Below are 115,343 nucleotides of genomic sequence, written 5' to 3'. Positions count from 1 at the left end.
CCAAGCAATGAACCTCCAATGGATTTCGATGACGATATTCCATTCTGATTTCTGTTAAAGAAATCAGCTCATAGCCCTGCATTGCGGGGCTTTTTTTTGAGTGGAAATCGAGAATGAAATATATCTCGGGTTTGGTTTTAGGGTGAAGGCAATGATTAGACGTATTTCATGGATCGCCGGTGCAGGCTCATGGCTGCTACCGCTGGTATTGCTACTGTGGCAATGGATGGCAGAAGGGCAGCATCAGGCAACGGTATCGCCAGAAGCTTATAATGCATGGAAGATGTCAGTGCTGTTTGCCGATTTTAGCTTTGCAGGTGCTCTGTCTTTGCTGGCAGTGTTGCTGGGGGCTATGGCGCTAGCTAAAACGAAAGAGGATGAGGTTTTGCATCCGGGCAAGCGCATGCTGGAATTACTGGTTTTAGCTCTGCCGATGATGCTCTGCCTGTTCATTATGGGGATGTTGTTGGTTCACGGTTAACACGATCTGCGCATTGGCTATCGTGCTAAATGTGGGATGTGGGCAAGCCCCTGCACAGCATTAGCGCAAGGGGCTCAGTGCCTAAAGTGACGTAAGTTCGTATTTTTTGATTTTCCGATATAGCGTCGCAATACCAATACCAAGTTCGTCTGCGGCCTGTTTTTTATTATTGTGGCGGCTCAGCGCTTCGCGGATCATCTGCCGCTCCATATCTTCAAGCCCTGTTGCGCCGTGCTCTTCACATGCCGCCGCGCTTTGATAGGGGACATCCTCTCGGTAGCTGCGTATTACCTGCCCATTGACCAAATTTGGAGGGAGCAGCGAGATATCAATCACTTCTCCGCTTGGAACCACGTTAATCAAATATTCCATCAGGTTGCTGAGTTCGCGCACGTTGCCCGGCCAGCGGTAAAGCTTGAGCAAAGACATCACTTCTGGCGCCATGCCCGGATAAACAATACCGATACGTTTGGTGTGTAGATTTAAAAAGTAATGCACCAGTAGTTCAATATCACCTTGGCGCTCACGCAGCGGCGGCAGCGTCATGGGAATAACGTTTAGACGATAATAGAGATCTTCGCGGAATTTTCCGTCGGCAATGTATTGCTCAAGGTTTTGGTTAGTAGCGGAAATAATTCTGATATCCACGGGGATCGGTTTACTGGAACCAATCGGTTGAACCTCACGCGATTCAATCGCACGCAGTAACTTAGCCTGCAGCGTCAGAGGCATATCCCCAATTTCATCTAAAAAAAGTGTTCCATTATTGGCCGCCTGAATCAGGCCTATTTTCCCATTCGCCGAAGCACCGGTGAATGCGCCTTTAACATAGCCAAATAATTCACTTTCTAGCAGTTGGTCTGGAATAGCTGCGCAGTTGATGGCAATAAATGGTTTGTTATTACGATCGCTCAGTTGATGTATAGCACGCGCCACCACTTCTTTACCGGTTCCGCTTTCACCAACCACGAGAATGCTGGATGGGCTGGGGGCAACGCGGGTGATCAGACGCTTTAAGGTACGAATTGGGCGGCATTCACCAACCAAATGTTCAATACGTGGGTCGTCAGGATTAAAATCAACGTTCATCGGTGAATGAGATTGATGAAATGCCATTAAAAAAAGCTGGTGGTCTTGAATATCATGCAGCTGACCAATAATAAGTTCCTGTTGTTCATCAAAGGAAATAATATGTTGCAGATGGCCGCTGGTATAATTTTGTTGAAAAGTAAGTGGCCTGATATTAAAGGTTTTACCCATAATTTGATCTTGAGACGCATTAAGCTGTTTTAATGCCGTGGGATTAGCAAATTTAGCTCTATTCTCATTATCAATAACCAGTACGCCTTGGTCCATATTCTCAATTAGGCTCATGAGTATTTTATTTATTCCGTCGCTACCTCCTTGGTTTTCTAGGAGCTTAGAGACAAAAAGATTGGATATATGGCGTACGTAGTCAGAGAATTCATGAATATTATCTTTTATTCTCTCTTGTTGTTCAGGCGTAAATGCCACCAAGCTGATCACTCCGATGCAGGCGTTTTGAAAAATAATAGGGATCCCAAGAAAAGCCTTCTCTTTGCAGCTGTCTTTGCTGGTACAGCCGTCACAAACCGGATCGAATCGCGAATGGATAACAACTTTTTCCTGCTTTGTATCAAGAACATATCTAAGCAATCTTGAGTTGCTATTGAGTTTTCGGCCAAAAAATTTCCCGTAGGGGCCAGTGCCCGATACTCGCGTCATATTGGCATCAACGATTTCGACTTCCAATTGTAAGACGCTGGCGAGCATTTTTGTGAAGCGTAAGATCGTCGGCTGAATTTGCATCAATATGGACTGAGCATTTATGGGTGTCATAATCAGAACCTTTCTCTAACGCTAAATTATTCGCGTTTATGGTTAGCGGGAATTATGTCCTTTTCACCCTACGATAATACATGAATAGAAAGTGTGGTTTGATAAACATCAATTGCCTTTTCTTAACTAGGATGAGTTTCTGTTGTTGGCATCACACTTTATTATCAAACTGATAAGAATATGGTTTTTGTTATCATTCTGGGTTGTCACTAAGCTGAGAATAACGTTTTTCTTTGCGGTACTTGCAAAGTGAAATAGCTTTCTTAGTGAGTTAATAATGTAACTATTACTAATATTCATAACTTCACATGCTGATTTTGAATAAATAATGAGGCTTAGCTCACATTATCCCTCCTATTTCATACGTTATCTCTCCATTAATCACAGCTTGGCATAGTTATTGTTTAAGAGTTAACAGTCGCTATTCACGGCGAGCGTTGAACTACCCGCCATACGTGCGCCATAGCAGATTAAATCAAACGCCAATCACTTACTTTGTAGGGCCATGAGATGAGAACAGTTAACGAATTAATCAAGGATATCAACGCGCTTAAGTCGAATCTGCATGAAAAAGATTTTCTGCTGACCTGGGAGCAAAGCCCAGATGAGCTGAAACAGGTTCTGGATCTGGCCGAAGCATTAAAAACCATGCGCGCAGAAAACATTGCGACCAAGATTTTCAATAGTGGTTTAGGCATCTCCGTTTTCCGCGATAACTCCACAAGAACCCGTTTTTCTTATGCTTCCGCCCTGAATTTGCTGGGATTAACCCAACAAGATCTGGATGAAGGCAAATCACAGATTGCGCATGGTGAAACCGTGCGTGAAACCGCGAACATGATCTCTTTCTGTGCCGATGCCATTGGTATCCGTGATGACATGTATCTTGGCGCAGGTAACGCTTATATGCGCGAAGTGGGTGCCGCGCTGGATGAAGGCTATGAACAAGGGGTTCTGCCACAGCGTCCGGCATTGGTAAACCTGCAATGTGACATTGATCATCCAACGCAGTCGATGGCCGATCTGGCTTGGCTCCAAGAGCATTTCGGCAGCTTAGAAAACTTAAAAGGCAAAAAAATTGCCATGACGTGGGCGTATTCACCAAGCTATGGCAAACCACTTTCTGTTCCGCAGGGCATCATCGGTCTGATGACCCGCTTTGGTATGGATGTCACGCTGGCTCACCCAGAAGGCTATGACCTCATTCCAGATGTGGTTGCGGTGGCGAAACAAAACGCTGAATCCTCTGGTGGTAGCTTCCGTCAGGTGAACTCCATGGCTGAAGCCTTCAAAGACGCGGATATCGTTTATCCGAAATCATGGGCTCCTTACAAAGTCATGGAAGAGCGTACCGAACTGCTGCGTGCGAACGATCATGACGGTCTGAAAGCGCTGGAAAAACAGTGTCTAGCAGAGAATGCCAAACATAAAGATTGGCACTGCACCGAAGAGATGATGAAGCACACCAAAGATGGTGAAGCGCTCTACATGCATTGCCTGCCAGCGGATATCTCAGGCGTGTCTTGTAAGGAAGGGGAAGTCACCGAAGGCGTCTTTGAAAAATACCGTATTGCTACTTACAAAGAAGCCAGCTGGAAGCCTTATATCATCGCCGCCATGATCGTTGCGCGTAAGTTCTCGAAACCGGGTCTGGTGCTAGAGCAGCTGCTGAAAGAAGCACAAAAGCGTATCAAGTAATACTGTCTGCACCGGCGCATCTGTCGATGCGTCGGTATCTCCGCCTCTGGCGGATACTCTCCTGATGAGGATGGGTTATGTCTGTTTTCTCTATGAAAGTGGATATTGCGCAAAACCGTTTTTTCAACGGTGAAACGTCTCCACTTTTCTCACGCGCAGAAGCGCAAAAGGCCCGCGCCTTCCACAAAAAAATAACGGGTTATCAACCTACGCCGCTCTGTTCTTTAGATGAATTGGCTCAGCTTTTTGGCGTTAATAAAATTTTAGTCAAAGATGAGTCTCAGCGTTTCGGTTTGAACGCTTTCAAAATGTTGGGTGGGGCTTACGCGATTGCACGTTTGCTGTGTGAAAAATACCAAATTGACATCAATACGTTTTCTTTCGAAAAGCTGAAGTCGACGCTGACAGAAAAAATGACGTTCGCCACCACTACCGATGGCAACCATGGGCGCGGTGTGGCATGGGCCGCTCAGCAACTTGGCCAAAACGCCGTTATTTATATGCCGAAAGGCTCCGCACGTGAGCGCGTAGATCATATCCGCAATCTGGGTGCGGAATGCATCGTGACCGATATGAACTACGACGACACGGTGCGTTTAACCATGAAAACCGCCCAAGAACGCGGCTGGGAAATCGTGCAAGACACCGCGTGGGAAGGGTATACCAAGATCCCTACGTGGATTATGCAGGGTTATTCCACGCTGGCCGACGAAGCGGTCGAGCAAATGCAGTCGATGGGCATTCAGCGCCCAACACATGTCTTTTTACAGGCGGGCGTAGGCGCAATGGCTGGTGGCGTTTTGGGCTATCTGGTTGATGTCTTCGGCGCCGAAAAACTGCATTCCGTGATTGTTGAACCCGATCTTGCCGACTGTGTTTTCCGTTCAGGTTTAAAAGGTGAAATCGTCAACGTGGGCGGCGATATGGCGACCATTATGGCTGGTTTAGCCTGCGGTGAGCCAAATCCGCTCGGATGGCCACTGCTGCGCAACTGCGCCACTCAGTTTATCTCCTGCCAAGACAAAGTGGCTGCGCTAGGTATGCGCGTTCTTGGTAATCCATTGGGAAGCGATCCGCGCATTGTTTCTGGTGAATCCGGTGCCGTTGGGCTGGGCGTCTTGGCCGCTGTTCATCACCATCCAAAACGTGAAGAGCTGATGCAACAGCTGGGTTTAAATCATGATTCTGTTGTGTTGCTGATTAGCACGGAAGGCGATACCGACGTTAAACATTACCGAGAAGTCGTTTGGGAAGGGAAACATCCCGCCTGTAGCTGAAAGCGATGAAATTAACGACTTTTTGACCTTTATTTTCTCGCCGTAAGCGAGCTAACACATTGGAGTTTAAGAAAATGGCTAAGCAAGTTCCTTTCGAAATGGTGTTGGAAAAAGCGTATCAGTACAAAGATGAAATGACCCGCTTTCTGCGCGATATGATCGCTATCCCAAGTGAAAGCTGTGATGAAAAGTTAGTGGTGCAGTGCATTAAAAAAGAGATGGAAAAAGTCGGTTTCGATAAAGTCGAAATTGACCCAATGGGCAATATTCTGGGTTATATCGGTCACGGACCGCATCTGATTGCAATGGATGCCCATATCGATACCGTTGGGATCGGCAATATTAAAAACTGGAACTTCGATCCCTATCAGGGAATGGAAGATGATGAGCTGATTGGTGGGCGTGGTGCATCGGATCAGGAAGGCGGCATGGCATCGATGGTTTATGCCGGTAAGATCATTAAGGATCTGGGGCTGGAAGATCAATACACGCTGCTGGTGACCGGTACTGTTCAAGAAGAAGACTGTGACGGCCTGTGCTGGCAGTACATTATTGAGCAATCTAAAATCCGTCCTGAGTTTGTTGTTAGTACTGAACCTACAGACTGCCAAATCTATCGCGGCCAGCGTGGACGCATGGAAATTCGCGTGGACGTGCAGGGCATCAGCTGCCACGGCTCTGCGCCAGAACGCGGTGACAACGCCATTTTCAAAATGGGCCCGATCCTTAACGAATTAAAAGAACTGTCGAACCATTTAGGCAACGATGATTTCTTGGGCAAAGGGACGTTAACCGTATCTGAAATTTTCTTCACCTCGCCAAGCCGTTGCGCCGTTGCTGATAGCTGCGCAGTCTCCATCGACCGCCGTTTAACCTGGGGTGAAACATGGGAAGGGGCACTGGACGAGATCCGTGCGCTGCCAGCAGTGAAAGCGGCAAACGCCGTGGTATCAATGTACAACTATGAACGACCGTCTTACACCGGTTTGGTATATCCAACCGAGTGCTACTTCCCAACATGGAAAGTGGAAGAAGACCACATCACGGTGAAAACCCTGAGCAAAGCCTACGAAGGGCTGTTTAACAAAAAGCCGGTTGTAGATAAGTGGACCTTCTCGACAAATGGCGTTTCTATCATGGGTCGTCATGGCATTCCAGTTATCGGTTTTGGCCCAGGCAAAGAGCCAGAAGCGCATGCACCAAATGAAAAAACCTGGAAAGACCATTTAGTGACCTGTGCTGCCATGTACGCCGCCATCCCTCTGTCTTACCTTGATGAACTGAAAAAATAATTAGCGTTTATTGCGTAACCCACTCCCGCCGAAATTTGGCTGGAGTGGTTTTTTCAGTATGGCATTCAAGGAAACCGAACCAATGAAAAAGCTGATTAAGAATGGCGTAGTGGTTAGCGCAGACGGTGAGGTTCGTCAGGATCTGCTTATCGAGAACGGAGTGATTGCACGTGTGGCAGCACACATCTCCGACGATGAGGCTGAAGACATCATCGATGCCAATGGGTGCTACGTGATGCCCGGAGGAATTGATGTCCATACGCATTTTAATATCGATGTTGGAATAGCCCGTAGCTGTGATGATTTTTTTACCGGCACACGCGCAGCGGCCTGCGGCGGTACAACAACCATTATTGACCATATGGGATTTGGGCCAGCGGGATGCAATTTGCATCACCAGCTAAACGCTTACCATCAATATGCGGCGGGCAAAGCCGTGGTGGATTACAGCTTTCACGGGGTGATCCAGCATATTGACGACGACATTCTCAATGAAATGTCATCCATGGTGCATGACGAAGGGATTAGCAGTTTTAAGCTCTATCTGACGTACAACTACAAGCTTGGCGATGCCGATGTGCTGCGCGCTTTGCAGCAACTACATAAGGTTGGCGCGTTGGCGACGGTGCACCCTGAAAATGATGCCGCGATTGCGCTACGGCGCGAGCAGTTTATCTCCGAAGGCAAAACGTCGGCGATGTACCATGCATTGAGCCGCCCGCTCGAGTGCGAGGCTGAGGCCATTAGCCGGATGATTAATCTAGCCCAGCTCGCAGGAAATGCACCGCTGTATATCGTTCATCTCTCGAACGGATTGGGACTGGACTATTTACGATTAGCGCGAGAACGGCACCAGCCTGTTTGGGTGGAAACTTGCCCGCAATATTTGCTGTTGGATGAACGTAGCTATCAACGAGAAGATGCGTTGAAGTTTATTCTCAGTCCTCCGCTACGTAATCATCGAGAGCAAGACAAATTGTGGTGCGGTATTGCTGACGGCGCTATTGATACAGTTGCGACCGACCACTGCACCTTCCCTTATCAACAGCGCATTACGATGTCGGACGGGAATTTTACCCGCTGCCCAAACGGCTTGCCCGGCGTCGAAAATCGTATGCAACTGTTGTTCTCTGAGGGTGTGATGACAGGCCGGATTTCGCCTGCGCGTTTTGTGCAGCTAACCAGTACCAATCCTGCTCGCTTGTTTGGCTTGTGGCCTCAGAAAGGCAATCTCTCTGTGGGGGCTGATGCTGATGTCATCATTATTGACCCACTGAAAAACGTTACCATCGAACACGCTCATCTCCATGATAATGCTGATTATTCACCCTATGAAGGCTATCGCTGCCAAGGTGAAATCATTGCCACGCTTTGCCGGGGTGAATGCGTATACCAAGACAAAAAATTTACCGGGCAGGCTGGCTTTGGTCGCTTTATTCACCGCCAACCTTTTGCTCAATCCACCATTATTTAATCGTTTAACTTACGTCACCAATATTTGCGAGGGATAGGATGAAAAAGAAAATTGTGCTTGCGCTGGGCGGCAATGCGTTAGGTGAAGGACTCGCCGAGCAAATGCAGGCGGTAAAATCGACGGCGAAAGCGATTGTGGATTTGATTGCTCACGGTCATCAAGTGGTGGTGACGCACGGCAATGGCCCACAGGTGGGAATGATCAATCAGGCGTTTGAAGCAGCGGCGAAAACGGAGGCACATACGCCAATGTTACCCATGTCTGTTTGTGTCGCGCTCAGTCAGGGCTACATTGGTTACGATCTGCAAAACGCGCTGCGTGAAGAACTGCTAGATCGTGGGTTACATACGCCGGTTGCCACGATTATTACGCAGGTCATCGTTGATGCCAAAGATCCGGCTTTCGCTAACCCAACTAAGCCAATAGGCTCTTTCTTCTCGCAAGAAGAGGCGAAAGTGCTGACGCAAAATGGCTACATCATGAAAGAGGATTCAGGCCGTGGCTATCGTCGCGTTGTGGCTTCGCCAAAACCGGTTGATATCGTGGAGAAAGAAACAGTGGCCGCGATGCTGAATGCGGGACAGGTCGTGATCACGGTCGGCGGTGGCGGCATTCCTGTTCTGCGTGAAGGCAACCACTTACGTGGAGCGGGAGCGGTTATCGATAAAGACTGGGCGAGTGCCAAACTGGCTGAAATGATCGACGCAGATATGCTGATTATCTTAACCGCGGTAGAAAAAGTGGCGATTAACTTTGGTAAGCCTAATGAGCAATGGCTCGATCAATTGAGTATCGCCGATGCTCAGCGCTTCATTGAAGAGGGACATTTCGCCAAAGGTTCGATGTTGCCTAAGGTTGAAGCGGCGGTTTCATTTGCGGAGTCTCGGCCTGGTCGCCAAGCTCTGATTACCGTGTTGAGTAAAGCCCAACAGGGCATTGAGGGAAAAACCGGAACGGTGATTTCTCATTAAATTGTGAGGCAGTAAGTTCGCTCCATCTCTTTTCTTGATTCCATGCCTGAATTAAGAAAAAAGATGGAGCGATTGAGAAAGAACAAATTAGTGTTTGCGATCCAGTTTCATCATGGCTTCCAGAACCGCACCACCAATAGCACGCGCCTTATCCGAAACGGTAGTGTAGTCAGCCTCAGCGCCGCGCGGATCGATATCGCCAATTTTAAATCCGGCGCTCACTTCTAACCCTTCGCTTAATAAACCTCGCACCATCCCTGACAGCGGAGCAAACACCGGTGTTTCTCCGATATGCCCCATCACATCGCCTTCTTTAACTAAATCACCCAGCGCAACGCAGCAATGCATGATGCCTGAAGCGGGAGCACGAATAACACGGCGCGTGGTGTGACCGGCAATATTGCCGGGGACTCCGGTATTTGGTTGGGTATAACCTTGATAGATGACGCGGCCAAGATAGTGTCCACGGTTGGTTTCAATGACGGCGTCACAGTCATGCCCAGCATTAAATCCGGGGCCCAGAGCGACAGTTATCGGTGCCATATCTTTGTGGGTGCCTAAGTTTTGTTTCGCCAAAATAGCATCAACTAAAAAACGTGGTTTGAGTTCGCTGAGATAGCTGGCTTGCTCATCAACAAGCACGGGGATTTCAGCGCGATCAAGTATGCTAAAGGCCTCGTCGACGCTGCCTGCTTTTCTCGCCGTTACGCTTTCAACCGTCATTTCGTTATCGAAAATAGCCTGAGCAAACGCGACGGTTCGGCGGATGACGGTAGGCTTGGCAATGTCTAACATGATGACATGGAAACCGGCATGATAAAGCCGTAACGCGACGCCGGTGGCGATATCGCCAGACCCTCGAATGACGACGAGTTTGTCGCGTTTCAATCTCACATCATCCTGCTTTAACCCGCCAGCGGCATGATTTTTTATCTGTAATACTTCGGCCATGATGCTGACGGCAATCTCTTCTGGCGTTTCTGCTCCGATGTTGTAGCCAATCGGGGCATGCAGCCGTTCAAGATGCTCTTGCGTGATGCCCTGCTGACGCAATGCTTGTGTGAACGTTTGCACTTTTCTGCGGCTCGCAAGCAGGCCGAGATAGCTCACCGGCTTTTCGATTAAGACATCAAGGGCTTCTTTGTCTTGGCTGTTGGTTGCAATGATGACGAAGTTTTCTTTTTCGATATTTAGCTTTTCAATAGCTGCGTTGAAGGTCTCCGCATGAATCAGCGTAGTGCCCGCGGGAAACAGCGCCGGATCAAGACTGGAAGCGTAGGTGTCAGCAACGTGCAAATCGAAACCGAGCAGAGCTGCGGCCTGAGCAATCGCCCGGTTAACATGCCCCGCACCAATTAAAACTAAGCGGGGGCGGAGCCCATGCACGTCAATATAAACCGACATAGCCCCGCCGCAGTCAGAGCCGACGGCATCTTGACCATTACGCGCCATGCGTCCATGAAAAACACGTGCTTTGCGTTCAGATAAGGCTTCGAGTGCCTGATCAATGACCAGACGCTCGACCATGCCGCCACCGATAGTGCCAACGATGCTGCCATCGGCCAATACCAGCATTTGGCCTGAGTGGCGCGGTGTTGAACCTCGACTTTCAATAATCTGCGCTAAAGCAAAGGGTTTGTTTTCTGCTTCCAGTCGTGCTGCTTGTGCAAAAATGTTCATAGCAACCTCAAGATCCCCGTAATTATTCGTCAATTCCTTTGTGTGGTATGCGACTGACATAACTGGTGTGTAATTGGAGGTGATTCTTGAACTGCGCCAATCCAAATGGTGTCGAGCTCGGGCCGTGCATCTAGCAGAGCGGTCAGTAGGCCCAATAGCGCATTATCAATCTGATAAAGTCGATTAATAAACCAAACCCGTAGCGCTTGCGGCGGTGAGCCTTTGAACATTCCATCGGGGTGAGCAATGAATCGCTCAAATACCGAAATATTTAACCTATCTCCGGCTTTTATGTCGCAAAGATCGGCAAAAATCGGCCAACGATGGATCTGTTCAGGGTCTGCAGGATTATTAATGACAAGGCCTCCAGTCAGTGCAATGACACATCTACTGCTTTGGGGGATGCAAGGTTCATGCCCTGCTGGTGTTTTGAGTAATCGCTGATGGGCGCCGTCTGCTTCAACTAAGATGACATCAAAGAGCTGAGCGGCTTGTAGCATGTCGGCTTGCTCAGTGGTAATACCTGAAACTTTGTGGGTGGCCGCGTTATATTCAGTGAATAGTGCTACGATCTTGGAGGCGCAAGGCGATGTTTCTTTCAACCCAACGAGAGTGTGCCAATATTCTTTTTCAATGATAGTGTGGGCCTGTGAGGCTTCTGGAAGAAACATATGCGTGGTGGTGGTGATTAATACGCTGAGGCCTTGCTGAGAAAATCGCTGGGCAAGCCAAAATAGCGTACTGGTTTTACCGCCGGCGCCAATGAGGCTGATCAAATATGACTTATTATTTTTTACGCTGAAAAGCACATCATTAAATAGTACGTCTTTATCAGAATTCATAAGCATTCATTAAAGGTTATGCAGAGAGGGAATGATGAATCAGAAAAGAGGAAAACATCCGTACGCGAATATATCTCCGGTTGAGAATTTGAAACCGCGTGAAAATGTTGACTGTATCATTACCGCTGCGGGCCTTTCCTCTCGAATGGGGCAATGGAAAATGATGCTACCTTATAAACAAGGAACAATTCTTGATTCAAGTATAGAAAATGCGAGGCAGTTTTGTAACCGTATTATATTAGTTGTTGGGTATCGCGGTGATGAACTGTATGAGCGTTATAATACTGAGAGTGATATCACAGTTGTTGCAAATAATAATTACGTCAGCGGATTATTTTCTTCTATACAGGCGGCAGGTCCGATCGTTAAAACAGATTATTGCTTTATCACTCACGGTGATATTCCTTGTTTGAACCGTGAGATTTTCCATCAGGTTTGGCTTAAACGTGGGCCATACGCGCTGTTGCCCTGTCACCAAGGAACGCCGGGACACCCCGTATTGCTGCCTCAAAGCATCATAAAACGAGCTTGCCAAAATGATGTGTCTGTATCATCAATGCGCGAGTTTTTGCTCGCGGGAGAGTATCGCTATCTTAATATGCCGCAGCCGCAAACGATTATGGATATAGATACACCAGAGGCATATCAACGATTACTAAAAATATAATGTATACGGCCGTGGGTTATTTTATTTCTTGCTGGATGTTTAGTAAGGAATAGATGTTTTAATTCTGTTTATCGATTGCGCTCTCACTTTTAAAAGTAGCGCTCATTATTTTTTATCAAACTGATATTGTATTATTCTAATTTGATAATTTATTCTTGGGTTAGATAATTTGCTAATTATTTGTTGCTGCCGCATTGATTTATATTCTCATTTGTTTAGTGAGCGATTTCACAAATAAAAAACACTATTCGAGTTGGCTCACGAAATTAGCTTTTTTCTTATGGCTAGAAAACCTTTGGCTCGATTGTTGCTCCCATATCTCCTATCCGTAGAGGATTGATAATCCTCTGCCATTTTACATTTGAGCATGTCGCAGCAAGGAGATAGTCATGGGAGATATTATGCGCCCCGTTCCTTTCGAGGAACTTTTGACGCGTGTTTTCGACGAGTATAACGAAAGCCACTCAATCTTCGGGATACCGGAACAGCAGTTTTATCGCAAAGACAATGACCGACTCATCAAGGTATTTGGCGAAACCTGTGAAACCCCTATGGGACCAGCCGCTGGGCCACATACACAGCTTGCGCAAAATATCATTGTGTCTTGGTTGACCGGTGGGCGCTTTATTGAGTTGAAAACGGTGCAAATTCTTGACCGCTTAGAGTTAGACAAACCGTGTATCGATGCTGAAGACGAATGCTTTAACACCGAATGGTCAACGGAATTCACGCTGCAAAAAGCCCATGACGAATACTTGAAAGCCTGGTTTGTTTTGCATTTACTCGAAGCTCTTTTTGACCCTCGCACGCAGGGCGAAGCCAAGTCATTTATCTTTAATATGAGCGTTGGCTATAACCTTGAAGGCATCAAGCAACCCGCCATGCAGAACTTTATCCACAGCATGATGGATTCTACCCAACACCCGAAATATGCCGAATATCAGTCCGTTCTGTCTCATTTCATCCGCACACAACTTGAATCGCGTTCAGCGCAGCTCAGCCAACTGCCGCAGCAAATTCCCGCGCAAATGGTTCATGGGGTCACGCTCTCAACCATGCACGGTTGCCCGCCGAATGAAATTGAGGCTATTTGCCGCTACATGCTGGAGGAGAAAGGGCTCAATACCTTTGTTAAGTTGAACCCTACGCTGCTTGGCTACCCTCGCGTACGTGAAATTCTCGACACCTGTGGCTTTGATTATATTGGCCTGAAAGAAGAGTCCTTTGAGCATGATTTGAAGCTAGAGCAGGCCATTTCGATGCTGCAAAGATTGACTGCCTTAGGTCAGCAAAAGCAACTTTGCTTTGGGGTGAAACTGACTAACACGCTCGGCACCATCAATCACAAAGGCGCGCTGCCGGGTGAAGAGATGTATATGTCTGGACGCGCGCTGTTCCCTCTGTCCATCAACGTGGCTGCCGTCTTATCGCGAGCGTTTAACGGTGAACTGCCGATCTCGTATTCCGGCGGTGCGAGTAAATTTAATATTCGCGATATTTTTGATACTGGTATCCGGCCTATCACGATGGCAACGGATTTGCTCAAGCCGGGAGGATATCTACGCCAGCTAGAGTGCATGCGTGAGCTGGATCAGTCTGATACGTGGGGCATGACCAAAGTCGACGTTGAGCGCTTAGAAGCTCTGGCGAAGAAAGCCGTTAGCATGGAATACACCCAGAAACATTGGAAAGCGCAGGATCGGATTGATGCGGGTGGCCCACTGCCGATGACCGATTGTTATGTGGCACCGTGCGTGACCGCCTGTGCGATCAAACAGGATATTCCCGAGTATATCCGTTTGCTTGGCGAACAACGCTACGCCGATGCATTAGAACTGATTTATCAGCGCAATGCGCTGCCTGCCATTACCGGACACATCTGCGATCACCAGTGTCAGTACAACTGTACCCGTATGGACTATGACAGTGCGCTAAACATTCGCGAGCTGAAAAAGGTGGCCTTGGAAAAAGGCTGGGATGAATATCAGAAACGCTGGCATAAACCTGCGGGCTCTGGCTCTAAGCATCCGGTTGCGGTGCTAGGCGCAGGGCCAGCAGGGCTTTCTGCGGGATATTTCTTGGCGCGGGCGGGCTATCAGGTCACTTTGTTCGAGCGTGAAGCCAACGCGGGCGGGGTGGTAAAAAACATTATTCCTCAGTTCCGTATTCCGGCTGAAACTATCCAGCATGATATCGATTTTGTTGCCGCACACGGAGTGAAATTTGAGTTCGGCTGTGATCCTGCATTAACCGTGGATAAGCTGACTCAGCAAGGCTTCCGCTACGTCTTTATTGGGGTCGGAACCGACAAAAATAGCGGCGTGAAACTGGCGGGTGACAACCGCAACGTTTATAAATCACTGCCGTTCCTGCGTAGCTATAACCGTGGCGATAAACTCTCTTTAGGACGTCACGTTGCCGTTGTCGGTGCGGGGAATACCGCCATGGACTGCGCGCGTGCGGCGCTGAAGGTCCCCGGCGTAGAAGACGTGACCGTTATCTATCGTCGTACCTTGAATGAAATGCCAGCCTACCGCGAAGAGTATGAAGAAGCGGTTGAAGACGGCGTGAAGTTTATGTTCCTGACTAACCCAGAGCAGTTTGATGCCGATGGCACGCTAACCGCGCGGGTGATGGAGCTCGGCGAACCCGATGAGAAAGGCCGCCGTCGCCCAGTGGCAACGGATAAAACCATCAAGCTACGCATGGACGCGCTGATTACCGCCATTGGTGAACAGGCCGACTGCGCGGCGCTCAGTGCGATGGGCGTGCCATTAAATGCCGATGGTTGGCCTGCGGTAAACACCGAGACCGGCGAAACTCCGCGCCCTAACGTGTTCTTAATTGGTGATGTGCAAAGTGGCCCTCCTTCCATCGTAGCGGCTATCAGTACTGCTCGGCGCGCGACTGACGAAGTGCTCAAGCGTGAAAATATCCAGACTCATCACGGTGATAAGCAGTGGTCTAATGTCGATCCGGCCGAGATTTATCAACGTAAAGGCGCGATCAGCGTGTTGATGGTGGATAAAGAAGAGCGCGAAGCCTTTGTAGCTCAGGAAGCGCAGCGCTGTTTGGAGTGTAACTATATCTGTAGCAAGTGCGTTGATGTGTGTCCAAACCGCGCCAACGTGTCTATTGCCGTTCCAGGATTCCACGATCGTTTCCAAACCCTACACTTAGATGCTTATTGCAACGAGTGCGGCAACTGCGCGCAGTTCTGCCCGTGGCAAGGGAAACCCTACAAAGACAAAATTACCATCTACAGCCTGCCAGAAGATTTTACCAACAGCACCAATCCAGGATTCTTTGTCGATAACGATAACGTCAGCGTACGACAAGGTAAGCAAATCTGGCATCTGCATATTGATAAACAAGGCCAGCTTGATGATGTTCCACCTGAGTTGGAAGACATGTGCCGCATCATTAGCCATGTTCACAACCATCATCACTATCTGCTTGGCCGAGTGGAGGTTTAATTATGCTGATCCTAAAAAATGTTACGGCGGTTCAGTTCGAACCTGCTTCGGTACAACACGGTATTGATATTGCGATTGAAGGCTCGCTTATTAAAGAGGTGGGCAGCCAGCTGGTTGCCAAATATCCGCAGGCGGACGTGAAAGATATGCAGGGTAAATGGGTTATGCCGGGCATTGTGTGTGCGCATAACCATTTTTACTCCGGATTATCGCGCGGAATTATGGCCAATATCGCTCCTAGCCCTGATTTCATCTCCACCTTGAAAAACCTGTGGTGGCGCTTAGACCGCGCTTTGGATGAGGAATCACTGTATTACAGTGGGCTAATTTGTTCGCTGGAAGCCATCAAAAGCGGCTGCACCGCCGTTATCGATCACCATGCTTCACCCAACTACATTGCGGGGTCATTAAATACGCTGCGTAAGGGGTTTATTAAAGCAGGGCTGCGCGGTATGACCTGCTTTGAAACCACCGATCGTAACGGCGGCAATAAAGAGCTTCAGGCGGGAGTAGAAGAGAATATTGCCTTTGCTCAGTTGATCGATAGCGCGAAGAAACAGGGGAGTGAACCCTACCTCGTGGAGGCTCATATCGGTGCTCATGCGCCTTTCACCGTGTCGGATGCGGGTCTGGATATGCTGCGTGAAGCGACTAAAGCCACGGGGCGTGGCCTACATATTCACGCAGCGGAAGACAGCTACGACGTATCCCACAGCCACGATAAGTATGGCAAAGATCTGATTGTACGCTTGGCGGAACACGATCTGATCGACGCCAAAACGCTGGTGGCGCACGGTCTGTATCTCTCTGAGGCAGACATTCAGATCATCAACCAGCAGGATGCGTTTTTGGTGCACAACGCCCGTTCCAATATGAACAATCACGTTGGCTATAACCAGCGCATTGGCGAATATAAAAATGTGGCTTTGGGAACGGACGGCATAGGCTCCGATATGTTTGAAGAGCTGAAATTTGCCTTCTTTAAACATCGTGATGCCGGCGGCCCAATGTGGCCAGACAGTTTCACGCGTTTCTTATGGAATGGTAATCGCTTACTGGAACGTAACTTCGGTGCTCACTTCGGTTGCTTAGCTGCGGGCTACAAAGCCGATCTTACCGTGTGTGATTATCCAGAGCCAACGCCGCTAGCAGCCCAAAATATTGGCGGACATCTGGCATTTGGTATGGGATCGGGCAGCGTCCGCAGTGTGATGGTTGAAGGACGCTTCGTTTATGAAAACGGTCAGTTCCCGTTTGATGTAACGCCAATCTATGCCGAAGCCAGCAAGGTGGCGGCACGGTTATGGAAGCGGATGGATGAGTTAGCATAACTGTTATACCGCCCCTTATTAGGGGCGGTTTGTCCTTCTAAGGGCAAATAACAAGAGGATGAAAAATGATTGAGCAATTTTTCTGGCCAGAATCCATTAAGCAGGCGCTTGAACTCAAGCACCAGTTTCAGGATGAGGCGGTCTATTTTGGCGGAGGTAGCAAGTTAAACGCGACGCCGACCAAAACGACAAAGAAGTTCGGCATCGCTTTATCAAAACTCGGGCTTGATAAGGTGAGTTTGCAGCAGGAAAAACTACACATTGGTTCTCAAGTCACGCTACAGAAGCTGATTGATACCCCGTTGGTCCCCGATGCGCTGCGTGATGCTCTGGGATTTATCTACTCTCGCCATCTCCGTAATCAAGCCACCCTAGCAGGCGAAATTATCGCCAAACAGAAAGAACGCGTTCTACTCCCCGTGTTGTTAGCGCTTGATGCGCTAGTGGTGGCGGCAACAGGCGAAACTCTCCGTCTAGAAGAATATCTGGATAACGATCGTGACGATCTTCTGCTAGAGGTGATCCTCCCCGATCCTTATCAAAACTGTTCAACGCGTAAGATCGCACGCTCTGCCGCTGGCTTAGCCGTGATAACCGCGGCGGTAGCTACCGGGTCCAATGGTGAAATGAAAATTGCCCTTGATGGCGTGTCTGAACGAGCAATACGACTGCGTGACGTAGAGTCTCGCGGCCTGAGTGATGATGCATTAGAGAAGGCCGTGAGCGATGCCATTTCCCCACGTGCTGATATCGGAGGCAGCGAAGCATACAAGCGCTATATCGCGGGTGTTGTCGTTGCAGAACTGTTGGCTGACTGTCAGCAGATGAGTGAGGAAAAGTGATATGAATATTCGCTTTACGCTAAATGGTACCCCTCGCACGTTGTCATGTGAGGCGGGGGATAACGTGCAGAAAGTCTTGTTCAATCTAGGCCTACATTCTGTACGTAACAGTGACGATGGGTTTGGGTTTGCGGGTTCCGATGCCATTATTTTTGACGGTGTGGTGGTTAACGCTTCACTGCTGATCGCCGCCCAACTTGAGGGAACGGTGGTCCGCACCGCAGAATCACTGGGCACGTGGAATCAACTTAGCCCGGTACAACAGGCGATGGTTGATGTGGGGATTGTGCAATCAGGCTATAACGATCCCGCGGCTGCGTTAATTCTTACCGAGCTGCTTGAGCGCATCCCGTCACCAACGCGAACTCAGATTGATGATGCATTATCGGGATTATTTAGCCGCGATGCGGGCTATCAGCAGTTTTATCAGGTGGTTGAATTAGCACAGGCACGCATGGCCGATCCTTTCTGCCAGCAGGAGATCGCACCGGAGTTTCGCGATGATTTGCAGGTGGTGGGCAAGCTGTGCCCAAAGGTCGACTCTGCCAAAATGGTGCAGGCTAAACCTTGTTACGTTGAAGATCGTGTTCCTGCCAATGCCTGCATTATCAAGATGCTGCGCAGCCCGCATCCGCACGCGCTGATTACGCATTTAGACGTGAGTAAGGCAGAAGCATTGCCGGGTGTGGTACATGTGATTACGCATTTGAACTGCCCCGATATTTATTACACGCCGGGGGGACAAAGCGCGCCTGAACCTTCTCCGCTCGATCGTCGTATGTTTGGTAAGAAGATGCGTCATGTGGGCGATCGTGTGGCTGCGGTCGTGGCCGAAAGCGAAGAGATTGCGCTGGCGGCATTAGCGTTGATAGATGTCAGCTTTGAGGTGTTGAAACCGGTCATGTCGATTGATGAGGCAATGGCCGACGGTGCACCGCTTGTTCACGATGAACCTATTATTTATGTGAACGGCGCACCGGCTGACCTTGAGGTGCAGAATCGGGGCTCGGCGACGCGGGGCGAGCACATGATTATCAACTTCCCGATTGGTGCAAAACCACATAGCAATATTGCCGCAGGCGTTCACGGCCGTATTGGGGATGTTGAAAAGGGATTCGCTCAGGCGGATGTCGTGATTGAACGCACGTATGAATCGACCCAAGCCCAGCAATGCCCGACAGAAACCCATGTCTGCTTCACCTATATGGACGGTGAGCGGCTGGTGATCCACGCGTCTACACAAGTTCCGTGGCATGTTCGTCGTCAGGTGGCGCGTTTAGTTGGGCTGAAACAAAATAAAGTCCACGTTATCAAAGAGCGTGTGGGTGGGGGATTTGGCTCCAAGCAGGACATTCTGTTAGAGGAGGTCTGTGCATGGGCGACCTGTGTGACGGGGCGTCCGGTCTATTTCCATTACACTCGCGAAGAAGAATTTATCAGTAACACCACGCGACACGTTGCTAAAGTGAAAGTGAAAATTGGGGCAACGAAAGAAGGTAAGCTTACCGCCATTGATATGGATTTCCGCGCCAACACTGGCCCTTATGGCAACCATTCGTTAACGGTTCCCAGCAATGGCCCCGCGCTTTCATTGCCTCTCTATCCTTGCGACAACGTCAATTTCCAAGTGACGACCTACTACAGCAATATCTGCCCGACCGGTGCTTACCAAGGCTACGGCGCGCCAAAAGGAAACTTTGCGCTAACCATGGCGCTGGCGGAGTTAGCTGAACAGCTCGATATCGATTTGCTGGATATGATCGAACTCAACCGTGTAATCGAAGGACAAGAGCTGAAAATATTAGGCGCGATTGGCGAGGGTAAAATGCCAACGTCGGTGCCAACGGCGGCTAGCTGTGCGTTAGAACCGATTTTGCGTAAAGGACGTGAGCTGATGAACTGGGGAGCCAATAAGGCACCACAGGGGGATTGGCGAATCGGTCAAGGTGTGGCGATTATCATGCAGAAATCCGGTATTCCAGATATCGACCAAGCGAACTGCATGGTGAAACTGGAGTCTGATGGCACGATTATCGTTCATTCAGGCGGCGCAGACATCGGCACCGGATTGGATACTGTTGTCACTAAACTTACCGCAGAAGTGTTGTGTTGTTCTCTGGCTGATGTGCATGTTATTTCGGGTGACACCGATCATGCGCTCTTTGATAAGGGGGCTTATGCGTCCTCGGGTACGTGTTTCTCCGGCAACGCTGCCAAGAAAGCGGCTGAAAATCTGAAAGAAAAAATTCGCTTCCACGGGGCCCAAATGTTGGGTGAGCCTATCGACGATGTGGTGATCGTCAGCCCAAGCATCGTGAGGGGCAAGCAGGGTGAAGTGAGCTTCGCTGAGATTGCACATAAAGCGGAAACGGGAACGGGCTTTGGTACGCTGGTTGCCACCGCGTGTTATATCACGCCAGATTTTGCTTTCCCGTTTGGCGCAAACTTTGCTGAGGTTGCGGTCAATGTGCGAACCGGTGAGATTCGGCTCGATAAGTTCTATGCATTGCTCGACTGTGGCACGCCGGTTAACCCAGAACTGGCGTTAGGGCAAATCTACGGCGCTTCTATGCGTGCCATCGGACACAGCCTGACAGAAAAGCTGTTTTATGATGAAAACGGTAGCCCTATAACGCGCGATCTACAGACCTACGGGGCTCCAAAAATTGGTGATATCCCACGCGATTTCCGCGCATTTCTCGTGCCCAGCGACGATAGGGTTGGCCCATTCGGCGCTAAATCCATTTCTGAAATCGGCGTGAACGGCGCAGCGCCAGCGATAGCGACGGCGATCCACGATGCCTGTGGTGTTTGGTTGCGAGAATGGCACTTTACACCGGAAAAAATCCTCCGAGGACTGAATAAACTCGAGGCGTAAGCGTAATAAGGTGCGGGGAAATCATCTCCGCACCTCTACGATTCAATAGTTAACTAAGCATGAGCTTTAGTCTGGATTCAATTTAATCTGGGCAGGGTTTCTGCATGGTTTTTCCCGCATTTATTGAATCAGATATTCAATTTCTCAGTGGAGTAGAAAATGTCTGATGTACAGCAAGTTGCAGATAAAACCGTTAAAAATGAGTCCTTATCTTCTGGGGATTCAGAGCTTATTTATCATCTTGATGATAAGCCGCCGTTGCATGAAATGTTGATCGGTGCGGTGACGCATCTCCTCGCCATTTTTGTCCCCATGGTTGCTCCTGCGCTTATTGTCGGCACCGCGCTAGGGTTATCTCCAGAGGTCACCGCCTATTTAGTTTCTATGGCGATGATTGCCTCGGGAATTGGTACTTTCATCCAGGTAAATCGATTTGGTCGTGTAGGGTCAGGATTACTCTCCATTCAATCGGTCAATTTTTCGTTCGTGACCGTCATGATTGCGCTGGGGGGCTCGATGAAAAAAGACGGGCTCGACGAACAGGCGATTATCTCCGCCTTACTCGGCGTGGCCTTTGTCGGTGCTTTCCTCGTTGTTGCCTCGTCGCAGGTTCTTCCCTATCTCAAACGCGTGATCACACCGACCGTTAGCGGCGTTGTGGTTCTGATGATTGGCCTTAGCCTGATCAAAGTCGGCATTATTGATTTTGGCGGCGGTTTACCCGCCAAAGGCGATGGCTCCTTTGGTAGCTATCAAAATCTCGGTCTGGGTTTTCTGGTGCTTTGCGTGGTGATCGGTTTTAACTGCTGCCAGAACGCGCTGTTGCGGATGGGGGGGATCGCCATCGGTTTAATCGTGGGGTATGTCTGTGCGTTGTTTATGCGTATTGTCGATTTCTCGACCCTAAAAGATCTGCCGATTATCACTATCCCTCAACCGTTTAAATATGGTTTCTCGTTTGATTTTCATGCCTTTTTGGTTGCCGCTACCATCTATCTTTTAAGTATTTTGGAGGCGGTGGGCAGCATCACGGCAACGGCGATTATTTCTGAACGTCCCATTGTGGGGGAAGAATATGATCGGCGATTATCCGGCGGTGTGCTGGCGGATGGTTTGGTTTCGGTGATCGCCTGTGCTCTGGGTTCTTTACCGCTGACCACGTTTGCGCAAAACAACGGCGTGATCCAAATGACCGGCGTAGCTTCACGACATGTGGGGAAATACATCGCGGCGATATTAGTGATTCTGGGCCTGTTTCCGGTTATTGGGCGTTTCTTTACCACCATCCCCGCGCCTATTTTAGGCGGCGCAATGACACTGATGTTTTCGATGATTGCCCTCGCAGGGATAAAAATTATTCTGTGCGGCGGTATGGATCGGCGTGAAACCCTGATTGTGGCGACAGCTTTGGGGATTGGGCTGGGCGTTTCCTACGATCCGCAAATCTTTCGTATCCTTCCTGATTCTATCTATGTGCTGTTTGAAAATCCTATCTGTGCGGGCGGCGTGACCGCCATCATTCTTAACCTGCTGATCCCAAGAGTGAATAAGCGTGGTCAAGAAGATGAGTTGGAAGAACTGATTAAGCCGGTGACTGAGAATTTTACTCAAGCGAAATAGCGGTTTGTCACTCTGACATGCTAATGGAGAAAACATCATGTCTGAACAACATGCTTTGAAAGCGATACGCGGTAATTTTTTAGATATCGTCAAAACAGTAGAGCAGCCTGAGGAAATTGAATCTCATCTGCGCTTTATTGAAGACGGCTTAATGTTGCTCCGCCGCGGGAAAGTTGAGTGGTTTGGCACATGGCAGGAAGGAAAGCATCTGATTCCAGAGGGCATCCGCGTGCGTGACTACAGCGGAAAAATGATCGTGCCCGGCTTTGTGGATACCCATATTCACTATCCGCAAAGCGAAATGGTGGGCGCTTATGGTGAGCAGTTGCTGGAATGGTTGAATAAACATACGTTCCCCGCCGAGCGACGTTATAACGACATTGAATACGCCCGCGAAATGTCAGCTTTCTTTATCAAGCAGCTATTGCGCAACGGCACCACCACGGCGCTGGTATTTGGCACGGTTCACCCCGAATCGGTTGATGCGCTGTTTGAGGCCGCGCATAACATCAATATGCGAATGATCGCGGGCAAAGTGATGATGGATCGCAATGCTCCTGATTATTTGCTCGATACCGCTGAAACCAGTTATAGCCAAAGCAAAGCGCTGATTGAACGCTGGCACCACAATGGGCGTTTGCTCTATGCCATTACGCCGCGTTTTGCTCCAACGTCGACGCCAGAACAGCTGGCAATGGCGCAGCGACTGCGTGAAGAGTATCCCGATACGTATCTCCATACCCACCTTTGTGAAAATAAAGACGAAATTGAGTGGGTAAAAGCTCTGTATCCAGAACGGAAGGGCTATTTAGACGTTTACCATCACTATGGGCTAACCGGTAAAAATAGCGTTTTTGCGCACTGCGTACATTTAGAAGAGCCAGAATGGGACTGTTTGCGCGATACCGGATCGTCTATCGCGTTTTGTCCTACGTCGAATTTGTATCTCGGCAGCGGCTTGTTCAACTTGAAAAAAGCGTGGCATAAACAGATTAAAGTCGGCATGGGTACGGATATTGGCGCCGGAACCACTTTCAATATGCTGCAAACGCTGAATGAAGCGTACAAGGTGATGCAGCTTCAGGGCTGGCGAATGTCTGCCTATGAGGCGTTTTATCTGGCGACCTTAGGCGGTGCCAAAGCATTGGGGCTTGATGACATTATCGGTAACTTCAATATAGGCAAAGAGGCTGATTTTGTGGTTTTAGAGCCAACGGCAACGCCGTTACAGCAGCTTCGTTACGATAACTCTGTGACTCTCATGGACAAATTATTCGTGATGATGACGCTTGGCGATGACCGTTCGATCTACAGAACCTACGTCGATGGACAATTAGTGTACGAACGCACCTAAAATGTCGATATCTTTAGTTGAAATGACGGTTTATAGGCCAGATAATCGTTTGCCTTAAATAACCGTCCCATTTTTATAACTGATGTGCTTGATGGGGTAATCGTTTGCTTTGTGGTTTTGTAGCAAGCTATAGATACCGCAAATGGATATTGCAAAGTTACGGTAATAAGAAAAACGCAGGTTCAGGCGTTAGCAATCTTGAACAACATTATTGTCATCATGCGCAATGTTAAAACACTCAGAGGACATCAATATGTCTAGCAATTCATCTCAAGAAGGGTCAGCGGGTAAATCGGGCGGTTCGCTTGACGCTTACTTTAAAATTTCTGCTCGTGGAAGCAGCGTTCGCCAAGAAGTGCTGGCGGGGGTTACCACTTTCCTTGCCATGGTGTATTCCGTTATCGTCGTGCCGAGCATGTTGGGTAAGGCTGGATTTCCCCCAGGAGCCGTGTTCGTTGCAACATGCTTAGTGGCGGCTTTTGGTTCCTTACTGATGGGGCTGTGGGCGAATCTGCCAATGGCCATCGGGTGTGCGATTTCCCTGACGGCGTTTACCGCGTTTAGTTTAGTACTCGGGCAGCACATCAGTATTCCAGTGGCTTTGGGCGCCGTATTCTTGATGGGTGTTCTGTTTACCCTGATTTCGGTCACGGGGATACGTTCGTGGATATTGCATAACCTGCCAATGGGGATTGCCCACGGAACGGGAATTGGTATTGGCCTATTCCTGCTGTTGATTGCCGCGAACGGCGTGGGCTTAGTGATTAAAAACCCACTTGAAGGGCTGCCGGTGGCACTGGGGGCATTCACTTCTTTCCCTGTGATGATGTCCCTGCTGGGGCTGGCCATTATTTTCGGTTTGGAAAAACTGAAAGTCCCAGGCGGCATTCTGCTGGTGATTATTGGTATTTCAATCATCGGACTGATTTTTGACCCAAGCGTGAAGTATCAGGGGCTGTTCGCATTGCCAAGCCTATCTGCTGCCGATGGTTCATCGCTGATCTTTAGCCTCGATATCATGGGGGCATTGAAGCCGGTGGTGTTGCCAAGCGTGTTGGCGTTGGTGATGACGGCGGTTTTTGATGCGACCGGTACCATCCGTGCGGTGGCTGGTCAGGCAAACCTGCTGGATAAAGACGGCCAGATCATCAGCGGTGGCAAGGCGTTAACCGCTGACTCAGTGAGCAGCATTGTCTCTAGTTTTGTTGGCGCGTCCCCTGCTGCGGTGTATATCGAATCGGCGGCGGGTACGGCAGCAGGCGGTAAAACCGGACTCACGGCTACCGTTGTTGGCGTGTTGTTCCTGCTGATTTTATTCCTGTCCCCGTTGTCCTATTTGGTTCCGGGATACGCAACGGCACCGGCGCTGATGTATGTTGGTTTGCTGATGTTGAGTAACGTTTCCAAGCTAGACTTCAATGACTTCGTTGATGCGATGTCGGGTCTGGTATGTGCGGTGTTTATCGTACTGACCTGTAACATCGTTACCGGTATTATGCTGGGCTTCACCACCTTAGTGATTGGTCGTATTTTCTCTAATGAGTGGCGCAAGCTGAATGTGGGCACGGTAATTATTGCGATTGCGTTAGTGGCATTTTATGCGGGCGGCTGGGCAATTTAAGTTTGCTGCGTGAAAACCGATAACGTTTAGAAGAGCGCCTCAGGGCGCTCTTTTTTTAAGTGATGAGCGCTTGCGGTCGCTATCTTCAACAGAAATAATACCATTGGTTACTTTCAGGTAATTCTCAGCCTATTTGCACACTTTTTCCTTTAGGACAAAAATCATAAGGTGATATGTTTGAAAGGGTATTTATAAGCAAAACGCGGTTGTATTTTGTAGTGAGACTAAGGAAAGCATGGAAATCTTCTTTACTATTCTGATCCTGATCCTAGTGGTGTCCTTATCTGGGGTGGTAACGCGTATGTTGCCGTTCCAAATACCGTTGCCGCTGATGCAGATTGCTATCGGGGCTCTGCTGGCATGGCCGCATTTTGGCCTGCACGTCGATTTTGACCCTGAACTTTTCCTCGTACTGTTTATTCCTCCGTTGCTATTCGCTGACGGGTGGAAAACGCCAACGCGAGAGTTTTTACACCACGGGCGTGAGATTTTAGGTCTGGCGCTGGTGCTGGTATTAATTACGGTGGTTGGCGTCGGATATTTCCTGCACATCCTACTGCCTGAAGTTCCTTTGGTGGCTGCGTTTGCTTTGGCTGCTGTGCTCTCTCCAACTGACGCCGTGGCGTTGGGGGGGATTGTGGGCAAAGGTCGCATTCCAAAAACCATTATGGGCGTGCTGGAAGGCGAAGCCCTGATGAACGATGCGTCTGGTCTGGTTGCGCTGAAGTTTGCTATCGCCGTTGCAATGGGAACGATGGTCTTCACCGTAGGCGGTGCGACTCTTGAGTTCCTTAAGGTCGCTATTGGTGGTCTGTTCGCCGGTGTTGCTGTGACATGGTTATACAGCAAATCGCTGCGTATCATGAGTCGCTGGTCCGGTGATGATCCTGCCACGCAAATTGTATTCTTGATGCTGCTGCCGTTTGCCAGCTATCTGATTGCTGAACACGTAGGTGTTTCCGGTATTTTGGCCGCGGTTGCCGCGGGGATGACCATCAGCCAATCGGGCGTGATTCGTAATGCTCCGTTGACGATGCGCCTGCGCGCTAACAGCGTTTGGGCAATGCTCGAATTCGTGTTTAACGGCATGGTGTTTATCATGTTGGGGCTACAACTGCCGGGAATTTTGGAAAGCTCCATTATTCAGGCGGAGCGCGATCCTACCATCCAGACATGGTTCTTGTTCACCGATGTTGCGTTAGTGTACGGCGTGCTGCTGGTGTTACGCTTCCTGTGGCTATGGTGCATGCGTCGCTTAAGTTTACGCTTCATGAAACGTAACCCGCTGCAGTTTGCCAGCTATAGCCTGCGTGATCTGTGGATTGCGTCGTTCGCGGGGGTACGCGGTGCCATTACCTTAGCTGGTGTGCTCTCCATTCCGTTGTTTTTGACCGATGGCACGCCATTCCCTGGTCGATATCAGCTGGTGTTTATCGCCACCGGGGTGATTTTATTCTCGCTTATCGTCGGGGTTGTCGTGCTGCCATTGCTGCTGAAAGGCATGGAGGTCAACGACACGAATACCTACCGAGAAGAAGAGACGATGGCGAAATCGGTTACGGCAGAAGTCGCGATTGAAAGCCTGAAGAAAATGCAGGAACGCTTGGAAGTCGATACCGAAGAAAACATCGATCCTCAGTTGCTGACAGAGGTGAGCTCGCGCGTGATCGGGAGTTTGCGTCGGCGCATTAGCACCAAGGAAAACGCCGAAGAGATGCGTAAGGTTGAAAACCTTGAACGTCGCTTCCGTTTAACCGCGCTACGCGCTGAGCGCGGTGAGCTTTACCACCTGCGTGCCACACAAAAAATCAGCAATGAAACGTTGCAGAAACTGCTGCACGACCTTGATTTGCTGGAAGCGTTGCTGGTGGAGAAGAGTGGGTAAGGTATCTTTATGTATGTGGGGGCGGTGTAATGTTTCGGCCACCGGTAAGTATTAAAACTCCTATGTAATCATTGATGTTGGTGTCCGACAAGGGAGTACCAGAGCGTACTCCCTTGACCCGCGCTCTTTTTACCGAGTCGTTTAGCCGACCGGTTTCGGAGCGTACATCCTGTACGCCCTCAGCCTGCCACCAGCATCCCTGCTGGTGGCTCTAAAATTCATTTCATCTTACAGAGAAAGACAAAAGGTATTTTTGTCTTGGTAGAGAGAGCCGCCGGTACAGGGATGTACCGGCGGAGTTTGGGGCGCCCTGGATGGGCGATACCAAACCGGAGCGGAGATGGCGTCTCGGATAAAAGCGCGAGGATTGAAGGGGCGCGCGCTGGCGCCCCTCATCGATCGCCGACCTCAGTGGTTACATGGAAACACTGCTGCTAGTGGGCGAGCTAAATTTGATTCTCATCCAACATAAGTCTGGCGAACCTTACACCTGATCTTACATATTATTTTTAGATAAAAACCTTACTTCAACGTTATCCACTCGGGATGCATTTCCCCGTTCGGCCAATATTCACGGCAGCGCGCGATCCACGCTTGAGCGCTGTGCGACAAATATCGCCCCTCACACCAAATCAAACCCAGCTCCCACATCAGTTTTGGCTCTAATGGCAGCCAAAGTAGGGTCTTTGGATCGAGCCGTTGGCAGATAGGCTCTGGCAAAATTGCGACGCCTACGCCAGCCTGAACCATGGCGGCGAGAAAGTCCCACTGCCCGCTGCGAACCGCAATCTGTGGCGTCACGTTATGAACCGCAAAGGCCTGCATTAGCTGTTTATAGAGCGCGAAATCCTCGTTGTAGATCAGGATATTCTGCTCAGCGAGTTCGGGCATAGCGATGCTGGTGCGCGATAGCCACTCTTCGGTGCGAGGGACTAAAACGCACAGCGGATGGCTGAACAGCGGTAGCGATGCGATGGCGGCATCGGTATCTCCTGAAAGCGCCGTTAAGGCGAGATCGAGTTCACCCGATAACACGGCCTGTTCAACGGTAAGCCCGCCAAATTCGGAAATAATCAGCTCGATTCCTGGATAGTTATGGCGAAATTCATTAATTAATCCGGCCATTTGGGTACCGACCATCGGTGGAATACCTAACTTAAGCTGGCCGCGTTTCACCGTGCTGATATCTTCTAGCTCTGATCTTAATTGGCTAAATTGATCCAGTATGGTTAGGCCGCGTTGATAAACTGCTTGCCCACTGTCGGTAAGATGTAAACGGCGTCCTTCACGGATGAGCAGCGTGCATCCCAGCTCATCTTCCAGATGGCGGAGCATTTTGCTGATGGTTGGCTGGGTAACAAACAGTTTTTCCGCCGCGCGGGTAAAGCTTTGTTGGCGTACCACTTCTACAAAATAGCGCAGCGTTCTGACATCCATGGTGTCTCCATAAGAGCGTTTTGTTGATGGGATAACAAAGTATGCCAATTTGGCATAATGGCAATAATATTAATTCATTTTATGCAGGTATTGTTTACTGCCTATACTGTGCGCTCATTCACACTTTTCTCATTCTGAGGTTACCATGTCTCTGGCGTTGCGCTCTTGCGCACCGTTCGTCCTAAGCCGTTTACAGGTGCCTGTTCAGGTCGCTTTGTATGCTGCATTGTTTTTAGCTGCACAATGGGTGGTGGTTCAATTCCACCTTCCTCTTCCCGCCAATATCGTGGGTATGTTGATGCTGCTGGCGATGATCGTTTTACGCGTTTTGCCCATCAAGTGGGTAAAGGCGGGTTCGCGTTGGTTATTGGCTGAAATGTTGCTGTTTTTTGTTCCTGCCGTGGTTGCGGTGGTGAATTACGCTTCGTTATTAATGGTAGAAGGTTGGCGGATTTTTGCCGTGATTGCAGTCAGTACCTCATTGACGCTCGGTTTGACGGCGCTGGTGGTAGATCGGGTTTATCGTTTTGAAATTTACCTACAGCGTAAAAAGCAATCGGCCGCCTATAAGCGAGATCGCGCATGAGTAGTTTAAGTATCAGTGTGCTTTGTCTGTTGATGACGCTAGCGCTCTATTTTGCCAATAAGAAAATATACCGTCGTATTCATACCATTTGGATGATGCCGCTGGTTTTGACACCGCTGATTTTAGTGCTGTTTTTGGTAGTCACACATGTTTCCTATCAGGATTATATGGGAGAGAGCCATTGGCTGCTTTGGCTATTGGGCCCTGCCACTATCGCGTTTGCGGTACCGGTTTATGAAAACATGGCTGTGATTCGCCGCCACTGGATGTCGTTAAGCGCAGGCGTTATTACGGCAACGGTCGTGGCGGTGAGTAGTTCAGTTTGGTTGGCTCGGCTGTTAACGTTGCCAGAGGAAGTACAGCGCAGCTTGGCTGTGCGTTCAATCACCACGCCATTTGCGTTGGAAGCGGCTAAGCAACTGGGCGGGCAACCTGATTTGGTCGCGCTGTTTGTGGTGATCACCGGCGTTTTCGGCATGGGCGTTGGCGATATTTTATTCCTACGTTTGGCGGTGCGCAGCGGTATGGCGAAAGGGGCAGGATTGGGGGCCTCGTCGCATGGCGCAGGAACCGCGAAAGCCTATGAGATAGGACAGACCGAAGGCGTGGTTTCAAGTTTGGTTATGATGTTAGCGGGGGTGGTTACCGTGGTTTTGGCCCCGCTGATCGGCCATGTGATGTGGTCATGAATTTTAATAATAAGCCTGTATAAAACAGCGCTATAGCTGCAAGAGTTTGCCTCTGCCTAGCACCCGCACGGCAGAGGTTTTTTTTGCCCTATTTTCAGCGCTGCTATTGGAACATTTTTTCCAAATACTGGCTGAGACGCGCGCGTGAAGTGAATCCGTGTGGAATACCAACGAATGCGGTATCTACCGCATGGGGATCCTGAGGGAAACGCGTATAGGCTACGCTGCTGCGTAGTGGCTCTGCGGGATGCGCAAATTTCAGACTTTTCTGCCCGAGCGCAGGGTGGATAACCAGTGCGGTTCGGCCCATTCTGGCCTCACGGTTAACATAGACATAGTGATCGCCTTTATGAAAACCATAAGCTTTATCGGTCACGTGATCTCTAATAAACCCAGTTCGTTCAAGTACCTGTGCGACTTCGTCAGGGCGTAAATACATGCTGACTCTCCCATTGTTCTCTCTTATAGGCACAGACCATAGCGGATTGAAAATGTGGGACAACCGGACTTTTCTGGAAGAGAGATCCCGCATGGCGCTCTGCGCAATGAGAATGATTAGCCCTGTTATGTGAAGCGTGGCAAGAACATAAGTCTGATACCTATCTACACTAAGCCTCGTAAATTCCATTCGGTAACCCTTCAATTTGTATAAGGAAACGGGCAAATGAAAAAAACAACTAAGGGCTTTTTCTCATTGAGCGCATTGGCGTTATTTATTCCGCTGGCGGCTCAGTCTGCGGATGTTTCTTCCGCTGCGCCTGAAGGTTACCAGCTAGAACAGGTTCTGATTTTCAGCCGTCATGGTATCCGTGCGCCGCTGGTGGGATATGGCGATATTTTGGCAGAATCGACGCCACATCAATGGCCAGTATGGAAAACGGAAGGAGGATTGCTGACGCCTAAAGGGGCCGAAGTGGAAACACTCTTTGGCCAATATATGCGTGATTGGCTCGCCCAAACCGGTATTTTGCCTGCGGGCGCTTGCCCAACCGACGGTGCCGTATTTGTTTATGCTAATAGCCTGCCTCGCACCATTGATACCGCGAAAAGCTTTGTTAGCGGGGCATTTCCCGAGTGTTCACTCAAAGTGAATCATCAGGCCAAAATTGGCACTATGGACCCGACGTTTAACCCAATAATCACTGCTAAAGTCACGGATGAGTTTAAACAAAAAGCTATCGAGTCGATTAACCAACATGCGGGACAGGGCGGGATAGAAGGCCTTAACGAACGCCTGAAACCTAACTATGCGGTACTTCAGCAGGTAATGGACTACGGACAATCGAAGGTCTGCACCGAGAAGAAAACCTGCTCGTTGGCTGAACAGCCAAATACGATCAATATCGTTCAGGATAAAGAGCCCGGTATTACGGGTCCGCTACGCGTAGGAACCGGCGCATCTGATGGATTTATGCTGCAGTATTACGAAGGATATCCGCTGAAAGAGGTGGCTTGGGGACAAATTACCGATGAAAAACAGTGGCAGCAGTTGGAGGAGATAAAGAATCTTTATCATGAAACCCTGTTTGGTTCCTCGGCGGTAGCCCAAAATGCGGCGGCACCTTTGATGCGTTTCGTTAGCGCAACGCTGGTGGGAACGCCAGATAACAATGTGCTGGCGGCAGACGCCCATAAAGCGAAGGTTGCGGTGCTGGTGGGGCATGATTCCAACATCGCGTCTTTGCTAGCCGCCATGAAAACAGCCGATTATGAACTGCCTAAGCAGTATGAGAAAACCCCGATCAGCGGGAAAATTGTTTTCCAACGTTGGCATGATAAAAACCACAATCGGGATTTGATGAAGATTGAATACGTATATCAGTCAACCGATCAAATCCGCAATGCTACGCCGTTATCATTATCATCACCGGCCCAGCGTGTGATTTTACAAATCGATGGCTGTAAAATTGATGCTAACGGTTTCTGCCCAATGGATGATTTTAAAACCGCGATAGCGAAAGATATTCAAGGACAGTAAAGATAATCTGCCTGAGCACCGTGCATATTTTTCGTGCTCAGGCATTAAGCTTGTTTAGGAGCGCATTTATGCTCTCGAATCTGAGATACTTTGTCATCTCTATGATGTTCTGATACTTTGTCACGATAACTTGTTACTGGATACTCGTATGTTTACCCATATCGCCTTATCGACGCTGAATGGCTTGGAATTGATGGTATATAACTATGTCATCAAAAATAAAGATAAGGTGATGTATATGACTATCCGTGAGTTAGCGGATGAAGCGGATGTTTCCACCACCACCATATTACGCTTTTGCAAGAAAATGAATTGCAGCGGTTATTCTGAGTTTCGTATTCGTTTTAAGCTTTATCTTGAACAAGAAGAAAAATTATTATTGACCTCCGGGGCGAGTGAAATAATGAGCTTCTTTAAAAGTATTCATAATGATGAGTTTGAAGCACTTATTACGCGCACGGCGGAACAAATTGCTGAGGCGGAAAGAATAATATTTGTCGGTGCCGGCACGTCGGGCACGTTAGGGAAATATGGCGCACGTTTTTTCTCTAACGTCGGTAAGTTTAGTAATTATATTGACGATCCCTATTATCCTATTAGCACGGATATGTATAAAAATGCGATTGCGATTATTTTATCTGTTTCTGGTGAAACGCCGGAAATATTAAAGTTGGCAAGTCAGTTTAGCCTGCATCACTGTAAAATTATCAGCATTACCAACAGCGAAACCTCTTCTTTAGCGCGCATGGCGGACTTCAATCTTTCCTATCACATGCCACAAATCCTGATCGCCAGTGAATATAATATCACCACTCAGGTTCCTGTTATTTATATGCTAGAGGCAATAGGAAAGAAATTAGCAAAGAATATCTCTAGTTAATAATTGAGACATTGATCTATTAAAAAACAACGTGTTTCTTTAACGTGACAAATCACATTTGTGTTTTTTTGTTATATCGTGACATTACTTAATTCTTTGCTACTATCCGAATTATAAATCATGAATATTCCCCTGCCGTTTATTAAAAGGGGTTTCTGTTCCTACAGAAGGACTCATTCTATGGCAATTAATTATGCGGACTCGGCCAAGGAAATTGTAAAATTAATTGGTAGCGATAATAATGTGATTAATGTCACACATTGTGCAACGCGTTTACGATTTGTATTAAAAGATACTTCTCAAGTAGATAAAGAAACCCTTAAGCGTGTTAAAGGCGTTATTACGGTTATTGAGTCTAGCGGGCAATTACAGGTAGTGATTGGTAACCATGTGGGTGATGCCTACCGAGAAGTGCTAAAGCTGATTCAGGTGGATGAAAATGCCGCCGTCAGCGCACCTAACGTCGGTATTGTTAGCCGTCTGATGGATATCATTTCCAGCATTTTTGCGCCTTTTCTCTACCCGCTTGCCGCATGTGGTGTTCTGCAGGGGCTGATTTCGCTGTTTGCCGTTTTAGGCTGGATGGATCCTGCCAGCGGAACCTATCGCATCTTGAACTTCGTTTCATGGACCGGGTTTACTTTCCTGCCTGTGATGGTGGCTTTTACCGCCGCGAAGAAATTTAACGTTAACCCATTTACTGCCGTTATTGCCGCCTGTGCGCTGGTTTGTCCTGACTACATGAGCATGCTGACAGCCAACAAGATCCTGCTGGTGAATTCTGCCGATCCGGCAATGCAGGAACTGATGAAAGAAGCGGTGAGTAATCCACAGATTGCCCGTGTTTTAACCGAAGTCGTAGGTATTCCGCTTAGCGCAGATCCACTGACGTTTTTAGGCATGCCGGTGCAGTATTTGAGTTACACCTCGGCGGTTATTCCGATCATTTTGATGGTGTGGATGATGTCGTACGTGCAGCGTTTCTTTGAACGTATTCTGCCGCTGGTGATCCGCAATCTGTTCACGCCGATGTTCTGTTTGGCGATTATTGTTCCTCTGACACTGCTGGTATTTGGCCCGATTGGCAACATGATTGGCGGCGCCATCGGCGGGGTTTACAACACGCTTTATCATCTCAGTCCTGTGGTAGCCGGTTTTGTGGTTGGCGCACTGTGGACACCGTTAGTCACCTTAGGCGTGCACTGGGGGATTACTCCGGTCACCGTCGGCAACTACGCTACCTTGGGCTACGACACCTTTACCGGTCTGCAAGCCTCAGCCGTGTTTGCCATGGCGGGCGCAGTTCTGGGCGTTTACCTGAAATCTAAAGATGCCGAGATGAAGCGCGTTGCGCTGTCTGCGGGGATGACGGGTCTGTTCGGGATTACTGAGCCTGCAATTTATGGTGTGGCACTGCGTTTAAAACGTCCCATGGTGTGTGCTTGCATGGCGGGTGCGGTCGGAGGCGCCATTGCCGGTTCCTTCAATGCGGTATCGTGGAGCTACTGTATCCCTGGGATCGCGGTGCTGCCGGTGTTCTTCAAAGAAGGGCATCTGCCTCAGTTCCTCGGTTTCGTCCTGTCGATAAGCGTGGCCTTTGTCCTCGGTGCCGTATTTACCTGGTTTGCCGGATTTAAAGAAGAAATTCCAGCAGCAGTGACAGATACCAAAGCAGCGGCGCAGCCTGAAGTCGCTTGATTACGTAACAAAATTCATTAAAGAAGAGAGCAACAGCATGAAACAACAACGGTTACCGGATGATTTTCTGTGGGGCGGCGCGGTTGCGGCTCATCAGGTTGAAGGCGGCTGGGATCAGGGCGGCAAAGGACCAAGCATCGTTGATGTTTTATCCAGCGGCAAGCATGGCGTCGATCGCGTGATCACCGATGGTATCCAAGACGGCTACCTTTATGCTAACCACGACGCGGTTGATTTTTATCATCGCTACAAAGGTGATATCGCGCTGTTTGCTGAGATGGGCTTTAAATGTTTTCGTACCTCAATTGCGTGGTCGCGAATCTTCCCCAACGGGGATGAAGTAGAACCGAATGAAGCGGGGCTACAGTTTTACGATGACATGTTCGATGAGCTGCTGAAATATGGTATTGAGCCAGTAATTACGCTGTCGCATTTCGAAATGCCGTGGCATTTAGTTAAAGAATACGGCGGTTGGAAAAATCGCAAAGTCGTTGATTTCTTTGTCCACTTTAGCGAAGTAGTGATCAAGCGTTACCAGCATAAAGTGAAATACTGGATGACGTTCAACGAGATCAATAACCAGCGTAACTGGAAAACACCGCTGTTTGGTTATTGCTGCTCTGGTGTGATTTACACCAATGAGCCTAACCCCGAAGAGTGCATGTATCAGGTACTACATCACCAGTTCGTTGCCAGCGCACAGGTGGTGAAGTTAGGGCATGATATTAATCCTGCGCTACAAATCGGCTGTATGATTGCCATGGTGCCGCTCTATCCGTACTCGTGCCATCCTGATGATGTGATGTATGCGCAGGAAGCGATGCGTGAGCGTTTCCTGTTTGGCGATGTGCATATGCGTGGCTATTACCCTTCGTACATTCTTAAAGAGTGGGAACGCAAAGGGTATCACATTGAAATGCAACCGAATGACAAACAGATTCTGTTAGATGGATGCGCGGATTACATCGGCCTGAGTTACTACATGAGCAATGCGGTGCAGGCAAACTCGGCGGGAACAGGAACGGCGCTGGCGGGCTTTGAGGGATCGGTACCGAATCCGCATGTGAAAGCGTCAGAGTGGGGATGGCAGATCGATCCTGTTGGCCTGCGTTACACGCTGAACATTTTGTATGAGCGCTACCAGAAACCGCTGTTTATCGTTGAGAACGGGTTTGGTGCGGTAGACAAAGCCGGTGCCGATGGGCAAATTCACGATGATTATCGTATCGCGTATTTAAAATCCCACATCGAACAGATGAAAAAAGCGGTAATCGACGACGGCGTTGAGCTGATGGGGTACACCCCGTGGGGCTGCATCGATTGCGTTTCTTTCACGACCGGCCAATACAGTAAGCGCTATGGCTTTATCTACGTTGATAAACATGATGACGGCACCGGCACACAAGAGCGTGCTAAAAAGCAAAGTTTCGATTGGTATAAGCAAGTGATTAAGAGCAATGGTGAGACGCTGTAGCGGTTTGATTTAAATAAAAAAACAAAAAAGCCATCTGCAAATAGCCGATGGCTTTTTTATGTCTTCAAATCAGACGATTTTATTTTTTGCTGAGTGAATTGAAGATGGTGAACTGCTTGCACACATAGGTTTGACCACCCATTGTCAGATTGTATAAGTCATTGCCCGGTGTGCCCGGATAGCCCATTTTGATGCCGAAATTGATGGTGGTATTCGATGGATCTGGCGTGAACTGTTTGGTTTTCTCATCGTAATTAGACAGCACATACTGCACTTTCTCGCTCTCGTCGTCAGTACGATTCCCGTAATAAATCTGCGATGCCTTGCTGATAGGATCGGTAATTTGCAACACCATCACATTCTCGTTGCTGATGGCGCTGGAGAGCACTTTAAACCCGCCGCAGGTGGTATAGCCTACCGCATGATAGTTGCCGATCATCGGCTGCGCTGGCGTTGCAGCCAAGCTGGCGAACGGTGAGAGAACGAATAAGGCTAACAGTGTTTTCTTCATGAAATTGTTCTCAATGGTTAAAAATTAAACTATTCAGCGTGTTAAGCTAATTCGCTTTTATTTGGTCAGTATTTGGACAGCAGTAACTTGGACAACAGATTCTATAAAATCTTCGATATCTGTCCAATTTGCACTGCAAGAATTTATGTCTAGAGGCCGGGGATTGGGAAGCTTTTCTTGCATGAAAAAAAATTTAATCATATTAAAACATTATTATTCAAATGATTACGAAATATTTTTTTGTGTACCAGTGCTCTCTGATTCAGAAAAATATAGTAACACTTTGTAGACTAAATGGTGACTAGGCCTAGCTGTAATGTAGGCTGAATAGAAGCGTAATTATGCAAGCGAAAGCGTAACAATCTAGAGGTTTATTGTAGAATTGCCTGAATCTGGACGTTTGTAGCTCCATTTTAGTAACAAGCTCTGGCTATCTAAGGTCAGTAATGCATCTCCATCTCAAATAACTATTGGAAAAATTCCAATTATTTACCTGTATTGTTATAGGATTGGGTAGTCTCTGGCTTGTTCAATTGAGTTGTTAGTGTGGTGCGCTCCACTCAACGTGAATCCTATTACTTGGATACGTACAATTTCTTTAACTTGAAAGGAATGTTGTCTATTTTCCTCATAGGCATATGAAATGCATTGGTTTTTTTAATTATAAAATTCAGAAGGATAGGCGGAAAAATGTTTTTGCATAAATTTTAAGTTCAAAAATAATACAGTGTTATAGCATAGCTATGTTGTGCTTTTAGTTAGTAATTCAATAAGCCTACAACGCAGCAGGGTGGTAGCTGCAATATGGGTGATTACAGTATGCATTTAGACCCTACATCGAGATCAAGCATACTGGAAATACTACCGAATATTCAGTTTATGCAAAAATTGCCAACTAGTTATAATGGTATAAAAATTAAACAATATAAAAATATCATTATGCTCCAACTATGTTACTGATAAATGAGAATCTTCTGTGACTATATTTTTTTGATGAGTATATTGTTTGTCAAAATGTGATTGTCATCAGCTAAATGGATATACATATGTTGTGAAGATTCCTGTTAGGAATAGTAAATATTGTGCCATCCAATAAAAATTTAAAATGTGCTAATTTTTAATTTTTATTAATATATGTGATCTAATTCACTGTTCTTGATGTCAATTTTATGGTTGGCCAAGGACATTTTATAGTTATCTAGCAGCAGATTGTATTATAGGGTGATTTTCTAGGTATATTTTTATAACCAAAAAATAAATAAAAAGTTTATCTATCTAATCTAGAAGAACAGATAATTTTCATATATTGTTATTGTAAATATAAATTATTCTAAGGTCGTGGAGCCATGGAAATGTTAGAGCAATTAAATAGTTTGGCAGTGAAAATTAGACAACAATCTTCTGTCATTCAAACTGAAGAAGCGACGAAGAACGCATTTGTGATGCCATTTATTAACAAAGTACTTGGTTATGATGTATTTGATCCAACTGAAGTAACACCCGAATTCATCTGTGATGTGGGTACTAAAAAAGGGGAGAAAATTGATTACGCGATCCTAAAAGGAGGCGAAATTCAAATGCTTGTTGAGTGTAAGAAGATTGGTGAGCCTCTCAATGTCAATCATGCATCACAGTTATTTCGCTACTTTCATGTAACAAATGCTAGGATCTCCATCCTCACCAATGGGCAGATGTATAAATTTTTTACAGATCTAGATGCTCCAAATAAGATGGATGAGAAACCATTCTTAGAATTAGACTTACTTGATATTGACGAGAATGTTGTTCCTGAAATAGTTAAACTAACTAAATCAGCTTTTGATGTAGAGTCGATAGTTAATGCTGCTGGTGAATTAAAATATATAACTCAAATTAAGAAAATATTCTCTTCTCAGTTTAGTAATCCAGAAGAGGACTTTGTGAAGCTTTTTGCTTCTAGAGTATATGAAGGAATGATCACTCAAAAAGTTCGTGAACTATTTACTGATTTGACTAAAAAAGCTGCGAACCAATGGTTAAATGATCAAGTTAATGAAAGGCTTAAGTCGGCAATGAGCAGTGGGACTGTAGCTCCAATTACGCCGTCTACAGGGACTACTGTTAGTAGTATTGAATTACAACCAATAGAAGATGATAGTAGCATTAATAAAGAGGAACTAGTAACGACTGAAGATGAACTCGAAGGGTTCCATATTGTTAAATCTATTGTCAGAACTGTAGTTGATCCGTCTAGAATAACACACCGTGATACTAAAAGTTACTTTGGTATATTACTTGATGATAATAATCGTAAACCAATTTGCCGATTGCATTTTAACCGAAGTCAAATGTATATAGGTTTATTTGATACGGATAAGAATGAAACAAGATATGCAATTGATAACTTAGATGATATTTATCAATACTCTGAGCAGATGAAAATAACTGCTCTTAATTATAATTAAGAGCGTAAATTTTATTAAAAGGCGTTCTCAATATAGAGAGCGCCTATATAACTTAACCAATTCAATTAGTCCTGCATCAGAGCACTCCGACCGCCGTCCATCACAATGGTGGTGCCTGCGATAAACCCAGCGGCGGGGCTGGATAAGAACAGGCATAATTCGCCCACTTCTTCAGACGTTCCAATACGGCCAACAGGATGTTTGGCGATCGTTTCCTGCCGCGCTTTTTCTCCGTCGCCGTGTGAGTCAAACCAAACCTGATTTCCCGCAGTATCAATAAAGCCTGGCGCGATCCCTACGCTGCGAATGGCCGGGCCCCATTCAATGGTGAGGCTTTGTACCAGCGAGAGTAACGCGCGCTTAGTGATGTTGTAAGGCGCACAGCCCGGCATGGTTGAAAAGGCGTGGTTTGAGGTCATCACCAGAATAACGCCCTGCGACTTCTCTAACATCCCACGGCAGCACTTCGCCATATACCAGTGTGAACGTAGGTTAAGATCGAGATTGTGGTGCCAATCTTCCAGTTCACAATCAATGCCTTTGAAGACGTTTTTACCCGCGTTGGAAACCAGTACGTCAAGACGACCAAAACGAAGCTCAACGGCGGCAAAAAATTCGCTGATACTATCGGTGCGGGTGATATCAACCGAGTAGTAGCAAAAATGCTCGGGATAGTGCTCTAAGAGCGCTTTGGCATGAGGGGCTTTTTCCAATGAAGAAAAAGCACAGCCAATGACGATATCGCCGTTTTTTAAGAATGATTGCGCGATGGCGTGGCCGATGCCTTGGCTGGCTCCGGTCACCATGACAACACGCGGCTGCTGGGCTGGTGTAGACATAAATACTCCGTAAGCTTAAAGAGCAAATGTTGAAATGAAACTGTCGATCATCAGACGATCTTGCTCTGTCAGTGACCAACCAGGGTGGCGACAGTAATCACTGGCGATGATCCCCCGGCGCTGTAGGATCGTTTTCTCCACCTGAATGATGTATTCGCAGTGCGTCATCCAGCGCTGGATCCACGGCAATAGTTGCTGATGTAATTCCTGCGCGGCGGCTTTTTCCCCTTGCTGCCAGCGTTGATAAATCTGCACATAAATTTCACTAAAGGAGCAACCCGGCATCACGCCTTTGCCTCCTGCCTCGAGCATTTGCAGCATATAAAGCCCTGCATAACCGTTGAGAACGCAGGCCTGCGGTGCCTGTTGTAAAAATTCGCGGGTGTAATCCACCGGCGGATTGCATTCAATTTTAAATACCGCGTGTGGATAGCGAGTGGCAACGTCGGCTAATTGTTCGGGCGTGATAGCCAGCCCGGTTTCGCCCGGCGCGTATTGCACCATAACCGGAATGTTGACCGCTTCTAGCACTGAGAAAATATGATGTGAAATCGCTTCAGGGCTCGGTTGTAGAAAGAATGGCGGTAACAACATTAAGGCCTCTGCCCCCCGCTTTTGATAGTCGCGGGCGCGCTTTACGGCAACCTCAGTGCTGTGGTCAGTGACCGAAATAGCGCGAAAAATGCCGCTGCCACGAAGGTCAGATAAAAACTGATTGGAAAGCAGCAAGCGCTCGTTGTCATCCAGTTTAGGAAACTCACTGGCGATGCCAAATAGGGTTAATCCTTGAATTCCCGTTGCTGCCAGATGTTCTAACATGCGGCTAAAGCTTGAGTAATCAGGCTCGCCCTGTGGCGTGAAGGGCATGGCTGCAATTGGATTGACGCCATAGATATCAGTTGGTTGATACATGATTACTTACTCCTCATCTCGGTCTGCAAGCACGGCACCTTGTGCCGCAGGTAGCGCCCAGCGGCGGTATAAACGCAGGAATCCGCGTGGTACCTGTTTTTCAATCGGTATCCAATGTTGACGGCGTTTTGCCAACGTGGCTTGGTCAACGTTCAACGTGAGCTCGCGGGTCGGAATATCGATGGTGATGCTGTCACCATTCTCCACCAGCGCCAGATCGCCACCGTCACTGGCCTCAGGTGAAATGTGGCCGACAAACAGCCCACGGTTGGAACCTGAGAATCGGCCATCGGTGATCAGCGCGCAGCTGTCAGAAAGCCCCATGCCCTCTAGATATTTCATAGGCTTATACATTTCTGGCATACCTGGCCCGCCTTTAGGCCCTTCATAGCGCAGAACTAGCACGCTGCCAGAAGCGATCTCGCCGGAAAGAATGGCATCAACTGATTCCTGTTCGCTGTTGAACACCGCCGCAGGGCCGGTGAAGGTCATTAGGTGTTCAGGTACAGCCGCTGGTTTAACGACGCAGCCGAGCGGCGATAAGTTGCCATGCAAGACTGCCACGCCAGCCTCATTACGTACCGGAATGGCCAATGTGTGAATGACTTCGGGGCGATGACTGGCGGAAACCTGAGCCAGCCATTCCCCTTTGGTTTGTCCATTCACGGTGAGCGCGTTGAGATCCATCAGCGACGCGATCTCTTTTTCAACCGCAGCGACGCCGCCCGCCTCCCAGAAATCGATCATGTCGTATTCTGATGCTGGGTAGAGCGACGCGACGAGAGGAACCTGATGGCTTAACTTATCGAAGTCGGAGAGGGGGAGATGGCCGTATTCTCCCTCGTAGTGGATGGCCTGCAAATGCAGGATCGCGTTGGTTGAACCGCCGGTTGCCAGCAGATAAATCATGGCGTTGCGGATTGACTGCGGCGTGATAATTTGCCGTGCATTGACACCGCGCTTGACTAAGTCAACGGCGGTTTGCCCCGTGCGGAAAGCGCATTCGCGGCGTGCCTGAGATATGGCGGGAAGCATGGCGCTGCCCGGCAAACTCATTCCCAAAACCTCTGAGATACTGCACATGGTATTGGCGGTGCCATACATGGTGCAGGAGCCCGGACCGGGTTCAGCGATGTCTTCGATATGTCGGAACTCGGCTGCGTCAATTTCGCCACGTTTTTTCCGGCCAATGGCCTCGGTAACGATATTGCCGTCCCAATGCTTGCCGTGATATTCCGCTGGATACATTGGACCGCCGTTAACCAAAATAGCCGGAATATCTAGGCGCGCTGCTGCCATGAGCATCGCGGGGACAATTTTGTCACAGGAACCGAGCAGCACCATGCCGTCAAAACGGTGGGCGCGCATCATCACTTCGATTGAGCTGGTAATGACTTCGCGGGCCGCAAGAATATAACGCATGCCCAAATGACCTTCGGCGATACCGTCGCAGGGCGCAATGGTGCCAAAGACCATGCCAACGCCGCCGGCTTCATCAATCCCCTTTAGCACTTCGGCGGTAAGATCATTGAGATTCGCATGACCAGCCGTAGCGTTGGTATAGCTGTTCACGACCGCAATCACCGGACGCCGTAACTGCTCATCCGTATGCCCCATTGATTTGTACAGCGCGCGCTTAAGCGCACCGTCATCACCGCTTAGTACTGGGTTAAAATGACCATCACCACAGGTGCCACAGTTTTTACATCCACTCATAAACTGCCTCTTTTCAATAACGATACAACGCCCACCGTGCTCTGCATTCAGGATCTGCCTGCATCACGGCGAGGATTAACCAGCTTGGCTGGTAACAAAAACATTAGGGGGGCGCACAGCAATAGAAATGCGGCGAGGATATACAGCCCAACGTTGGTGCTGCCGGTGTTGTCTTTAAGCCAACCAAGAACCGTTGGGCCAAAGAATCCGGCCAGATTACCCACCGAGTTAACTAATGCGATGCCCGCAGCGGCAGCGGTGCCAGACAGCAACGTACCGGGAAGGCTGATATAGGTTGGGATCAGCGCCAACGTGCCGGACATCGCCAGACATATCCACGCCATCATCCATACGGTTGAGCCGCTGCAATATGCGCTGAGCGTAAGCCCCACTGCGCCCAGTACCGCAGGAATGGCAATATGCCAGCGCCGCTCGCAGTGCAGATCGGAGTGACGGCTGTTCCACACCATGAAAATGGCACCAAAGACATAGGGCAGAGCGGCGAGTAAGCCGATATGGAAATCGTCACTCACACCGGAGCTTTTAATGATTGAAGGGAGCCAGAAATTGATGCCGTAGTAGCCAATATTGAAGCTGAAAAAAATCAGCGCCAACAGCCAAACGTAGCCATTACGAAACATCATTTTCAGGCTTTGTGGTGGCTTGCCGGCGTTCGCTTTCAGATTGCGTTGACGGTCGGTTTCAAGATCGTCGCTGACGACCTGTTTTTCGTCATCGCTAAGCCAACTGGCCGATTTCACGTCGTTGTCGAGATAGCGTAATACCACGAAGGCCAACAAGAATGAGGGGATTGCTTCGACCACAAACAGCCATTGCCAGTTATGCAGGCCTTCAACGCCTTCAAACGCTTTTAGAATAAAACCAGACAGCGGGCTACCGATGATGGTGGATAGCGGTGTGACGAGAATAAACAGCCCCAGCGTGCGAGCTGAGCGCCATGACGGAAACCATAGCGTGAGATAAAACACGATGCCGGGGAAGAATCTTGCTTCTGCCACACCGAGCAAAAAGCGAAGCACGTAGAACTGAGTGGGGGTTTTTACGAAGATCATCAATGCAGAGAGAATGGCCCAACTGATCATGATCCGCGCGATCCAAAAACGCGGGCCAAAACGCTGCATCAGCAGATTGCTCGGTAGCTCAAACAGAAAGTAGCCGATAAAGAAGATCCCCGCGCCAACGCCGTACACGGTATCGCTGAAGTTGAGTGCGTCCTGCATATGCAGTTTGGCAAAGCCGACGCTCACGCGATCTAAATAAGCGAAGAAGTAGCACAGGATTAAAAAGGGGATGAGGCGGCGGGTTATTTTGTTATATACCGCGGCGATCCTTTTTTCATTTTCAGAGGTATTACTGATGTCCAAAGCTGTCATGGGTGACCTCGACGAAACAAAAATAATCGTGAATTAAACAATAATCGTGAGTTAGAGCGCGCTGCCGATGCTTCTCAGCGGTGAGCCAGACATCAGTTTATTCTCGATGTTTTCCAACGAGATATTTTTAGTTTCAGGGACAAATAGCAGGGTAAGTACGATGCAGACCACGTTGAGTCCGGCATAGAGCCAAAACGTGCCCGCGCTACCGATGGTGTCGATGAGGGTGAGGAAAGTGGCGCCAATGATCATATTGGCGATCCAGTTGGCCATGGTGGAGCAGGTGACACCAAAATCACGGCCTGCCAGCGGTTGGATCTCGGAGCAGAGTACCCAGATAAGCGGGCCTGCGCTCATGGCGAAGCCGACGATAAAGATCAGTAATAGCGTCACGGCGGTATATTGCTCTGTGGCGCTGGTGATGCCGACAAAGAACATATAGCCCATAGATGCCATGCAGATCGCCAGTGACAAACAAAACCACCGCGCCGAGCCTGCCAGCAAAAGTCTGGAAAGTTCTTTCTGGCTGGCCTGCTTACCAATGTCATTAGGGCAGAGTGTGCCAATGCGAAAGTTCACGCCAAACGTAGGAGAATTTAGGAGGCGCAATGGCTTACCCTTACCCCATCAAATTTTTATGCCAGCAAAATTAAAATCGCACCACGGCACGGTTACATTTGCCTGTGGGGTACTCCGTGGGGTACTCATAATAAAAAAGGCGCTAATCCAATCAAGGAAAAGCGCCTTTTTTCAATACGTTAACTGATTAGTATCAGTTCATGCCGTATTTTTTCAATTTCTTACGCAGAGTTCCGCGGTTAATTCCCATCATCAGCGCAGCGCGGGTTTGGTTACCGCGAGTGTACTGCATCACCATGTCTAACAGTGGCTGTTCTACTTCAGCCAGTACCAGCTCATACAGATCATTAACGTCCTGACCATTCAGTTGAGCAAAGTAGCCTTTCAGGGCTTGTTTAACCGAGTCACGCAGTGGCTTTTGAGTCACCTGGTCCTGGGAGTTTACGGTAGAAACGGTCAGTACGTCAGAATTTACGCGTTGTTCGAACATAGTTCTGTCAGCTCTTTTTTTACGCTAAGATTTTCGAAATATGCCTCCAACGCCTCCAGCTGTTCGCTGGCATCCTCTATGGCGTTGAATGTGCGCCGAAACTGGTCACATGGGGCGTGCTCTTGGAGATACCAAGATACGTGCTTGCGGGCAATGCGAAATCCCTTACCAGAACCGTAAAAATTATGCAGTTCTTGTACATGCCCTAATAACAAGTGCTTAACTTCCTCCAACGGCATGGGCGGAAGCAGCTCCCCTGTGTCCAGATAATGCTGGATTTCCCGGAAGATCCAGGGTCTCCCCTGAGCGGCACGTCCTATCATCAGAGCATCGGCTCCGGTGTAGTTGAGTACCTCTCTGGCTTTATGCGGGTCAGTTATGTCTCCATTCGCGATAATCGGGATGGAAACACTCTGCTTAACTGTCCGAATACTGTCGTACTCCGCCTCGCCGTTGAATAAGCAAGCACGTGTTCGGCCATGAATAGTCAGGGCCTGAATTCCGCAGCGTTCAGCCAATTGGGCAATCTCAACACAGTTACGGTGTTCTGGGCTCCAGCCCGTGCGAATTTTTAGCGTTACCGGTACATCCACAGCGTTAACCACCGCGCTGAGGATTTTTTCAACCAAGTCGGGATACTGCAAAAGCGCAGAACCCGCGAGTTTGCGGTTCACTTTTTTCGCTGGGCAACCCATATTGATATCAATGATCTGCGCGCCGCTATCAGCGTTGATTTTGGCAGCAGCAGCCATGTCATCAGGGTCACACCCGGCGATTTGCACGGCTCGGATCCCAGGTTCATCTAAATGCACCATACGCAGACGCGACTTATCTGTCTGCCACACTTCCGGATTGGAAGAGAGCATTTCAGAGACAGCCATCCCTGCACCCATTTCATAGCAAAGCGTTCGAAAAGGGCGATCGGTTATGCCGGCCATAGGCGCAGCAATAAGGCAATTTTTAAGTTCAATGTGTCCAATGCGCATAGACAAAGACTGACCATACTGTGTCCGCAAGGGCGCGTATATTACGCATTTTTGCTTGGATATGAAAGGCCAAACTTTGAACAATCCTCTGTTGTAGATCAATGAAATCGCGGGCTGAGGGCTGGTGTTTGATTATTTTTGTTGTTTAACATATGGTTATATTGCAATGGTTAAAAAATGCTCTTTTGTTTTTTACCTTTAGTATTCGTTGTTTTAACGTGTTTTTGGCTGCGCTAGCTAAACAAATTGCTGATTAAAGCAGCAATAATGGCGCTATAAATGGGATGCGTATCGCATTTTAGAGGATGATATGGACAGTGAAATCGCATTATTTTGGTCGAAAATAGTACAAGCACACCCAGATTTAGCTGGCCGTCCTTATCACGTTGAACAGTTTGGTTCGCCGGGTGAGTTAGCGCAGCAGCTTGCAGACCTTATCGTCAGCGGCGAAAAATATGCTACCTGCGGTGCTTTAGTCGAGTATCAGCACCAAGGAGGCACCATTCCTCACGTGGGTTACCTGACGATTGTGTTAGATGGGCGTGAAAAGCCCGTGGCAGCGATAGAAACCACGCAGGTATCTTTGCGTCGCTTTCGTGATGTAGACGCTGTAATAGCTGCGGCAGAGGGGGAAGGGGATAAGTCTTTGGCTTATTGGCGGCAGGCTCACCAGACATTTTTTGAAACGTCCCTCGAGGCAATAGGTAAAAACTTCACTGAGGATATGTGGCTGGTCTGCGAGTATTTCCGGTTATTGGGTATTGCTGAAACAAAAACAGCGCCTGAATAGGCGCTGTTTTTAACGGTGGTTCGTTGTGAACGTGGGAATATCGCTTAGCGGCGAACACCGGTAATGCGGCACCACTCTTCGCGCTCCGCGACCGGATCGATAATGAATTTATCTTCATACGCTTCTGCAACGCTTGGCGCCTGAGTCGCCAATACGCCAGACAGGCCCAAATGGCCGCCTGATTTTGGCAGATCGCTGATTAACGGCGCCAGTTCACGCAGCGGGCCTGCGAGGATATTAGCGACGACCACATCGGCACTCAGATCGGCTGGCTGATCTTTTGGCAGATAAAGCTCCAAACGTTCAGAAACGCCGTTACGCTGGGCGTTATCGCGGCTGGCTTGAATCGCCTGCGGATCGATGTCGATCCCAATGGCGCGTGCCGCACCCAATTTCAGCGCGGCGATAGCCAAAATACCTGAGCCACAGCCGAAGTCGATCACGGTTTTGCCTTCCAGATCCAAACCATCCAGCCATTGTAGGCAAAGAGCGGTGGTTGGATGTGTACCCGTACCGAACGCCAGACCCGGATCCAGCATTACGTTCACCGCGGTTGGATCGGGAACATCGCGCCAGCTTGGGCAGATCCACAGGCGACGACCAAACTGCATGGGATGGAAGTTATCCATCCACTCGCGTTCCCAGTCTTTGTCTTCGATCTGTTCGATTTTGTGGTGGAAGCCTTTACCTAGCGCGGGATCGTTTTCCAGAATCGCAACAATCTCTTTCATATCGGTTTCAGCATCATACAGGCCGATAACGTCGGTATCACCCCACAGCAGGGTTTCACCCGGCAGCGGCTCAAACACCGGATTGTCATGAGTATCTTGGAATGTAACGGATACTGCGCCGCTTTCCATTAGCGCATCACTTAGTGATTCAGCCTGATTGCCGGTCGTATTGATTTTGATTTGAATCCAAGGCATCTCGAAGTCTCTATTTTGAATTTAATTCAGTGACAGCGGACGTGGAAGTACCACGTTCGCCAAAAAAGTTTCCGATCCAGAATGCCGCCAAGCTGATTAACAGTGACGGAATGATCGGATGTAAGCCGAATATGTGCCAGTCGGCGGTGGCGAGAACGGTATAGCACGCGGCACCGGCAATCATAGAGCTAAGCGCACCGTGCGCATTTGCCCGTTCCCAGTACAGGCCCAGAACCAATGGCCATAGGAATACCGCTTCGAGACCACCAAATGCCAGCAGGTTCAGCCAGATGATCATCTCAGGTGGACGCCACGCGGCCAGCAGCAATAGCAGACCTAAAATCAGCGTAGACAGACTGGACATCCTTGCCAAACGCTTTTCATTTTTGAGCGCGTGAGGCTGCATTCCCAAGTACAGGTCTTTGACGATGGTCGCCGATGATTGTAACAGCTGAGCATTAATGGTGGACATGATCGCGGCCATCGGCGCAGCCAAGAAGATACCTGCGGCAAACGGCGGCAGGACCTTCACCATCAGCGTTGGAATAACCAGATCGGGCACTTTGAGATCGGGCAGAACCGCACGGCCAAGCGCACCGGCTAAGTGCATGCCAAACATCAGAATGGCAACCACGATGGTGCCAATAATAATGGCGCGGTGTACCGCTTTGCTGTCTTTATATGAAATACAGCGCACGGCGGTGTGTGGCAGGCCAATCACGCCAAAGCAAACTAATACCCAGAACGACGCCATAAACGGCGCACTCAGAATATCGTCGGCCCCTTCCGGTGAAACCAGTTTAGGGTCGATATTTTTCAGGGTATCTACGGCGGCGTGCAAACCCCCTGCGGCGTGAATAACACCGGCAAGCAGAATGATGGTGCCGAGCAGCATGACTAGGCCCTGCATGGCGTCGTTAAGCACGCTAGCACGGAAGCCGCCCACTGAAGTATAAAGCGCAATACTGACGCCAAAAATGAGCAGACCGGTGTCGTACGGAATACCCGCTGCGGTTTCCAGCAGGCGTGCACCACCAATGAATTGCACGGTCATGGCCCCGATGAACGCCACCAGCAGGCTAAGGCTCGCCACCCAAACTAATAAGCGGCTTTTATAGCGGGCATAAAGCATGTCATTGAGCGTAACGGCATCATATTTGCGTGCCAGGATAGCGAATTTTTTGCCGAGAATGCCAAGCGACAGCCAAACGGCAGGCAGCTGTATCATCGCCAACAGCACCCATCCTAGCCCATATTTATAGGCTGCACCGGGCCCACCGATAAACGAGCTGGCGCTGATATAGGTGGCGGTTAGCGTCATGGCGAGCACGAAGCCGCCCATTGAACGATCGCCAATGAAGTAATCGTTGAGGAAGTTGCCCTTTTGGCGACGACGATAGGCATATACCGATAAACCAAATACCAATAATAGGTAGCCTACCAGCGGTAAAATGACATCAGTCTGCATCATTGTTCCCTAAAGGTATGTCTTTAAAAATCAGGCGAACCATCGCCCAGCACAGCAAAATAAACACCAGCGGCAACAGTAAACAGGCCATTTCAAACCAGTGTGGTAATCCTGTTATGCCCTGTAAGTTGTTTGGGATATATGCGGCAGCGATCCATAGCACCATATAAGCAATGGTTAGCCACAAAGCCCAGCGTGCTTCACGGTTCGCCTGCGAAAAGCGTGCATCCATGGGGATCTCCCCTGTTTGAATAAAAGTCAGAAGGTACGGGATTTTACGGCAACCCCAATTTTTATGCAGCGTTATCGTTTCTCCGGACGATTCGGCAGCTAAAAAGCAAAAAGGCCGGTTACCCGGCCTTTTTAGGGAGCTAAAACTCACGTGCAGTTATTTTTCCTGCAAACCGAGTTTTTTCTCCAGATAATGAATGTTGGTACCGCCGTGTTGGAAGTTCTCGTCACTCATGATCTTTTGTTGCAGCTCAACGTTGGTTTTGATGCCGTCGATGATCAGTTCCGCTAACGCATTTTTCATACGAGCGATAGCCACGTCACGGTTTTCACCGTAGCAGATAAGCTTACCAATCATGGAATCATAGTACGGAGGTACAGTGTAGCCCGCGTAGATATGGGATTCCCAACGAACGCCAAAGCCACCCGGTGCGTGGAAGCGCGTAATTTTACCCGGGCTTGGCAGGAAGGTATCAGAGTCTTCGGCGTTGATACGGCATTCTACCGCATGACCGCGAACCTGAACTTCGTGCTGTTTGATAGACAGAGGCTGTCCTGCAGCGATGCGCAGCTGTTCTTTAATCAGATCGACGCCGGTGATCATTTCGGTCACTGGATGTTCAACCTGAATACGGGTGTTCATTTCGATGAAATAGAACTCGCCGTTTTCGAACAGGAACTCGAAAGTACCTGCGCCGCGGTAGTTGATATCTACACAAGCTTTAGAACAACGTTCGCCGATGTAGCGACGTAGTTCAGGCGTGATGCCTGGTGCTGGTGCTTCTTCGACCACTTTCTGGTGACGACGCTGCATCGAGCAGTCACGTTCAGCCAGATAGATCGCGTTGCCTTGACCGTCTGCCAGCACCTGAATTTCGATGTGGCGTGGGTTTTCCAGATACTTCTCCATGTAAACCATGTCGTTGTTGAAAGCCGCTTTGGCTTCCGCTTTCGTCATGATAATGGATTGTTCCAGATCTTTATCGCCGCGAACAACACGCATACCGCGTCCGCCGCCGCCGCCAGAGGCTTTGATGATCACTGGGTAACCGATGCGTTTGGCGATGGCTTTGTTCTTCACCATATCGTCGCCCAATGGGCCGTCAGAACCCGGTACGCACGGAACACCTGCTTTTTTCATCGCGCTAATCGCGGAAACTTTGTCACCCATCAGGCGGATAGTTTCAGCGCGTGGGCCGATAAAGATAAAGCCAGAACGCTCGATTTGCTCAGCAAAGTCGGCGTTTTCAGACAGGAAGCCATAACCCGGGTGAATCGCCACTGCGCCAGTAATTTCAGCAGCAGAGATAATTGCAGGGATATTTAAATAGCTTTTGACTGACTGTGCAGGGCCGATACAGACGGTTTCGTCTGCCAGCAGCACGTGTTTTAGATCGCGGTCAGCCGTGGAGTGAACTGCTACGGTTTTAATTCCCAGCTCTTTACAAGCGCGCAGGATACGCAGGGCAATTTCACCACGGTTGGCGATAACAATTTTATCTAGCATGACTCGCCTCGTTATTCGATGACGACCAGAGGCTCGTCAAATTCAACCGGTTGGCCGTTTTCCAGCAGGATGGCTTTCACCACACCGGATTTGTCGGCTTCAATCTGGTTCATCATTTTCATTGCTTCTACGATGCACAGTGGATCGCCAACATTTACTTTTTGGCCCACTTCAACAAACGCTTTCGCATCTGGGCTTGGAGTACGGTAGAAAGTACCGACCATCGGAGAACGTACAATGTGACCGCTAATCGCTGCCGGAGCTTCTGCTACAGGTGCTGCTGCAGGCGCTGCAGCTACTGGAGCTGCCGCTTGCGCAGGTGCTGCATAGTAAGGCTGCATCATAGGCATGCTGCCTGCTGCTGGGGCACGACTAATGCGTACTGATTCTTCACCTTCAGAGATTTCCAGCTCAGAAATGCCAGATTCTTCAACCAGTTCGATCAGTTTTTTGATTTTACGAATATCCATGTGTGATTCCGTACTCTTTGTTGTTACGTAGAATATAGATGCTCATCCGTCTGAATCTAAACCCTAGGTTCGGATCGACCGGGATGACATCCTTAGTTAAATTTTTTCAGGCGGTTAACTGCCGCCTGCAGGGCGAATTCGTATCCATCTGCACCCAAGCCGCAGATAACACCAATAGCGATATCGGACAGATAGGAGTGATGACGAAAAGGCTCGCGTGCGTGCACGTTTGACAGATGGATCTCGATAAACGGGATTTGAACTGCCAATAGTGCATCGCGGAGTGCTACGCTGGTATGCGTAAATGCCGCAGGGTTGATCAGAATGAAGTCCGTGTTGCCTCGGGCAGCATGAATGCGATCGATAAGCTCAAATTCAGCATTAGACTGCAAATGACTGAGTGAAACGTTCAGCGCATCGGCGGCCTGTTCTAAATGGCTGACAATTTCTGGCAACGTGGTGCTGCCGTATTTGTCTGGCTCACGTGTTCCTAACAAATTCAGGTTAGGACCGTTTAAAAGCAAAATGTTGAACTTATCTGCCATTGTGCTGCTATCTCCGGCAATCAGACGATCATCGTCAAAATAACCCTATGTCACCGACTTGTCACCTTTTCTGTGTCAATTTGTGGCACAGATCTGCGTATAAGGTCGGGCATTATAATGATTTCATGGCAATTAGCAGCTAAATACTGGTCGAATCAGCGAAGATATTCAACTACCAACTTCGCTAGATAGAAACACGTTGAATGAATTTGGATAGAAAAATACTAATAAGTTCCAACCGTTACCGCCACCATTGGCGAATTTTCTGATAACGGAATGCTAACAATATAATCGCTCCAATCGCATAAAAAATAGGCAATGGTGAGAGTGTTTTCACCGACCATAGGTAGTGAATCGGCGCTAGGATGGCCACAATATAGACAAAATTATGTAATTTCTGCCAGCCAGAACCCATTTTTCGCATTGCCCACTGGGTGGATGTCACCGCTAAAGCAAATAAAATCAGCCAACTGATGATGCCTAAGGTGAGATAAGGTCGCTTGATCAACTCACTGCCCAGCAGGGTGAAGTCTAACCCAAGTTCCAGAATTGTATAGCTGGCTAAGTGAATTGATGCCCAAACAAAACACCAAACTCCAAGCAAACGGCGGCAGCGAATCAACAACGGTTGTTTTCCGTAGCGCGCCAGCGGAGAAATAAGCAGGGTGGCCAGCAGCAGTTTCAGCGCCATTCTGCCGGTGAAATGCTGAATATCTTTAGCGGGGTCGGCACTCAGTAGCCCCTGTGTGGTCGCGAATATTAACCAGAGCAGCGGCAGGCTCGCCGCTAGCCAGATCAGCACTTTGACTATCTTTATCTGTTTGAGCGTGAGTCTTTTCATGTTTGGGCTTTTGACCTCGAACTATTGACCCCTAATGAATCATCTTGGGCACATTGGGTTAGAAAAATTTCCTGAGATCCATACCTTGATAGAGCGATGCGACCTGATCGGCATAGCCATTAAAAAGCAGCGTTGGCTGGCGTTTAACGTCCAAAATGCCGCCTGAGCCAATAAAACGTTCGCTGGCCTGTGACCAGCGCGGATGATCGACGTGTGGATTCACGTTGGCATAGAAGCCATATTCGTCCGGTGCGCTGGCATTCCAGGTTGTCGGCGGCTCATCGTGAGTTAAGCGGATACTGACAATCGACTTAATCCCTTTGAATCCATATTTCCACGGTACGGTAAGGCGCAGAGGGGCACCGTTTTGTGGCGGTAGCGCTTTACCGTAAACGCCCGTAGTGATCATGGTGAGTGGATGCATCGCTTCATCTAAACGCAGAGCTTCAATGTAGGGATATTTAAGCCCACCGCCGATAAAGCGATCTTTTTGCCCCGGCATGTTGTCAGGGTCATAAATGGTTTGAAACGCCACGTAGCGAGCTTTGCTGGTGGGTTCCGCCATTTTTAGCAATTTTCCCAGCTCAAACCCTACCCACGGCACCACCATCGACCAAGCCTCAACGCAGCGCATCCGATAAATTCGTTCTTCTAAGGCGAAGTGCTTATAAATGTCGTCCATATCGAGCGTGAGCGGCTTGGCGACTTCGCCGTCGATGCGAATTTTCCAGCCTTCGGTTTTTAATGTTCCGGCATTGGCGGCGGGATCGGCTTTATCTAGGCCGAACTCATAAAAATTGTTATAGCCAGTCACCTTGTCTTCCGGCGTGAGTGCGAGCTTTGCTTGGTACTCAGCCGGTTGGGTAAATTTCAACGCTTTGCCAGCCGGAGCCGCTGGGCGATCGTGGCCTTTAAACCACGAGAGAAGGTCGGCTTGAGCTGCATGAGGAAGTGCTAAAGATGCAGCGGTAATGCCTAATGCCTTGAGCACGCTGCGGCGTTGCTGAAACACGCTCTCCGGCGTGACATCTGATTCAGTGAATCTTGGAAATTTAGTCATGATCGATGCCTCTTGTTTTTCTTAATTATCGTCGCTGTTGAAAAACATGATGGCAGGAATTGCGCGTAATGGAGGAATATCACGAAATTGTTATAAATAGTGATTGTTCCCTCTCTTTGGCTGGAGAGGGAACTGTTTGGCGTTAGATAGAAAAAGAGGTGCTTAGCGAACTTTCACTAAGGTTCGGCCTGTTACTTTGTTATCAATTAATGCAGCGGCGGCTTCTGCGGCTTTTTCCAGTGCGACTTCCGTCGATGCGTGTTCATAGAAACTTTCTGGCAGTAAATCAGCCAAACGTTCCCATGCTTGGGTGCGGCGCTGGTGTGGCGTCATGACGGAATCAACACCTTGCAAACGTACATTACGCAAAATGAATGGCATCACGGTTGTGGGTAACTGATAACCACCGGCTAACCCACAGGCAGCAACCGTACTGTTGTAATCCATCTGAGCCAAGACTTTCGCCAGCACTTTGTCGCCAACGGTATCAATCGCACCAGCCCAAATTTGTTTCTCTAATGGTCGACTGTCGGCGGTGAACTCACTGCGCGGCAGAACACGCTCTGCGCCCAGCGATTTTAAATATTCTTCATTACTATCACGACCGCTCACGGCAACAACGTGATAGCCCAAGCGAGTCAGCAACGCAATGGCGGTACTGCCCACGCCACCGCTGGCGCCTGTAACCAGAATTTCACCGCTTTCCGGCGTCACACCCCCCTCTTCCAGAGCCATAACGCACAGCATGGCGGTAAAACCAGCGGTACCAATAATCATGGCCTTACGTGCATCCAATCCTTGAGGTAATGCAACGAGCCACTCACTGTTGACACGAGCCTGTTCAGATAAGCCGCCCCAATGATTTTCTCCCACGCCCCATCCTGTGAGGATCACGGATTGACCAATATGGAAACGCGGATCTTCGCTATGATGGACGGTACCCGCAAAATCAATGCCGGGAACCATCGGGAAATTACGGATAATTTTGCCTTTACCGGTGATCGCCAGCGCGTCTTTATAGTTAAGGCTGGACCACTGGACATCAACGAGAACATCTCCCGCGGGGAGATCGTCAGTTTTCAGAGTCTGAATATTGGCAACGGTTTTGCCATCAATTTGTTCAAGCACTAAAGCTTTCATTCGGGAGCCCTCGTTGAGGTCATTAAATTGCCGTAAGATCGAGAAAATACCGTGAGACGCCTCATTCATTGACAAAAGTCGTCTCAGATTAATTAGGAATTCGCTATGCTAATAGATTAATCAGTGTGTGAATAATTTCAAAAGTTGTCTTTGATATAGAGCAATGAAGCTCTTAGGATGTTGATGTGCGCAATGGAAAGGCGCTTGGGAGCCAAATTTACGGCTAAGTTACATTATATAGGTGGGTACTGACAGGGATGCGTATCACAACCAAGTTGTTTGCATTTATTACGGTCTTAGTGGCATTGGCGATGTTGCTTATGTTGCTGGGAAGTACATACAGTTTTTTCAATCAAAGCCATCATCGAGCTGAAAACCAGCTTAATGCACTCGCCACGACTATTGATCAGCTTTTGTTGACCGAGCAACGCAGCATTATCAAAAAATGGCTGCCGGTGGTGATGCGCTCATCTGGCGTGAATGAAATCATCATTCAGAATAATTCTCATCAGGTCTATCAGCTTAAATTACCGACCACCTACAACGCGTGGGATACTCTGATTAATCAGCGCTATGTTGAAGCGCCTTTAATGCACCATCCAGGTTATAGCCTAAAAATGGCGTATATCGATCCCACGGCTAGCTATACGCGTTCACTGGAAACCATGTTCCCGGTGACGGTTTCTATTGGTCTGATGGTTTTGGTGCTGCTATTTAGCTATCGCTGGCTACGTGAACAAACGCTGGGACTTGAAAAGCTAGAACGGCGAGCGCGTAAAATCTTGGGTGGTGAACGTGAAAATGCGGTGCGTGGCGACGTGCATGAGTTTCCGCCTAACGCCAGCAGCGCCATCGATCGTCTGCTTTCAGACCTTGCCGATGCTCGAGAAGAGCGTGGCCGTGTGGATACCTTGATCCGCGCCTTTGCGGCGCAGGACTCTCGTACCGGGCTCAATAACCGTCTCTTTTTTGATAATCAGCTAACGACGCAGCTGGAAGATGAAGGAGCACACGGGGTGGTGATGGTGATCCGCGTGCCGGATTGGGAATCGATGGCGGGTCTACAAGGTAAACGCGAGCGTGAAGAATACCGCTATTCGCTGGTGAATATGTTATCGACGTCGGTCATGCGTTATCCATCTGGGCTATTAGCCCGCTATTTCCAAAATAATTTTGCCGTTTTGCTTCCTCATCGATCGCTAAAAGAAGCCGAGGGATTTGCATCACAGCTAATTAGTTCGGTAAGTGCCATTCCTCCTGCCAATGGTATCGATAGTGAGGAAGTGCTGCATATCGGGATTAGCCTTTATCATTATGGGCAAAGCACCGAGCAGGTTATGGATCAGGCCGAGCAAGCTGCACGCAACGCAGTGCTGCAGGGCAGCAATGGCTGGTTTATTGATAGTAATCCCGTGCCGGAAGTGGTGCGAGGCAGCGTGAAGTGGCGGACGTTGTTAGAACAAACGCTTGCGCGAGGTGGCCCAACGTTATTGCAAAAAGAAGCGATCAGCGTGAGTGGAGAAGTGCATCATCACGATATTCTTCCTTATATTTACGACGGTAGCCAGGCACTACCCAGCGCTGAATATTATCCGCTTGTTCAACAGCTTGGCATGGCTGAAAGCTATGACCGGCAGATGCTGCTTCAGATTATTCCTTTATTGCGTCATTTTTCTGCTGAGAAACTGGCCTTTCCGGTTAGTATTGACTCATTATTACAGCGCAGTTTTCAACGTTGGCTGCGCGACACGCTGCTTCAGAGTGAAAAATCGCTTCGCCAGCGTATTTTCTTTGAACTGATTGAAGCAGATGTAAGCCAGCATATTGACCGTTTGCGTCCTGTCGTGCGCTTGCTGCAAGGTTTGGGTTGCCACATTGTTATTTCTCAAGCGGGACTCAAAGTGGTTAGCACTTCTTATATCAAGCAATTGCAGGTGACGTTGGTAAAACTTCATCCTGGCTTGGTTCGTAATATCCATAAGCGCGTAGAAAATCAGCTGTTTGTTCAGAGCTTGACGGGCGCGTGTGAAGGCACGTCGGCACAGGTTTTTGCCGCAGGAGTGCGAACTAAAGAAGAATGGCAGGTACTAAAAGACAAAGGGATCGCCGGTGGCCAAGGAGATTTTTTTGCAAAACCAAGGCCTGTTAGTCGTGTGTAAAAAAAATATTCACATCGGCAATAAATTGGCCTTTTTGTCGCGTGAAATTCACGTAGAATAGCGCGCGACCAAGTCATTCATAGTTGGTAGGTGCTAACGTTAGTGACCACCTGCCGATTGATACAAAAGACCGTCCGCAGTATTCGGTGCATTAATGCATCGAAACTGTTCAGCAATAGGTTGTCTATTGGTCAAATATTGTCTGTCGGTCAGATTCAAAGCTCATGTGTGCTGTGTTTTACCGTTCAACGAATTACCGGCGTGGTGTTTCTGTGGCCGCTGAAGGTGAGATTGTGCTGTTATTTCTCTGACCTGTAGGCCTAATTCATTGAATCTCAAACATGGTGTAAATTTTCACCGAAGTAGGACGTTTTTGCGCCTTGTCGCTGCTTCGCGTGGTTGGTAAAGTAGGCGGATTTTATTTTTCGCCCCCAGCTTTCAGGATTATCCTTCAGTTATGTTTAAGAAATTTCGTGGCATGTTTTCAAATGACTTGTCCATCGACTTGGGTACAGCCAATACCCTGATTTATGTGAAAGGACAAGGCATTGTATTGAACGAACCGTCCGTAGTGGCGATTCGTCAGGACCGCGCAGGCTCTCCAAAAAGCGTTGCTGCGGTAGGGCATGAAGCTAAGCAAATGCTGGGCCGTACGCCAGGTAATATTGCCGCGATTCGTCCAATGAAAGACGGTGTTATTGCCGATTTCTTCGTGACTGAAAAAATGCTTCAGCACTTTATCAAACAGGTGCATAGCAACAGCTTTATGCGTCCAAGTCCGCGTGTCTTGGTGTGTGTGCCGGTTGGCGCCACGCAGGTTGAACGTCGTGCAATCCGTGAATCTGCGCAGGGCGCAGGTGCTCGTGAGGTCTTCTTGATTGAAGAACCCATGGCGGCGGCAATTGGCGCAGGCTTGCCAGTTTCTGAAGCTACCGGCTCAATGGTGGTGGATATCGGTGGTGGTACCACTGAAGTGGCCGTTATCTCCCTTAATGGCGTGGTTTACTCTTCTTCTGTACGTATCGGTGGTGACCGCTTCGATGAAGCTATCATTAATTATGTGCGTCGTAACTATGGCTCACTGATTGGTGAAGCAACCGCCGAACGCATCAAACACGGCATCGGTTCTGCTTACCCAGGTGATGAAGTTCACGAAATCGAAGTTCGTGGTCGTAACCTGGCTGAAGGTGTTCCTCGTGGCTTCACGCTGAATTCCAACGAAATCCTGGAAGCTCTGCAAGAGCCTCTGACCGGCATCGTAAGCGCGGTGATGGTTGCTCTGGAACAGTGTCCACCAGAATTGGCTTCTGATATTTCCGAACGCGGTATGGTTCTGACCGGCGGTGGCGCACTGCTGCGTAACTTAGACCGTCTGCTGATGGAAGAAACCGGTATTCCAGTTGTTGTTGCCGAAGACCCGCTGACCTGTGTGGCGCGTGGTGGTGGTAAAGCGTTGGAAATGATCGATATGCATGGCGGTGATTTGTTCAGCGAAGAATAATCGGCCTGTAGGTAGGAGCTTGGCTCCTGCTTGCCGGTGATGCCACGTGTTTGCCACCGGATTGGGAATTCCCAAGCCGGTGGTTGTGCATCGTGGAATCGCTAAAACCGCTCGGGAAACGCTTGCCTGTTTCCCTGCTGTCGAGGATAACGCAATTTTATGAAGCCCATATTTAGCAGAGGCCCTTCTCTGCAACTCCGACTTTTTCTGGCGGTGGTTGTTGCTATTGGATTAGTAATTGCAGATAGCCGTTTTGGCACTTTTCTGCAGATTCGTAGCTACCTTGATACCGCCGTTAGTCCTTTTTATTATCTGTCAAATGGACCTCGTCAGATCCTGGACAACGTTTCAAGCACGTTGGCCACCCGCGAACAATTGGAACTGGAAAACAGGGCATTACGCCAAGAACTCCTATTAAAAAATAGCGATACCCTGTTACTCGGTCAGTTCAAACAAGAAAATGCCCGTCTGCGTGAGCTGTTGGGATCGCCGCTGCGTCAGGATGAGCACAAAATGGTGACGCAGGTCATTTCCACATTGCCCGATCCGTATAGCGATCAGGTGGTGATAGATAAAGGCAGCAACAGCGGCGTTTATTTTGGTCAGCCTATCATCAGTGATAAAGGCGTAGTCGGTCAGGTTGTTGCCGTCGGCAAACTGTCTAGCCGGGTATTGCTAATCTGTAATGCTTCACATGCTTTGCCTATTCAGGTGTTACGCAATGATATTCGCGTGTTAGCTGCGGGTAACGGTTGTACTGACGATCTCCAGCTTGAGCATCTTCCTGCCAATACTGACATTCGCGTCGGTGATGTCTTAGTGACATCCGGTTTGGGTGGACGCTTCCCCGAAGGCTACCCGGTTGCCGTTGTTTCCTCGGTTAAAGTGGATAACCAACGTGCTTATACCGTGATCAAGGCGCGTCCAACCGCGGGGCTCCAGCGTTTGCGCTATCTGCTGCTGCTGTGGGGCGCCGATCGCAATGGCACTATGCCGCTGCCGCCAGATGAAGTGCATCGCGTTGCCAATGAACGTTTAATGCAGATGATGCCGCAGGTATTACCGACGCCGTCAGAAATGGGGCCTCAACAACCCGCGCCAGCCGCAGGTATCACGCCGCCGGGCACGACTCCCGTAGCGCCAGCAGCCTCTGCCAATAACGCTACCCGCTCAGCCACTCCTGCGGTTTCGCCTTCAGCAACAACGCTTCCTGCTCGCACGCAAGGAGGTCGTTAATGTCTGGATATCGTAGCCAAGGACGGTGGGTTATTTGGTTATTCTTTCTGCTGGCATTCGTATTGCAGATAATGCCGTGGCCGGACGAACTGATGATGTTCCGGCCTAATTGGTTAGCCTTGTTCCTGATTTACTGGGTGATGGCGTTGCCACACCGGGTTAACGTTGGCACTGGTTTTGTGCTGGGCCTGATCTGGGATCTCATTTTAGGCTCCACGCTTGGCGTTCGAGCGTTAGCGTTCAGCCTGTTAGCGTATTTAGTTGCATTCAAGTTCCAACTATTCCGCAATATGGCACTCTGGCAGCAGGCCCTGATGGTGGTACTACTCACGGCAGCCATGGACGTTGTTGTTTTCTGGGGCGAATTTGTTGTGGCAAATGCCTCTTTCCGTCCAGAGGTGTTCTGGAGTAGTGTGGTTAACGGCGTGCTGTGGCCGTGGCTGTTCTTGCTGATGCGCAAAGTTCGTCGTCGTTTTGCGGTGCAATAATTTACCTTAGGGTAAAGCTCATTTATTTATAACGAGATACAACGAGAATTATCAATGGACTCTATCTATCTGGGATCTGGATCGCCGCGCCGTCGTGAATTATTAGCGTTAATGGATATTCCCTTCGAGCGCCTGATTATCGATGTGGAAGAACAGCGCCAGCCAGAAGAAGCGCCATTGGAATACGTTTGCCGTTTGGCACAGGATAAAGCGCGTGCTGGCGTTGCCGCCGCGCCAGAAGATAAGCCGGTGCTGGGTGCCGACACTATCGTTGTGTTAGAGGGTGCCGTACTAGAAAAACCTAAAAATGAGGCTCATGCGGCACAAATGCTGCGCCAGCTATCAGGGCAAACTCATCAGGTGATTACCGCGGTTTCATTGGCGGATAAGCAGCATCAGTTATATTGTCATGTGGTAACAGACGTGACATTTCGATCTCTCAGCGAACAAGATATTCACGACTATATCGCCAGCGGCGAACCCATGGATAAAGCGGGTGCATACGGGATACAAGGAAAAGGTGGCTGCTTCGTAAGATCTATTACCGGTAGTTATCATGCCGTAATGGGACTACCGTTAGTAGAAACACAAGAGCTACTTAAACAGTTTATGGCGTTACGGGACGTGAGGAGAGACCATGACAGCTGAATTGCTAGTTAACGTTACACCTTCAGAAACACGGGTCGCCTATATTGACGGTGGGATCCTGCAAGAAATCCATATTGAGCGCGAATCTAAGCGTGGCATCGTGGGTAATATTTACAAAGGGCGCGTCAGCCGTGTACTTCCCGGCATGCAGGCGGCTTTTGTCGACATTGGATTAGATAAAGCGGCATTTCTACATGCCTCGGACATCATGCCGCACACCGAATGCGTGGCGGGTGATGAGCAAAAAAACTTCCACGTACGTGATATTGCTGAACTGGTTCGTCAGGGACAAGACCTGATGGTTCAAGTTGTCAAAGATCCCCTCGGTACGAAAGGCGCACGCCTGACCACGGATATTACGCTGCCTTCTCGTTATCTGGTCTTTATGCCAGGTGCGAGCCACGTTGGCGTCTCTCAGCGTATTGAAGGTGAAGCAGAACGTAATCGTTTGAAGTCCATCGTTTCTGAATACTGTGATGAGCAGGGCGGTTTTATTATCCGCACGGCGGCGGAAGGTATTGATGACGAAGAATTGGCACAAGATGCCGCATTTTTAAAACGTTTGTGGACCAAAGTGATGGAACGCAAACGTCGTAATAAAACCAAATGTAAGCTGTATGGCGAATTGGCCTTAGCGCATCGCGTATTGCGTGATTTTGCTGGTGCCGCGTTAGATCGCATCCGTGTTGATTCACGCCTGAATTTTGATTCATTGACCGAATTTACCCGTGAGTACATTCCGGAGATGACGTCTAAGCTCGAGTTGTATACGGGCAAGCAGCCTATTTTCGATCTCTATGACGTTGAGAACGAGATCCAGCGCTCGCTCGATCGCCGCGTTGAGCTAAAATCGGGTGGCTATTTGATCATCGATCAAACTGAAGCCATGACGACGGTGGATATAAATACCGGTGCGTTTGTGGGGCATCGCAATCTGGATGAAACCATTTTCAACACCAACGTTGAGGCGACTCAGGCGATTGCTCGTCAGCTGCGGTTGCGCAATTTAGGTGGCATTATCATCATTGATTTCATTGATATGAGCAGTGAAGATCACCGCCGTCGCGTGTTGCATTCGTTAGAGCAGGCGCTGAGCAAAGATCGCGCGAAAACCAGCATAAACGGTTTTTCCCAGCTAGGATTAGTGGAAATGACGCGCAAAAGAACGCGCGAAAGCATAGAGCATGTACTGTGCAGCGACTGTCCAACCTGTCGCGGGCGTGGAACGGTGAAAACCGTCGAAACCGTATGCTACGAGATTTTGCGTGAGATCGTGCGTGTGCATCATGCTTACGATAGCGACCGATTCTTGGTTTATGCGTCACCTGCCGTTGGCGAAGCGCTGAAAAGCGAAGAATCTCATTCTTTGGCTGAGGTGGAGATTTTTGTGGGTAAACAGGTCAAAGTACAAATTGAGCCGCTTTACAACCAAGAGCAATTCGACGTGGTTATGATGTGATTTGAACGCTCAGCTTACGATTATGATTTCAAGGAGAAGAGCGTGAGGCGACTGTCTGGATACTTACTAGCGACACTGGTGGCATTGATTGTTCTGGTGGCGCTGATAGTGAGTGGCCTGCGCTTGGCTCTGCCTCATCTTGAAACATTTCGCCCGCAGATTGTTGAAAAGGTTGAACAGTATACTGGTGTACCGGTAAAAATCGGCGCGCTGGATGCAAACTGGCAGTCCTTTGGCCCTACGCTGGAAGCGCGTAATATTTCCGTGGTGCAGCCAAAAGGCAATATCAGCATTCAGCGCGTGACCGTTGCGCTGGATGTTTGGCAATCTCTATTACATTGGCGTTGGCAGTTTCGCGATCTCACTTTTTACCACTTACAGGCCGATAGCAATGAGCCTTTAAGCGGTTCTTCGTCCGATTCAAAGGGCATCGAAAGTGATGGTATTACGGATATCTTCCTTTACCAGTTTGACCACTTTATCCTGCGTGACAGCAAGATCACCTTTCCAAGCCCGTCGGGCCCGCGCATCCAGCTTGAAATCCCTAATCTGACATGGTTAAACACCGCGACGCGCCACCGCGCTGAAGGCCAGGTCATGTTCTCCACGCCGGAAGGTCAGCACGGCAATATGCAGGTCAGAATGGATCTGCACGACAAAAACGGCTTGCTCAGCGATGGCACCGTTTATTTGCAGGCCGATGAGATAGAGATGAAGCCGTGGCTGAGCCGCTGGGTAAACCGCAATACCGGTTTGCATAGCGCGCGATTCAGCTTAGCGTCTTGGCTAACCGTGACCGATGGCGAAATCCAAGGCGGGCATCTGCTGTTAAAACAGGGTGAGGCCAACTGGAGCACGGCAGATAAGCAACATGAACTGACGGTGGATAATCTTACGCTACAGGTTGGGCGTATTGCCGGCGGTTGGACGTTTGATATCCCGCAGCTTAATTTGAGCACCGATGGCGTTGCATGGCCGAAAGGCTCGTTGAGCGCCATGTACCGCCCTGAAAATACCCATTTTATCGGCCCCGACCAGCCTGAAGAACTGCGCCTGCGCGCGACAGATTTACAGTTAGAACGCATTGGACCTATTTTGCCTACTCTGGCGTTTCTTACGCCTGATGCCTTAGGGCGCTGGGACGATATTCGCCCTAAGGGCCATATCGAGTACGCGGGTGTTGATATCCCGTTGCAACAGCCTGAGCGAGCACGGTTTATCGGGGCATGGCAAGACGTCAGCTGGCAGCCGTGGAAATTGCTGCCTGGCGTCAATCATTTCAAGGGCAGTGTATCAGGCAGTGCGATGAATGCGGGCCTGCAATTCACGTTGAAAGACAGCTTGCTGCCATATGGTGATATGTTCCGAGCGCCGCTCGAAGTGAGTCACGCCAGCGGCTTCGCCACGTTTATTAACAATGACAAAGGCTGGTCGCTGTCGGGTGACAATCTTGACGTACAGGCGAAGTCTTTGTGGGCGACCGGTGATTTTAATTACCAGCACCCTAAAGAAGGTCAGCCGTGGCTGAGCATCTTATCGGGGATCCGCCTGTATGACGCGGCACAGGCGTGGCGCTATTTCCCTGAACCTTTGATGGGCACGCATTTGGTTGACTATCTCACCGGTGCATTGGAAGGCGGCAAGGTGGACAATGCCACGCTGATCTACGCTGGAAATCCGCATTATTTCCCTTATCAGCATAATGAAGGGCAGTTCCAAGTCTTTGTTCCCCTTCGTGATGCGACTTTCCGCTTCCAGCCAAACTGGGAGCCGCTGAGTAATCTCGCTATCGATTTGAATTTTCTCAACGATGGCCTGTGGATGAATGCGCCGCACACTAAGTTAGGTGCCGTTGATGGAACGGATATCACCGCCGTAATTCCTGTTTACCAGAAAGAAAAGCTGCTCGTTGACGCGAAGGTGGCAGGTTCTGGCAAGGCCGTTCATGAATACTTTAAAACATCGCCATTAGCTGATTCTGTGGGCGCAGCCTTGGACGAATTAGAAGTGGGTGGCGATGTAAGTGGGCGCTTACATCTTGATATCCCGTTGGATGGTAAAGAAACCCGAGCCACCGGTGACGTTGCTTTTAAGAATAATTCCTTGCTGATCAAACCGCTGGATAGCACCTTTACCCAGCTCAATGGCTCGCTGCATTTCGATAATGGCAACTTAACCAGTAGCCCGATGAATGCCGCTTGGTTTGGTCAACCGGTAAACTTTACCTTCTCAACGGCGGAAGGCGTGCAGGACTTTGGCGTAGATGTTGCGCTGAACGCTGATTGGCAGCCTGCGAAGCTGCCGTGGATGCCGTCGGCGTTAGCGAAAGACGTTGCCGGTTCAGCGCCTTGGAATACAAAAGTGGCGATTAAGTTGCCGCATAAAGGCCATCCATCGTATGACATTCAAGTTAATGCCGATCTAAAAAATGTAAGCAGTCACTTACCGTCACCGCTAGATAAACCAAATGGTCAGACATTGCCGTTGGTGATTAATGCCAAAGGCGATTTAAATGGTTTCATGCTGACCGGGAATTTGGGGCCGAAAAACCACTTTAATAGCCAATTCATCCTGCAGAAACACGGTGTGAAGCTGGCACGCGCGGCATGGAGCGACGACAGTCGTAAAATACCTGCGTTGCCTGAAAGCGAATCACTAACGCTGAATCTGCCGGCTCTTGATGGCGAAGAGTGGCTCGCGGCGCTGGCTCCTGCACTGGGTGAGAAGGCAGGAACCGCAGCTTCAAACTTCAGCTATCCGCAGCAGGTTAACCTCACCACGCCACAATTAATTTTAGCGGGGCAAGCGTGGCATCAGTTGACCGTTTCGGCTTCAAAGCTGGCTAATGGCACGCATATCAGTGCGAAAGGGCGTGAAATTAACGGTGAAGCTGATTTAGATAATAACAACGTGTTACGTGCCAACGTGGCCTATCTATATTACAACCCACAATGGGACACTGGCTCTCCAGCTAGCAGCGATGCGCCAGCAACGCCGCCGGCCGTTGAACGAGTCTCTTTTAGTCAGTGGCCAAGCATGATTCTGCGTTGCCAAGACTGCTGGATGATGGGACAGCGCCTACGTCAGGTTAATGCGGATTTAACGCCGAACGGCGATCAGCTGATGTTGAAAAATGGTTTAGTTGATACTGGAAATACCAAAGTTACGCTCAGCGGAATGTGGAACCAAAGCAACAGCAAGGATCATACTTGGCTGAAAGTGCGGGTTAAAGGTGCCAACATTACCACCAGCAGTGACTATTTTGGCTTTAGCTCGCCGCTGAAAAACTCGCCGTTTGATGTTCATCTTGATTTGAACTGGATAGGTGAACCGTGGCGGCCACAGGTGAACTCGCTTAATGGCACGCTAAGCAGTAAGCTGGGGAAAGGTGAAATTGATAATGCGGGCGGTGGTCGTGCTGGACAGCTGCTGCGGTTGGTGAGTTTCGACGCCTTGCTGCGTAAACTAAAGCTCGATTTTAGCGATACTTTCGGTCAAGGGTTCTACTATGACAGTATTCGCGGCAATGGTAAGTTTAAGGATGGTATTCTATCCACCAATGATTTACTGGTAGACGGCTTAGCCGCTGATATTGCGATGGACGGCACCGTGAATTTTGTGACTCGCCGAATCGACATGCAGGCGGTTATTGCGCCAGAGATTTCTGCCACCGTCGGCGTTGCAACGGCATTTGCCATTAACCCTGTCGTTGGGGCCGCCGTGTTTGCTGCATCAAGAGTATTGGCGCCGTTGTGGAATAAAATATCGCTGATACGCTACAACATTACAGGCAGTTTGGATCACCCAACCATTAACGAAGTTTTACGCCAGCCAAAGGAGAAATAGCACGATGAGGAATGCAAATATTGCTTTATTGCAACTGTGCAGCGGAGATAACACCCGTTCGAATCTGGCGCAAATAGAACAGCAAATCAAACAGCTGAACCACAACATCAAACTGGTGATGACGCCAGAAAATGCACTGTTGTTTGCTGATTCGAAAGCCTATCACGCGCAGGCCGAGCAAGAAGGCAAAGGCCCGTTGCAGGACGCTATCCGCGATATGGCGCGCCGCTACGGCGTGTGGATCCTGATTGGCTCAATGCCATTGATTAGCCGTGAAGACAGCAAGCAAATTACCGCCAGCAGCCTGTTATTTGACGATCAAGGCGAGCTGAAAGCGCGTTACGATAAGCTGCATATGTTTGACGTGGATATTAAAGATACGCACGGACACTACCGTGAATCGGATACCTATCAGCACGGTGAGCACCTGACCGTGGTCGATACCCCAGTGGGAAAATTGGGTATGACTATCTGCTACGATCTGCGTTTCCCTGGTTTATTCCAAGCGCTGCGCGATAAAGGTGCCGAAATTATTTCCGTTCCTGCGGCGTTTACCCGCGTAACTGGGGAATCCCATTGGGAAATTTTGCTGCGTGCTCGCGCGATTGAAACCCAATGCTATATTTTGGCTCCGGCACAGGTTGGCCGTCATGGCGCAACGCGCCGCACGTGGGGACATACCATGGCGGTAGATGGTTGGGGCAATATTATTGAACAGAATGCCGATTTGGTGATGCCGATTAAAGTTAAAGTGAATACTAACTCACTTGAGAATATCCGCACCCAGATGCCGGTCGCGCAACACAACAGATTCCAGCCGACGCTGGTTAATCCTTTGGATCAAGAAGAGTAAAACGCTATGAGTCTGACGTTCGTTAGTGAGCAGCTATTGGCTGCTAACAACCTGAGTCATCAAGATCTGTTTTCAGTATTGGGTACACTGGCTGAACGTCAGCTTGACTACGCCGATCTCTATTTTCAGTCCAGCTACCATGAATCATGGGTGATTGAAGACCGTATCATTAAAGACGGTTCTTACAATATCGATCAAGGCGTTGGCGTACGCGCTATTAGCGGTGAGAAGACCGGTTTTGCCTATGCCGATCAGATTACCTTAAATGCGCTGAATCAAAGCGCACAGGCGGCCCGTAGCATCGTACGTGAACAGGGCAATGGCAAAGTTCATACCTTGGGCAATGTGCCTTATAGCTTGCTGTACCCCGCCATTGATCCGCTGCAAAGCCTGCCGCGTGAAGAGAAAATTGCTCTGCTGCATCGCGTTGATAACGCTGCGCGTGCGGAAGATCCCCGAGTGCAGGAAGTTTCTGCCAGCATTACTGGTGTGTATGAGTTAATTCTGGTCGCAGCAACCGATGGCACCTTGGCAGCAGATGTTCGCCCACTGGTTCGTCTTTCTGTCAGCGTGCTGGTAGAAGAGGATGGTCGCCGTGAACGTGGTTCGAGCGGCGGCGGTGGTCGTTCTGGTTACGAATACTTCCTCGAGCTCGTCGATGGCGATGTGCGTGCTGATGCTTTTGCCAAAGAAGCGGTACGCATGGCGCTGGTAAATCTGTCTGCAGTGGCGGCTCCAGCCGGTTCAATGCCGGTCGTGCTTGGCGCAGGCTGGCCGGGCGTGCTGTTGCATGAAGCGGTTGGTCATGGCTTAGAAGGTGATTTTAATCGTCGTGGTACGTCGGTGTTCAGTGGACAGATGGGGCAGTTGGTGGCTTCTGAACTGTGTACCGTTGTTGATGATGGCACAATCAGCGGGCGTCGTGGCTCTCTGGCAATCGACGATGAAGGCGTTCCAGGTCAATACAACGTACTGATCGAAAAAGGCATTCTGAAAGGCTTTATGCAGGATAAAATGAATGCGCGCCTGATGGGGCTTGCGCCAACCGGTAACGGTCGCCGTGAATCCTATGCGCATCTGCCAATGCCACGTATGACTAACACCTATATGCTGGCAGGCAAATCTTCGCCGCAGGATATTATCGCCAGCGTGGAATATGGCCTGTATGCGCCGAATTTTGCTGGTGGTCAGGTCGATATTACGTCGGGTAAATTTGTCTTCTCTACGTCAGAAGCTTATTTGATTGAGAATGGCAAAATTACCAAACCGGTGAAAGGCGCAACGCTGATTGGTTCTGGCATTGAAGCTATGCAGCAAATTTCTATGGTTGGTAACGATCTGGCGCTGGATAAAGGCGTTGGCGTATGCGGCAAAGAAGGGCAGAGCGTGCCGGTTGGCGTTGGTCAGCCAACGTTGAAGCTGGATTCAATGACGGTAGGGGGAACGGCGTAAGCTGTCGCCTTACATTTCGGTATTTCTATACTTGAACGGTGAAGGGTTTCGTCCGCCAGTCAGTTTCTGGTTTTTCTATGCTGTTACTGGCGTAGGCGTCCGACGAAAGGTTGCTAGCGCGCAACCTCTCGACTCTCGCGCTTTTTACCGAGTTATTTGACCGACCGGTCTCGGAGCGCACATCCTGTGCGCCCTCAACCTGTCACCAGCATCCCTGCTGGTGACTCTAAAATGCATGCCATTCAATAAAACAAAAGCGCTGTCCGTATTTGTCTTTTCATTGTTTAGGTTTTGGTTGGACGAGCCAGCATGACATGGATGTCATGCTGGAGTTTGGGGCGCCCAGGACGGGCGATACCAAACCGGAGCGGAAATGGCATCTCGGATAGAAGCGCGCGAGTTAAGAGCCCCCGCGCAATGGGGCTCTCATCGGACGCCTTCTATTTAGTTTTCATGGAAATGCTTTTTAAACAGGCGGACGAAATATTACACGGAGTTTGTATAGTGAGCCCCAAACGAAAAGCTAGCTCACTCCTCCTGCCGATAATCCTGATAAATCTCCCCAACCTTAGTGAAATATTCACTGAGGTAGTTAATACAAACCTGCACCTTGAGCGGAAGCTTATCTTTTTGGGTATGTAAGGCGTAAACCGGTCTTGGATCGGATTGATAACGGCTGAAGAGAATTTCAACTTCACCGCGTTTTATCTCTTCGATGACCCACATCAGCGGCACGTAGGCAATGCCCACGCCTTCGCTGAGCCAGCGGATGAGCGTTTGTGAGTCATTGGTAACGAAGCGGCCCTGAGGCGAGAGGCGCAGGGTTTGCCCTTCTGGTGCTATCAGCTCAAATTCACTGTCGGGGCGAACGCTATAGGTTAGCCAGCTAAAGCTGGTGATATCGGCGGGTTTCTCTGGTGTGCCGTGCTGCTGGAGATAGCTTTTCGCCGCGCATACCACCATTGGCATGGAACCTAAGCGCTTAGAAAAAAGGCTGGAGTCTTGTAATGCACCCACCCGTACCACCAGATCGAGTCCGTCAGCGATAAGGTCTGGCGCAGGAACGCCGGTGACTAAATCAATCGATAATCCCGGATACTCGCGCAGCATGCGTGCCGTCATCGGCGCCAAGACATTTTGTGCCATGGTGGATGAACTACCGATACGTAAGGTGCCCGTTGGCGTATTGTTGAAGGCGTAAATCTGTTCGTGGACTTCCTGCGCTTCAAGCAGCATTTTCCGACAGCCCTGATAATAAATTTTCCCCGCCTCGGTTAAACCAATGCTGCGCGTACTGCGGTTGAGCAGCTTAATATTCAGCTCATTTTCCAGCTTGGAAATAGTTTGGCTTATGGACGAAACGCTCATCTCAAGCTGGCGTCCTGCGCTGGTAAAGGAGCCGCATTCAACTACTTTGGCAAATACGGCCATTCGCTTAAGTCGTTCCATTGTTCAATCTACCTTAATAGGGAAGTGAGGCTGGATGGGAGAAACCGCCATACAATCAGCCTTTGAGGTAACGATGATAGCTTAAAAAAACGACTGATTGTTTATTTTAAATAAAAAGTGATTTAGCTCACATATTCTATACATGGTGATTATTATTGCGCTAAGATATTGTCATTGACGATGCGGAAATAATCCTCTGTGTATCGAAACGACGAAATGTCCTTCTGCCATCAGATCCTGTAGCTCACATCCTCTGACAGACATCCTTCTTCTGAGTTAAACGCCATCAGCCAGCATTTTAGGGTGAGGGCGGTTAGTGGATCGCGTAAGGCAAAAGTTATCGTTCGTGGCGCTATGCAGCCAACGAAGAACGCCGCGTCGAGCTAGGCTAAATATTATTTGAGTGGAGAGAATTATGGGGCTGCTACCGGTAATGGTCGTTTTTGGCCTGTCCTTTCCACCGGTGTTTTTTGAACTGCTGGTGGCTTTGCTGCTGTTTTTACTGTTCCGGCGGGTATTACAGCCGACGGGGATCTACGATTTTGTTTGGCATCCGGCGTTGTTTAATACCGCGTTGTACTGCTGTTTGTTCTACTTGATTACCTGCTTATTTGTCTGAGGTCACTGTGAATCAAATTATGATAAAAATGACCCGCATCGCTATCACCGTGATCATCGTGATAGTCGCGGCAATTGCCGTGTTTAAAGCATGGGCTTTTTATACCGAATCCCCCTGGACGCGTGATGCCAAATTTACCGCCGACGTGGTTGCCATTGCGCCAGACGTCAGCGGCCTGCTATCGGACGTTCCTATTCGCGATAACCAACTGGTGAAGAAAGGGCAGATTCTGTTTGTTATCGATCAGCCGCGTTATCAAGAAGCGCTAAATCAGGCTGAGGCCGATGTGCGCTACTACCAAACTCTGGTCAGTGAAAAAGCGAAAGAGGCTGGGCGTCGTGTCCGTTTAGGCGTTCAGGCGATGTCCCAAGAAGAGATTGATCAGTCAAGCAACGTACTGGCAACGGTGCGTCAGCAGCTGGCAAAAGCGCAGTCGACGCGCGATCTGGCAAAACTGGATCTAGAACGTACCGTGGTGCGTGCTCCGGCCGATGGCTGGGTAACCAACCTCAACGTGCATCAGGGAGAATTTATTAACCGTGGCGCTACGGCGGTCGCGCTGGTGAAAAAAGGCACCTTCTACATTCTGGCCTACATGGAAGAAACCAAACTCGACGGCATCCAGCGCGGCGATCGCGTGGAGATTACGCCGCTGGGCAGTAACCGTATTCTGTATGGCACCGTAGATAGCGTATCCGCAGGGGTGAACAACAAAAGCTCTACGGCGGATAGCAAAGGCTTGGCGACCGTTGACTCTAACCTTGAATGGGTTCGTTTGGCACAGCGCGTTCCGGTAAAAATCCTGCTTGATAACAAAGAGCAAGAGACGCCTTATCCGGCTGGGACAACCGCCACCGTGGTGGTGAGCAACCAGCAAGACGTTGAGCGTAAATCGTCATCGCCGATTGTGCAGTTGCTACATCGTCTGCGTGAATTTGGTTAAGCCCTTTCAACGATATTTTCACTGACTTTCACTTGGGGTTTGCACGCACGTTAACGTGCAAATTCCTATCACTTTTTAGCGCAGACAGAGGCAATGATGAATAATGGTGGCATGTTTTTGCGCTTACGTTTTGCCTGTAAGTTAGCATTTGCTATCGTGCTGGCGCTGTTTCTTGGCTTTCATTTGCAACTTGAAACTCCGCGCTGGTCGGTTTTAACCGCGGCTATTGTAGCCGCAGGTCCGGCGTTTGCCGCTGGGGGCGAGCCTTTCTCTGGGGCCATTCGCCACCGTGGTTGGCTACGTATTATCGGAACATTTATTGGCTCGATTGGCGGTTTGCTGATCATGATGCTGTTCATCCGTGCGCCGCTGGTGATGATGCTCCTGTGCTGCGCATGGGCAGGCTTTTGTACCTGGATCTCTTCGCTGGTGCGCGTGGAGAACTCTTATGCCTTTGGCTTAGCAGGCTATACCGCGCTTATTATCGTGGTGACAACGGCAACCGAACCCTTGTTGAGCCCGCTGTATGCGGTTGAGCGCTGTAGTGAAATCGTATTAGGTATCGTGTGTGCGGTACTGGCCGACATTATCTTTTCGCCACGCTCAATTAAAAGTGATATTGACCGCGTGGTGAGTTCGCTGATCGTCGATCAATTCCGGCTACTGCAAATGTGCGTTCGCCCTGACGAGCGAGAAGTGCTGGATAAATCGTGGAACGATTTAGTAAAAGGCACCAATGCGCTCAATGGGATGCGCAGCAATCTGATGTTGGAATCCACCCGTTGGGTACGCGTAAACCGCCGCCTGAAGGCGTTGAACACCGTTTCTTTAACGCTGATCACGCAGGCCTGTGAAACCTTCTTTATCAGCTCAAATGCGCCAGAACGTATTCCCAGTGAAATGCAGGTTCTGATCCTTGAGCCGGTAGAAACTATCGGTGATGTTCACAAGCGAATGAAACAGCTGCGTCAGCTATTATCGATGCAGCCCACGGACTCGGTGCCGCTAACCATCAGCAGCTGGATTGGCGCCGCTACGCGCTACCTGTTATTGGCGAAAGGGGTGCATACCAACAGCAGTATTAGTTCGGTTGAAGAAAATATTCTCGAAGGCGAGTATGTGGTGAAACCCGCCTCCGCAGAGCGTCATCACGCGATGATCAACGGTTTACGTACGTGGGCAGCCACGTCCATTGGTGCGCTGTTCTGGCTGTGGACAGGTTGGACATCCGGCAGTGGCTGTATGGTTATGATTGCCGTGGTGACCGCGCTGGCGATGCGCACGCCGAACCCACGCATGGCATCGATTGATTTCCTGTTAGGCACGATTATGGCGCTGCCGATCGGTGCGTTGTTTTACATGCTGATCCTTCCCGCCACGCAGCAAAGCATGCTGTTGCTGTGTATCAGTTTGGGGCTGATGGCGTTTGTTATCGGTTTGGAAGTGCAAAAACGCCGTTTGGGATCGCTGGGGACCTTGGCTTCGACGATTAACATTATGGTGTTAAGCAACCCGATGACGTTTCCGGTCAGCAGCTTTTTGGACAACGCGATTGGCCAGATCATCGGCTGCTTTGTGGCGATGATTGTGCTGTTCTTGATCCGCGACCGTTCTAAAGCTCGGACAGGGCGCGCATTACTCAATGGCTTTGTGTACAGCGCGGTATCCGCGTTAACCACCAATCAGGCTAGGCGCAATGAAAACCATTTACCGGCGCTGTATCAACAGCTCTTTCAGCTGTTGAATCTGTTCCCGAATGACATCGCTAAATACCGTTTGGCGCTGACGTTAATCATCGCCCACCAGCGTTTACGCAATGCGCAGATTCCGGTCAACCAAGAGCTGTCAGACTTCCATAAACAGATACGAGCCACCGCCAATAAGGTCATTTCAGCCGGTGGCGATAGCAAGCGAAGAGGATACTTTTTCCGCTTGTTAGACGAACTGAATCAGTATCAGGAACGCTTAGTTCACTATCAGGCACCGTACACAGTTACGATCCCGGTCAAACGGCTATCGACCATGTTGGAGAAATACCAGCATGCGCTAATTGATTAAATCCTAAGCATGCGGTGAATAGGGCTTAGGAAAAGAAATCGTTTGCGTAGGATCATAAAAATCGTGATTTAGCGCTTGCAGCATCGCTGCGGGTGAGTATAATGCCCGACAATTTGCCGGGAGACTGCATGAAAAACGTTGTGGCTATCAGTGCTGTTTGGGTCGCTTGTCGACTAGACGCCCTGCCTGAACAAGGCGGCTGCCACCGTTTTTTTCTTCCGTTGCTAAAACGATCGTTAATCGCCCCTCAATGAGGGGCTTTTTTTTGCCCAGCGATCGGGTTGATTACATTTTAAACATCCAGTAGCCCCGGCCAGCGGGCGCGAAAAACAGGAGAACAAGAAATGGCTAATCCGTTGTATAACAAAGATATCATCTCCATAAAAGATCTGAATCGTGAGGAACTGGAGCTGGTATTACGTACTGCTGCAAGCCTGAAGGCGAATCCGCAGCCAGAATTGTTGAAACACAAAGTGATTGCCAGCATGTTTTTCGAGGCCTCAACGCGTACCCGTCTCTCTTTCGAAACCTCGATGCATCGCCTTGGCGCTTCGGTCGTCGGTTTCTCCGACAGCAGCAATACGTCGCTGGGTAAGAAGGGTGAGACGCTGGCGGATACCATCTCGGTAATCAGCACCTACGTGGACGCCATTGTGATGCGCCATCCGCAGGAAGGCGCTGCGCGATTAGCCACTGAGTTTTGTGGTTCGATTCCGGTCGTTAACGCGGGCGATGGTTCGAACCAACACCCAACCCAAACGCTGCTCGACCTGTTTACGATTCAGGAAACGCAGGGACGTTTGAATAATATCAATATTGCGATGGTTGGTGACTTGAAATATGGCCGCACCGTGCACTCATTAACTCAGGCGCTGGCGAAGTTTGAAGGAAATCGCTTCTATTTCATCGCGCCAGATGCCTTGGCGATGCCGGCGTATATCTTGAAGATGCTGGATGAAAAAGGCATTCAATACAGCCTGCATACCAGTATCGAAGAGGTGATACCGGAACTGGATATTCTGTACATGACCCGCGTACAGAAAGAGCGCTTGGACCCGTCTGAATACGCCAACGTGAAGTCTCAGTTTGTGCTGCGCGCCGCTTCCTTAGAAGGCGCTCGTGACAACATGAAAGTGCTGCATCCTCTGCCGCGTATTGATGAAATCACCAACGACGTAGATAAAACGCCGTATGCCTATTATTTCCAGCAGGCAGGAAACGGCATTTTTGCTCGTCAGGCTTTGTTGGCTCTGGTTTTGAATGCTGAACTGAACTTTTAATCGAGGACGCTAAAATGACACACGATAATAAATTACAGGTAGAAGCGATTAAACGTGGCACGGTGATTGACCATATCCCAGCGCAGGTCGGCTTCAAACTCTTAACGTTGTTCAAACTCACCGAGACAGATCAGCGCATTACTATCGGCTTAAACCTGCCTTCAAATGCGCAGGGGCGTAAAGACCTGATTAAAATCGAAAACGTCTTTTTGACCGAAGAACAGGTCAACCAACTTTCGATTTATGCGCCTAAAGCGACGGTAAACCGTATCGATAACTACGAAGTGGTTCTCAAACTCACGCCAACGCTGCCAGAGCAGATTGACCACGTGCTGGACTGCCCAAACAGCAACTGCATTAGCCGTAGCGAACCGGTGTCTTCCAGCTTTAAAGTTCGCGTGCGCCAAGATGAAGTGTTATTGAAGTGTAAGTACTGTGAAAAAGAGTTTGAACATCATGCCGTGATGCAGGGGTTTTAGATTAAAGCTCAATACTAATTTCCAGATTTAACTCGGGATTGCGAGGCGGCGGGTGGGTTTTAGTAGGCCGCTTCCCTATAATGGTGGCGAATTTATGCTTAATGTTCATCATACATCCGAAATCCTATAGGAGCAGATATGTCACGCATCATCAGTACAGAGAACGCACCTGCCGCAATCGGCCCTTATGTTCAGGGCGTTGATCTGGGTAGCATGATCATCACTTCTGGTCAGATCCCAGTGAACCCGAAGAATGGCCAGGTTGCTGAAGACATTTCCGCGCAGGCGCGCCAGTCTCTGGAAAACGTGCAGGCTATCGTTGAAGCTGCTGGTCTGAAAGTATCAGATATTGTGAAAACAACCGTTTTCGTTAAAGATTTGAACGACTTTGCGACCGTTAACGCGATCTACGAAGCATTCTTCACTGAGCATAATGCGCCGTTCCCTGCGCGTTCATGCGTTGAAGTTGCGCGTCTGCCTAAAGACGTGAAAATTGAAATCGAAGCGATCGCAGTGCGTCGCTAATCGTTCGGTTATCAATGCTATACAGGCCAGCATTTGCTGGCCTGTTTTGTTTTTAGCGCGGTAACAAATTGAGGTTAAGCGTCTTTCACTGACGACGTATTGCCGAAGAAGAGTTCGGTAATTAATTTATCATCGATGGGCTCACCGCTCAGCGTGCGAACCAGTAATTCACTGCCGAGTAGCTGAAGCGAGAACACCATATCAGGCTGCACGCGCTTAATTTTCTGCAGGTGTTTGCTGGCATTAACTACCGAAATAGTTTTGGTGTTGGCATTGGCGACTTCTTTTGCCGCCAGCACGATAAACGCGTTTTCTGCATCATCGTCACGCAGCGCCAGAATGAATTTTGCCTTCGCCGCACCGGCTTCGATCAGCACTTGGGCATTAGATGGGTCGCCGATGATCAGGTCTGTATCCGGTGGATATTCATGGGAAACATTGGGTGGCACGATGACGGTCAGTGCGTCTCCGCGCTGTTTAAGCCCGAGATAAACGCTCAATGCTAGCGGAGTGGCACCCGCGATAATAAAGTGATTTTTACGCATCACGTGAGAAATCCTGCCTTTCACCAATCGTTTTAAATTACCGCCAATCACCGGCCCAATAATGGCACTGATTGACGTCGCAAATACGGTAATCCCCATAACGATAACGGAGACGGTAAATAGCCGAGCGGTTGCCGTATGAGGAACAATATCGCCAAAGCCTACCGTTGACATACTGACTACCGAGAAATAGAACGCCGTTGGCATATCTAAAATAGGTGGAACAAATTCGCCACCCAAATAGAGCGAACCAAAAACGGCATACAGCAGTAAAGACGCAAAGCTGACTAACGCAAATAGACCACCGGCGGCCAAGCTGGCGTGGTCAAAGCGCCGCCAATAGGCGATGAGTAAAACCAGCAATATGACAGCGTAGAGAAATAGATTCAGCATTTCCTGAGGTGAAAGAAAGCTGAGTAGGCCGGTAACGAATAACAATAGTAACGAGAATGCCCATGCCACGCGCGCGCGCAATAGCAGCCCGAACGCCATGAGAATTAAGCCGAACCCAAGCACAAACTGCGGAATTTCAAGTAGGCCAGTAACAGAAAGCGTCTCTTTCCATGAGCTGAACGAACTGATGGCGTTTGGCACATAGTCAAACGCTCTCAGCATCACCGGACGCATGAAGAGATAGCCATACGCGGCCACCAACACGGCCAGACACCAGTGCGGTTTAAACAAAGATATGAATCTGTGGAATAGTTTTTTCACGGCAAAGGGACTGATTCAAATAAAAAAAGTGTAGCGCGAAACGCCAGTGATGAACAGTTTGAGTCTGGGCGCGTTGCTTGCCAGTTTAACTCTCCCCGATAAAGGGGAGAGGGAAAATAAGGTTTATTAACCTAATACCTTTTCGTATCAGAAGAACCCTTGTGGTTTTTCGCTGTAGCTAACCAGCATGCATTTCGTTTGCTGATAATGCTCCAACATCATTTTGTGGGTTTCACGCCCGATGCCAGACTGTTTATAGCCACCGAATGCGGCATGTGCCGGATAGGCGTGGTAGCAGTTTGTCCACACGCGGCCAGCCTGAATTCCGCGGCCCATCTGATAAGCGACGGTACCGTTACGCGTCCATACGCCAGCACCGAGGCCGTAGTCGGTATCGTTAGCCAGCTCAAGCGCTTCCGCCTGATTTTTGAACGTTGTGACGGCCAGTACTGGGCCAAAAATCTCTTCTTGGAAAACGCGCATGCTGTTTTTACCAAACAGAATGGTGGGCTCTAAATAATATCCGCTGCCTAGTCCGCCCTCTAAGAGGCGTTTGCCGCCGCCGGTCAGTACGCGAGCGCCCTCTTTTTTACCAATCTCGATGTATTTTAAAATGGTATCCATTTGACCTGAGGAGACCTGAGCGCCCATCTGGGTATTGCTATCAAGCGGGTTACCCGAGCGAATGGATTCCACTCGTTTAATCGCGCGCTCCATAAAGCGTTCGTAGATCGATTCCTGCACCAGCGCGCGGCTTGGGCAGGTACAGACTTCGCCTTGGTTAAAGGCAAACATGGCAAACCCTTCCAGCGCTTTATCAAAGAAGGAGTCTTCTTTGTCCATCACGTCGGCGAAGAAAATATTGGGCGATTTTCCGCCCAGTTCAAGCGTAACGGGGATCACGTTTTTCGCCGCGTAGCCCATTATTTGCTGACCCACTTCCGTGGAGCCGGTAAACGCCACTTTGGCAATGCGCGGTGAGGTGGCGAGGTATTCGCCAATTTCTCCACCGGCACCGTTTACCACGTTGAGCACGCCTTCTGGCAGCAAATCGCCGATCAGCTCCATCATGATCAGCACAGACATCGGCGTTAGCTTAGCGGGTTTGAGTACGATGCAGTTGCCTGCCGCCAGCGCTGGCGCCATTTTCCAGCAGGCCATCAGCAGGGGGAAGTTCCACGGAATGATTTGCCCCACGACGCCAAGCGGCTCATGAAAATGATAGGCCACCGTTTCACTGTCAATTTCGCTGATACCCCCTTCCTGAGCGCGAATGCAGGAGGCAAAGTAACGGAAGTGGTCGATAGCAAGCGGAACGTCGGCGTTTAGGGTTTCACGGATCGGTTTGCCGTTATCCCATGTTTCAGCGTGAGCCAGCAGTTCTAGATTTTGCTCCATGCGGTCAGCAATCTTAAACAGCACGCTGGCGCGTTGCTGTACCGATGTTTTCCCCCAGGCATCTTTGGCTGCGTGGGCGGCGTCGAGCGCTAAATCCACGTCTTTTTTACTGGAGCTGGCCACTTCACAAAGTGCTTGTCCGGTAACAGGGGTCAGGTTAGAAAAATATTCTCCTTCAACGGGTGGCACCCATTTTCCGCCGATAAAGTTGTCGTAACGTGTTTTGAGTTTGAGGGGAGAGTTGCCGCTACCGGGAGTGAGAATATCAAGAGCGTGATTCGTCATTACTGTCTCCTTGAGTCCATGATGTCAGATACAGTGAAACGTCTATACCGGCCATACTCCAAGCTGCTTGAAGTATGGCGGGTATTTGTATTGCTCTATAAGCGTAGCGTGGCTGAATATATCAGGGACAAAGAGGGCGTATTTATTCGGAAGGGATCACAGTTTGGTGCGCAAATGCGCACCAAAAAGCCGTGATAGATCGTTAATCGTCTTTGAACAGCGCGCTATCTCGCAGCAGATGATCGTTTCCACGGCGGCGAGTGAAGCCGCTGCGATCAAAAAACTCCAGAATTTGGATCGCTAGCTTGCGCCCCACCCCTAGACGATCGCGGAAGTCCGCGGCGGAAGTGCTGCCCTGTGTGGCATCCATGGCGCGGATCAAATCGGCAAACTGGTGCATACGCTCGGTGCGATAGTAACGATCTTTGACCACGGCGGTGATGTAGCCAAGCAATGCCGCCTGACGCAATAACTGCCGCATTTCATTTTCTTCGGCTTTCACTTCATTGGCCAGATCGCGCACCCACCACGGTGCATCCTGAATCAATGGCTGCGTACGCTCCCATAACGCCTGCTGGGCGTCGCTCATGCTTAAACCATGCTGTGGCAGATGCAGCCAGCCGCGGCTGTTGACGATTTGCTGATTCGCCAGCAGATGATTGATGAGGGCAAACACCAGCGATTCGGGTTCGACGGGCAATGCCATACGGCGCAGGCGCGCGCGACCAACGCCCATCTGATCGTTATGCTGCTCGTGGAACAGTGCCAAGGTGTCTAACAAGCGCTGTTGGAAGCGCTCCGCTATTTCGCGTGATAACGCGTAGTCGCCCACCACCAGCAGATTATCGGCATGGAAAAGTTCGCTGCAACGTTCTGCCGTGAGCTGGCGCTCCCAGGCGAACTGAGGAATGGAAAGCGTGCCTTTAGGCAGACGTAATGCCAATACATCGGCATCACTTTGGGCATTGGCGAGCTGCTTGAGCCAATCTAAAAATGCAGGTAGACGTTTACCACGGCGCGGTGAGGTGGTTTGCAATACTCGAGCTGAGCCCAGCGTGCTGCGTGCTGAAATATCACGCATGATCAGGGTATCGTTTTCCACCAGCCACAATGGGCTATCGAGCACCAGCTCAGCCAGCTGAACGCCTTCCATCGGAGCCTGTTCATCCAATAACGAGATACGGCCCGTAATGTGGCTCGCGGCATGATGCAGATGTAATGGCTGCCAATGTTGGATGGGCGCGATGAGATCCAGCGCGACTAAAATACGCGTGCTGGCCGTTTCTGAAGGGCGCTGTGCCAACAGCCAATCACCGCGCCCGATCTGTTCTTTGCTGACGTCGCCGCTGAGGTTTAGCGCAATACGCTGACCCGCATGGGCATGTTCAGACGGTTGGTTCTGGGCATGAATGCCGCGCACGCGCACGGGTCTATCACAACCGGTTAGCCAGAGGTTTTCACCCACTTTTACGCGACCTGCGAGCGCCGTTCCGGTAACTACTAAACCCGCGCCTTTCACGCTAAAAGCGCGGTCGATCGCTAAACGAAAGCGTTGATCGAGATGCGCTGGTGTTTCGGTTAAGGCAATAAGATGGGCGCGCAGCTCATCGATTCCCTCACCCTGAGCGGCTGACGTGGTAAAAATCGGCGTATCTGACCATCCCATTTCATGCAGTACGTCAGTGACTTGCTGGTGAACTTCATCCACACGCGCGCTATCGGCGCGGTCGGCTTTGGTTAACGCCACGGTTAATGCCGGTTTGCCCGCTAATCGCAGCAGCGTTAGGTGTTCGCGTGTTTGCGCCATAACGCCATCGTCGCAGGCTACAACTAGCAAGGCGTGCGGGATGCCGCCAATGCCGGCCAACATGTTAGCGAGGAATTTTTCATGGCCGGGAACGTCGATAAAACCCAGCACGTTGCCATCGTCTAATGGCAGATAGGCGTAGCCGAGATCGATGGTCATACCGCGGCGTTTTTCTTCCGGTAAACGGTCGGCATCCACGCCCGTCAGCGCCTGTAACAGCGTGGTCTTACCGTGGTCAACGTGCCCAGCGGTAGCAATAATCATGGACGTAACTCCTGTAATAACGCGTGTAAAAGTCCTTCTTCATCTTCCAAGCAGCGCAGATCGAGCCACAGTTTTCCTTCACTGATGCGACCAATCACCGGGCATGATAGCGAGCGGCATTGCTGAGACAGTGCTTCCAGTTCGCCGCCCTTACCGCTGTGCGGCATCAGGGTGATTGCGATGCTTGGCAGGCGATCAACCGGCAACGATCCGCTGCCGATTTGCGACTGGCAAGGCGTGATGCTCACGTTAAACTGCTTGGCGAAGCGCTGCTGTAATGGCGGTAACAGGCGTTCGGCGCAGGCGCGGATCTCAGCTTCGGTGCGGGTCATATGACGCAGCGTCGGCAAAGCCTGAGCGAGCTTATCGGGTTGTTGATAGAGCTGAAGCGTGGCATCAAGCGCTGCCAGCGTCATTTTACCGCAGCGCAGCGCGCGCTTAAGCGGATGGTTTTGCAACTGTTCAATCAGCTCACGTTTGCCCACGATAATGCCGGCCTGCGGCCCACCTAATAATTTATCGCCAGAAAAACTGACTAAGTCTACGCCGTCGGCAATCAGCTTTTGCGGCATCGGCTCGGCGGGAAGGCCATAGGCGGTCATGTCAATCAGCGAACCACTGCCCAAATCGGTAATAACGGGGACTCCCGTTTCACGGCCTAACGTCACCAACTCGGCTTCCTCTACGGCGGAGGTAAATCCTTGAATTGCATAATTGCTGGTGTGTACTTTCATCAGCAACGCGGTGTTTTCGTTGATGGCCTGACGATAGTCTTTGAGGTGAGTTCGGTTGGTGGTACCTACTTCGGTGAGTTCGCATCCGGCCTGCAGCATGACGTCGGGAATACGAAATGCGCCGCCAATCTCAACCAGCTCGCCGCGTGAAACGATAACCTGCTTATGGCTCGCCAGCGCGGCCAGCATTAGCAGCACCGCAGCCGCATTGTTGTTAACGATACAGGCATCTTCCGCGCCGGTTAATTCGCACAGGCGGTCGGCGATCGCGCGATCGCGATGGCCACGGCCTGCACCGTCGAGATCGTATTCCAGCGTTACGGAGTGACGCATTGCCATGACGCTGGCGTCGATAGCCTGTTCTGCTAGCAGGGCGCGGCCTAAGTTGGTATGTAATACGGTTCCCGTCAGATTAAAGACCTGCTGGAGTGCGTCTTTTTGGCTGAGCGAAAGCTGATGATCGACTGCAAGAGCCCAGTTTTCACACCATGCGGGAAGCTGTTGCTGCACGCGAATACTGTCTCGCGCCTGCTGTTGCAGACTGCGCAAGGTTTGGGTGACGAGCTGTGCGCCATAGTTTTCCAACAAAGGTTGAAAGGTTTCGTCGCGTAACAGCGTGTCGACGGAGGGGAGCTGGCTATAAAGAGTCTGGCTGTCTGCGGACATGGTGATCTCACGCCTTTATCATCGTAATAATGAATATGATAAAGGCAGTGAGCCCAAGAATACAGCGAGTATCAGGTTACCGGTGGTTCTGTGCGGGTAAAGCTCTCACGTTGGAACAAACGTTCCGCCAGTTTAACCAGCTCAGGGCGCTCCAAACTCCAGTTCGGCGCGACCCGACGAAAGTTGAGATAGCCAAGACAGCACCCGGTGGCAATATCTGCCAGCGTCATCTGTGCACCGTTGAGCCACTTACCTTCTTTCGCGTGTTGTTCTAAAGCGTCTAAGCCGCGATCGATTTTGCCGCGCTGGCGCACAATCCAATCGCTATTCTGTTTGTCGGCTGGGCGCATCATTTCCTGAACCAGCAGAACTGCGGCGTCGCAGATGCCGTCAGAAAGCGCTTCTAACTGGCGCACACGCAGCGCCTGTTGGCGATCTTCTGGTACGAATTTTGGCGTGGCGTCTAACAGATCGATGTATTCGGCAACGATGGGGGAGTCATAAAAGATTTCACCGTCGGCGGCGACGAGCGCGGGAATTTTCCCTAGTGGATTATAGTGTGGGACATGGCTGGTGCTTTCCCACGGAATGTCGTTAACAAATTCAAATGTCAGCCCTTTTTCCAACAACATAACAAATATTTTGCGCACGTAGGGGCTGGTATAGCTGCCAATGAGTTTCATAGTCCCTGTCCTTATCCACTAACGAGTTTATAAAAGGATACTGGGATGAGTATGGCAGAAACGTTACGGTAGGGAAGTGAGAACCGACCACGGAATAGTGGCCGGTGGTGCGAATAATTTACTTCTTCTTGTAAATTTCGGCGGTGCCGCGGGCAATATCCCCCATGCCTTCGGTGCCAACGGAGGTAATGCGATAAGCGTCAGCGTCTTTCTCTTCGGCTTTTTTCTCCAGCTTTTTCACGATGTCATCCATGGTGCCGTCACGCACTTCTGCGCTGACGTCGCCGATTTTGGTGTACTTCTCCATATCGGAATGTTTGATTTCATCAGCCGCGTTAGAAAATGCAGAGAAAGAGAGCAGAGAGGCACCGGCAATAGCAAGTAGGTATTTGTTCATATCTTTATCCTCGATTTTATTTGTGAGTTACCAGCTTTAACGACAAAGCCAGTGGTTCATCCTTCAAACGATGGATCTACGACGTATTACAGCATGGAATATAGGGACGTGGGCGTAGGGTAACCGCTTCAATCCTGAACTCAGTTTTTGAAAACCCTAAAGGCGATGATTAAAAAAATTAATCTGATGGTTTTTAATTGCCCTTCAAGCTTAGTGGATATTTTCAGGATTGATAGTGATAAAAGGAAAACGATGTTTATGCAGGGGGCGAAAGCCCCCTGTGAAAGGTAAATATTATTTATGTTGTCCCTGTTTCTCAAGGAACTGAACGCCCTTGTCTGGGAAGTCAGTGAATACGCCGTCAACGCCCGCTTTGTTGTAGATCAGATCGTAAAGCTGATCGCCGTTGCTAACGTAATTTGGCAAGGCGTCAACGCGAATGGTATAGGGATGCACCACCATTTTCGCGGCGTGAGCATCGGTCACCATCGCCGTGAGCTTTGGATTAGCTTGGGTGGCATCTTTACCCACCAGCATATGGTAATCCGGTCCAATGCCGTCAGCATATTGCGCAATCTGCTTCATCGCACCCGGTTTAAACATCCAGTCGTAGTCGTAGTTCACCCATGTGCCGTCTGGTTTTTTCTCATAGGTTTCATTCCAGTCGGTATAAGCCATCAGCTGAACTAGTTTGAGATCCATACCCATCTTAGGTTCTAACTCGGTTTTGATGCGCTTAAGCTCGTTTGGATCGAAACATTGCAGATAAACATTGTCGTTCTTGCCGGTGTAGCCGTATTGCTTCAGCACCTGCAGCACTTTGGTGGAGATGTCTTTGCCTTCTTGCTGGTGGAACCAAGGCGCTTTTATCTCTGGGTAAATCCCGATGTTTTTGCCCGTTGAATGGTTAAGCCCTTGGACAAATTCGATCTCTTCTTCAAAGGTGTGGATGCGGAAATCAGACTTGCCCATCGGGAAACGGCCCGGGTAGCTTTGCACACGCTTGCCGTCTTTGATGTCAAAACCTTCGGTGAATTTCAGCGATTTGATTTCATCAAGAGTGAAATCAATCGCGTAGTAACGCCCATCTTTACGCGCGCGGTCGGGGAAGCGGTCGGCAACATCGGTCACGCGATCCAAATAGTGGTCATGGAGAACGACTAATTTGTCGTCCTTGGTCATCACCAAATCCTGCTCGAGAAAATCTGCGCCTTGGGCATAAGCCATGGCCTTAGAAGGTAGGGAATGTTCAGGCAAATAGCCGCTCGCGCCACGGTGCGCAATAACCACTTTATCGGCGGCCTGTGCGCTCATCGCCAGCGTGCCGCTTAATAGCAATCCTGCCATGATGGTGTTTAGTCGTAGGGTCATAGAGGTTTTCCTTATTTTTATAAAAAAGGCCGTGGCGCAGGAAGCAACGACACGGCCTAGTGAAACTTTTTAAAGATTAGTTTCCGCGGTTTGCCGCGATTTCTTCGTGATGTTTTTTCTCGTTGATCATCACGACTAACAGCAGGATAACGGCGAGGATGCTACCGCCAATCATCACCATAAAGCCGCCGTCCCAGCCGAAGAAGTCAACTGTGTAACCCACGATGGCGCTCGCTGCAACCGAACCACCCAGATAACCGAACAGACCGGTAAAGCCCGCTGCGGTACCCGCTGCTTTTTTCGGTGCCAGCTCTAAGGCGTGCAGGCCGATGAGCATCACGGGGCCGTAAATCAGGAAGCCGATGATAATCATACAAGCCATATCGACGCCTGGATTGCCCGCTGGGTTCATCCAGTAAACGATGGTGGCGATGGTGACCAGAACCATGAAGAACACGCCGGTGGCACCACGGTTTCCGCGGAACACTTTATCCGACATCCAGCCACACAGCAGGGTGCCTGGGATACCCGCATATTCATATAGGAAGTAAGCCCAAGAGGATTTATCCAGCGCGAAGTGTTTCACTTCTTTCAGATAGGTTGGAGACCAATCCAGAATGCCGTAGCGCAGCAGATAAACAAACACGTTAGCGATAGCGATGTACCACAGCAGTTTGTTCGGCAGCACGTACTGCATGAAGATTTGCTTAGCGGTCAGCTCTTCTTCGGCTTTCTCAGAGTAATCATCCGGGTAGTCGTTTTTATACTCTTCAATCGGTGGCAAACCACAAGACTGCGGAGTATCGCGCATCAGGCCGAAGGCAATCAGAGCAACAACAATGGCGGCGATGGCTGGCATATACAGCGCAGCGTGCCAGTCGTTAAACCACGCCATCCCCAACAGGAACAGCAGTGGAGGCAGGCCGCCGCCGACGTTATGCGCACAGTTCCACACGGAAACGATGCTGCCACGCTCTTTCTGTGACCACCAGTGAACCATGGTACGGCCACATGGAGGCCATCCCATTCCTTGGAACCAACCACACAGGAACAGCAGAACGAACATCACTGCAATACTGGAGGTTGCCCATGGCACAAAGCCCATAAAGAGCATCACGGCGGCGGCCAGAATCAGGCCGGCAGGTAAGAACACGCGTGGGTTCGAACGGTCAGAGACGGAACCCATAATGAACTTCGAGAAGCCGTACGCGATTGAAATCCCTGAAAGGGCAAAGCCTAGATCGCCACGAGAGAAACCTTGTTCGATAAGGTACGGCATTGCTAGCGTAAAGTTTTTACGCACCAGATAGTAGGCGGCGTATCCGAAGAAGATCCCCATGAAGATCTGCCAACGTAAACGACGATAGGTCGGATCGACCTGTGCGTCTGGCAAGCGCTTCGCGTGCGCCGCGGGTTTAAAAATACTTAACATGTAGATATGCCTCCGATGGCTTTCTCTTCTTTATATGTATCCTGAACCGATTCCCCAGTGAGCCCGGTTAAGGTTTGCTGTGTGCCAACAAAAAAATAGAACAGCAATGGTGTTTTCTTACGCTATTTTCCGTTTAGTGGTGGTCATTCCATTTTCTTTTTCGAGCGTAGAGTATTCAAACGCGCATTTCGTTACTGTGAGAGATCGCGCAAATTGTTACAGTTTTATGAATGCGATGCTGATTTTGAGCGGTTAGTTAATTTTTTGAAACCAAAAATCATATGTATCTAGTGATAATGATCACAAAAATGGTGAAATACGCGCTAATCACTTTCGTTTTGTGCGCGTATTTGCTCCTTATCAAACAATTTCTGTGTGGGTTATGTCTTAATAAGCACAATTATTTATCAGTACATTCATTGTTGTGAATAAGGTCGGGAGCCACACATGCTACAAAGCCCAGCGACACAAGAAACTGATGTCATCATCATCGGGGGCGGTGCGACCGGTGCAGGGATTGCACGTGACTGCGCACGCCGCGGCCTGCGTTGTATTTTATTAGAGCGTCACGACATTGCGACTGGCGCAACGGGACGAAATCACGGCCTTTTGCACAGCGGTGCGCGTTATGCGGTAACCGACGGCGAATCCGCGCGTGAATGTATTGAAGAAAACAAAATTCTTAAGCGCATTGCCCGTCACTGCGTTGAACGCTCAGATGGCCTGTTTATCACGCTTCCTGAAGATGATTTGGGTTTTCAATCTGGTTTTATCGAAGCCTGCCAAAAGGCGGGCATTGATGCTCAGGCCATTGACCCTAAAGAGGCGCTGCGCCTTGAGCCAGCGGCCAACCCCGCTCTGATTGGCGCGGTACGCGTGCCCGATGGCACCGTCGACCCATTCCGCCTCACCGCCGCCAATATGTTAGATGCGCGCGAGCATGGCGCACAGGTGCTGACCTATCACGAAGTGAGCGGATTATTACGCCATGGCGATCGCATTACCGGCGTGCGCGTAATCGACCATAAATCGCGTGAAAGTTATGAGATTCATGCGCAAATCGTGGTGAATGCCGCAGGGATCTGGGGCCAGCATATTGCTGAGTATGCCGATTTGCGGGTACGTATGTTCCCAGCCAAAGGCGCGCTGTTGATCCTTGGTCATCGCATCAACAATATGGTGATCAACCGCTGCCGCAAGCCAGCCGATGCCGATATTTTGGTTCCGGGCGATACCATTTCGCTTATTGGCACCACCTCAACGCACATTGATTACGATCAGATCGACAACATGATCGTGACGCCGGAAGAAGTCGATATCTTGATCCGTGAGGGCGAGAAGCTTTCGCCTAAATTGGCGAGAACGCGAATTTTGCGCGCCTATGCGGGTGTGCGCCCGTTGGTTGCCAGCGATGACGACCCAAGCGGACGTAACGTGAGCCGTGGCATTGTGCTGCTGGATCATGCGGTTCGTGATGGTCTGGAAGGCTTTATCACGATCACCGGCGGCAAGCTGATGACCTATCGTCTGATGGCGGAATGGGCCACGGATAAAGTCTGCGAGAAACTCGGTATTACAACTGCGTGTACCACGGCGACCGAAGCACTGCCGGGATCGCAACATTCAGCTGAAGAGACACTGCGCAAGGTGATTTCGTTACCTGCCACGATCCGAGGTTCGGCGGTTTATCGCCATGGCGATCGCGCCGATCGTATGCTGGCCGGCGATCGTCTTAGCAACAGTTTGGTATGTGAATGTGAAGCCGTAACCGCTGGGGAAGTGCGCTATGCGGTTGATTCTCTGACGGTGAATAATCTGGTGGATTTACGCCGACGTACCCGTGTCGGCATGGGCACCTGTCAGGGCGAGCTTTGCGCCTGCCGCGCCGCGGGTCTGCTTAATCGTTTTAAAGTTACCACGCCTAAGCAATCTATCGATCAGCTCTCTCATTTCCTTAATGAACGTTGGAAAGGCGTGCGTCCAATAGCGTGGGGCGACGCGCTGCGCGAAAGCGAATTTACGGCTTGGGTTTACCAAGGTTTATGCGGCATGGAAGCACCCGCGCTGAATCAGGACGTTCAGGAGAATGATAATGAAATTTGACACGGTAATGATTGGCGGCGGTTTAGCAGGGCTATTGTGCGGTATTCGATTAGCCGAGGCTGGGCAAAAATGCGCCATTGTAAGTTCGGGTCAAAGCGCGCTGCATTTTTCTTCTGGTTCGCTGGATTTGTTATGCCATCTGCCCGACGGCAGCGCAGTTGAGCAACCGCTAGCCGCGTTGGCCTCTTTGGCGGCTCAGGCGCCGCAGCATCCTTATAGCTTAATGGGCCATGATGCGGTGGTGCGTTATGCGGCTGAATCTGAACGTTTACTGGAGCGCAGCGGGCTGGCATTGGTTGGAAGCTGCCAACAAAACCATTTACGTGTTACGCCGTTGGGAACGCGCAGAGCAACGTGGCTGAGCCCAAACGAAGTGCCGGTGAGCGCATTGGATCAGCCGCTGCCGTGGGAACGCGTGCTGGTTGCCGGGATTGAAGGGTTCCTCGATTTTCAGCCGCATTTGGTAGCGAATTCGTTAACCGAGCAGGGCGTGGAAACCAAAATTGCGGAGCTCACGCTGCCCGCGTTAGATCGTTTACGCAATAACCCAAGTGAATTCCGCGCGGTGAATATAGCGCGAGTGCTGGATTTACCTGAAAACCAACAGCTGTTGATTGACGAACTTAACCGCCTTGCCCAGCAGGTGGATGCCATCATCATGCCTGCCTGCGTGGGTATGGAACAAGCTGATGCATTAGAACATTTACGTTCGCGGGTAAGAGTGCCGCTATTGCTACTGCCAACGCTGCCGCCATCGGTGCTGGGAATGCGTTTGCATCATCTGCTGCGCCGCCGTTTTCAGGCCTTGGGCGGGGTGATTATGCCCGGTGATGCGGTGTTAAGAGCCGATCTGGAAGAGGGTAAAGAGGCGAGAATTTACACGCGTAATCACACCGATATTCCTTTACGGGCAAAAAATGTGGTTCTGGCGAGCGGCAGTTTCTTCAGCAATGGACTCAAGGCTGATTTCAACGGTGTTACTGAGCCCGTGTTCGGCTTAGACGTTATTAGTGAAAACGAACGTGCTAGCTGGAGCACTGAAAATATGTTCGCGCCTCAGCCGTATTTGCAGTTTGGTGTGAGTACCGATGAGCAGTTGCGCCCAACGATAGGTGGTAAAGCAGTGAGTAATCTACGGGTGATTGGTGCCGTTCTAGGGGGATACGACCCTATTCAGCAAGGCTGTGGTGCAGGAGTATCAATGCTAACGGCGCTGCATGCGGCAGAACATATTTTGGCAAAAGCGGAGGGTGCGCTATGAACCTGCTCGCAGATAACAGCTTCGAAAACTGCATTAAGTGCACGGTGTGCACTACCTATTGTCCGGTGGCGAAGGTTAACCCGAATTATCCAGGGCCAAAGCAGGCGGGGCCAGACGGTGAACGCCTGCGTTTGAAAGATCCTCTGCTTTATGATGATGCATTGAAATACTGTACCAACTGCAAACGCTGTGAGGTTGCTTGTCCGTCAGACGTAAAAATTGGCGATATTATTCAACGAGCTAAAGCGAATTATAGCCAGCATAAACCAACGCTGCGTGATGCGATTCTCAGCCATACCGATCTGATGGGGACGCTATCAACGCCGTTCGCGCCGATTGTGAATATGACCACCGGTCTTAAACCGGTGCGCAAGCTGTTAGACAAAGCACTGAAGATCGACCATCGCCGCGAGTTGCCGAAATATTCGCTGGGGACATTCCGTCACTGGTACAAAAAACAGGCCGCAGAACAGGCTAAGTTCGCCGAACAGGTGGCGTTCTTCCACGGTTGTTTCGTTAACTATAACCATCCGCAGCTCGGCAAAGATTTGGTCAGCGTGTTTAACGCCATGGGTATCGGCGTGCAGCTGTTGAAGCGCGAAAAATGCTGCGGCGTACCGCTGATTGCGAATGGATTTATCGAGCAGGCGAAAAAGCAGGCTCGGGTTAACGCAGAGTCTTTGACCGATGCCGTGATTGGCAAAGGTATTCCGGTGGTTGCAACCTCCTCAACCTGTGCATTTACCATCCGTGATGAATATCCGCACGTGCTGGATGTGGATACCACACAGGTGCGTGAACACGTTGAGCTGGCAACGCGTTATCTCTATCGATTATTAGACGGTGGGCGTGAGTTAAAGCTGAAATCGACGCCGATGAAGATCGCTTACCACACGCCGTGTCATATGGAAAAAATGGGCTGGACGCCGTATACGCTGGCGCTGCTGCAAATGATCCCCGGCGTGGAACTGACGGTTCTGGATTCCCAATGCTGCGGTATTGCGGGAACTTATGGTTTCAAGAAAGAGAACTATGAAACATCGCAGGGAATTGGCGCTGGGTTATTCCGCCAGATCGAAGAGAGCGGGGTGGATCTGGTGGTAACGGATTGCGAAACCTGTAAGTGGCAGATTGAGATGTCGACGAGTAAGAAATGCGAGCATCCGATTTCGTTGCTGGCGCGGGCGTTGGGGTAAGGTTTCGCCCAGCAGAACTGCATATGTTAGATCAGTGAAGGTTTCGTTCGCCTATCAATAACGGTTTTCACATGTAACGCCAATCGAAGGCGTCCGATGAGAGCCCCGTTGCGCGGGGGCTCTCAACTCGCGCGCTTTTATCCGAGATGCCATCTCCGCGGCGGGTCGGCATGCGCCATCCTTGGCGCCTCCTCCCCTAGTGAAAACATCCTGTTTCCACTGCTCTAACCACCTAAAATTAAACAAGAAACCAGATAGGGTTTTGTCTTTTGTCTTTCCGGCACGTTGTTCTTCAGCCGAATCGAGGAATGCAGGCTAGGATTCGCCGACAGGGATGTCGGCGAAAGAACGGAGGAGCCAGGATGGCGATTGCCGTTCGTTCCGTTAAAGCCGGAATGACGAGATGAGGGAACCTGCGAAGCAGGCTGAGGAACGGTGCCAAGCCCGGATGCAAGGCGGCGGCGATTGAGCCGCCTTGCTCGGACGCCAGCACTATGTCTATGTGAAACTCGGTATATTCGGCGTACGAAACCTTTAACTGTTCTAAGAGAGACTGGCGGACGAAACCCTTCACCGTCCATCTCTTCACCTTAGAACAGATCGCTGCCATTCTCCTCCCCCTCCCTCCTCCCCCCACCAAAATTCTTGTGATCAACACCTAGTTTCGGGAACGTTCCCGTTTCATAAAAGAGTCATTGTGACTACGCTTTATGCAACTCAGTTTTTATGGATCGAATGTATGGCGCCGATCCACGTTACTCTGAAATCAGAACGACTCTACAGGTACTCAATATGAGCAAGGTAAAACAAGATCAGGTTGATCGGCTGATCGCACTGGTGGGCGGGCGTGAAAATATTGCTACCGTCAGTCATTGCCTTACCCGACTGCGGTTTGTACTGAACGATCCGGCGCTGGCTGCGCCTAAAAAGATTGAAGAATTGCCGATGGTGAAGGGCTGTTTCACCAATGCAGGGCAATTTCAGGTCGTTATTGGCACGGACGTAGGTGATTGGTATCAGGCGTTGATTAACACGGCACACGTCGATGCCAGTAACAAAGAGCAGGCTAAAAAAGCCGCTCGCCAGAATATGAGCTGGTGGGAGATTGCGATTTCGCATTTTGCCGAGATCTTCTTCCCGTTACTGCCTGCGTTAATCAGCGGCGGTTTGATCCTCGGTTTCCGTAATGTGATCGGCGACATCCCGTTGGTAGATGGGCAACCGCTGACGGCATTACACCCGGCGTGGAAAACGGTTTATGACTTCCTGTGGCTGCTGGGCGAAGCGATATTCTTCTATCTGCCGGTGGGAATTTGCTGGTCAACGGTGAAGAAGATGGGCGGTACGCCGATCCTCGGTATCGTACTGGGGATTACGTTGGTTTCTCCACAGCTGATGAATTCGTACATGCTGGGTCAGCAGTTGCCTGAAGTATGGAATTTTGGCTGGTTCACGATTGAAAAAGTTGGCTACCAAGCGCAGGTGATTCCATCCGTGATGGCGGGTTTGGCCTTGGGTTGGATTGAGACCCGCTTGAAGCGCCTAATCCCAGATTATCTGTATCTGGTGGTCGTGCCAGTGACGTCGTTGCTTCTGGCGGTGTTCTTGGCGCATACCCTGATTGGCCCGTTTGGCCGCATGATCGGCGACGGCGTTGCTTGGGGGGTGAAAGCGGTGATGACCGGCAGTTTTGCTCCGATTGGCGCGGCGCTGTTTGGCTTCCTGTACGCGCCGTTGGTGGTCACCGGCGTGCATCAGACAACGCTGGCGATCGATATGCAGATGGTGCAAAGCATGGGCGGAACGCCGGTATGGCCGATTATCGCGCTGTCGAATATTACTCAAGCCTCTGCCGTGTTGGCGATTATTTTCATTAGCCGGAAAGCTAACGAACGTGAAATTTCGGTGCCTGCGGCGATTTCTGCCTACCTCGGCGTTACCGAGCCTGCGATGTACGGCATCAACCTTAAATATCGCTTCCCGATGCTGTGCGCCATGATTGGCGGTGCCTGCGCCGGATTGATTTGCGGTTTGTTTGGCGTGATGGCTAACGGCATCGGCGTGGGTGGATTGCCGGGTATCCTCTCTATCCAACCGAAATTCTGGGGAATTTATGCCGTGGCGATGGTGGTTGCGATTGTGGTGCCTCTTGCCCTTACTATTTTGATTTATAAGCGCAAACAGAAACGCGGCGAGTTGCCAGTATAACGAATGAATACGGCTGCGAGTCTCGTGGCCGTAGAGTGAATATAGGAATATGACGATGAGCGAAACAGTGCCGTGGTGGCAAAACGGTGTGATTTATCAAATCTACCCGAAAAGTTTTCAAGACAGTACCGGCAGCGGCACGGGCGATCTCAACGGGATTATTCAGCGTCTGGATTATCTGCAAAACCTTGGCGTGAGCGCACTGTGGCTGACGCCGGTTTATCCATCGCCGCAGATTGATAATGGCTATGACGTTGCTGATTACTGTGCCATCAATCCTGATTATGGAACGATGGCAGATTTTGAGCGCTTGGTTGATGAAGCCCATCAGCGTGGAATGCGTATCGTGATGGACATGGTATTTAACCATACCTCGACTCAGCATCCATGGTTTGTTGCGGCGCAGGATCCTAGCCACGAGAAGCATAATTTTTATATCTGGCGTGACGGTGAAGCGCAGGCGTTGCCGAATAACTGGCGGTCTAAATTTGGCGGCAACGCGTGGCAATGGTCTGAAAGCGCAGAGAAATATTATCTGCACTTATTCGCGCCGCAGCAGGCAGATCTCAACTGGGAGCATCCGCCGGTGCGTGAAGCGCTGAAAGCCGTGTGTCATTTCTGGGCGGACAAAGGCGTTGATGGTCTGCGTTTAGACGTGATCAATCTGGTGTCTAAGCAGCAGGATTTCCCAGACGATCTGCAAGGTGACGGGCGTCGTTTTTATACTGACGGCCCGCGTATTCATGAGTTTCTCAGCGAGTTTGGCCGTGATGTGTTTAAGCCTCGGGGCTTAATGACCGTTGGCGAAATGTCATCGACGCAGCTTGAGCATTGTCAGCGCTATGCGGCGCTAGACGGCAGTGAGCTTTCGATGACGTTTAATTTTCATCATCTGAAGGTGGATTACCCCGGTGGTGAAAAATGGACGCTGGCGAAGCCAGACTACGTTGAGTTGAAAAAGATTTTTGCCTATTGGCAGCAGGGAATGCATAACCGAGCGTGGAACGCGCTGTTCTGGTGTAACCACGATCAGCCGCGCATTGTGTCGCGTTTTGGTGATGAAGGTGAATCACGCAGCCTGTCGGCAAAAATGCTGGCGATGGTGCTGCATGGCATGCAAGGCACGCCGTATATTTATCAGGGCGAAGAGCTGGGTATGACTAACCCGGGCTTTACCGATATCGAACAGTACCGCGATGTTGAAAGCCTGAATATGTTCCGAGAGCTTAGCGAGCAGGGGCGAGACAGCGCAGAACTGTTAGCGATTCTGGCGACTAAATCGCGTGATAACAGCCGCACCCCAATGCAGTGGAATGCCAGCCCAAATGCGGGCTTTACGCAGGGAACGCCGTGGATAGAACCTGCGAGCAATTATACCGAGATTAACACTCAGGCGGCGGTCGCCGATGAAGCGTCGGTTTATTACTGCTATCAAGCGCTGATTAAGCTGCGCCAGCAATTGCCGTTACTGACCCACGGCGACTATGAGGATTTGCTGCCGAGCCATCCGGCGCAGTGGTGTTACCGTCGTAGTTATCAGGGGAAAAGCCTATATGTATTGGCCAACCTGAGCGCGCAAACGCAGACGCTGGAGATAAGCGGCGAGTTGCCGAAACAGGGGCGTGTGCTGATGAGCAATTACCCTCAGCAAAGCGCAGTTCCTCAGTCACTGCGGCCATATGAAAGTATTTATTGGCTTGTAGACGCATAATTATCTGACGTGAATCCCCCTGAGTTGGGGGATTTTTGTTGGCGGCAATCCTCACCAAATTGTGGTTGGCACCTCGTTTCAGAGGTTCCTGTTTCTTTATACTAAAACGATGTTTCAAAATAATTTAAGCGAAATATCGAGGAATGTATGATCACTGGAAATGTTAACCATCTAGAACTGTTGCCTTATTTACCTGCTCAGCTCAAGCAGGCGATTCAACATGTGATGGCGAATTTCAATGCAGATTCTGCGCTAGGCAAGTTTGATGTTGATGGCGAAAATCAGTTCGTGATGATTTTTAACGACTCAACTTCTCCAGCGGAAGAGCGCCGTCAGGAATTGCACGGCAAATATTTGGATATCCAAATTGTCTTAGCCGGGCAGGAAAAAATGGTCTTCAGCAATCTTGCTGCGCCGCAAGGCAGCGCTGAATGGCTTGAGGGCAAAGACATCGCCTTTTTACCTCTGGGTCAGCAGGGTTTAGAAGAGAAAAGTTTTATCATGAACGCAGGCGATTTCGTGGTGTTCTATCCCGGCGAATTACATAAGCCCATGTGCGCGGTGGGTGAGAATGCGCCGGTTAAAAAAGCGGTCGTGAAGATTTTGGTTAAGTGATTTTGCATAAATAGATCTTTGATTCATCGCAGTTTGCGCGACTGCGATGATTAAGTTTTGCTGAAATTGTCACCGCAGCGTGTATTTGTTGATATTGGTTAGAAAACCACGGATCCGCTCATCCCCATGTTTAAACAGTGAAACTTGAGTTTGTTGAACAAACGGGCGGAACGGCCTTTATCGGTGCGTTAGCAGACGCCGAAGCCATTTTACGCCGAGAGAAGGGCACCTGTATTACGCCAGAAACTGCGGCTGTTGTATAAAATAAAATCAGCGCGCCGTGAATGTCGGGCGCGCTGATTTATTGATGATGAGTGCAGTAATTACAATTTGCCTAATGTTGCCACCATCACGGCTTTAATGGTGTGCAGACGGTTTTCCGCTTCGTCAAACACGATGCTGTGCTCGGATTCAAACACTTCATCGGTCACTTCCATTCCGCCATGCAGCCCGTATTGCTCTGCCATCTGTTTGCCTACGGCGGTTTGATCGTCATGGAAAGCCGGTAAACAGTGCAGGAATTTTACCTGTGGGTTACCGGTCAGCTTGATCACATTCATGTTGATTTGATAAGGCAATAGCTGGGCGATACGCTCTTTCCACACCTCTTTCGGTTCGCCCATGGAGACCCAAACGTCGGTGTAAAGGAAATCGGCGTCTTTCACGCCTTCCGCCAGATCTTCGGTTAAAACCAGCTTCGCGCCGGTTTTGTCGGCGATCGTCTGACATTGAGCCACCAGTTCAGCCTCGGGCCAGCAGGCTTTTGGTGCAACGAGACGCAGCTCCATCCCCATCAGCGCAGCGCCTTCCAGCAATGAGTTGCCCATGTTATTACGCGCATCGCCAAGGTATGCCAGTTTTACCTGTGACAGCGGCTTATTTGGCATATGTTCTTGAATGGTGAGTAGATCGGCTAAGATTTGGGTTGGGTGAAATTCATTGGTTAATCCATTCCAAATAGGCACGCCGGCATACTGCGCCAATGTTTCAACCACGTCCTGCCCCCAGCCGCGATACTGGATGGCGTCGTACATTCTGCCCAGCACGCGGGCGCTGTCTTTGATGGATTCTTTGTGGCCGATTTGGCTGCCGTTTGAGCCTAAGTAGGTCACGTTAGCACCTTGGTCGTAAGCGGCAACTTCGAAAGAGCAGCGGGTTCGGGTGGAGTCTTTTTCGAAGATGAGCGCGATATTTTTGCCTTTCAGCGTTTGTGGTTCATTACCTGCTTTCTTAGCCTGTTTAAGCTCGGCGGCTAAAGTGAGTAGATATGCGATATCTGCAGGCGTGAAATCCAGTAATCTAAGAAAATGATGCTGATATAGCTGACTCATAGTGCTCATCCCCAATTGTGTTTTTATTGTGCTGCATGAATTAATATTCACATTATGTGTATTAAAATTCAAAATCAACCCCTGAGAGATAAATATTCACGTTTCTTATGGAGGCATGGGCGCGGCTGTGGGAGAATGAAAGTAGCGTGATTGCATACAGATTGAGGACAAAGGCATGGCAAATCCTGAGCTATTAGAAGAACAACGTGAAGAAACTCGCCTGATCATTGAAGAACTGCTGGACGACGGCAGCGATCCGGACGCGTTATACACCATTGAGCATCATCTTTCGGCGGATAACTTTGAGCTGTTAGAAAAAGCGGCGGTTGAAGCTTTTAAACTCGGCTATGAAGTCACCGATGCTGAAGAGCTGGAAGTTGAAGACGGTACGCTGCTAATGTGCTGCGATGTTATCAGCGAAGTTGGCCTGAATGCGGAAGTGATCGATACTCAGGTTGAACAGCTGGTAAACCTCGCTGAAAAAATGAATGTGAACTACGACGGCTGGGGCACCTACTTCGAAGATCCTAACGGTGAAGAAGGTGACGACGACGAAGATGACGACGCAGAAGGCGTTGATGAGGATGACAATGGCGTTCGCCATTAGATTTTAAGATGCTCATCTTTAACGTCGCATAGTTAACGTCATAGTGAGAATAGTGAATCCGGTGTCAGCGATGGCACCGGATTTTTTTATGTGCAAAAAGGCGATTTAATCACACTTCGCGGGCGTTTTTAGGATTAGCGCTATTTAGAATAGTTAGACCTTACAGCTCTCTCAGCATCCTGACTTCGCAGTCCACATGACGTGTGCTGCCGAGAGCTTCGGTAATATGGTTAAATCCGAGCTTCTCATAGAGCGCTATGGCCGCGGTGAGGGAGGCAGTGGTTTCTAGATAACATTGGCTAAAACCGTTCTCACGAGCAAAATCCATGGCTTGAATAGCCAATTGTTTGGCTAAACCTTTTCCGCGCAATACCGGCAGAAAATACATCTTTTGCAGCTCACACAGGCTGACGTCTGCGCCTTCAAGCGGAGCAACGCCGCCGCCGCCAACCACTTGCCCATCGAGCTCAACCACCCAATAGGCGCAGCGTGGCTGGCTATAAACGTCGAATAGATGGTCAAGGTTTGGGTCAGATACGGTATAGCCTTTGTCTGCGGTGAGGCCGCACTCAGCTGAAACTTCACGAATAACCTGCGCAATGGCTGCGTTGTCGTTTGCCGTCATCCGGCGCACCTGAAGTCGTAAAGGCGTTTCTGTTGTCATAGTCATTACCCGGTTGTTCCGTTGTGTAAACGTTCTGACGCACATCGCTATTTTAGGCTGTTGTCACGGAGCGTGTACCCCGCGTGATGGCGCACGAAATTCCTTAATACCACCGCTGATAGTGAGGATGCAAGCGTTCTGCGTGCGAGGTAAAAAAAAGCGGGGAACAATGTTCCCCGCTGATAGGTGTTTTGCTTACCGCGCTAGTTACAGCGCTGCAATCACCGCTTGCTGTTCGATGAGCTTCGCTTTGGCATCGGCGTAGCCGTTCATCTTCTCACGCTCTTTGGCAACAACGGCCTCAGGTGCGCGGGCCACGAAACCTTCGTTAGACAGTTTCGCTTCGATACGGCCAATTTCAGCTTCGATCTTAGCCACTTCTTTCGCTAAGCGATCGAGCTCTGCGTCTTTGTCGATAAGGCCAGCCATTGGGATCAGCAATTCAGCACCGTCAACCAGCTTGGTGACAGACACTGGGCCTTTATCGCCCGCAGCCAGCACGGTGATGCTTTCCAAACGCGCCAGAGCCTGAATGAAGCTTAGGTTCTCCTGTACGCGACGCTGAGCATCCGCGCTGCATTCACGCAGCAGCAGTTCCAGTGGCTTGCTTGGCGCAATATTCATCTCGGCACGAATGTTACGCACGGCGATGATGGTTTGCTTGATCCATTCCAGATCGGCCAGCGCTTTCTCATCAACCTGAGATGCGTCGTATTCTGGGAATGGCTGCAACATGATGGTGTCTGCAGTAATCCCTTTCAGGCCTTTCACGCGCTGCCAGATGGTTTCGGTGATGTATGGGATCACCGGATGTGCCAGGCGCAGCAGGGCTTCCAGCACGGTGACCAGCGTATTGCGGGTACCGCGCAGTTCAGCTTCTGAACCACCAGTCATGACCGGCTTAGCCAGTTCCAGATACCAGTCGCAGAACTGGTTCCATGTGAACTCATACAGAATATTGGCAGCCAGATCGAAGCGGAAGTTATCCAGTGCTTCGCGGTAAGCTTTTACCGTCTGGTTGAATTCGGACAGGATCCAACGGTCTGCCAAGGACAGAACCATTTCGCCGCCGTTTAGACCACAATCCTGATCTTCCGTATTCATTAGTACGAAGCGGCTGGCATTCCACAGCTTGTTACAGAAGTTACGATAACCTTCCAAACGCTTCATATCCCAGTTGATATCACGGCCGGTAGAAGCCAGCGCTGCCAAGGTGAAGCGCAGAGCATCAGTACCGTGTGGCTCAATGCCTTCTGGGAACTGTTTTTCGGTGCGTTTAGCAATTTTTTCAGCCAGCTGTGGCTGCATCATATTGCCGGTACGCTTCTCTAACAGTTCTGGCAGAGAAATACCGTCGATCATATCCAGTGGATCGATGACGTTACCCTTAGACTTAGACATTTTCTGTCCTTCGTCGTCACGGATAAGACCGGTCACATAGACGGTTTTGAATGGAACCTGTGGTTTGCCATTTTCATCTTTCACGAAGTGCATGGTCAGCATGATCATGCGCGCGATCCAGAAGAAGATGATGTCGAAACCGCTGGTTAACACGTTCGTTGGGTGGAAGGTTTTCAGCGCTTCGGTCTGTTCAGGCCAGCCCAGCGTTGAGAAAGTCCACAGACCAGAAGAGAACCATGTATCCAGAACGTCGTCGTCCTGTTTCAGTTCAACGTCTGCGCCTAAGTTATTTTCACGGCGTACTTCGTCTTCGTCACGGCCAACGAATACGTTGCCTTCGTTGTCGTACCAAGCGGGAATGCGATGACCCCACCACAGCTGACGAGAAATACACCAGTCTTGAATGTCGCGCATCCAAGAGTAGTACATGTTTTCGTACTGCTTAGGTACGAACTGGATTTCGCCTTGTTCAACGGCTTCAATCGCCACTTTCGCCAGCGGCGCAGTGCGAACGTACCATTGGTCGGTCAGCATCGGTTCGATAACCACGCCGCCACGGTCGCCGTAAGGAACGGTAAGATCGTGAGGTTTGATTTCAACCAGCAGGCCGGCTTCATCACAGGCTTTCACCACGGCACGGCGAGCGGCAAAACGCTCCATGCCACGGAACTGTTCTGGGATTTCGTTGCTGTAAACGTCGGTTTCTTCGCCGTTGGTATCCAAAACTTCTGCTTCGTCACGAATGTCGCCGTCGAAGGTCAGAATATTGATCATTGGCAGTGCGTGGCGGCGGCCAACTTCATAGTCATTGAAGTCGTGCGCAGGGGTGATTTTCACGCAGCCGGTGCCTTTTTCCATATCGGCGTGTTCATCACCGACGATAGGAATGCGACGGCCAACCAGCGGCAGAACCACGAATTTACCGATCAAATCTTTGTAGCGTGGATCTTCTGGGTTAACGGCAACACCGGTATCGCCCAACAGGGTTTCTGGGCGCGTAGTGGCAACCACCAGATAGTCTTTACCGTCGGCGGTTTTAGCGCCATCGGCCAGCGGATAACGCAGGTGCCACATGGAGCCTTTGGTTTCACGGTTTTCTACTTCCAGATCGGAGATAGCCGTGCGCAGTTTTGGATCCCAGTTAACCAGACGCTTACCGCGATAAATCAGGTCTTCTTTATACAGACGAACGAAAACTTCTTTCACCGCATTAGACAGGCCATCGTCCATCGTGAAGCGCTCGCGCTCCCAGTCGACGGAGTTGCCCAAACGGCGCATCTGGCGAGTAATGGTGCCGCCGGATTCTTCTTTCCACTGCCAGATTTTGTCGATGAAGGCATCACGACCATAGTCGTGACGAGTTTTGCCTTCTTCGGCGGCAATTTTGCGCTCGACGACCATCTGGGTGGCGATACCCGCGTGGTCGGTACCGACCTGCCACAGGGTGTTTTTACCCTGCATGCGCTGATAGCGGATCATGGTGTCCATGATGGTCTGCTGGAAAGCATGACCCATATGCAGGCTGCCGGTGACGTTCGGCGGCGGGATCATAATACAGAAGCTTTCTTTACTGGTGTCGCCATTCGGCTTGAAGTAGCCCTGCTGTTCCCAGTGCTCGTAGAGCGGCTGCTCAATGTCTTGCGGGTTATATGTCTTTTCCATGGTTCGTCTGTTCTTTGATTTGATCGATCAGTGAGTTGGCGGCGTAGCCGTGGTCAATTGAAAGCCGACGCTGCGGTAGATTTTATAGCGCTCACGCGCCAACTGTTTTAAAGCGTCTTCATAAGGAACGAAGTCTATCACTTCATGGAAAGCAGTAGCAAAATCTGCGAACTCGGTCTGCAAGCAGATCATCAGTTCACGCGGTGAATTACCCCGTTTTCCCGGCCATGAAAGTTCGACAGGAGCGCCATAATGTGGGCCTTCACCGGCCAGATTATGTGGCACAAACTGGTGCGGATCACGCGCCCAAAGGGCTTCATCTAATTTTTGAGCCTGTTCCTGACTTTGGCAAGCCAATAAAATTCGTTTACCGGAGCGCCAGTGTTGGGCGGCGAGATCACAGGCCAAAGCCTCAACGGCATCCAGTTCACCATCAGGTTGATGATGCTCCATGAGATAGAAGGTTGCCTGTTTCATGATGTGATATAGCCTTACGCTTGTGCAGCACTTATGAAGTAATGAAATACAACAACGAAAGACCCCCTCCCAGTCGTCTCTTAAAAACAGAGGTCTGGGGTGGGGGTTCTATTTATTTTAACTCAATTTTCTTAATCGTCGCCGTTCAGGCCTGCACGATTGAGCAAGAACTGAGAAAGCATGGCGACAGGGCGACCCGTTGCACCTTTTGCTTTCCCTGAACGCCACGCGGTGCCTGCGATATCCAGATGCGCCCAGCTATATTTGCGGGTGAATCGAGACAGGAAGCACGCTGCGGTAATCGCTCCACCAGGACGGCCACCGATGTTTGCCATGTCGGCAAAATTGGAATCCAGCTGATCTTGGAACTCATCCATCATTGGCAGACGCCATGCACGGTCACCGGCTTGTTCTGATGCGCTGATAAGCTCGGAGGCTAATGGGTTATGGTTTGCCATTAAGCCCGTCAAATGATGACCCAGTGCGATAACGCAGGCACCGGTCAACGTAGCCACATCGATAACCACATCGGGTTCGAAACGCTCAACGTAGGTTAACACGTCACACAGAACTAAACGTCCTTCGGCATCAGTATTGAGCACTTCAACGGTTTGGCCGTTCATCGTGGTCAAAACATCACCGGGACGATAAGCGCGGCCGCCAGGCATGTTTTCGCAACCAGCCAGTACGCCAACGATATTCAACGGAAGCTGAAGCTCAGCAGCCATGCGCATCACGCCGTAGACCGAAGCGGCACCGCACATGTCGTATTTCATCTCGTCCATGCTGTCAGCGGGTTTGATTGAAATACCGCCAGAGTCAAAGGTTAAACCCTTACCAACCAATACGATAGGTTTAGCATCTGGGTTTTTGTTGCCCTTATATTCAATCACGGACATCAACGATTCATTTTGTGAACCTTGACCCACGGCAAGATAGGCATTCATGCCTAGCTCTTTCATCTGCTGTTCACCGATAACGCGGGTGCTAACGTTCGGGCTGAAGCTGTCGGCAAGCTGACGAGCCTGTGAAGCCAAATAGCCTGCGTTACAGATGTTTGGCGGCATGTTGCCAAGATCTTTCGCGGCCTTAATACCGGCAGCAATGGCTAAGCCGTGCTGGATCGCGCGCTCGCCGCTAGTGAGTTCACGACGGGTTGGGACGTTGAACACCATTTTACGCAGTGGGCGGCGCGGTTCCGCTTTATTACTTTTCAACTGATCGAAGGTATAAAGCGTTTCTTTTGCCGTTTCGACCGCCTGACGCACTTTCCAGTAGGTATTACGGCCTTTGACGTGCAGCTCAGTCAGGAAGCAAACCGCTTCCATAGAACCGGTGTCATTTAGCGTATTAATCGTTTTTTGAATGACTTGTTTATACTGACGTTCGTCCAACTCACGCTCTTTGCCACAGCCAATTAGCAAAATGCGTTCTGAGAGTACGTTAGGTACGTGGTGCAGCAAGAGTGTCTGACCCACTTTACCTTCCAGTTCGCCACGGCGCAGTAGGGCACTGATGTAGCCATCGCTGATTTTATCGAGCTGTTCTGCGATTGGGGACAGTCGGCGCGGTTCGAAAACACCGACGACGATACAGGCGCTACGCTGTTTTTCCGGGCTACCGCTTTTTACACTGAACTCCATGCACTCTCCTGAATCTTAAAGACAGCGGCGCGGGGCGATGACTCAGCTATACTCGTTTCTTGAAGCCAGAAACGTTGCCAGAGTGACTATTATCTCGGCCCTTGCCGTTGAACTGACTGGAACACTCATTCACGGTTTTCTCTGATGATGGTGGTTTTTACCCACTTTATCATAGGAAATCGCGCAATTTTCTCTCATTCTGCAAGGCTTTTTAGGGGCAGTGCAGAGGGACGTTATATAATCGGTAGTTATTTTCTCGTTTTCGTTGCTAACGATTACGGTACAATTGTTTTACTGTACAATCAGTTTACCCTGCTTATCGCGATGTTGCTGCGGTGTGCGTTGTTTGCTGCAACGACAACAAGTTTGGGTATACATCACTCGTAGTGGGTGATTAGCCTTCTACGATGTGTCAGTTATAAGTGTGTTCCTATAGGTTACACTTGAGACACATGCTGTAATGCTATTCTGATTGTAACCGCCGCCATAATCATCATAAAAATGGCGGGTTAGCGTAGAAATTATCTATTTTCCTGCAAAAAGACAAGTTTTCACAGGCGTAATAAGCGTGATCATCATTAGATATCTGGTACGGGAAACGTTTAAGAGTCAGATTGCTATTCTATTTATCCTGCTGCTGATCTTTTTTTGTCAAAAGATGGTGCGGATACTCGGAGCGGCGGTTGACGGCGAAATTCCGACAAACTTAGTGTTATCTCTCCTTGGGCTAGGTGTGCCCGAGATGGCTCAGCTTATTCTGCCTCTTAGCCTGTTCCTTGGGCTATTGATGACGCTGGGTAAACTGTATACCGAAAGTGAAATCGTAGTTATGCACGCTTGCGGCCTAGGCAAAGGCGTGTTGATAAAAACTGCGATGATCCTTGCCTTCATTACCGGCGCGTTTGCATTGGTCAACGCGTTTTGGGTGAGTCCGTGGTCGTCGTTTCACTCTGATGAAGTGATGGCAGAAGCCAAGGCTAACCCAGGTTTAGCCTCGATGGTGGAAGGGCAATTCCAGCCGTCTAAAGATGGCAACTATGTGCTGTTTGTGGGTGACGTGAAGGGCAAAAAGTTTGAAAACATCTTTTTAGCTCAGCTACGTCCTAACGGCACCCAGCGCCCATCGGTGGTTGTGGCGGATACCGGCCATATGGAAGGGCGTCCCGATGGTTCTCAGCAGGTGGTATTGGATACCGGTACTCGCTATGAAGGTACCGCGATGCTGCGTGATTTCCGTATCACCGACTTTGTGAATTACGAAGCGGTTATCGGCCATCAGGCGGTGGTGCTTAATCCAAGCAATGCCGATCAGGCACCGATGACAGCGCTGTGGGAATCCAAAGAAAACGACTTCCGCGCAGAATTGAACTGGCGTATTACGCTGGTGTTCTCTGTCTTCGTGATGGCGTTGATGGTGGTTCCTTTGAGCGTGGTTAACCCACGTCAAGGGCGTGTGCTGAGTATGCTGCCAGCCATGTTGCTCTATCTGATCTTCTTCCTGCTGCAAAGTTCGCTGCGCTCTAATGCGGCGAAGGGCAAAATTGATCCGTTTATCTGGGTTTGGACCGTGAACGGGTTCTATCTGTTGCTCGCTGTTGCGTTGAATATTTGGGATACGCTACCGATGCGTCGGATCCGCGCACGAATCACCGGTAAAGGAGTCGCCTGATGCTTGGAGTATTAGACCGTTACATTGGGCGCACGATTTTCAGCACCATCATGGCAACGCTGTTTATGCTGGTGTCGCTGTCAGGGATTATCAAATTCGTTGATCAGCTGCGTAAAGTGGGTCAGGGCGATTATTCTGCGGCAGGCGCTGGCCTTTTCACCTTGCTCAGCGTGCCAAAGGATATTGAAGTCTTCTTCCCAATGGCTGCACTGCTTGGTGCGTTATTAGGGCTGGGTATGCTGGCCCAGCGCAGTGAGTTGGTGGTGATGCAGGCGGCAGGTTATACCCGCATGCAGATAGCCTCTTCGGTGATGAAAACCGCGATACCGCTGGTGATCCTCACGATGGCAATTGGTGAGTGGGTTGCGCCTCAGGGCGATCAGGCTGCGCGTAACTATCGTGCTCAACAGATGTACGGCGGTTCGCTGCTATCCACGCAAAACGGGCTGTGGGCAAAAGACGGCAGCGACTTTATCTTTATTCAGCGCGTGACCGGTGAGAAAACTATTCAAGGCATAAGCATTTATACCTTTGATAAAGAACGTCATTTGCAAAAGCTGCGCTATGCCAACTCAGCAACGTTTGAGGGCAATCAGTGGAAGCTTTCACAGGTGGAAGAATCAAATCTCACCGACAGCAAAAGGATCACCGGTTCACAAACGATAAGCGGTATGTGGAAAACCAACCTAACGCCAGATAAATTGGGCGTGGTTGCCATGAGCCCTGACTCCCTGTCGATTAGCGGTCTCTACCACTATGTGAAATACCTGAAACAAAGCGGGCAAGAATCTAGCCGTTATCAGCTCAATATGTGGAGCAAAATTTTCGCGCCGCTGTCTGTCGCGGTCATGATGTTGATGGCGCTATCCTTTATTTTTGGTCCATTACGCAGCGTTCCAATGGGCGTGAGGGTGTTGACGGGTATCAGCTTCGGCTTCTTGTTCTACGTGCTTGATCAGATTTTTGGGCCGCTAAGTTTGGTGTACAGCGTACCTCCAGTGTTAGGTGCTCTACTGCCAAGCCTGCTGTTCTTATTGATCAGTGTTTATATGCTGCTGAGAAAATCGTAGCGGCATCGCGTAGTTATTGAATATGAAACGGGCCATTGTTATGGCCCGTTTTTTTACGCTTAAATCCAATGTGCACTGTGTGGATCGGGCCTCTGGGTTAACTCAAGATCCTTTTTGGGCTCTTGCCATAGCTGATCGGTTAGCCGAAAAATCGATACTGCCTTAGCTAGCATATCGGACTGTTCTTCTACATTCGACGCGGTGGTAGCAACTTGCTCCACTAACGCAGCGTTCTGCTGAGTCACCTGATCCATCTGGTTGATAGCAATACTGACCTGAGCAACGCCGCGACTTTGTTCGTCGGACGCATAAGAGATGCTATCGACGATGCTGGTGGCTTTATTAACGTTAAGCACGATGTCGGCCATGGTTTCTCCTGCGTGCTCAACGAGTAACATGCCTTCTTTGATATCGTTGCTCGATGTCGCAATGAGATCGTTGATCTCTTTTGCTGAAAGCGAGCATCGTTGTGCCAAATTACGCACCTCACCAGCCACAACGGCAAAACCACGCCCTTGCTCTCCTGCGCGAGCGGCCTCAACCGCAGCATTTAGGGCTAAGATATTGGTCTGGAAGGCGATACCGTCGATTACGCTGATAATGTCACTCATTTTTTGTGCGCTATGATTGATGGTGCGCATTTTAGCGATGACCGACTCCATGACCTGTTCACCGTTATGGGCAATATTGGCGGTGCTATTGATCATTTGAGCGGCTTGCTGAGCATTTTCGGCATTTTGCTGCACGGTGGCGGTGATTTGCTCCATGCTGGCCGCGGTTTGAGCCAGCGCAGCCGCCTGTTCTTCGGTTCGGCTTGAAAGGTCGGTATTACCCGCAGAGATTTCGTGGGTGCCTATGTTGATAGACTCAACGCCTTGCCGCACGGTAGCAACGGTGGTCTGTAATCCGCTCTGCATTTTCTGTAATCCAGCCATCAATAGCCCAACCTCGTTGCTATTTTGTATGGAAATGATGCTACGTAAGTCACCCTGTCCAATCAGCTCGAAATAGTCAGTCGCTTCTTGCAGTGGATGAACAAGCACTCTTTTAATCCAAAAATGCACGGCTAAGCACATGAAAACGCATAAAATTAGTACGGTGATGAGTAAGCGTATAAATTCGGAATACGCTTGTTTGGCTATGTCTCTGGCGTCATCGTTGTTCTTAAGGGAAATGCTAATATATTTTTTTACCCATCCTTGAAATAAGGCTCGCGTTTTTACCTTTTCAGTTTTCAATTGAAAAAGCTTATCAACTAATACGCTTGGAGATGGTTCGGATAAAGCAATGCTGATCTGCTTTTCTATGTTATCGGCATTGTTTTGGAATGCATTTTTAATTTGTTCACCCAATTTAACATCATGATTTGTTAGCCCTGGAATCTTCCAAAATAGATCAAAGGATTTATTGGCAAGCGCCATGTTTTCACGAGCCGCCTGTATAGAATCTTTATTAACAGCGCCTTGTGGATTGACTGCATATTCAAGAACAATGTTATTGATGGCTGATTGAGCTTGTTGAAGATAGGCACCACTGCTGCTGAGCGCGTTTTGCTCATCGGCGATGACGCTCATTGCGCTAATGCTATCGCTATTTTTTTTGATGAAGTAGAACCCAATCAGGTTAGAGCCTATTTGTATCAAACCAAATAAATACAGCACTAGCAGCATGCCGCTGGCGATTTTAATATTTTTAAACATAGGTGTAGCTCCAATAATAAACCACATCTTTGGAAAGGTTTTTTCCGTGGGTCTTTGTGTTATCGGAGATAGGCCAAATTTATTTAGGTTTAAAATACATCCAAATTAGCAATAATAAATGCAAATAAATCCATTAAATAAATATATTGAATGAATTTATTTAGTTTAATTTTGAAATAAAAAAGGGACATAAAAATGTCCCTTAATTAAACTCAAGCCACAGTTAGTGCTGTTGCTGTGCTAGCTCGCTGACTAACTGATTAACACCGTCGCTCATATTAGTAAATTTGGTTAGTTCAGTGCGGGCAACAACCGCAAACACGCCAACGTTTTTGTCTGGGATCATCGCCATATAGGTAATGAAGCCACCGCCGCCGCCGGTTTTTTGCATGATGCCTGGCAAGCCGTTTTGTGGCGCCATATATACCCACCCCAAGCCAAGCGCTGATGCTTTACCTGGAACATCCATTCCTTTAACCAGCGTAAGTTTTTCGCGCTGATAATACATTTTCAGCAGCTTATCGGCGTAAGGGCTACGAGGCTGGGTTGATGAAGATAAGAACTGTTGCATCCAGCGCTGCATGTCTTCCGGTGTGGAATACACACCGCCGCTACCGATAGCCGCTAGGCTGCTTTGGCATGGGCTCGCGCCGCGTGCGGGTACGATCATACGTGAGCATTGCTCGGGGGAGGGGGTATATGTGGTGTCTTTCATGCCCAACGGCAGAGTCACCTTCTCTTTGAGCAGGCTCGGATAAGCTTTGCCCGTTGCTTGAGCAAGCGCATCGGCCAGCAGGTCAAACGCCAGATTCGAATAAGATGCTCGCACGCCGGGTGGCACCGCGACTTTGGCGCTTTTCATCCATTGCCAGCGATCGTATTTTGTTGGCCAGGTAAATACGTCTCGATGTGCAACTCCGCCCGGCTGTTCGCGCGGCAAACCACTGGTATGAGAGGCGAGGTTCATCAGCACGATCGGCTGGTTGGCGCTATAGGACGGAACTCGCATTCCGCTAGGCGCGTACTTTCTCAATGGGTCATAAAGGCTGACTTTTCTTTCATCGGCGAGCTTAACCAACACTTCACTGGTCATGAGCTTGGTAAGGGAGGCGATACGGATTAAGGAGTCTTTGCGCGGACGGGTATCATTGCCGGGGCGAGTTTCGCCAAAACTTCTAAACACCTGCTGGTTGTTATCGATAGCAACCATGGCCATTGCAGCGGCACCACTATTGTAAAAAATATGTTCAGCGTAACCATCAACCACCTGTGAAGCTAAAGGCTCAGGTGGTTGAGCAGAACTTGTAAGTGGCAGTACCGCACAGGCGACGCCCAGCAGCGTCGCAGGGAAAAATTTCAACACGCGTTTATCCATTTTTTCAGGCAAGAGACAGGTCAGATTTTTTAGTGGGAACATCTTAATGCCAACCGTATGCGCTGGCAGAGCGGAATTCATCAGTTTTTTGTAAATAAAACCAAACGGTACATGTGGAAACAAAAATGATTGTGACGTAGCTCACACGCAGAGCTAATCTTAGAATAGAACCCAGTTTGGTTTGGTGAACACCAAAAATACGTTAGGAAGATGAGCACTAATGTTTTCCTCTTTTGCGTTTGTGCACATATAATGCGCAGCCAGTCTTCACTGGCTAAAATCGACAACCGCCTGTGCGCGGTACTAGCACCCAACAGGAATATAAACATGAAAATGAGTATCCGTGCGCTCTTCACGGTGCTTCTGGCAACGACTGCTTTTATGCAGTCTGCATTTGCCGTGGTATACCCTTTACCGGCGAATAACAGCCGTCTGATTGGTGAAAACATTCAGGTAAAAGTGCCAGAAGATAACAAACAGCCTCTGGAACATTTTGCTGCTCAGTACCAAATGGGCCTGAGTAACATGTTGGAAGCGAATCCGGGCGTAGATGCGTACCTGCCAAAGCCGGGTATGACGCTGACTATCCCGCACCAGTTGATTCTGCCTAATACTCCACGTGAAGGCATTATCATCAACAGTGCAGAGATGCGTTTGTACTACTATCCAAAAGGCTCTAAAACCGTCGTGGTTCTGCCGATTGGTATTGGTGAGCTAGGTCGCGATACGCCAATGAACTGGGTGACTTCGGTTCAGCGTAAAAAAGCGGGCCCAACATGGACGCCAACTAAAAAAATGCACGAAGAGTACGCCGCTAACGGTGAGACTCTGCCACAGGTATTCCCTGCTGGTCCCGACAACCCAATGGGCCTGTACGCGCTGTATATCGGCCGTTTGTATGCGGTTCACGGTACTAACGCCAACTTCGGTATTGGCCTGCGCGTAAGCCACGGCTGCGTGCGTCTGCGCGATGACGACATCAAATACCTGTTTGATAACGTTCCAGTAGGCACTCGCTTACAGTTCATCAATGAACCTGTAAAAGCGACCGTAGAGCCAGATGGATCTCGCTATATCGAGGTTCACAATCCGCTGTCTACCACTGAGCAGCAGTTCAACTCTGACGCGCCAGTACCTGTTGTGCTGACCGACGCCATCAACAAAATTGTTTCTGATCCAAGCGTTCAGACCAGCGCCGTTGATAATGCAGTAGCAGCACGTTCAGGTATGCCAATTAAAATCAACTGATTGCATAATCACTTGATGTGAGTTACCGAAAGGCGGGATATATCCCGCCTTTTTTACGTCTCACGCTCAGATATGCGCTGCAGTTTCATGCAGATGACGCCATAACACTTTCCCCTGACTATCTTTTTCAAAGACCGCCGTTGAGAAGCGAACGGTTTTCGGCTGTTCTGGTTGTGTCTGTGTTTCCTTATAGCTAACGACCGCGCCATTTTCCCACTCAGCGATGATAGCCATCTCTGAGACCTCGATGTTCAGCCCCGCTTTGGCGCCTCCATTCGCACGGAAAAATCCACACACCGCAGGATAATTCAGCAGCATGCCGCTCATTCCCACCATGGTGAATGCAGGGCTAAAGTGCGATAGCAGCTGTTCACAAAGCGCTTCGCTGGCAGACGCATTGGCAAACCACTGCTGAATGAGTTCATGTGATTCGACAACTTCAACAAAAAACGGATTATTTGCGGACATGGGGTTTCCTAGAGAGAAGCGTATAACGCAATGTAATGACGGAACTCGTTAACAGCAACCCTGATAGACGTGAGCAAATGCCACAATTTCTCTTCGATGCGTAGGTAAATGAAATTACGCGAGGTATAAACGGCGGCAAAAGAGCCGCCAGACCGCAGATGGTGAGTAATAATTGCTGATAAAATATCCGCATAGGCGTTATTTATTGTACCTTCGTCGTTTTTTTAGGCACTTAAACAATTGAATGCAGGATAAGTATTGCGTGGGGGTCGTGGCTAGGTATAATGCACTCGTTTTCCGCATACTACTTCTGTGCCGAAGTGGCGAAATCGGTAGACGCAGTTGATTCAAAATCAACCGCCGCAAGGTGTGCCGGTTCGAGTCCGGCCTTCGGCACCATTTGTATGTAAATAGACCTCAACTGAGGTCTTTTTTTATGCCTAAAATCCAGTCCCCGCAAGGCTTCTCTCGCTTTTTCAGTCAACATAAGTCAACCTGATTCAATCTACATCAACTTACTGATGTGGGTACATCTGCGGGTATATCCCGGTTCGATAATGTTTGTACCCACACAGAACCCTTGAAAGGATACTCAACATGGCTCTGAGTGATGTGAAGGTTCGTACAGCTAAGCCGGAAGCAAAAGCTTATAAGCTGACAGATGGTGACGGCATGGTATTGCTGGTTCATCCTAACGGTTCCAAGTATTGGCGGCTGCGTTATCGCTTCGGCGGAAAAGAAAAGATGTTGGCGTTGGGCAAATATCCTGAAGTGTCATTGGCTGATGCCAGGGTACGACGTGAAGAAGCCCGCAAGCATTTAGCTAATGGTGTCGATCCTAGTGAGAACAAGAAAGCCGTTAAGGTAGAACAAGAGCAAGAGGCGATAACTTTTGAAGTGGTCGCCAGAGACTGGCACGCAAGTAATCAAAAGTGGTCTGAGTCGCATAGTGCCCGTGTGTTGAAGAGCCTGGAGGATAACCTCTTTGCTGCCATTGGTAAGCGGAATATTGCTGAACTAAAGACCAGAGATTTACTTATCCCTATAAAAGCCGTAGAGACATCTGGACGTCTTGAAGTGGCGGCGCGTCTACAACAAAGAACAACAGCAATTATGCGATTTGCCGTGCAAAGCGGTTTAATCGACTACAACCCCGCACAAGAGATAGCCGGTGCAGTAGCTACGGCTAAACGACAGCATCGCGCTGCTCTAGAACTAAATCGCATTCCTGAATTACTTCATCGCATTGATCGTTACTCCGGTAGGCCGTTAACCAGGTTGGCCGTGGAGCTCACCTTGTTAGTTTTCATCCGATCTAGTGAGCTACGTTTTGCTCGCTGGTCAGAAGTTGATTTCGAAACTGCTATGTGGACGATTCCGGGAGAGCGTGAGCTACTGGAAGGTGTTAAATATTCTCAGCGTGGCTCAAAGATGAAGACGCCGCATCTTGTTCCCTTATCGCGACAAGCTCTCGCCATTTTGGAAAAGATCAAAAGCATGAGTGGAAACCGTGAGCTGATCTTCGTTGGTGATCACGATCCGCGTAAGCCGATGAGTGAAAACACGGTGAATAAAGCACTGCGTGTAATGGGCTACGATACGAAAGTTGAAGTGTGCGGTCACGGTTTTAGAACCATGGCTTGTAGTTCGTTGATTGAGTCAGGATTGTGGTCGAAGGATGCGGTAGAGCGGCAGATGAGTCATCAGGAGCGTAACTCTGTGCGTGCGGCTTACATTCATAAGGCCGAGCATCTGGGAGAGCGCAGGCTAATGCTGCAGTGGTGGGCTGATTATCTTGATGCTAATCGGGAGAAGGCGGTGAGTCCGTTTGATTTTGCCAGAAAACCTTGAAAAATCATATTGAACCCGGTGGCTAATGCCACCGGGATCATATTTTTATTATTTTATTTTGACGTATATTCTGTCCAGCGAGAGCATAAGATAAACAACCAAAGTTTAACTATCCAATGCTAGATTCGTGCCCCGAATCGCTCTACGCTTAGGTAAAGTGACTTATGCTAATAAATAAAAACACTATTTTGGGAACTGAATATGAGTTTTTTAACGGATGAAGAAATCAACGCATTATCAATAAAAAGGATGATTTTTCATGTGGTTGGTGGGGAGCTGGAAATTCCTGTTTTACTTAGTGAAATTTCGCCCCCGGCGCATGTTGATTTCTTTCTGGAACGGATTAAATCTGCACTGAGTGGCAATATGTTCCATTTTAAGAAATTGTCCAATACAGAGCGAATCCTGAGGCTCATCAGGGACCATGCAGACACCGATACCACCTGTTTTACTGAGCAATCCACCTTATTGGCAAGCGATTTCCAGTCTCACCATCACACCAAGAATGCCAGTATGGGCGTTTTTTTCCTTTTCGAACTTCATACCCTCAGCGATGAGAAACTGTATGCGCTAATTAAATATGATAATGAAGATGTGGTTCGTTATGTGCTGGATGCTGAAGGAGATGAGTTTCAGGTCCCAAAACTCGAACGTTTTCGCGAGAGTTTCGTAAAAAAAGCCGAAGCCATGCAGAAGATTGCACTGGTACGCCTGAATGAAGGTTTTGCGGGTGGGCTCGTAGTCGTACGAGATCGCAGCAAACGTACCAACATCTCTGTCTATTTTGAACGCTTTCTGCAGGTCAAGCGCGTCAATGACCCAACTGATCTAAGCGATAAACTGGTTACCGTATTAAAAGATGTCTACAAGAAGCATCGTAACTTACTACCTGAAGAGATCAAGCGCAGCGGCGTTAACAAAATTTATGAAACTTTACGCCATGGCGAGCAGGACTTTAACACTGATGAAGCACTTCCCTTGCTGACCCAGATTTTTGGTCCCCTAGAAGAAGATCACGCTCTGGTTAAGTATTTTTTCCGTAAGATAAAGGACTTAGGAATTTCAGGTGAATCTTTCCGCATCATTCCGGATAACATCCAGAAGCCACGGAAAAGAAAACTGGAAACCCTTGAAGATGTTATCGTTATCTACGATGAAGACAATGCGCCAATAGTCGAAACTATGGAAGACGGGCGAAAACGAATTGTAATTGTGACGGCAGGGCTTGTGACAGATGACATCGATACTGGAAAAAATCGGTAAGGCAATAGACCATTCACGTCATTCATCTGACCTTGTGATCACGGAGGACCATCAGCTGTCCATCCGTAAACTATTTATTTCCGGCACAATGGATAATGAATCCCTTGAGCTATGGGGAGAAGTAGTGGATGCACATGCAGAAGATCTCAGGATTATTTTTGTCGATGAGAGCCGGGATGTTATTCATCCAAGAGAGGGGATATCAGGCCAGAAACACTACATCACCATTACCTGTAATGAGCTCCCGGGGATACTGAGGCTCTTCACCTTCGAGGGGTGGCGAACTTTTTTACTTCAAGACAACAAACTCTGTAAGTATAAATATATTTATGGGCTGTTTATTACTGAAGAATTTCAGACACTTTGCTGGTCTGTGCTCCCGTGGAAAGAGATGCTACCGGTTCAGACTAGTTGCAATACTACAGCCAAAAAAACCTCAGTAACAAAAAGCATTATCAAATGTTATTCAACAGCATTTCTACCTCCGGATGCCATTGCCCCTTGGATACTTGAAACTTCAGGGAGAAGGGATGATGAAGCAATAACGCTATGGAAATCACTTGGATGTCGCGAGTTATTGAAATGTTTTGCGAATGAACTTTTTTCTGCTGAAAAAATGATGGTAGGGCTTGCCGGTAAGCCGCCAAGAAAAATAGCATTTGGTGATGAAACTTTAGCGCAACCTTCTTTTGATATTATTCAGGAGGCGGCAAAGTGGATTTTCTTGGAGGGAAATGAAACAGAGCTCAAACATACGTTTCTATCCAGCGAATTGGCCAGAGAGTGGCCTGCAGATATGGACTTCTGTGAGGGTATAATGCTACGTCTCCCTTCTGCACTAGAGTCAGCGCGGTTATTGTACAAGGCACATATTCGGAGTGGTAGTAAAGACACTATGAAATCCTTGGGAGATTTGCGGAAAACGCTGACTGAAGATACACAAAAGATTATTCAGCAATCCCGAGAATTATCTTCCACTCTTTGGAAAGATATGGCTCTTGTCATTAGTGTCCTAGTCGTTCGTTACAGTCTGGATGCTGCCAAATCAGTTGGGTTACAAAAGATCTACGCCCTGGTTTTTTGTGGCATTGCAATTTATATCGTTATCTCGTATGGAATGTCTGTCTATATCAACAGGCAAACTATTTCACTGCTTGAAAGAGTAAGAACGACATGGCGCACTAAGTTATATGGATTTCTGGATGAGCAGGACTATCAGGAGCTAGCTAGTCGTCCCGTAAAAGATGCTATGGGGTCATATAGTCGGGTAGAAAGAATGACTTCTGTTGTCGTCATTCTTTTGGTCATAATTCTGTTAACCGCTGCATGCAGTGAGTTTTGGTCATTCGGCACGTTTATTAAGTATATTCATACTTGGACCACTGGCATTTTGTAAATTCCTTATCATCCGGAGTCTATAAATGATCTACGGACATTTACGATATATTTTCGCCGGAGGTTTCTTATCGATGAATTATTATGGTTCCATTCAACGGGAATATTCTAGGAACTCCGTACCAGCACTAGTAAGTACCAACGGAAATTTCCTGAGCGCAGTAACATCATCAAACAGATGAGTGAAGCCAGTATTAACATAGTGATCAAACATATCGGCTAAGATGGTAACGCTACTGGTAACCGATTCCGCATTCGATGAGTACGATCCTGCATGAACAAGGCTTTGGATTG

92 protein-coding genes, 1 tRNA gene and 1 pseudogene (1 of these 94 running past the window's edge) are annotated in these 115,343 nt (G+C 49.5%); 54 read left to right on the top strand and 40 right to left on the bottom strand.

Annotated features, from left to right (window positions below; translation table 11 throughout):
- Both ssb1 and BN1044_RS20475 read left to right on the top strand, forming a co-directional pair.
- Positions 1-48: the final stretch of a single-stranded DNA-binding protein SSB1 gene (gene ssb1 / locus BN1044_RS20480; protein WP_072310221.1), read on the top strand. 492 nt of this gene lie to the left of the window's left edge; the window shows 48 of its 540 coding nt (coding positions 493-540); the start codon falls outside the window, past its left edge; it ends in the stop codon at positions 46-48.
- Positions 49-151: 103 nt separating this feature from the next.
- The gene (locus BN1044_RS20475; protein ID WP_046359512.1) at positions 152-481 is read left to right on the top strand and encodes a hypothetical protein; all 330 of its coding nucleotides are present in this window, start codon (positions 152-154) and stop codon (positions 479-481) included.
- Positions 482-562: 81 nt separating this feature from the next.
- Here the strand turns inward: BN1044_RS20475 and BN1044_RS20470 are convergent, their stop codons facing one another.
- Positions 563-2,341 (bottom strand): sigma-54 interaction domain-containing protein, encoded by a 1,779-nt coding sequence (locus tag BN1044_RS20470; protein ID WP_072310220.1) that lies wholly within the window; start codon positions 2,339-2,341, stop codon positions 563-565.
- Positions 2,342-2,851: 510 nt separating this feature from the next.
- Here BN1044_RS20470 and ygeW point away from each other — a divergent pair.
- The 5 genes from ygeW (at position 2,852) to arcC (ending at position 9,053) form a co-directional block, all read left to right on the top strand.
- Positions 2,852-4,039, top strand: a complete 1,188-nt coding sequence (gene ygeW, locus BN1044_RS20465) for a knotted carbamoyltransferase YgeW (RefSeq protein ID WP_072310219.1) — start codon at positions 2,852-2,854, stop codon at positions 4,037-4,039.
- Positions 4,040-4,116: 77 nt separating this feature from the next.
- Positions 4,117-5,316: a diaminopropionate ammonia-lyase gene (gene dpaL, locus BN1044_RS20460; protein ID WP_072310218.1), complete on the top strand. Its 1,200-nt coding sequence runs from the start codon at positions 4,117-4,119 to the stop codon at positions 5,314-5,316.
- Positions 5,317-5,390: 74 nt separating this feature from the next.
- A complete protein-coding gene (locus BN1044_RS20455) occupies positions 5,391-6,608 on the top strand; it encodes a YgeY family selenium metabolism-linked hydrolase (RefSeq protein WP_025798532.1) in 1,218 nt (405 codons plus the stop codon).
- Between the two features lie 82 nt (positions 6,609-6,690).
- Positions 6,691-8,082: a dihydropyrimidinase gene (gene hydA, locus BN1044_RS20450; RefSeq protein WP_072310232.1), complete on the top strand. Its 1,392-nt coding sequence runs from the start codon at positions 6,691-6,693 to the stop codon at positions 8,080-8,082.
- Between the two features lie 38 nt (positions 8,083-8,120).
- Positions 8,121-9,053, top strand: a complete 933-nt coding sequence (arcC, locus tag BN1044_RS20445; protein WP_072310217.1) for a carbamate kinase — start codon at positions 8,121-8,123, stop codon at positions 9,051-9,053.
- A gap of 87 nt (positions 9,054-9,140) precedes the next feature.
- Here the strand turns inward: arcC and yqeB are convergent, their stop codons facing one another.
- Positions 9,141-10,733: a selenium-dependent molybdenum cofactor biosynthesis protein YqeB gene (gene yqeB, locus BN1044_RS20440; RefSeq protein WP_072310216.1), complete on the bottom strand. Its 1,593-nt coding sequence runs from the start codon at positions 10,731-10,733 to the stop codon at positions 9,141-9,143.
- 29 nt (positions 10,734-10,762) lie between these two features.
- Complete coding sequence (gene yqeC, locus BN1044_RS20435; protein ID WP_072310215.1) at positions 10,763-11,575, bottom strand: selenium cofactor biosynthesis protein YqeC; 813 nt, start codon at positions 11,573-11,575, stop codon at positions 10,763-10,765.
- A 31-nt stretch (positions 11,576-11,606) separates the two neighbouring features.
- Here yqeC and BN1044_RS20430 point away from each other — a divergent pair, with 31 nt between their 5' ends.
- From BN1044_RS20430 to BN1044_RS20390, 9 genes are all read left to right on the top strand, one after another.
- Positions 11,607-12,242 (top strand): NTP transferase domain-containing protein, encoded by a 636-nt coding sequence (locus BN1044_RS20430; RefSeq protein WP_072310214.1) that lies wholly within the window; start codon positions 11,607-11,609, stop codon positions 12,240-12,242.
- 389 nt (positions 12,243-12,631) lie between these two features.
- On the top strand, positions 12,632-15,718 hold the full coding sequence (gene ygfK, locus BN1044_RS20425; protein ID WP_072310213.1) for a putative selenate reductase subunit YgfK: 3,087 nt from the start codon (positions 12,632-12,634) through the stop codon (positions 15,716-15,718).
- A 2-nt stretch (positions 15,719-15,720) separates the two neighbouring features.
- The gene (gene ssnA / locus BN1044_RS20420) at positions 15,721-17,049 is read left to right on the top strand and encodes a putative aminohydrolase SsnA (RefSeq protein WP_072310212.1); all 1,329 of its coding nucleotides are present in this window, start codon (positions 15,721-15,723) and stop codon (positions 17,047-17,049) included.
- 65 nt (positions 17,050-17,114) lie between these two features.
- The gene (gene ygfM, locus BN1044_RS20415; protein ID WP_072310211.1) at positions 17,115-17,891 is read left to right on the top strand and encodes a molybdopterin-dependent oxidoreductase FAD-binding subunit; all 777 of its coding nucleotides are present in this window, start codon (positions 17,115-17,117) and stop codon (positions 17,889-17,891) included.
- A 1-nt stretch (position 17,892) separates the two neighbouring features.
- On the top strand, positions 17,893-20,769 hold the full coding sequence (locus BN1044_RS20410) for a molybdopterin-dependent oxidoreductase Mo/Fe-S-binding subunit (protein WP_072310210.1): 2,877 nt from the start codon (positions 17,893-17,895) through the stop codon (positions 20,767-20,769).
- Between the two features lie 159 nt (positions 20,770-20,928).
- Complete coding sequence (locus BN1044_RS20405) at positions 20,929-22,389, top strand: nucleobase:cation symporter-2 family protein (protein WP_072310209.1); 1,461 nt, start codon at positions 20,929-20,931, stop codon at positions 22,387-22,389.
- A 37-nt stretch (positions 22,390-22,426) separates the two neighbouring features.
- Positions 22,427-23,743 (top strand): guanine deaminase, encoded by a 1,317-nt coding sequence (gene guaD / locus BN1044_RS20400; RefSeq protein ID WP_072310208.1) that lies wholly within the window; start codon positions 22,427-22,429, stop codon positions 23,741-23,743.
- A gap of 253 nt (positions 23,744-23,996) precedes the next feature.
- On the top strand, positions 23,997-25,364 hold the full coding sequence (locus tag BN1044_RS20395) for an NCS2 family permease (protein WP_040045600.1): 1,368 nt from the start codon (positions 23,997-23,999) through the stop codon (positions 25,362-25,364).
- Between the two features lie 235 nt (positions 25,365-25,599).
- Positions 25,600-27,249, top strand: coding sequence for a Na+/H+ antiporter (locus tag BN1044_RS20390; RefSeq protein WP_072310207.1), 1,650 nt, complete (start codon positions 25,600-25,602; stop codon positions 27,247-27,249).
- A gap of 522 nt (positions 27,250-27,771) precedes the next feature.
- On the opposite strand, the gene BN1044_RS20380 is transcribed toward BN1044_RS20390, so the two are convergent.
- Entirely contained in the window at positions 27,772-28,686 is a 915-nt protein-coding gene (locus BN1044_RS20380) for a LysR family transcriptional regulator (RefSeq protein ID WP_072310206.1), read from the bottom strand.
- Positions 28,687-28,831: 145 nt separating this feature from the next.
- Between BN1044_RS20380 and BN1044_RS20375 the strand changes: the two genes are divergently transcribed.
- Positions 28,832-29,272 (top strand): CidA/LrgA family protein, encoded by a 441-nt coding sequence (locus BN1044_RS20375; RefSeq protein ID WP_072310205.1) that lies wholly within the window; start codon positions 28,832-28,834, stop codon positions 29,270-29,272.
- Positions 29,269-29,961, top strand: a complete 693-nt coding sequence (locus BN1044_RS20370; protein WP_072310204.1) for an LrgB family protein — start codon at positions 29,269-29,271, stop codon at positions 29,959-29,961. The genes BN1044_RS20375 and BN1044_RS20370 overlap by 4 nt, the downstream gene beginning before the upstream one ends.
- A gap of 103 nt (positions 29,962-30,064) precedes the next feature.
- On the opposite strand, the gene BN1044_RS20365 is transcribed toward BN1044_RS20370, so the two are convergent.
- Positions 30,065-30,400: a DUF2002 family protein gene (locus BN1044_RS20365; protein WP_072310203.1), complete on the bottom strand. Its 336-nt coding sequence runs from the start codon at positions 30,398-30,400 to the stop codon at positions 30,065-30,067.
- 225 nt (positions 30,401-30,625) lie between these two features.
- Between BN1044_RS20365 and agp the strand changes: the two genes are divergently transcribed.
- From agp to BN1044_RS20345, 4 genes are all read left to right on the top strand, one after another.
- The gene (agp, locus tag BN1044_RS20360; protein WP_072310202.1) at positions 30,626-31,939 is read left to right on the top strand and encodes a bifunctional glucose-1-phosphatase/inositol phosphatase; all 1,314 of its coding nucleotides are present in this window, start codon (positions 30,626-30,628) and stop codon (positions 31,937-31,939) included.
- Positions 31,940-32,087: 148 nt separating this feature from the next.
- Positions 32,088-32,819: a MurR/RpiR family transcriptional regulator gene (locus BN1044_RS20355; RefSeq protein WP_072310201.1), complete on the top strand. Its 732-nt coding sequence runs from the start codon at positions 32,088-32,090 to the stop codon at positions 32,817-32,819.
- 180 nt (positions 32,820-32,999) lie between these two features.
- Entirely contained in the window at positions 33,000-34,517 is a 1,518-nt protein-coding gene (locus tag BN1044_RS20350; protein ID WP_072310200.1) for a PTS transporter subunit EIIC, read from the top strand.
- 37 nt (positions 34,518-34,554) lie between these two features.
- Positions 34,555-35,991 (top strand): 6-phospho-beta-glucosidase, encoded by a 1,437-nt coding sequence (locus BN1044_RS20345; protein WP_072310199.1) that lies wholly within the window; start codon positions 34,555-34,557, stop codon positions 35,989-35,991.
- A 79-nt stretch (positions 35,992-36,070) separates the two neighbouring features.
- On the opposite strand, the gene BN1044_RS20340 is transcribed toward BN1044_RS20345, so the two are convergent.
- Positions 36,071-36,502 (bottom strand): hypothetical protein, encoded by a 432-nt coding sequence (locus tag BN1044_RS20340; protein ID WP_072310198.1) that lies wholly within the window; start codon positions 36,500-36,502, stop codon positions 36,071-36,073.
- A 1,346-nt stretch (positions 36,503-37,848) separates the two neighbouring features.
- Between BN1044_RS20340 and BN1044_RS20335 the strand changes: the two genes are divergently transcribed.
- On the top strand, positions 37,849-38,946 hold the full coding sequence (locus BN1044_RS20335; RefSeq protein ID WP_072310197.1) for a type I restriction endonuclease: 1,098 nt from the start codon (positions 37,849-37,851) through the stop codon (positions 38,944-38,946).
- Between the two features lie 65 nt (positions 38,947-39,011).
- Here the strand turns inward: BN1044_RS20335 and BN1044_RS20330 are convergent, their stop codons facing one another.
- The 7 genes and pseudogenes from BN1044_RS20330 to dusB all read right to left on the bottom strand — a co-directional run bounded on the left by BN1044_RS20330 (position 39,012) and on the right by dusB (position 45,862).
- Complete coding sequence (locus tag BN1044_RS20330) at positions 39,012-39,785, bottom strand: SDR family NAD(P)-dependent oxidoreductase (RefSeq protein ID WP_072310196.1); 774 nt, start codon at positions 39,783-39,785, stop codon at positions 39,012-39,014.
- Between the two features lie 15 nt (positions 39,786-39,800).
- The gene (locus BN1044_RS20325; RefSeq protein WP_072310195.1) at positions 39,801-40,697 is read right to left on the bottom strand and encodes a dihydrodipicolinate synthase family protein; all 897 of its coding nucleotides are present in this window, start codon (positions 40,695-40,697) and stop codon (positions 39,801-39,803) included.
- 6 nt (positions 40,698-40,703) lie between these two features.
- On the bottom strand, positions 40,704-42,413 hold the full coding sequence (gene ilvD / locus BN1044_RS20320) for a dihydroxy-acid dehydratase (protein ID WP_072310194.1): 1,710 nt from the start codon (positions 42,411-42,413) through the stop codon (positions 40,704-40,706).
- 47 nt (positions 42,414-42,460) lie between these two features.
- On the bottom strand, positions 42,461-43,807 hold the full coding sequence (locus BN1044_RS20315; protein WP_072310193.1) for an MFS transporter: 1,347 nt from the start codon (positions 43,805-43,807) through the stop codon (positions 42,461-42,463).
- A 51-nt stretch (positions 43,808-43,858) separates the two neighbouring features.
- Positions 43,859-44,275, bottom strand: a pseudogene (locus BN1044_RS20310) (MFS transporter); the annotation flags it as partial.
- Between the two features lie 304 nt (positions 44,276-44,579).
- Positions 44,580-44,876 (bottom strand): DNA-binding transcriptional regulator Fis, encoded by a 297-nt coding sequence (fis, locus tag BN1044_RS20305; RefSeq protein WP_004097144.1) that lies wholly within the window; start codon positions 44,874-44,876, stop codon positions 44,580-44,582.
- Positions 44,858-45,862: a tRNA dihydrouridine synthase DusB gene (dusB, locus tag BN1044_RS20300; protein WP_040045618.1), complete on the bottom strand. Its 1,005-nt coding sequence runs from the start codon at positions 45,860-45,862 to the stop codon at positions 44,858-44,860. The genes fis and dusB overlap by 19 nt, the downstream gene beginning before the upstream one ends.
- A 310-nt stretch (positions 45,863-46,172) precedes the next feature.
- Here dusB and BN1044_RS20295 point away from each other — a divergent pair, with 310 nt between their 5' ends.
- Positions 46,173-46,652 (top strand): ASCH domain-containing protein, encoded by a 480-nt coding sequence (locus BN1044_RS20295; RefSeq protein WP_072310192.1) that lies wholly within the window; start codon positions 46,173-46,175, stop codon positions 46,650-46,652.
- Positions 46,653-46,696: 44 nt separating this feature from the next.
- Here the strand turns inward: BN1044_RS20295 and prmA are convergent, their stop codons facing one another.
- The 9 genes from prmA to acuI form a co-directional block, all read right to left on the bottom strand.
- Positions 46,697-47,578, bottom strand: a complete 882-nt coding sequence (gene prmA / locus BN1044_RS20290) for a 50S ribosomal protein L11 methyltransferase (RefSeq protein ID WP_025798460.1) — start codon at positions 47,576-47,578, stop codon at positions 46,697-46,699.
- 10 nt (positions 47,579-47,588) lie between these two features.
- Complete coding sequence (gene panF, locus BN1044_RS20285) at positions 47,589-49,046, bottom strand: sodium/pantothenate symporter (protein WP_072310191.1); 1,458 nt, start codon at positions 49,044-49,046, stop codon at positions 47,589-47,591.
- The gene (locus tag BN1044_RS20280) at positions 49,036-49,278 is read right to left on the bottom strand and encodes a YhdT family protein (protein ID WP_040045621.1); all 243 of its coding nucleotides are present in this window, start codon (positions 49,276-49,278) and stop codon (positions 49,036-49,038) included. The genes panF and BN1044_RS20280 overlap by 11 nt, the downstream gene beginning before the upstream one ends.
- Before the next feature lie 156 nt (positions 49,279-49,434).
- The gene (accC, locus tag BN1044_RS20275) at positions 49,435-50,784 is read right to left on the bottom strand and encodes an acetyl-CoA carboxylase biotin carboxylase subunit (protein ID WP_072310190.1); all 1,350 of its coding nucleotides are present in this window, start codon (positions 50,782-50,784) and stop codon (positions 49,435-49,437) included.
- Positions 50,785-50,795: 11 nt separating this feature from the next.
- The gene (gene accB / locus BN1044_RS20270) at positions 50,796-51,254 is read right to left on the bottom strand and encodes an acetyl-CoA carboxylase biotin carboxyl carrier protein (RefSeq protein WP_072310189.1); all 459 of its coding nucleotides are present in this window, start codon (positions 51,252-51,254) and stop codon (positions 50,796-50,798) included.
- Between the two features lie 92 nt (positions 51,255-51,346).
- Positions 51,347-51,799 carry a type II 3-dehydroquinate dehydratase gene (gene aroQ, locus BN1044_RS20265; RefSeq protein WP_072310188.1) on the bottom strand — a complete coding sequence of 151 codons (453 nt, stop codon included), beginning with the start codon at positions 51,797-51,799 and terminating at the stop codon, positions 51,347-51,349.
- Positions 51,800-52,040: 241 nt separating this feature from the next.
- A complete protein-coding gene (gene msrQ, locus BN1044_RS20260) occupies positions 52,041-52,640 on the bottom strand; it encodes a protein-methionine-sulfoxide reductase heme-binding subunit MsrQ (protein ID WP_072310187.1) in 600 nt (199 codons plus the stop codon).
- Between the two features lie 58 nt (positions 52,641-52,698).
- On the bottom strand, positions 52,699-53,700 hold the full coding sequence (gene msrP, locus BN1044_RS20255; RefSeq protein WP_072310186.1) for a protein-methionine-sulfoxide reductase catalytic subunit MsrP: 1,002 nt from the start codon (positions 53,698-53,700) through the stop codon (positions 52,699-52,701).
- A 162-nt stretch (positions 53,701-53,862) separates the two neighbouring features.
- On the bottom strand, positions 53,863-54,840 hold the full coding sequence (gene acuI, locus BN1044_RS20250) for an acrylyl-CoA reductase (NADPH) (protein WP_072310185.1): 978 nt from the start codon (positions 54,838-54,840) through the stop codon (positions 53,863-53,865).
- A gap of 257 nt (positions 54,841-55,097) precedes the next feature.
- Between acuI and csrD the strand changes: the two genes are divergently transcribed.
- From csrD to tldD, 9 genes are all read left to right on the top strand, one after another.
- Positions 55,098-56,999 carry an RNase E specificity factor CsrD gene (csrD, locus tag BN1044_RS20245; protein ID WP_072310184.1) on the top strand — a complete coding sequence of 634 codons (1,902 nt, stop codon included), beginning with the start codon at positions 55,098-55,100 and terminating at the stop codon, positions 56,997-56,999.
- A gap of 457 nt (positions 57,000-57,456) precedes the next feature.
- Entirely contained in the window at positions 57,457-58,500 is a 1,044-nt protein-coding gene (mreB, locus tag BN1044_RS20240; protein WP_012147106.1) for a rod shape-determining protein MreB, read from the top strand.
- Positions 58,501-58,659: 159 nt separating this feature from the next.
- The gene (gene mreC / locus BN1044_RS20235; protein WP_072310183.1) at positions 58,660-59,736 is read left to right on the top strand and encodes a rod shape-determining protein MreC; all 1,077 of its coding nucleotides are present in this window, start codon (positions 58,660-58,662) and stop codon (positions 59,734-59,736) included.
- Positions 59,736-60,224, top strand: coding sequence for a rod shape-determining protein MreD (gene mreD / locus BN1044_RS20230; RefSeq protein ID WP_072310182.1), 489 nt, complete (start codon positions 59,736-59,738; stop codon positions 60,222-60,224). The genes mreC and mreD overlap by 1 nt, the downstream gene beginning before the upstream one ends.
- Positions 60,225-60,278: 54 nt before the next feature.
- Complete coding sequence (locus BN1044_RS20225; RefSeq protein ID WP_072310181.1) at positions 60,279-60,872, top strand: Maf family protein; 594 nt, start codon at positions 60,279-60,281, stop codon at positions 60,870-60,872.
- Complete coding sequence (gene rng / locus BN1044_RS20220) at positions 60,862-62,331, top strand: ribonuclease G (protein WP_040045631.1); 1,470 nt, start codon at positions 60,862-60,864, stop codon at positions 62,329-62,331. The genes BN1044_RS20225 and rng overlap by 11 nt, the downstream gene beginning before the upstream one ends.
- A gap of 42 nt (positions 62,332-62,373) precedes the next feature.
- On the top strand, positions 62,374-66,177 hold the full coding sequence (gene yhdP, locus BN1044_RS20215) for an AsmA2 domain-containing protein YhdP (RefSeq protein WP_072310180.1): 3,804 nt from the start codon (positions 62,374-62,376) through the stop codon (positions 66,175-66,177).
- 4 nt (positions 66,178-66,181) lie between these two features.
- Complete coding sequence (nit1, locus tag BN1044_RS20210) at positions 66,182-67,030, top strand: deaminated glutathione amidase (RefSeq protein ID WP_072310179.1); 849 nt, start codon at positions 66,182-66,184, stop codon at positions 67,028-67,030.
- A 6-nt stretch (positions 67,031-67,036) separates the two neighbouring features.
- Positions 67,037-68,482, top strand: coding sequence for a metalloprotease TldD (gene tldD / locus BN1044_RS20205; protein WP_072310178.1), 1,446 nt, complete (start codon positions 67,037-67,039; stop codon positions 68,480-68,482).
- A gap of 528 nt (positions 68,483-69,010) precedes the next feature.
- Here the strand turns inward: tldD and aaeR are convergent.
- Positions 69,011-69,931 carry an HTH-type transcriptional activator AaeR gene (gene aaeR, locus BN1044_RS20200; protein WP_040046147.1) on the bottom strand — a complete coding sequence of 307 codons (921 nt, stop codon included), beginning with the start codon at positions 69,929-69,931 and terminating at the stop codon, positions 69,011-69,013.
- Between the two features lie 415 nt (positions 69,932-70,346).
- On the opposite strand from aaeR, the gene aaeX reads away from it, so the two are divergent.
- From aaeX to ridA, 6 genes are all read left to right on the top strand, one after another.
- Positions 70,347-70,550 (top strand): p-hydroxybenzoic acid efflux pump operon protein AaeX, encoded by a 204-nt coding sequence (gene aaeX / locus BN1044_RS20195; RefSeq protein ID WP_004097177.1) that lies wholly within the window; start codon positions 70,347-70,349, stop codon positions 70,548-70,550.
- Positions 70,551-70,569: 19 nt separating this feature from the next.
- The gene (gene aaeA / locus BN1044_RS20190) at positions 70,570-71,493 is read left to right on the top strand and encodes a p-hydroxybenzoic acid efflux pump subunit AaeA (RefSeq protein WP_072310231.1); all 924 of its coding nucleotides are present in this window, start codon (positions 70,570-70,572) and stop codon (positions 71,491-71,493) included.
- A 111-nt stretch (positions 71,494-71,604) separates the two neighbouring features.
- Entirely contained in the window at positions 71,605-73,551 is a 1,947-nt protein-coding gene (gene aaeB / locus BN1044_RS20185) for a p-hydroxybenzoic acid efflux pump subunit AaeB (protein WP_432612996.1), read from the top strand.
- A 344-nt stretch (positions 73,552-73,895) separates the two neighbouring features.
- Positions 73,896-74,831, top strand: coding sequence for an aspartate carbamoyltransferase (pyrB, locus tag BN1044_RS20180; RefSeq protein ID WP_072310176.1), 936 nt, complete (start codon positions 73,896-73,898; stop codon positions 74,829-74,831).
- A gap of 14 nt (positions 74,832-74,845) precedes the next feature.
- Positions 74,846-75,310, top strand: a complete 465-nt coding sequence (gene pyrI, locus BN1044_RS20175; RefSeq protein WP_072310175.1) for an aspartate carbamoyltransferase regulatory subunit — start codon at positions 74,846-74,848, stop codon at positions 75,308-75,310.
- A gap of 138 nt (positions 75,311-75,448) precedes the next feature.
- Entirely contained in the window at positions 75,449-75,835 is a 387-nt protein-coding gene (ridA, locus tag BN1044_RS20170; RefSeq protein ID WP_072310174.1) for a 2-iminobutanoate/2-iminopropanoate deaminase, read from the top strand.
- A 74-nt stretch (positions 75,836-75,909) separates the two neighbouring features.
- Here the strand turns inward: ridA and kch are convergent, their stop codons facing one another.
- The 8 genes from kch to glpT form a co-directional block, all read right to left on the bottom strand.
- Positions 75,910-77,094 carry a voltage-gated potassium channel protein gene (gene kch / locus BN1044_RS20165; protein WP_072310173.1) on the bottom strand — a complete coding sequence of 395 codons (1,185 nt, stop codon included), beginning with the start codon at positions 77,092-77,094 and terminating at the stop codon, positions 75,910-75,912.
- Between the two features lie 147 nt (positions 77,095-77,241).
- Positions 77,242-78,777 (bottom strand): acetaldehyde dehydrogenase ExaC, encoded by a 1,536-nt coding sequence (exaC, locus tag BN1044_RS20160; RefSeq protein ID WP_072310172.1) that lies wholly within the window; start codon positions 78,775-78,777, stop codon positions 77,242-77,244.
- Positions 78,778-78,979: 202 nt separating this feature from the next.
- Positions 78,980-80,848 (bottom strand): selenocysteine-specific translation elongation factor, encoded by a 1,869-nt coding sequence (gene selB, locus BN1044_RS20155; RefSeq protein ID WP_072310171.1) that lies wholly within the window; start codon positions 80,846-80,848, stop codon positions 78,980-78,982.
- Positions 80,845-82,248 carry an L-seryl-tRNA(Sec) selenium transferase gene (gene selA / locus BN1044_RS20150; protein WP_072310170.1) on the bottom strand — a complete coding sequence of 468 codons (1,404 nt, stop codon included), beginning with the start codon at positions 82,246-82,248 and terminating at the stop codon, positions 80,845-80,847. Before selA ends, selB begins: the two co-directional genes overlap by 4 nt.
- Before the next feature lie 71 nt (positions 82,249-82,319).
- On the bottom strand, positions 82,320-82,931 hold the full coding sequence (locus BN1044_RS20145; RefSeq protein WP_072310169.1) for a glutathione S-transferase: 612 nt from the start codon (positions 82,929-82,931) through the stop codon (positions 82,320-82,322).
- Between the two features lie 118 nt (positions 82,932-83,049).
- Positions 83,050-83,328 (bottom strand): YdgH/BhsA/McbA family protein, encoded by a 279-nt coding sequence (locus BN1044_RS20140; protein WP_025798408.1) that lies wholly within the window; start codon positions 83,326-83,328, stop codon positions 83,050-83,052.
- 294 nt (positions 83,329-83,622) lie between these two features.
- Entirely contained in the window at positions 83,623-84,675 is a 1,053-nt protein-coding gene (gene glpQ / locus BN1044_RS20135; RefSeq protein ID WP_432612995.1) for a glycerophosphodiester phosphodiesterase, read from the bottom strand.
- A gap of 100 nt (positions 84,676-84,775) precedes the next feature.
- Positions 84,776-86,131 carry a glycerol-3-phosphate transporter gene (gene glpT, locus BN1044_RS20130; RefSeq protein ID WP_025798404.1) on the bottom strand — a complete coding sequence of 452 codons (1,356 nt, stop codon included), beginning with the start codon at positions 86,129-86,131 and terminating at the stop codon, positions 84,776-84,778.
- Positions 86,132-86,578: 447 nt separating this feature from the next.
- On the opposite strand from glpT, the gene glpA reads away from it, so the two are divergent.
- The 7 genes from glpA to BN1044_RS24030 all read left to right on the top strand — a co-directional run bounded on the left by glpA (position 86,579) and on the right by BN1044_RS24030 (position 95,488).
- Positions 86,579-88,234, top strand: coding sequence for an anaerobic glycerol-3-phosphate dehydrogenase subunit A (gene glpA, locus BN1044_RS20125; protein WP_072310167.1), 1,656 nt, complete (start codon positions 86,579-86,581; stop codon positions 88,232-88,234).
- The gene (glpB, locus tag BN1044_RS20120) at positions 88,224-89,495 is read left to right on the top strand and encodes a glycerol-3-phosphate dehydrogenase subunit GlpB (RefSeq protein ID WP_072310166.1); all 1,272 of its coding nucleotides are present in this window, start codon (positions 88,224-88,226) and stop codon (positions 89,493-89,495) included. Before glpA ends, glpB begins: the two co-directional genes overlap by 11 nt.
- A complete protein-coding gene (glpC, locus tag BN1044_RS20115; RefSeq protein ID WP_025798398.1) occupies positions 89,492-90,691 on the top strand; it encodes an anaerobic glycerol-3-phosphate dehydrogenase subunit GlpC in 1,200 nt (399 codons plus the stop codon). Before glpB ends, glpC begins: the two co-directional genes overlap by 4 nt.
- A gap of 792 nt (positions 90,692-91,483) precedes the next feature.
- Positions 91,484-92,899, top strand: a complete 1,416-nt coding sequence (treB, locus tag BN1044_RS20105; protein ID WP_072310230.1) for a PTS trehalose transporter subunit IIBC — start codon at positions 91,484-91,486, stop codon at positions 92,897-92,899.
- Between the two features lie 55 nt (positions 92,900-92,954).
- Positions 92,955-94,610 (top strand): alpha,alpha-phosphotrehalase, encoded by a 1,656-nt coding sequence (gene treC / locus BN1044_RS20100; RefSeq protein ID WP_072310165.1) that lies wholly within the window; start codon positions 92,955-92,957, stop codon positions 94,608-94,610.
- 147 nt (positions 94,611-94,757) lie between these two features.
- Complete coding sequence (locus tag BN1044_RS20095; protein WP_072310164.1) at positions 94,758-95,225, top strand: NanQ anomerase/TabA/YiaL family protein; 468 nt, start codon at positions 94,758-94,760, stop codon at positions 95,223-95,225.
- A gap of 137 nt (positions 95,226-95,362) precedes the next feature.
- A complete protein-coding gene (locus tag BN1044_RS24030) occupies positions 95,363-95,488 on the top strand; it encodes a hypothetical protein (protein WP_432612994.1) in 126 nt (41 codons plus the stop codon).
- Positions 95,489-95,548: 60 nt separating this feature from the next.
- Here BN1044_RS24030 and argF read toward each other — a convergent pair whose 3' ends face one another.
- Positions 95,549-96,565 (bottom strand): ornithine carbamoyltransferase, encoded by a 1,017-nt coding sequence (gene argF, locus BN1044_RS20090; RefSeq protein ID WP_175421631.1) that lies wholly within the window; start codon positions 96,563-96,565, stop codon positions 95,549-95,551.
- A 166-nt stretch (positions 96,566-96,731) separates the two neighbouring features.
- Here argF and rraB point away from each other — a divergent pair, with 166 nt between their 5' ends.
- A complete protein-coding gene (gene rraB / locus BN1044_RS20085; protein ID WP_040046126.1) occupies positions 96,732-97,163 on the top strand; it encodes a ribonuclease E inhibitor RraB in 432 nt (143 codons plus the stop codon).
- Positions 97,164-97,323: 160 nt separating this feature from the next.
- On the opposite strand, the gene BN1044_RS20080 is transcribed toward rraB, so the two are convergent.
- The 4 genes from BN1044_RS20080 to pepA form a co-directional block, all read right to left on the bottom strand.
- Positions 97,324-97,827 (bottom strand): GNAT family N-acetyltransferase, encoded by a 504-nt coding sequence (locus BN1044_RS20080; RefSeq protein ID WP_072310162.1) that lies wholly within the window; start codon positions 97,825-97,827, stop codon positions 97,324-97,326.
- 207 nt (positions 97,828-98,034) lie between these two features.
- Positions 98,035-100,890, bottom strand: a complete 2,856-nt coding sequence (locus tag BN1044_RS20075; protein ID WP_072310161.1) for a valine--tRNA ligase — start codon at positions 100,888-100,890, stop codon at positions 98,035-98,037.
- A gap of 27 nt (positions 100,891-100,917) precedes the next feature.
- The gene (locus BN1044_RS20070; RefSeq protein ID WP_025798359.1) at positions 100,918-101,367 is read right to left on the bottom strand and encodes a DNA polymerase III subunit chi; all 450 of its coding nucleotides are present in this window, start codon (positions 101,365-101,367) and stop codon (positions 100,918-100,920) included.
- Positions 101,368-101,498: 131 nt separating this feature from the next.
- Positions 101,499-103,010 (bottom strand): leucyl aminopeptidase, encoded by a 1,512-nt coding sequence (pepA, locus tag BN1044_RS20065; protein WP_072310160.1) that lies wholly within the window; start codon positions 103,008-103,010, stop codon positions 101,499-101,501.
- Positions 103,011-103,578: 568 nt separating this feature from the next.
- Here pepA and lptF point away from each other — a divergent pair.
- The gene (gene lptF, locus BN1044_RS20060) at positions 103,579-104,679 is read left to right on the top strand and encodes an LPS export ABC transporter permease LptF (RefSeq protein ID WP_072310159.1); all 1,101 of its coding nucleotides are present in this window, start codon (positions 103,579-103,581) and stop codon (positions 104,677-104,679) included.
- Entirely contained in the window at positions 104,679-105,749 is a 1,071-nt protein-coding gene (gene lptG, locus BN1044_RS20055; protein ID WP_072310158.1) for an LPS export ABC transporter permease LptG, read from the top strand. The genes lptF and lptG overlap by 1 nt, the downstream gene beginning before the upstream one ends.
- 59 nt (positions 105,750-105,808) lie before the next feature.
- Here lptG and BN1044_RS20050 read toward each other — a convergent pair whose 3' ends face one another.
- Together BN1044_RS20050 and ampH are read right to left on the bottom strand one after the other, a co-directional pair.
- Positions 105,809-107,449: a methyl-accepting chemotaxis protein gene (locus tag BN1044_RS20050; RefSeq protein ID WP_072310157.1), complete on the bottom strand. Its 1,641-nt coding sequence runs from the start codon at positions 107,447-107,449 to the stop codon at positions 105,809-105,811.
- Between the two features lie 223 nt (positions 107,450-107,672).
- Positions 107,673-108,824, bottom strand: coding sequence for a D-alanyl-D-alanine-carboxypeptidase/endopeptidase AmpH (gene ampH / locus BN1044_RS20045; protein WP_072310229.1), 1,152 nt, complete (start codon positions 108,822-108,824; stop codon positions 107,673-107,675).
- A gap of 327 nt (positions 108,825-109,151) precedes the next feature.
- Here ampH and BN1044_RS20040 point away from each other — a divergent pair, with 327 nt between their 5' ends.
- Positions 109,152-110,072 (top strand): L,D-transpeptidase family protein, encoded by a 921-nt coding sequence (locus BN1044_RS20040; RefSeq protein ID WP_025798346.1) that lies wholly within the window; start codon positions 109,152-109,154, stop codon positions 110,070-110,072.
- Positions 110,073-110,138: 66 nt separating this feature from the next.
- On the opposite strand, the gene BN1044_RS20035 is transcribed toward BN1044_RS20040, so the two are convergent.
- On the bottom strand, positions 110,139-110,540 hold the full coding sequence (locus BN1044_RS20035) for a DUF4440 domain-containing protein (protein WP_072310156.1): 402 nt from the start codon (positions 110,538-110,540) through the stop codon (positions 110,139-110,141).
- Positions 110,541-110,854: 314 nt separating this feature from the next.
- On the opposite strand from BN1044_RS20035, the gene BN1044_RS20030 reads away from it, so the two are divergent.
- The 4 genes from BN1044_RS20030 to BN1044_RS20015 all read left to right on the top strand — a co-directional run bounded on the left by BN1044_RS20030 (position 110,855) and on the right by BN1044_RS20015 (position 115,050).
- Positions 110,855-110,939 (top strand) — tRNA-Leu (locus tag BN1044_RS20030).
- A 198-nt stretch (positions 110,940-111,137) separates the two neighbouring features.
- Positions 111,138-112,391, top strand: coding sequence for a tyrosine-type recombinase/integrase (locus BN1044_RS20025; RefSeq protein WP_072310155.1), 1,254 nt, complete (start codon positions 111,138-111,140; stop codon positions 112,389-112,391).
- Between the two features lie 201 nt (positions 112,392-112,592).
- Positions 112,593-113,654 (top strand): nucleoid-associated protein, encoded by a 1,062-nt coding sequence (locus BN1044_RS20020; RefSeq protein WP_072310154.1) that lies wholly within the window; start codon positions 112,593-112,595, stop codon positions 113,652-113,654.
- Positions 113,626-115,050 carry a hypothetical protein gene (locus BN1044_RS20015; protein ID WP_072310153.1) on the top strand — a complete coding sequence of 475 codons (1,425 nt, stop codon included), beginning with the start codon at positions 113,626-113,628 and terminating at the stop codon, positions 115,048-115,050. The genes BN1044_RS20020 and BN1044_RS20015 overlap by 29 nt, the downstream gene beginning before the upstream one ends.
- 93 nt (positions 115,051-115,143) lie before the next feature.
- Here the strand turns inward: BN1044_RS20015 and BN1044_RS23725 are convergent.
- The coding region (locus BN1044_RS23725) for a hypothetical protein (protein WP_217492956.1) at positions 115,144-115,343 on the bottom strand (200 nt) is incomplete at its 5' end.

Source organism: Hafnia alvei (assembly GCF_900095695.1).
Classification (GTDB): Bacteria; Pseudomonadota; Gammaproteobacteria; order Enterobacterales; family Enterobacteriaceae; genus Hafnia; species Hafnia alvei_B.
This window is presented reverse-complemented; position numbering and strand designations above follow the sequence as displayed.

What these genes read in the sequence shown, in the direction of transcription:
- BN1044_RS20295 (WP_072310192.1), top strand. Translation starts at nt 46,173, where the DNA reads ATGGACAGTGAAATCGCATTATTTTGGTCGAAAATAGTACAAGCACAC.
- accC (WP_072310190.1), bottom strand. Translation starts at nt 50,784, where the DNA reads ATGCTAGATAAAATTGTTATCGCCAACCGTGGTGAAATTGCCCTGCGT.
- aaeX (WP_004097177.1), top strand. Translation starts at nt 70,347, where the DNA reads ATGGGGCTGCTACCGGTAATGGTCGTTTTTGGCCTGTCCTTTCCACCG.
- prmA (WP_025798460.1), bottom strand. Translation starts at nt 47,578, where the DNA reads ATGCCTTGGATTCAAATCAAAATCAATACGACCGGCAATCAGGCTGAA.
- glpC (WP_025798398.1), top strand. Translation starts at nt 89,492, where the DNA reads ATGAACCTGCTCGCAGATAACAGCTTCGAAAACTGCATTAAGTGCACG.
- tldD (WP_072310178.1), top strand. Translation starts at nt 67,037, where the DNA reads ATGAGTCTGACGTTCGTTAGTGAGCAGCTATTGGCTGCTAACAACCTG.
- ilvD (WP_072310194.1), bottom strand. Translation starts at nt 42,413, where the DNA reads ATGAGTGGATGTAAAAACTGTGGCACCTGTGGTGATGGTCATTTTAAC.
- aroQ (WP_072310188.1), bottom strand. Translation starts at nt 51,799, where the DNA reads ATGGCAGATAAGTTCAACATTTTGCTTTTAAACGGTCCTAACCTGAAT.
- argF (WP_175421631.1), bottom strand. Translation starts at nt 96,565, where the DNA reads ATGAGCACTATGAGTCAGCTATATCAGCATCATTTTCTTAGATTACTG.
- selB (WP_072310171.1), bottom strand. Translation starts at nt 80,848, where the DNA reads ATGATTATTGCTACCGCTGGGCACGTTGACCACGGTAAGACCACGCTG.
- rng (WP_040045631.1), top strand. Translation starts at nt 60,862, where the DNA reads ATGACAGCTGAATTGCTAGTTAACGTTACACCTTCAGAAACACGGGTC.
- BN1044_RS20340 (WP_072310198.1), bottom strand. Translation starts at nt 36,502, where the DNA reads ATGAAGAAAACACTGTTAGCCTTATTCGTTCTCTCACCGTTCGCCAGC.
- fis (WP_004097144.1), bottom strand. Translation starts at nt 44,876, where the DNA reads ATGTTCGAACAACGCGTAAATTCTGACGTACTGACCGTTTCTACCGTA.
- pyrI (WP_072310175.1), top strand. Translation starts at nt 74,846, where the DNA reads ATGACACACGATAATAAATTACAGGTAGAAGCGATTAAACGTGGCACG.
- yqeC (WP_072310215.1), bottom strand. Translation starts at nt 11,575, where the DNA reads ATGAATTCTGATAAAGACGTACTATTTAATGATGTGCTTTTCAGCGTA.
- BN1044_RS20345 (WP_072310199.1), top strand. Translation starts at nt 34,555, where the DNA reads ATGAAACAACAACGGTTACCGGATGATTTTCTGTGGGGCGGCGCGGTT.
- BN1044_RS20095 (WP_072310164.1), top strand. Translation starts at nt 94,758, where the DNA reads ATGATCACTGGAAATGTTAACCATCTAGAACTGTTGCCTTATTTACCT.
- msrP (WP_072310186.1), bottom strand. Translation starts at nt 53,700, where the DNA reads ATGACTAAATTTCCAAGATTCACTGAATCAGATGTCACGCCGGAGAGC.
- msrQ (WP_072310187.1), bottom strand. Translation starts at nt 52,640, where the DNA reads ATGAAAAGACTCACGCTCAAACAGATAAAGATAGTCAAAGTGCTGATC.
- rraB (WP_040046126.1), top strand. Translation starts at nt 96,732, where the DNA reads ATGGCAAATCCTGAGCTATTAGAAGAACAACGTGAAGAAACTCGCCTG.
- yqeB (WP_072310216.1), bottom strand. Translation starts at nt 10,733, where the DNA reads ATGAACATTTTTGCACAAGCAGCACGACTGGAAGCAGAAAACAAACCC.
- treC (WP_072310165.1), top strand. Translation starts at nt 92,955, where the DNA reads ATGAGCGAAACAGTGCCGTGGTGGCAAAACGGTGTGATTTATCAAATC.
- mreB (WP_012147106.1), top strand. Translation starts at nt 57,457, where the DNA reads ATGTTTAAGAAATTTCGTGGCATGTTTTCAAATGACTTGTCCATCGAC.
- BN1044_RS20410 (WP_072310210.1), top strand. Translation starts at nt 17,893, where the DNA reads ATGAATATTCGCTTTACGCTAAATGGTACCCCTCGCACGTTGTCATGT.
- treB (WP_072310230.1), top strand. Translation starts at nt 91,484, where the DNA reads ATGAGCAAGGTAAAACAAGATCAGGTTGATCGGCTGATCGCACTGGTG.
- mreC (WP_072310183.1), top strand. Translation starts at nt 58,660, where the DNA reads ATGAAGCCCATATTTAGCAGAGGCCCTTCTCTGCAACTCCGACTTTTT.
- accB (WP_072310189.1), bottom strand. Translation starts at nt 51,254, where the DNA reads ATGGATATTCGTAAAATCAAAAAACTGATCGAACTGGTTGAAGAATCT.
- BN1044_RS20455 (WP_025798532.1), top strand. Translation starts at nt 5,391, where the DNA reads ATGGCTAAGCAAGTTCCTTTCGAAATGGTGTTGGAAAAAGCGTATCAG.
- mreD (WP_072310182.1), top strand. Translation starts at nt 59,736, where the DNA reads ATGTCTGGATATCGTAGCCAAGGACGGTGGGTTATTTGGTTATTCTTT.
- BN1044_RS20015 (WP_072310153.1), top strand. Translation starts at nt 113,626, where the DNA reads ATGACATCGATACTGGAAAAAATCGGTAAGGCAATAGACCATTCACGT.
- BN1044_RS20370 (WP_072310204.1), top strand. Translation starts at nt 29,269, where the DNA reads ATGAGTAGTTTAAGTATCAGTGTGCTTTGTCTGTTGATGACGCTAGCG.
- BN1044_RS20335 (WP_072310197.1), top strand. Translation starts at nt 37,849, where the DNA reads ATGGAAATGTTAGAGCAATTAAATAGTTTGGCAGTGAAAATTAGACAA.
- BN1044_RS20050 (WP_072310157.1), bottom strand. Translation starts at nt 107,449, where the DNA reads ATGTTTAAAAATATTAAAATCGCCAGCGGCATGCTGCTAGTGCTGTAT.
- BN1044_RS20380 (WP_072310206.1), bottom strand. Translation starts at nt 28,686, where the DNA reads ATGGATGTCAGAACGCTGCGCTATTTTGTAGAAGTGGTACGCCAACAA.
- glpQ (WP_432612995.1), bottom strand. Translation starts at nt 84,675, where the DNA reads ATGGCAGGATTGCTATTAAGCGGCACGCTGGCGATGAGCGCACAGGCC.
- panF (WP_072310191.1), bottom strand. Translation starts at nt 49,046, where the DNA reads ATGCAGACTGATGTCATTTTACCGCTGGTAGGCTACCTATTATTGGTA.
- ridA (WP_072310174.1), top strand. Translation starts at nt 75,449, where the DNA reads ATGTCACGCATCATCAGTACAGAGAACGCACCTGCCGCAATCGGCCCT.
- BN1044_RS20020 (WP_072310154.1), top strand. Translation starts at nt 112,593, where the DNA reads ATGAGTTTTTTAACGGATGAAGAAATCAACGCATTATCAATAAAAAGG.
- dpaL (WP_072310218.1), top strand. Translation starts at nt 4,117, where the DNA reads ATGTCTGTTTTCTCTATGAAAGTGGATATTGCGCAAAACCGTTTTTTC.
- BN1044_RS20140 (WP_025798408.1), bottom strand. Translation starts at nt 83,328, where the DNA reads ATGAACAAATACCTACTTGCTATTGCCGGTGCCTCTCTGCTCTCTTTC.
- BN1044_RS20350 (WP_072310200.1), top strand. Translation starts at nt 33,000, where the DNA reads ATGGCAATTAATTATGCGGACTCGGCCAAGGAAATTGTAAAATTAATT.
- arcC (WP_072310217.1), top strand. Translation starts at nt 8,121, where the DNA reads ATGAAAAAGAAAATTGTGCTTGCGCTGGGCGGCAATGCGTTAGGTGAA.
- BN1044_RS20475 (WP_046359512.1), top strand. Translation starts at nt 152, where the DNA reads ATGATTAGACGTATTTCATGGATCGCCGGTGCAGGCTCATGGCTGCTA.
- BN1044_RS20040 (WP_025798346.1), top strand. Translation starts at nt 109,152, where the DNA reads ATGAAAATGAGTATCCGTGCGCTCTTCACGGTGCTTCTGGCAACGACT.
- BN1044_RS20070 (WP_025798359.1), bottom strand. Translation starts at nt 101,367, where the DNA reads ATGAAACAGGCAACCTTCTATCTCATGGAGCATCATCAACCTGATGGT.
- glpA (WP_072310167.1), top strand. Translation starts at nt 86,579, where the DNA reads ATGCTACAAAGCCCAGCGACACAAGAAACTGATGTCATCATCATCGGG.
- BN1044_RS20075 (WP_072310161.1), bottom strand. Translation starts at nt 100,890, where the DNA reads ATGGAAAAGACATATAACCCGCAAGACATTGAGCAGCCGCTCTACGAG.
- pyrB (WP_072310176.1), top strand. Translation starts at nt 73,896, where the DNA reads ATGGCTAATCCGTTGTATAACAAAGATATCATCTCCATAAAAGATCTG.
- pepA (WP_072310160.1), bottom strand. Translation starts at nt 103,010, where the DNA reads ATGGAGTTCAGTGTAAAAAGCGGTAGCCCGGAAAAACAGCGTAGCGCC.
- ygeW (WP_072310219.1), top strand. Translation starts at nt 2,852, where the DNA reads ATGAGAACAGTTAACGAATTAATCAAGGATATCAACGCGCTTAAGTCG.
- ssnA (WP_072310212.1), top strand. Translation starts at nt 15,721, where the DNA reads ATGCTGATCCTAAAAAATGTTACGGCGGTTCAGTTCGAACCTGCTTCG.
- hydA (WP_072310232.1), top strand. Translation starts at nt 6,691, where the DNA reads ATGAAAAAGCTGATTAAGAATGGCGTAGTGGTTAGCGCAGACGGTGAG.
- BN1044_RS20430 (WP_072310214.1), top strand. Translation starts at nt 11,607, where the DNA reads ATGATGAATCAGAAAAGAGGAAAACATCCGTACGCGAATATATCTCCG.
- BN1044_RS20315 (WP_072310193.1), bottom strand. Translation starts at nt 43,807, where the DNA reads ATGACAGCTTTGGACATCAGTAATACCTCTGAAAATGAAAAAAGGATC.
- glpT (WP_025798404.1), bottom strand. Translation starts at nt 86,131, where the DNA reads ATGTTAAGTATTTTTAAACCCGCGGCGCACGCGAAGCGCTTGCCAGAC.
- ygfM (WP_072310211.1), top strand. Translation starts at nt 17,115, where the DNA reads ATGATTGAGCAATTTTTCTGGCCAGAATCCATTAAGCAGGCGCTTGAA.
- aaeB (WP_432612996.1), top strand. Translation starts at nt 71,605, where the DNA reads ATGTTTTTGCGCTTACGTTTTGCCTGTAAGTTAGCATTTGCTATCGTG.
- BN1044_RS20280 (WP_040045621.1), bottom strand. Translation starts at nt 49,278, where the DNA reads ATGGATGCACGCTTTTCGCAGGCGAACCGTGAAGCACGCTGGGCTTTG.
- dusB (WP_040045618.1), bottom strand. Translation starts at nt 45,862, where the DNA reads ATGCGCATTGGACACATTGAACTTAAAAATTGCCTTATTGCTGCGCCT.
- ampH (WP_072310229.1), bottom strand. Translation starts at nt 108,824, where the DNA reads ATGGATAAACGCGTGTTGAAATTTTTCCCTGCGACGCTGCTGGGCGTC.
- acuI (WP_072310185.1), bottom strand. Translation starts at nt 54,840, where the DNA reads ATGAAAGCTTTAGTGCTTGAACAAATTGATGGCAAAACCGTTGCCAAT.
- BN1044_RS20405 (WP_072310209.1), top strand. Translation starts at nt 20,929, where the DNA reads ATGTCTGATGTACAGCAAGTTGCAGATAAAACCGTTAAAAATGAGTCC.
- BN1044_RS20470 (WP_072310220.1), bottom strand. Translation starts at nt 2,341, where the DNA reads ATGACACCCATAAATGCTCAGTCCATATTGATGCAAATTCAGCCGACG.
- agp (WP_072310202.1), top strand. Translation starts at nt 30,626, where the DNA reads ATGAAAAAAACAACTAAGGGCTTTTTCTCATTGAGCGCATTGGCGTTA.
- BN1044_RS20330 (WP_072310196.1), bottom strand. Translation starts at nt 39,785, where the DNA reads ATGTCTACACCAGCCCAGCAGCCGCGTGTTGTCATGGTGACCGGAGCC.
- BN1044_RS20390 (WP_072310207.1), top strand. Translation starts at nt 25,600, where the DNA reads ATGGAAATCTTCTTTACTATTCTGATCCTGATCCTAGTGGTGTCCTTA.
- BN1044_RS20145 (WP_072310169.1), bottom strand. Translation starts at nt 82,931, where the DNA reads ATGAAACTCATTGGCAGCTATACCAGCCCCTACGTGCGCAAAATATTT.
- BN1044_RS20365 (WP_072310203.1), bottom strand. Translation starts at nt 30,400, where the DNA reads ATGTATTTACGCCCTGACGAAGTCGCACAGGTACTTGAACGAACTGGG.
- aaeR (WP_040046147.1), bottom strand. Translation starts at nt 69,931, where the DNA reads ATGGAACGACTTAAGCGAATGGCCGTATTTGCCAAAGTAGTTGAATGC.
- BN1044_RS20025 (WP_072310155.1), top strand. Translation starts at nt 111,138, where the DNA reads ATGGCTCTGAGTGATGTGAAGGTTCGTACAGCTAAGCCGGAAGCAAAA.
- nit1 (WP_072310179.1), top strand. Translation starts at nt 66,182, where the DNA reads ATGAGGAATGCAAATATTGCTTTATTGCAACTGTGCAGCGGAGATAAC.
- BN1044_RS20355 (WP_072310201.1), top strand. Translation starts at nt 32,088, where the DNA reads ATGTTTACCCATATCGCCTTATCGACGCTGAATGGCTTGGAATTGATG.
- ygfK (WP_072310213.1), top strand. Translation starts at nt 12,632, where the DNA reads ATGGGAGATATTATGCGCCCCGTTCCTTTCGAGGAACTTTTGACGCGT.
- lptG (WP_072310158.1), top strand. Translation starts at nt 104,679, where the DNA reads ATGCTTGGAGTATTAGACCGTTACATTGGGCGCACGATTTTCAGCACC.
- BN1044_RS20080 (WP_072310162.1), bottom strand. Translation starts at nt 97,827, where the DNA reads ATGACAACAGAAACGCCTTTACGACTTCAGGTGCGCCGGATGACGGCA.
- BN1044_RS20035 (WP_072310156.1), bottom strand. Translation starts at nt 110,540, where the DNA reads ATGTCCGCAAATAATCCGTTTTTTGTTGAAGTTGTCGAATCACATGAA.
- BN1044_RS20325 (WP_072310195.1), bottom strand. Translation starts at nt 40,697, where the DNA reads ATGTATCAACCAACTGATATCTATGGCGTCAATCCAATTGCAGCCATG.
- BN1044_RS20375 (WP_072310205.1), top strand. Translation starts at nt 28,832, where the DNA reads ATGTCTCTGGCGTTGCGCTCTTGCGCACCGTTCGTCCTAAGCCGTTTA.
- selA (WP_072310170.1), bottom strand. Translation starts at nt 82,248, where the DNA reads ATGTCCGCAGACAGCCAGACTCTTTATAGCCAGCTCCCCTCCGTCGAC.
- glpB (WP_072310166.1), top strand. Translation starts at nt 88,224, where the DNA reads ATGAAATTTGACACGGTAATGATTGGCGGCGGTTTAGCAGGGCTATTG.
- csrD (WP_072310184.1), top strand. Translation starts at nt 55,098, where the DNA reads ATGCGTATCACAACCAAGTTGTTTGCATTTATTACGGTCTTAGTGGCA.
- BN1044_RS20395 (WP_040045600.1), top strand. Translation starts at nt 23,997, where the DNA reads ATGTCTAGCAATTCATCTCAAGAAGGGTCAGCGGGTAAATCGGGCGGT.
- guaD (WP_072310208.1), top strand. Translation starts at nt 22,427, where the DNA reads ATGTCTGAACAACATGCTTTGAAAGCGATACGCGGTAATTTTTTAGAT.
- BN1044_RS20225 (WP_072310181.1), top strand. Translation starts at nt 60,279, where the DNA reads ATGGACTCTATCTATCTGGGATCTGGATCGCCGCGCCGTCGTGAATTA.
- exaC (WP_072310172.1), bottom strand. Translation starts at nt 78,777, where the DNA reads ATGACGAATCACGCTCTTGATATTCTCACTCCCGGTAGCGGCAACTCT.
- aaeA (WP_072310231.1), top strand. Translation starts at nt 70,570, where the DNA reads ATGATAAAAATGACCCGCATCGCTATCACCGTGATCATCGTGATAGTC.